The sequence below is a fragment of the Nocardioides sp. HB32 genome (assembly GCF_054058995.1).
This window is the reverse complement of record NZ_JBSSBS010000001.1, coordinates 3131867-3241643: the sequence shown is the minus strand read 5'-3', so window position 1 is coordinate 3241643 and position 109777 is coordinate 3131867. Positions and strand designations below refer to the sequence as shown.

General features: G+C 71.7%; 117 protein-coding genes, 1 pseudogene and 1 riboswitch (2 of these 119 cut by a window edge). Of the genes and pseudogenes, 60 read left to right on the top strand and 58 right to left on the bottom strand.

The window, feature by feature from the left end; translation table 11 throughout:
• Window positions 1-426, bottom strand: the beginning of a protein-coding gene (locus tag ACVW2K_RS16400) for a FadD3 family acyl-CoA ligase (protein ID WP_457203232.1). 1101 nt of this gene lie to the left of the window's left edge; the window shows 426 of its 1527 coding nt (coding positions 1-426); the start codon lies at window positions 424-426; its stop codon lies beyond the left edge, outside the window.
• Window positions 427-473: 47 nt separating this feature from the next.
• Between ACVW2K_RS16400 and ACVW2K_RS16395 the strand changes: the two genes are divergently transcribed.
• From ACVW2K_RS16395 to ACVW2K_RS16375, 5 genes are all read left to right on the top strand, one after another.
• Entirely contained in the window at window positions 474-1679 is a 1206-nt protein-coding gene (locus tag ACVW2K_RS16395; protein ID WP_457203231.1) for an acyl-CoA dehydrogenase family protein, read from the top strand.
• Window positions 1676-2458: an SDR family oxidoreductase gene (locus tag ACVW2K_RS16390; protein WP_028638174.1), complete on the top strand. Its 783-nt coding sequence runs from the start codon at window positions 1676-1678 to the stop codon at window positions 2456-2458. The genes ACVW2K_RS16395 and ACVW2K_RS16390 overlap by 4 nt, the downstream gene beginning before the upstream one ends.
• Entirely contained in the window at window positions 2451-3041 is a 591-nt protein-coding gene (locus ACVW2K_RS16385) for a TetR/AcrR family transcriptional regulator (protein ID WP_028638175.1), read from the top strand. The genes ACVW2K_RS16390 and ACVW2K_RS16385 overlap by 8 nt, the downstream gene beginning before the upstream one ends.
• Window positions 3034-4209 (top strand): acetyl-CoA C-acetyltransferase, encoded by a 1176-nt coding sequence (locus ACVW2K_RS16380; protein WP_457203230.1) that lies wholly within the window; start codon window positions 3034-3036, stop codon window positions 4207-4209. Before ACVW2K_RS16385 ends, ACVW2K_RS16380 begins: the two co-directional genes overlap by 8 nt.
• A 336-nt stretch (window positions 4210-4545) precedes the next feature.
• Window positions 4546-6741, top strand: a complete 2196-nt coding sequence (locus ACVW2K_RS16375; protein ID WP_457203229.1) for a M4 family metallopeptidase — start codon at window positions 4546-4548, stop codon at window positions 6739-6741.
• A gap of 59 nt (window positions 6742-6800) precedes the next feature.
• Here the strand turns inward: ACVW2K_RS16375 and ACVW2K_RS16370 are convergent, their stop codons facing one another.
• A complete protein-coding gene (locus ACVW2K_RS16370) occupies window positions 6801-7160 on the bottom strand; it encodes a hypothetical protein (RefSeq protein WP_028638178.1) in 360 nt (119 codons plus the stop codon).
• Window positions 7161-7249: 89 nt separating this feature from the next.
• Between ACVW2K_RS16370 and ACVW2K_RS16365 the strand changes: the two genes are divergently transcribed.
• Window positions 7250-8236: a GNAT family N-acetyltransferase gene (locus tag ACVW2K_RS16365; protein WP_457203228.1), complete on the top strand. Its 987-nt coding sequence runs from the start codon at window positions 7250-7252 to the stop codon at window positions 8234-8236.
• Between the two features lie 9 nt (window positions 8237-8245).
• Here ACVW2K_RS16365 and ACVW2K_RS16360 read toward each other — a convergent pair whose 3' ends face one another.
• Both ACVW2K_RS16360 and ACVW2K_RS16355 read right to left on the bottom strand, forming a co-directional pair.
• Window positions 8246-8530 (bottom strand): hypothetical protein, encoded by a 285-nt coding sequence (locus tag ACVW2K_RS16360; RefSeq protein ID WP_028638179.1) that lies wholly within the window; start codon window positions 8528-8530, stop codon window positions 8246-8248.
• 30 nt (window positions 8531-8560) lie between these two features.
• Complete coding sequence (locus tag ACVW2K_RS16355) at window positions 8561-8764, bottom strand: cold-shock protein (RefSeq protein WP_028638180.1); 204 nt, start codon at window positions 8762-8764, stop codon at window positions 8561-8563.
• Window positions 8765-9025: 261 nt separating this feature from the next.
• Here ACVW2K_RS16355 and ACVW2K_RS16350 point away from each other — a divergent pair, with 261 nt between their 5' ends.
• Window positions 9026-9691 carry a hypothetical protein gene (locus ACVW2K_RS16350; protein WP_457203227.1) on the top strand — a complete coding sequence of 222 codons (666 nt, stop codon included), beginning with the start codon at window positions 9026-9028 and terminating at the stop codon, window positions 9689-9691.
• Here ACVW2K_RS16350 and ACVW2K_RS16345 read toward each other — a convergent pair.
• From ACVW2K_RS16345 to ACVW2K_RS16330, 4 genes are read right to left on the bottom strand one after another with little or no spacing between them, the layout of a single operon-like run.
• Window positions 9664-10746 (bottom strand): NAD(P)H-dependent flavin oxidoreductase, encoded by a 1083-nt coding sequence (locus ACVW2K_RS16345; RefSeq protein WP_457203226.1) that lies wholly within the window; start codon window positions 10744-10746, stop codon window positions 9664-9666. The genes ACVW2K_RS16350 and ACVW2K_RS16345 overlap by 28 nt on opposite strands.
• Entirely contained in the window at window positions 10739-11500 is a 762-nt protein-coding gene (locus tag ACVW2K_RS16340) for a CoA-transferase subunit beta (RefSeq protein WP_457203225.1), read from the bottom strand. The genes ACVW2K_RS16345 and ACVW2K_RS16340 overlap by 8 nt, the downstream gene beginning before the upstream one ends.
• Entirely contained in the window at window positions 11497-12387 is an 891-nt protein-coding gene (locus ACVW2K_RS16335; protein WP_457203224.1) for a CoA transferase subunit A, read from the bottom strand. Before ACVW2K_RS16335 ends, ACVW2K_RS16340 begins: the two co-directional genes overlap by 4 nt.
• On the bottom strand, window positions 12384-13154 hold the full coding sequence (locus ACVW2K_RS16330; protein WP_457203223.1) for an enoyl-CoA hydratase family protein: 771 nt from the start codon (window positions 13152-13154) through the stop codon (window positions 12384-12386). The genes ACVW2K_RS16335 and ACVW2K_RS16330 overlap by 4 nt, the downstream gene beginning before the upstream one ends.
• Window positions 13155-13194: 40 nt before the next feature.
• On the opposite strand from ACVW2K_RS16330, the gene ACVW2K_RS16325 reads away from it, so the two are divergent.
• Window positions 13195-13959, top strand: a complete 765-nt coding sequence (locus ACVW2K_RS16325) for an SDR family oxidoreductase (protein ID WP_457203222.1) — start codon at window positions 13195-13197, stop codon at window positions 13957-13959.
• Window positions 13956-14837 (top strand): SDR family oxidoreductase, encoded by an 882-nt coding sequence (locus ACVW2K_RS16320; RefSeq protein WP_457203221.1) that lies wholly within the window; start codon window positions 13956-13958, stop codon window positions 14835-14837. Before ACVW2K_RS16325 ends, ACVW2K_RS16320 begins: the two co-directional genes overlap by 4 nt.
• A 93-nt stretch (window positions 14838-14930) precedes the next feature.
• On the opposite strand, the gene ACVW2K_RS16315 is transcribed toward ACVW2K_RS16320, so the two are convergent.
• Entirely contained in the window at window positions 14931-16094 is a 1164-nt protein-coding gene (locus ACVW2K_RS16315) for a steroid 3-ketoacyl-CoA thiolase (protein WP_457203220.1), read from the bottom strand.
• Between the two features lie 106 nt (window positions 16095-16200).
• Here ACVW2K_RS16315 and ACVW2K_RS16310 point away from each other — a divergent pair, with 106 nt between their 5' ends.
• Complete coding sequence (locus tag ACVW2K_RS16310) at window positions 16201-17442, top strand: cytochrome P450 (protein ID WP_457203219.1); 1242 nt, start codon at window positions 16201-16203, stop codon at window positions 17440-17442.
• Here ACVW2K_RS16310 and map read toward each other — a convergent pair.
• Window positions 17429-18208 (bottom strand): type I methionyl aminopeptidase, encoded by a 780-nt coding sequence (gene map, locus ACVW2K_RS16305; RefSeq protein WP_457203218.1) that lies wholly within the window; start codon window positions 18206-18208, stop codon window positions 17429-17431. The genes ACVW2K_RS16310 and map overlap by 14 nt on opposite strands.
• Window positions 18209-18264: 56 nt before the next feature.
• Between map and ACVW2K_RS16300 the strand changes: the two are divergent.
• The 4 genes and pseudogenes from ACVW2K_RS16300 to ACVW2K_RS16285 form a co-directional block, all read left to right on the top strand.
• Window positions 18265-19056 (top strand): annotated as a pseudogene (locus ACVW2K_RS16300) (aldo/keto reductase); the annotation flags it as partial.
• A gap of 144 nt (window positions 19057-19200) precedes the next feature.
• Entirely contained in the window at window positions 19201-19806 is a 606-nt protein-coding gene (locus tag ACVW2K_RS16295) for a ClpP family protease (protein WP_028638191.1), read from the top strand.
• Window positions 19807-19882: 76 nt separating this feature from the next.
• Window positions 19883-20485 carry a ClpP family protease gene (locus ACVW2K_RS16290; RefSeq protein WP_457203217.1) on the top strand — a complete coding sequence of 201 codons (603 nt, stop codon included), beginning with the start codon at window positions 19883-19885 and terminating at the stop codon, window positions 20483-20485.
• A gap of 28 nt (window positions 20486-20513) precedes the next feature.
• The gene (locus ACVW2K_RS16285) at window positions 20514-21287 is read left to right on the top strand and encodes a maleylpyruvate isomerase family mycothiol-dependent enzyme (RefSeq protein WP_028638193.1); all 774 of its coding nucleotides are present in this window, start codon (window positions 20514-20516) and stop codon (window positions 21285-21287) included.
• Window positions 21288-21292: 5 nt separating this feature from the next.
• Here the strand turns inward: ACVW2K_RS16285 and ACVW2K_RS16280 are convergent, their stop codons facing one another.
• The 5 genes from ACVW2K_RS16280 to ACVW2K_RS16260 form a co-directional block, all read right to left on the bottom strand.
• The gene (locus ACVW2K_RS16280; RefSeq protein ID WP_028638194.1) at window positions 21293-21610 is read right to left on the bottom strand and encodes a helix-turn-helix domain-containing protein; all 318 of its coding nucleotides are present in this window, start codon (window positions 21608-21610) and stop codon (window positions 21293-21295) included.
• A gap of 98 nt (window positions 21611-21708) precedes the next feature.
• Window positions 21709-21933: a putative signal transducing protein gene (locus tag ACVW2K_RS16275; RefSeq protein ID WP_457203216.1), complete on the bottom strand. Its 225-nt coding sequence runs from the start codon at window positions 21931-21933 to the stop codon at window positions 21709-21711.
• Window positions 21934-22066: 133 nt separating this feature from the next.
• Window positions 22067-23233, bottom strand: a complete 1167-nt coding sequence (locus ACVW2K_RS16270; protein WP_457203215.1) for a thiolase domain-containing protein — start codon at window positions 23231-23233, stop codon at window positions 22067-22069.
• Window positions 23233-24300 (bottom strand): thiolase domain-containing protein, encoded by a 1068-nt coding sequence (locus ACVW2K_RS16265; RefSeq protein ID WP_457203214.1) that lies wholly within the window; start codon window positions 24298-24300, stop codon window positions 23233-23235. The genes ACVW2K_RS16270 and ACVW2K_RS16265 overlap by 1 nt, the downstream gene beginning before the upstream one ends.
• 10 nt (window positions 24301-24310) lie before the next feature.
• Complete coding sequence (locus tag ACVW2K_RS16260; RefSeq protein WP_028638198.1) at window positions 24311-25276, bottom strand: Zn-ribbon domain-containing OB-fold protein; 966 nt, start codon at window positions 25274-25276, stop codon at window positions 24311-24313.
• Between the two features lie 73 nt (window positions 25277-25349).
• Between ACVW2K_RS16260 and ACVW2K_RS16255 the strand changes: the two genes are divergently transcribed.
• Window positions 25350-26393, top strand: a complete 1044-nt coding sequence (locus ACVW2K_RS16255; RefSeq protein WP_028638199.1) for an LLM class F420-dependent oxidoreductase — start codon at window positions 25350-25352, stop codon at window positions 26391-26393.
• A gap of 17 nt (window positions 26394-26410) precedes the next feature.
• Here the strand turns inward: ACVW2K_RS16255 and ACVW2K_RS16250 are convergent, their stop codons facing one another.
• Window positions 26411-26794 carry a hypothetical protein gene (locus ACVW2K_RS16250; protein ID WP_051549368.1) on the bottom strand — a complete coding sequence of 128 codons (384 nt, stop codon included), beginning with the start codon at window positions 26792-26794 and terminating at the stop codon, window positions 26411-26413.
• 101 nt (window positions 26795-26895) lie between these two features.
• Here ACVW2K_RS16250 and ACVW2K_RS16245 point away from each other — a divergent pair, with 101 nt between their 5' ends.
• Genes ACVW2K_RS16245 through ACVW2K_RS16220 form a run of 6 tightly spaced genes read left to right on the top strand, consistent with a single transcriptional unit; the run spans window position 26896 to window position 32105 of the window.
• The gene (locus ACVW2K_RS16245) at window positions 26896-28104 is read left to right on the top strand and encodes an NAD(P)/FAD-dependent oxidoreductase (RefSeq protein WP_457203213.1); all 1209 of its coding nucleotides are present in this window, start codon (window positions 26896-26898) and stop codon (window positions 28102-28104) included.
• An 11-nt stretch (window positions 28105-28115) separates the two neighbouring features.
• Window positions 28116-29189 carry a type III polyketide synthase gene (locus ACVW2K_RS16240; RefSeq protein WP_457203212.1) on the top strand — a complete coding sequence of 358 codons (1074 nt, stop codon included), beginning with the start codon at window positions 28116-28118 and terminating at the stop codon, window positions 29187-29189.
• Window positions 29186-29722 (top strand): isoprenylcysteine carboxyl methyltransferase family protein, encoded by a 537-nt coding sequence (locus ACVW2K_RS16235; RefSeq protein WP_457203211.1) that lies wholly within the window; start codon window positions 29186-29188, stop codon window positions 29720-29722. Before ACVW2K_RS16240 ends, ACVW2K_RS16235 begins: the two co-directional genes overlap by 4 nt.
• On the top strand, window positions 29715-30737 hold the full coding sequence (locus ACVW2K_RS16230; protein WP_457203210.1) for an NAD(P)/FAD-dependent oxidoreductase: 1023 nt from the start codon (window positions 29715-29717) through the stop codon (window positions 30735-30737). The genes ACVW2K_RS16235 and ACVW2K_RS16230 overlap by 8 nt, the downstream gene beginning before the upstream one ends.
• Window positions 30734-31318, top strand: a complete 585-nt coding sequence (gene idi, locus ACVW2K_RS16225) for an isopentenyl-diphosphate Delta-isomerase (RefSeq protein WP_028638204.1) — start codon at window positions 30734-30736, stop codon at window positions 31316-31318. Before ACVW2K_RS16230 ends, idi begins: the two co-directional genes overlap by 4 nt.
• A gap of 1 nt (window position 31319) precedes the next feature.
• Window positions 31320-32105, top strand: a complete 786-nt coding sequence (locus ACVW2K_RS16220; RefSeq protein WP_036570797.1) for a UbiA family prenyltransferase — start codon at window positions 31320-31322, stop codon at window positions 32103-32105.
• Between the two features lie 80 nt (window positions 32106-32185).
• Here ACVW2K_RS16220 and ACVW2K_RS16215 read toward each other — a convergent pair whose 3' ends face one another.
• Window positions 32186-32755, bottom strand: coding sequence for an NADPH-dependent FMN reductase (locus tag ACVW2K_RS16215; protein WP_028638206.1), 570 nt, complete (start codon window positions 32753-32755; stop codon window positions 32186-32188).
• A gap of 180 nt (window positions 32756-32935) precedes the next feature.
• Between ACVW2K_RS16215 and fadD8 the strand changes: the two genes are divergently transcribed.
• Window positions 32936-34543 (top strand): fatty-acid--CoA ligase FadD8, encoded by a 1608-nt coding sequence (fadD8, locus tag ACVW2K_RS16210; protein ID WP_457203209.1) that lies wholly within the window; start codon window positions 32936-32938, stop codon window positions 34541-34543.
• On the opposite strand, the gene ACVW2K_RS16205 is transcribed toward fadD8, so the two are convergent.
• Window positions 34470-35333 (bottom strand): phosphatase PAP2 family protein, encoded by an 864-nt coding sequence (locus ACVW2K_RS16205; RefSeq protein WP_081790530.1) that lies wholly within the window; start codon window positions 35331-35333, stop codon window positions 34470-34472. The two genes, fadD8 and ACVW2K_RS16205, sit on opposite strands and share 74 nt — an antisense overlap.
• 82 nt (window positions 35334-35415) lie before the next feature.
• Complete coding sequence (locus ACVW2K_RS16200) at window positions 35416-36219, bottom strand: crotonase/enoyl-CoA hydratase family protein (protein ID WP_457203208.1); 804 nt, start codon at window positions 36217-36219, stop codon at window positions 35416-35418.
• A gap of 46 nt (window positions 36220-36265) precedes the next feature.
• On the opposite strand from ACVW2K_RS16200, the gene ACVW2K_RS16195 reads away from it, so the two are divergent.
• The 4 genes from ACVW2K_RS16195 (at window position 36266) to ACVW2K_RS16180 (ending at window position 40208) form a co-directional block, all read left to right on the top strand.
• Window positions 36266-37918, top strand: a complete 1653-nt coding sequence (locus ACVW2K_RS16195) for an acyl-CoA synthetase (RefSeq protein ID WP_028638209.1) — start codon at window positions 36266-36268, stop codon at window positions 37916-37918.
• A gap of 3 nt (window positions 37919-37921) precedes the next feature.
• A complete protein-coding gene (locus ACVW2K_RS16190) occupies window positions 37922-39022 on the top strand; it encodes an NAD(P)H-dependent flavin oxidoreductase (RefSeq protein ID WP_028638210.1) in 1101 nt (366 codons plus the stop codon).
• Window positions 39023-39154: 132 nt separating this feature from the next.
• Window positions 39155-39322: a hypothetical protein gene (locus ACVW2K_RS16185; protein WP_155992168.1), complete on the top strand. Its 168-nt coding sequence runs from the start codon at window positions 39155-39157 to the stop codon at window positions 39320-39322.
• Window positions 39323-39350: 28 nt separating this feature from the next.
• Window positions 39351-40208, top strand: coding sequence for an NAD(P)-dependent oxidoreductase (locus tag ACVW2K_RS16180; protein WP_457203207.1), 858 nt, complete (start codon window positions 39351-39353; stop codon window positions 40206-40208).
• Window positions 40209-40323: 115 nt separating this feature from the next.
• On the opposite strand, the gene ACVW2K_RS16175 is transcribed toward ACVW2K_RS16180, so the two are convergent.
• The 3 genes from ACVW2K_RS16175 to ACVW2K_RS16165 are packed head-to-tail and all read right to left on the bottom strand — an operon-like array spanning window position 40324 to window position 44137.
• Complete coding sequence (locus ACVW2K_RS16175) at window positions 40324-41373, bottom strand: NAD(P)H-dependent amine dehydrogenase family protein (protein ID WP_457203206.1); 1050 nt, start codon at window positions 41371-41373, stop codon at window positions 40324-40326.
• 44 nt (window positions 41374-41417) lie between these two features.
• Entirely contained in the window at window positions 41418-42659 is a 1242-nt protein-coding gene (locus tag ACVW2K_RS16170; protein WP_457204082.1) for a DUF1501 domain-containing protein, read from the bottom strand.
• A 5-nt stretch (window positions 42660-42664) separates the two neighbouring features.
• On the bottom strand, window positions 42665-44137 hold the full coding sequence (locus ACVW2K_RS16165; RefSeq protein WP_457203205.1) for a DUF1800 domain-containing protein: 1473 nt from the start codon (window positions 44135-44137) through the stop codon (window positions 42665-42667).
• Between the two features lie 194 nt (window positions 44138-44331).
• On the opposite strand from ACVW2K_RS16165, the gene ACVW2K_RS16160 reads away from it, so the two are divergent.
• The 14 genes from ACVW2K_RS16160 (at window position 44332) to ACVW2K_RS16095 (ending at window position 56890) form a co-directional block, all read left to right on the top strand.
• On the top strand, window positions 44332-45690 hold the full coding sequence (locus tag ACVW2K_RS16160) for a hemolysin family protein (protein WP_457203204.1): 1359 nt from the start codon (window positions 44332-44334) through the stop codon (window positions 45688-45690).
• Window positions 45687-46733 carry a hemolysin family protein gene (locus ACVW2K_RS16155; RefSeq protein ID WP_457203203.1) on the top strand — a complete coding sequence of 349 codons (1047 nt, stop codon included), beginning with the start codon at window positions 45687-45689 and terminating at the stop codon, window positions 46731-46733. Before ACVW2K_RS16160 ends, ACVW2K_RS16155 begins: the two co-directional genes overlap by 4 nt.
• Window positions 46734-46790: 57 nt before the next feature.
• Complete coding sequence (locus tag ACVW2K_RS16150) at window positions 46791-47399, top strand: CDP-alcohol phosphatidyltransferase family protein (protein WP_028638215.1); 609 nt, start codon at window positions 46791-46793, stop codon at window positions 47397-47399.
• Window positions 47392-48249, top strand: a complete 858-nt coding sequence (locus ACVW2K_RS16145) for a DUF881 domain-containing protein (protein ID WP_457203202.1) — start codon at window positions 47392-47394, stop codon at window positions 48247-48249. The genes ACVW2K_RS16150 and ACVW2K_RS16145 overlap by 8 nt, the downstream gene beginning before the upstream one ends.
• Entirely contained in the window at window positions 48246-48578 is a 333-nt protein-coding gene (locus ACVW2K_RS16140; protein WP_028638216.1) for a small basic family protein, read from the top strand. The genes ACVW2K_RS16145 and ACVW2K_RS16140 overlap by 4 nt, the downstream gene beginning before the upstream one ends.
• 1 nt (window position 48579) lies before the next feature.
• Window positions 48580-49137 (top strand): DUF881 domain-containing protein, encoded by a 558-nt coding sequence (locus ACVW2K_RS16135; RefSeq protein ID WP_457203201.1) that lies wholly within the window; start codon window positions 48580-48582, stop codon window positions 49135-49137.
• A gap of 14 nt (window positions 49138-49151) precedes the next feature.
• A complete protein-coding gene (locus tag ACVW2K_RS16130; RefSeq protein WP_457203200.1) occupies window positions 49152-49352 on the top strand; it encodes a DUF881 domain-containing protein in 201 nt (66 codons plus the stop codon).
• 49 nt (window positions 49353-49401) lie between these two features.
• Window positions 49402-49788 carry a glycine cleavage system protein GcvH gene (gene gcvH, locus ACVW2K_RS16125; RefSeq protein WP_028638217.1) on the top strand — a complete coding sequence of 129 codons (387 nt, stop codon included), beginning with the start codon at window positions 49402-49404 and terminating at the stop codon, window positions 49786-49788.
• A 98-nt stretch (window positions 49789-49886) separates the two neighbouring features.
• Window positions 49887-50420 (top strand): FHA domain-containing protein, encoded by a 534-nt coding sequence (locus tag ACVW2K_RS16120; RefSeq protein WP_028638218.1) that lies wholly within the window; start codon window positions 49887-49889, stop codon window positions 50418-50420.
• Window positions 50417-51157 (top strand): transcriptional regulator FtsR, encoded by a 741-nt coding sequence (gene ftsR / locus ACVW2K_RS16115; RefSeq protein WP_028638219.1) that lies wholly within the window; start codon window positions 50417-50419, stop codon window positions 51155-51157. Before ACVW2K_RS16120 ends, ftsR begins: the two co-directional genes overlap by 4 nt.
• A 64-nt stretch (window positions 51158-51221) precedes the next feature.
• On the top strand, window positions 51222-51695 hold the full coding sequence (locus tag ACVW2K_RS16110; RefSeq protein WP_028638220.1) for a bifunctional nuclease family protein: 474 nt from the start codon (window positions 51222-51224) through the stop codon (window positions 51693-51695).
• Window positions 51696-51845: 150 nt separating this feature from the next.
• On the top strand, window positions 51846-52439 hold the full coding sequence (locus ACVW2K_RS16105) for a MerR family transcriptional regulator (protein WP_028638221.1): 594 nt from the start codon (window positions 51846-51848) through the stop codon (window positions 52437-52439).
• A 45-nt stretch (window positions 52440-52484) separates the two neighbouring features.
• Window positions 52485-52595: riboswitch (glycine riboswitch) on the top strand.
• 87 nt (window positions 52596-52682) lie between these two features.
• Window positions 52683-55553, top strand: coding sequence for an aminomethyl-transferring glycine dehydrogenase (gene gcvP / locus ACVW2K_RS16100; protein ID WP_457203199.1), 2871 nt, complete (start codon window positions 52683-52685; stop codon window positions 55551-55553).
• Entirely contained in the window at window positions 55550-56890 is a 1341-nt protein-coding gene (locus tag ACVW2K_RS16095; RefSeq protein WP_457203198.1) for a serine hydrolase domain-containing protein, read from the top strand. The genes gcvP and ACVW2K_RS16095 overlap by 4 nt, the downstream gene beginning before the upstream one ends.
• Before the next feature lie 37 nt (window positions 56891-56927).
• Here ACVW2K_RS16095 and ACVW2K_RS16090 read toward each other — a convergent pair whose 3' ends face one another.
• The 3 genes from ACVW2K_RS16090 to ACVW2K_RS16080 form a co-directional block, all read right to left on the bottom strand.
• Window positions 56928-57437 (bottom strand): hypothetical protein, encoded by a 510-nt coding sequence (locus ACVW2K_RS16090; RefSeq protein ID WP_028638224.1) that lies wholly within the window; start codon window positions 57435-57437, stop codon window positions 56928-56930.
• Between the two features lie 76 nt (window positions 57438-57513).
• A complete protein-coding gene (locus tag ACVW2K_RS16085) occupies window positions 57514-58887 on the bottom strand; it encodes a metallopeptidase TldD-related protein (RefSeq protein ID WP_457203197.1) in 1374 nt (457 codons plus the stop codon).
• Window positions 58887-60407 (bottom strand): TldD/PmbA family protein, encoded by a 1521-nt coding sequence (locus ACVW2K_RS16080; RefSeq protein WP_457203196.1) that lies wholly within the window; start codon window positions 60405-60407, stop codon window positions 58887-58889. Before ACVW2K_RS16080 ends, ACVW2K_RS16085 begins: the two co-directional genes overlap by 1 nt.
• Before the next feature lie 43 nt (window positions 60408-60450).
• Between ACVW2K_RS16080 and ACVW2K_RS16075 the strand changes: the two genes are divergently transcribed.
• The gene (locus ACVW2K_RS16075) at window positions 60451-61149 is read left to right on the top strand and encodes a sulfotransferase (protein ID WP_457203195.1); all 699 of its coding nucleotides are present in this window, start codon (window positions 60451-60453) and stop codon (window positions 61147-61149) included.
• Here the strand turns inward: ACVW2K_RS16075 and ACVW2K_RS16070 are convergent.
• The 4 genes from ACVW2K_RS16070 to pepN all read right to left on the bottom strand — a co-directional run bounded on the left by ACVW2K_RS16070 (window position 61146) and on the right by pepN (window position 68408).
• Window positions 61146-63782: an AAA family ATPase gene (locus tag ACVW2K_RS16070; protein ID WP_457203194.1), complete on the bottom strand. Its 2637-nt coding sequence runs from the start codon at window positions 63780-63782 to the stop codon at window positions 61146-61148. The two genes, ACVW2K_RS16075 and ACVW2K_RS16070, sit on opposite strands and share 4 nt — an antisense overlap.
• Window positions 63779-64939 carry an exonuclease SbcCD subunit D gene (locus ACVW2K_RS16065; protein WP_457203193.1) on the bottom strand — a complete coding sequence of 387 codons (1161 nt, stop codon included), beginning with the start codon at window positions 64937-64939 and terminating at the stop codon, window positions 63779-63781. The genes ACVW2K_RS16070 and ACVW2K_RS16065 overlap by 4 nt, the downstream gene beginning before the upstream one ends.
• 183 nt (window positions 64940-65122) lie before the next feature.
• Window positions 65123-65950, bottom strand: coding sequence for a formate dehydrogenase accessory sulfurtransferase FdhD (locus ACVW2K_RS16060; protein WP_457203192.1), 828 nt, complete (start codon window positions 65948-65950; stop codon window positions 65123-65125).
• 10 nt (window positions 65951-65960) lie between these two features.
• Window positions 65961-68408, bottom strand: a complete 2448-nt coding sequence (gene pepN / locus ACVW2K_RS16055) for an aminopeptidase N (RefSeq protein WP_457203191.1) — start codon at window positions 68406-68408, stop codon at window positions 65961-65963.
• Between the two features lie 115 nt (window positions 68409-68523).
• Here pepN and ACVW2K_RS16050 point away from each other — a divergent pair, with 115 nt between their 5' ends.
• From ACVW2K_RS16050 to ACVW2K_RS16040, 3 genes are read left to right on the top strand one after another with little or no spacing between them, the layout of a single operon-like run.
• Window positions 68524-69516: a hypothetical protein gene (locus tag ACVW2K_RS16050; RefSeq protein WP_457203190.1), complete on the top strand. Its 993-nt coding sequence runs from the start codon at window positions 68524-68526 to the stop codon at window positions 69514-69516.
• The gene (locus ACVW2K_RS16045) at window positions 69408-70301 is read left to right on the top strand and encodes a hypothetical protein (RefSeq protein WP_457203189.1); all 894 of its coding nucleotides are present in this window, start codon (window positions 69408-69410) and stop codon (window positions 70299-70301) included. The genes ACVW2K_RS16050 and ACVW2K_RS16045 overlap by 109 nt, the downstream gene beginning before the upstream one ends.
• A 22-nt stretch (window positions 70302-70323) precedes the next feature.
• The gene (locus ACVW2K_RS16040; RefSeq protein WP_457203188.1) at window positions 70324-72090 is read left to right on the top strand and encodes an aminotransferase class V-fold PLP-dependent enzyme; all 1767 of its coding nucleotides are present in this window, start codon (window positions 70324-70326) and stop codon (window positions 72088-72090) included.
• Here ACVW2K_RS16040 and ACVW2K_RS16035 read toward each other — a convergent pair.
• The gene (locus ACVW2K_RS16035; protein ID WP_457203187.1) at window positions 72042-72566 is read right to left on the bottom strand and encodes a hypothetical protein; all 525 of its coding nucleotides are present in this window, start codon (window positions 72564-72566) and stop codon (window positions 72042-72044) included. The two genes, ACVW2K_RS16040 and ACVW2K_RS16035, sit on opposite strands and share 49 nt — an antisense overlap.
• A 71-nt stretch (window positions 72567-72637) precedes the next feature.
• Between ACVW2K_RS16035 and ACVW2K_RS16030 the strand changes: the two genes are divergently transcribed.
• The gene (locus tag ACVW2K_RS16030; RefSeq protein ID WP_457203186.1) at window positions 72638-73900 is read left to right on the top strand and encodes a YncE family protein; all 1263 of its coding nucleotides are present in this window, start codon (window positions 72638-72640) and stop codon (window positions 73898-73900) included.
• Window positions 73901-74083: 183 nt separating this feature from the next.
• On the opposite strand, the gene ACVW2K_RS16025 is transcribed toward ACVW2K_RS16030, so the two are convergent.
• Window positions 74084-74368: a Fe-S cluster assembly protein HesB gene (locus ACVW2K_RS16025; RefSeq protein ID WP_028638233.1), complete on the bottom strand. Its 285-nt coding sequence runs from the start codon at window positions 74366-74368 to the stop codon at window positions 74084-74086.
• 111 nt (window positions 74369-74479) lie between these two features.
• Between ACVW2K_RS16025 and ACVW2K_RS16020 the strand changes: the two genes are divergently transcribed.
• Together ACVW2K_RS16020 and ACVW2K_RS16015 are read left to right on the top strand one after the other, a co-directional pair.
• Window positions 74480-74929: an OsmC family protein gene (locus ACVW2K_RS16020; RefSeq protein ID WP_457203185.1), complete on the top strand. Its 450-nt coding sequence runs from the start codon at window positions 74480-74482 to the stop codon at window positions 74927-74929.
• A 1-nt stretch (window position 74930) separates the two neighbouring features.
• On the top strand, window positions 74931-75842 hold the full coding sequence (locus ACVW2K_RS16015; RefSeq protein WP_028638235.1) for an oxidoreductase: 912 nt from the start codon (window positions 74931-74933) through the stop codon (window positions 75840-75842).
• Here ACVW2K_RS16015 and ACVW2K_RS16010 read toward each other — a convergent pair.
• The 5 genes from ACVW2K_RS16010 to ACVW2K_RS15990 are packed head-to-tail and all read right to left on the bottom strand — an operon-like array spanning window position 75814 to window position 78996.
• A complete protein-coding gene (locus ACVW2K_RS16010; protein WP_457203184.1) occupies window positions 75814-76476 on the bottom strand; it encodes a peptidylprolyl isomerase in 663 nt (220 codons plus the stop codon). The two genes, ACVW2K_RS16015 and ACVW2K_RS16010, sit on opposite strands and share 29 nt — an antisense overlap.
• Before the next feature lie 22 nt (window positions 76477-76498).
• Window positions 76499-77536, bottom strand: coding sequence for an alanine racemase (locus ACVW2K_RS16005; protein ID WP_457204081.1), 1038 nt, complete (start codon window positions 77534-77536; stop codon window positions 76499-76501).
• 13 nt (window positions 77537-77549) lie between these two features.
• Window positions 77550-78386: an aldo/keto reductase gene (locus ACVW2K_RS16000; protein WP_028638238.1), complete on the bottom strand. Its 837-nt coding sequence runs from the start codon at window positions 78384-78386 to the stop codon at window positions 77550-77552.
• 14 nt (window positions 78387-78400) lie between these two features.
• Window positions 78401-78787 carry a hypothetical protein gene (locus tag ACVW2K_RS15995; RefSeq protein ID WP_036570808.1) on the bottom strand — a complete coding sequence of 129 codons (387 nt, stop codon included), beginning with the start codon at window positions 78785-78787 and terminating at the stop codon, window positions 78401-78403.
• Entirely contained in the window at window positions 78784-78996 is a 213-nt protein-coding gene (locus tag ACVW2K_RS15990) for a hypothetical protein (protein ID WP_457203183.1), read from the bottom strand. The genes ACVW2K_RS15995 and ACVW2K_RS15990 overlap by 4 nt, the downstream gene beginning before the upstream one ends.
• A 43-nt stretch (window positions 78997-79039) precedes the next feature.
• Between ACVW2K_RS15990 and ACVW2K_RS15985 the strand changes: the two genes are divergently transcribed.
• A complete protein-coding gene (locus ACVW2K_RS15985; RefSeq protein ID WP_028638240.1) occupies window positions 79040-79759 on the top strand; it encodes a M50 family metallopeptidase in 720 nt (239 codons plus the stop codon).
• A 9-nt stretch (window positions 79760-79768) separates the two neighbouring features.
• Complete coding sequence (locus ACVW2K_RS15980; protein ID WP_028638241.1) at window positions 79769-80647, top strand: LLM class F420-dependent oxidoreductase; 879 nt, start codon at window positions 79769-79771, stop codon at window positions 80645-80647.
• 24 nt (window positions 80648-80671) lie between these two features.
• On the opposite strand, the gene ACVW2K_RS15975 is transcribed toward ACVW2K_RS15980, so the two are convergent.
• The 4 genes from ACVW2K_RS15975 to ACVW2K_RS15960 form a co-directional block, all read right to left on the bottom strand.
• On the bottom strand, window positions 80672-81169 hold the full coding sequence (locus ACVW2K_RS15975; protein ID WP_457203182.1) for a VOC family protein: 498 nt from the start codon (window positions 81167-81169) through the stop codon (window positions 80672-80674).
• Between the two features lie 22 nt (window positions 81170-81191).
• Window positions 81192-81920 carry a signal peptidase I gene (gene lepB, locus ACVW2K_RS15970; protein WP_051549372.1) on the bottom strand — a complete coding sequence of 243 codons (729 nt, stop codon included), beginning with the start codon at window positions 81918-81920 and terminating at the stop codon, window positions 81192-81194.
• A gap of 116 nt (window positions 81921-82036) precedes the next feature.
• Window positions 82037-82594: a copper resistance CopC family protein gene (locus ACVW2K_RS15965; protein WP_457203181.1), complete on the bottom strand. Its 558-nt coding sequence runs from the start codon at window positions 82592-82594 to the stop codon at window positions 82037-82039.
• Complete coding sequence (locus ACVW2K_RS15960) at window positions 82587-85634, bottom strand: hypothetical protein (protein ID WP_457203180.1); 3048 nt, start codon at window positions 85632-85634, stop codon at window positions 82587-82589. Before ACVW2K_RS15960 ends, ACVW2K_RS15965 begins: the two co-directional genes overlap by 8 nt.
• A gap of 173 nt (window positions 85635-85807) precedes the next feature.
• On the opposite strand from ACVW2K_RS15960, the gene ACVW2K_RS15955 reads away from it, so the two are divergent.
• The 3 genes from ACVW2K_RS15955 to ACVW2K_RS15945 all read left to right on the top strand — a co-directional run bounded on the left by ACVW2K_RS15955 (window position 85808) and on the right by ACVW2K_RS15945 (window position 87083).
• Complete coding sequence (locus tag ACVW2K_RS15955; RefSeq protein WP_028638244.1) at window positions 85808-86266, top strand: SRPBCC family protein; 459 nt, start codon at window positions 85808-85810, stop codon at window positions 86264-86266.
• Window positions 86263-86631 carry an ArsR/SmtB family transcription factor gene (locus tag ACVW2K_RS15950; RefSeq protein ID WP_231496250.1) on the top strand — a complete coding sequence of 123 codons (369 nt, stop codon included), beginning with the start codon at window positions 86263-86265 and terminating at the stop codon, window positions 86629-86631. Before ACVW2K_RS15955 ends, ACVW2K_RS15950 begins: the two co-directional genes overlap by 4 nt.
• A 65-nt stretch (window positions 86632-86696) precedes the next feature.
• Entirely contained in the window at window positions 86697-87083 is a 387-nt protein-coding gene (locus tag ACVW2K_RS15945; RefSeq protein ID WP_457203179.1) for an SRPBCC family protein, read from the top strand.
• Window positions 87084-87209: 126 nt separating this feature from the next.
• Here ACVW2K_RS15945 and ACVW2K_RS15940 read toward each other — a convergent pair whose 3' ends face one another.
• The gene (locus tag ACVW2K_RS15940) at window positions 87210-87773 is read right to left on the bottom strand and encodes a dihydrofolate reductase family protein (protein ID WP_457203178.1); all 564 of its coding nucleotides are present in this window, start codon (window positions 87771-87773) and stop codon (window positions 87210-87212) included.
• Between the two features lie 94 nt (window positions 87774-87867).
• Between ACVW2K_RS15940 and ACVW2K_RS15935 the strand changes: the two genes are divergently transcribed.
• Window positions 87868-88272, top strand: a complete 405-nt coding sequence (locus ACVW2K_RS15935; protein WP_036570810.1) for an MmcQ/YjbR family DNA-binding protein — start codon at window positions 87868-87870, stop codon at window positions 88270-88272.
• A 46-nt stretch (window positions 88273-88318) separates the two neighbouring features.
• Here ACVW2K_RS15935 and ACVW2K_RS15930 read toward each other — a convergent pair whose 3' ends face one another.
• From ACVW2K_RS15930 to ACVW2K_RS15905, 6 genes are read right to left on the bottom strand one after another with little or no spacing between them, the layout of a single operon-like run.
• Window positions 88319-90670, bottom strand: a complete 2352-nt coding sequence (locus ACVW2K_RS15930) for an ATP-binding cassette domain-containing protein (protein WP_457203177.1) — start codon at window positions 90668-90670, stop codon at window positions 88319-88321.
• Window positions 90671-90674: 4 nt separating this feature from the next.
• Window positions 90675-90902 carry a hypothetical protein gene (locus ACVW2K_RS15925; protein ID WP_457204080.1) on the bottom strand — a complete coding sequence of 76 codons (228 nt, stop codon included), beginning with the start codon at window positions 90900-90902 and terminating at the stop codon, window positions 90675-90677.
• 10 nt (window positions 90903-90912) lie between these two features.
• Complete coding sequence (locus ACVW2K_RS15920; protein ID WP_457203176.1) at window positions 90913-91323, bottom strand: VOC family protein; 411 nt, start codon at window positions 91321-91323, stop codon at window positions 90913-90915.
• Between the two features lie 5 nt (window positions 91324-91328).
• Window positions 91329-91778 carry a helix-turn-helix transcriptional regulator gene (locus ACVW2K_RS15915; protein WP_028638253.1) on the bottom strand — a complete coding sequence of 150 codons (450 nt, stop codon included), beginning with the start codon at window positions 91776-91778 and terminating at the stop codon, window positions 91329-91331.
• Window positions 91779-91780: 2 nt separating this feature from the next.
• The gene (locus tag ACVW2K_RS15910; RefSeq protein WP_457203175.1) at window positions 91781-92119 is read right to left on the bottom strand and encodes a hypothetical protein; all 339 of its coding nucleotides are present in this window, start codon (window positions 92117-92119) and stop codon (window positions 91781-91783) included.
• On the bottom strand, window positions 92116-92499 hold the full coding sequence (locus ACVW2K_RS15905; RefSeq protein WP_457203174.1) for a hypothetical protein: 384 nt from the start codon (window positions 92497-92499) through the stop codon (window positions 92116-92118). The genes ACVW2K_RS15910 and ACVW2K_RS15905 overlap by 4 nt, the downstream gene beginning before the upstream one ends.
• A 223-nt stretch (window positions 92500-92722) precedes the next feature.
• On the opposite strand from ACVW2K_RS15905, the gene ACVW2K_RS15900 reads away from it, so the two are divergent.
• A complete protein-coding gene (locus ACVW2K_RS15900) occupies window positions 92723-92878 on the top strand; it encodes a hypothetical protein (RefSeq protein WP_457203173.1) in 156 nt (51 codons plus the stop codon).
• Between the two features lie 76 nt (window positions 92879-92954).
• Here ACVW2K_RS15900 and ACVW2K_RS15895 read toward each other — a convergent pair whose 3' ends face one another.
• Complete coding sequence (locus ACVW2K_RS15895) at window positions 92955-94625, bottom strand: alkaline phosphatase D family protein (protein ID WP_457204079.1); 1671 nt, start codon at window positions 94623-94625, stop codon at window positions 92955-92957.
• A gap of 32 nt (window positions 94626-94657) precedes the next feature.
• On the opposite strand from ACVW2K_RS15895, the gene ACVW2K_RS15890 reads away from it, so the two are divergent.
• Window positions 94658-95062, top strand: a complete 405-nt coding sequence (locus ACVW2K_RS15890; protein WP_155992176.1) for a hypothetical protein — start codon at window positions 94658-94660, stop codon at window positions 95060-95062.
• A 10-nt stretch (window positions 95063-95072) separates the two neighbouring features.
• On the opposite strand, the gene ACVW2K_RS15885 is transcribed toward ACVW2K_RS15890, so the two are convergent.
• Entirely contained in the window at window positions 95073-96089 is a 1017-nt protein-coding gene (locus ACVW2K_RS15885) for a zinc-dependent alcohol dehydrogenase family protein (RefSeq protein WP_457203172.1), read from the bottom strand.
• Between the two features lie 114 nt (window positions 96090-96203).
• Between ACVW2K_RS15885 and ACVW2K_RS15880 the strand changes: the two genes are divergently transcribed.
• On the top strand, window positions 96204-97730 hold the full coding sequence (locus tag ACVW2K_RS15880) for a helix-turn-helix domain-containing protein (protein WP_457203171.1): 1527 nt from the start codon (window positions 96204-96206) through the stop codon (window positions 97728-97730).
• A 142-nt stretch (window positions 97731-97872) separates the two neighbouring features.
• Here the strand turns inward: ACVW2K_RS15880 and ACVW2K_RS15875 are convergent, their stop codons facing one another.
• Window positions 97873-98145 (bottom strand): zf-TFIIB domain-containing protein, encoded by a 273-nt coding sequence (locus ACVW2K_RS15875; RefSeq protein ID WP_457203170.1) that lies wholly within the window; start codon window positions 98143-98145, stop codon window positions 97873-97875.
• A gap of 68 nt (window positions 98146-98213) precedes the next feature.
• Here ACVW2K_RS15875 and ACVW2K_RS15870 point away from each other — a divergent pair, with 68 nt between their 5' ends.
• From ACVW2K_RS15870 to ACVW2K_RS15860, 3 genes are all read left to right on the top strand, one after another.
• Window positions 98214-99005: a glycerophosphodiester phosphodiesterase gene (locus ACVW2K_RS15870; protein WP_051549413.1), complete on the top strand. Its 792-nt coding sequence runs from the start codon at window positions 98214-98216 to the stop codon at window positions 99003-99005.
• Window positions 99002-100366: an MFS transporter gene (locus ACVW2K_RS15865; protein ID WP_457203169.1), complete on the top strand. Its 1365-nt coding sequence runs from the start codon at window positions 99002-99004 to the stop codon at window positions 100364-100366. The genes ACVW2K_RS15870 and ACVW2K_RS15865 overlap by 4 nt, the downstream gene beginning before the upstream one ends.
• A gap of 202 nt (window positions 100367-100568) precedes the next feature.
• Window positions 100569-100955, top strand: a complete 387-nt coding sequence (locus ACVW2K_RS15860) for an RNA polymerase-binding protein RbpA (RefSeq protein WP_011756112.1) — start codon at window positions 100569-100571, stop codon at window positions 100953-100955.
• Window positions 100956-100965: 10 nt separating this feature from the next.
• Here the strand turns inward: ACVW2K_RS15860 and ACVW2K_RS15855 are convergent, their stop codons facing one another.
• From ACVW2K_RS15855 to kdd, 7 genes are all read right to left on the bottom strand, one after another.
• Complete coding sequence (locus tag ACVW2K_RS15855) at window positions 100966-101433, bottom strand: FxsA family protein (protein ID WP_036570818.1); 468 nt, start codon at window positions 101431-101433, stop codon at window positions 100966-100968.
• Entirely contained in the window at window positions 101430-102173 is a 744-nt protein-coding gene (locus ACVW2K_RS15850; RefSeq protein WP_457203168.1) for a polyprenol monophosphomannose synthase, read from the bottom strand. The genes ACVW2K_RS15855 and ACVW2K_RS15850 overlap by 4 nt, the downstream gene beginning before the upstream one ends.
• Window positions 102170-103744: an apolipoprotein N-acyltransferase gene (gene lnt, locus ACVW2K_RS15845; protein WP_457203167.1), complete on the bottom strand. Its 1575-nt coding sequence runs from the start codon at window positions 103742-103744 to the stop codon at window positions 102170-102172. Before lnt ends, ACVW2K_RS15850 begins: the two co-directional genes overlap by 4 nt.
• 404 nt (window positions 103745-104148) lie before the next feature.
• A complete protein-coding gene (gene kal, locus ACVW2K_RS15840; RefSeq protein WP_028638266.1) occupies window positions 104149-104547 on the bottom strand; it encodes a 3-aminobutyryl-CoA ammonia lyase in 399 nt (132 codons plus the stop codon).
• Complete coding sequence (kamE, locus tag ACVW2K_RS15835; protein WP_457203166.1) at window positions 104544-105287, bottom strand: lysine 5,6-aminomutase subunit beta; 744 nt, start codon at window positions 105285-105287, stop codon at window positions 104544-104546. The genes kal and kamE overlap by 4 nt, the downstream gene beginning before the upstream one ends.
• On the bottom strand, window positions 105284-106885 hold the full coding sequence (gene kamD / locus ACVW2K_RS15830) for a lysine 5,6-aminomutase subunit alpha (protein WP_457203165.1): 1602 nt from the start codon (window positions 106883-106885) through the stop codon (window positions 105284-105286). The genes kamE and kamD overlap by 4 nt, the downstream gene beginning before the upstream one ends.
• Window positions 106885-107916: an L-erythro-3,5-diaminohexanoate dehydrogenase gene (gene kdd, locus ACVW2K_RS15825; protein WP_457203164.1), complete on the bottom strand. Its 1032-nt coding sequence runs from the start codon at window positions 107914-107916 to the stop codon at window positions 106885-106887. The genes kamD and kdd overlap by 1 nt, the downstream gene beginning before the upstream one ends.
• 72 nt (window positions 107917-107988) lie before the next feature.
• Between kdd and ACVW2K_RS15820 the strand changes: the two genes are divergently transcribed.
• Window positions 107989-109455, top strand: coding sequence for a KamA family radical SAM protein (locus ACVW2K_RS15820; RefSeq protein ID WP_028638270.1), 1467 nt, complete (start codon window positions 107989-107991; stop codon window positions 109453-109455).
• 178 nt (window positions 109456-109633) lie between these two features.
• Here ACVW2K_RS15820 and ACVW2K_RS15815 read toward each other — a convergent pair whose 3' ends face one another.
• Window positions 109634-109777 carry the end of an Lrp/AsnC family transcriptional regulator gene (locus ACVW2K_RS15815; protein ID WP_028638271.1) on the bottom strand. Its footprint extends 309 nt past the window's final position, so the window shows 144 of its 453 coding nt (coding positions 310-453); the start codon falls outside the window, past its right edge; the stop codon is at window positions 109634-109636.

Sequence of the window (109777 nt, the reverse complement as noted above, 5' to 3'; positions counted from 1 at the left end):
CGCCTCGACCGACGAGAGGTGCGCGATGTCGACGACCTCGCGCACGGTGGCGAGGTCGCTGGCGGCGCGCAGGTCGGCACCCTGGGTGCGCCCCAGGAAGCCGTCGGCGACCACCACGAGGACCGCGCCGGTGCGGTCCGCGAGGTCGGCGACCTCGTGCCCGGTGTACCGGGAGTTGGCAGGCACCAGCGTGCCGCCGGCGTACGACACGGCGAGCGCGGCCACCACCCATTCGACGCTGTTCGGCGCCCAGACGACGACGCGGCCGCCCGGGGCGAGGCCGCGGAGCCGGTAGCCGGCCGCGGTGCGGCGCACCCGCTCGAGGAGCCCGGTGAACGAGAGCGACGCCCCGGCCTCGACGTACGCCGCCTCGTCGCCGAAGCGTGCCGCGGCAGCACGGAGCACCCCGGGGACCGTGGTCCTCATGTCACCTCCGCAGGCCAACCAAGCAATTGCTTGGTAGAGTATCACCCGTGGACCTGACCTACTCCGAGGAGGACCAGGCCTTCCGCGCCGAGGTGCGGGGCTGGCTCGAGGAGCACCTGACCGGCGACTGGGCCGCGCTGCGCGGCCTCGGCGGTGCCGGTCGCGACCACGAGGCCCACGACGAGCGGCTCGCGTGGAACCGGCTGCTCGCGGAGCACGGCTGGACGTGCGTCGGCTGGCCGGAGGAGCACGGCGGCCGCGGGCTGAGCCTGGTCCAGCAGATGGTCTTCCACGAGGAGTACGCACGTGCGAATGCGCCGGTGCGGGTCAACCACCTCGGCGAGGAGCTGCTCGGGCCGACGCTGATGGCGTTCGGCACCGAGGAGCAGCAGCAGCGCTTCCTGCCCAAGATCGTGGCGGTCGAGGAGCTGTGGGCCCAGGGCTACTCCGAGCCGAACGCCGGCTCCGATCTGGCCAACGTGCAGACCAAGGCCCGGCTCGAGGGCTCCCCGGACGACGGGGAGTGGGTCGTCGACGGCCAGAAGGTGTGGACGTCGAACGCGCACCTCAGCCAGTGGGCGTTCGTCCTGTGCCGCACCGAGCCGGGCAGCCAGCGCCACCACGGGTTGTCGTTCCTGCTGGTGCCGCTCGACCAGGACGGCGTCGAGGTCCGACCCATCGAGCAGCTCACCGGCGGCTCGGAGTTCAACGAGGTGTTCTTCACCGGCGCGCGGACGCGGGCCGACCTGGTCGTGGGCGAGCCGGGGGAGGGCTGGCAGGTCGCGATGGCGCTGCTCGGCTTCGAGCGGGGTGTCTCGGTGCTCGCCCAGGTGGTGGGCTTCACCCGCGAGCTCGCGGGCGTCGTCGACCTCGCCAGGGACAACGGCGCGATCGACGACGCCCTGTTCCGCGACCGGCTCGCGGAGCTCCGGGTCGAGCTCGACGTGATGCGCTTCCAGGCGCTGCGCGGGCTCTCCACGGACGGCGGCGGCGGGGCGTCGATCTTCAAGCTGGTCTGGGCGAACTGGCACAAGCGGCTCGGGGAGGTCGCGATGGACGTCCTCGGCGCCGAGGGCTTGACCGCGGGTGCGCCGTACGAGCTGGACCGCTGGCAGCGACTCTTCCTGTTCTCGCGCTCCGACACCATCTACGGCGGCAGCGACGAGGTGCAGCGCAACATCCTCGCCGAGCGGGTGCTCGGGCTGCCCCGCGAACCCAAGGGAACCCCAGCCACCAGAGAGGCACGCGGATGACCGCTCCTACCTACGTTCCCGGCCACGACCTGCTCGCCGGCAAGGTGGTCGCCGTGACCGCGGGCGCCGGCGCGGGCATAGGCGCGTCCGTGGTACGGCGGGCGCTCGAGGAGGGCGCGAAGGCCGTGGTCTTCAGCGACACCCACGAGCGCCGGCTCGCGGAGGCGGAGGCGAGCCTGGCCGAGGAGTTCGGCACGGACCGGGTGCGGCAGCTGGTCTGCGACGTCACCGACGAGGTCCAGCTCTCCGCGTTCCTCGACGTCGCGGACGAGCTCGGCGGGCTCGACGTGATGGTCAACAACGCCGGCCTCGGCGGCACCGCCAGCATCCTGGAGATGACCGACGACCAGTGGTCGAAGGTCCTCGACATCACGCTCACCGGCACGTTCCGCTGCATCCGGGCCGCCGGGCAGCGGATGGTCGCCGCCGGCAAGCCGGGCGTGATCGTCAACAACGCCTCGGTGATCGGCTGGCGGGCCCAGGAGGGCCAGGCGCACTACGCCGCGGCGAAGGCCGGCGTGATGGCGCTGACCCGGTGTGCGGCGATGGACCTCGCGCCGCACGGGATCCGCGTCAACGCCGTGTCCCCGAGCCTGGCGATGCACCCCTTCCTCGCCAAGGTCACCTCCGACGAGCTGCTCGACGAGCTCAAGGCGCGCGAGGCGTTCGGCCGGGCGGCGGAGCCGTGGGAGGTCGCGAACGTGATGGTGTTCCTGGCGAGCGACTACTCGTCGTACCTCACCGGTGAGGTGGTCTCCGTGAGCAGCCAGCATGCCTGAGCCGGCGCCGGCCACGCGTCGGGAGGAGCTGCTCAGGATCGCGGCCGGACTCTTCGCGGAGAAGGGCTACAAGTTCACCACGGTCCGCGACATCGCCGACGCCGCCGGCATCCTGTCCGGGAGCCTGTACCACCACTTCGACTCCAAGGAGTCGATGGTCGACGAGATCCTCCGCACCTTCCAGGAGGAGCTCTTCGGGCAGTACGACGAGATCCTCGCCGGCGACCTGGACCCGCTCGCGAAGCTCGAGCAGGCGGTGCTGGTCTCGTTCGACGCGATCGACCAGCACCGCGACGAGGTGGCGATCTACCAGAACGACGCGGCCCACCTGCTGACCTTCGACCGGTTCGCCTACCTCGGCGAGCGGAACCGGCAGTCCCGGGAGGTCTGGCTGACGCTGCTGCAGAACGGCATCGACGCCGGCGTGCTGCGCGACGACCTCGACCTCGAGCTCACCTACCGCTTCATCCGCGACACCGTCTGGGTCGCGGTCTCCTGGTACCGACCGGGCGGCCGCCGCACCCACACCGAGATCGCGCGGCAGTACCTGTCCATCCTGCTCGAAGGGATCCACCGTGCCTAGCTCGACCAACGAGGCCTACATCGTCGACGCCGTCCGGACCCCGGTCGGCAAGCGCGGCGGCGCCCTCGCCGGCGTGCACTCCGCCGACCTCGCCGCCCACACGATCTCCGCACTGGTCCGCCGCACCGGGGTCGACCCGGGCGCCGTGGACGACGTGATCCTCGGCTGCTGCGACACCATCGGCTCGCAGGCCGGCGACGTCGCCCGCACGGCCTGGCTGGTCGCCGGCCTGCCCGACCACGTGCCCGGCGTGACGATCGACCGGCAGTGCGGGTCCTCGCAGCAGGCCGTGCACTTCGCCGCCCAGGGCGTCATGTCCGGCACCCAGGACCTCGTGGTCGCCGGCGGGGTCCAGAACATGAGCGCGATCCCGATCTCGGCGGCCATGCTGGTGGGGCAGCGGTACGGGTTCTCCACGCCGTTCGCCGAGTCGCCCGGCTGGCAGGAGCGGTACGGCGACCAGGAGGTCAGCCAGTTCCGCTCCGCCGAGATGATCGCGGAGAGGTGGGACATCTCCCGGCAGGAGATGGAGTCCTTCGCGCTCGCCTCGCACGACCGGGCGCGGGCCGCGATCGCCGAGGGCCGTTTCAAGGACGAGATCGCTCCTCTCGCCCTCCCCGACGGGCAGGTCTTCGACACCGACCAGTGCCCGCGCGAGACCTCGATGGAGAAGATGGCCGGCCTCGAGCCGCTCGCCCCTGGTGGCCGGATCACCGCGGCGGTCGCCTCGCAGATCTGCGACGCCTCCTCGGCGATGCTGATCGCATCCCGGGCCGCCGTGCGCGACCACGGCCTGACGCCGCGAGCCCGCATCCACCACCTGTCGGTGCGCGGCGACGACCCGGTCTGGATGCTCACCGGGCCGATCCGGGCGACCAGGCATGCGCTGGACCGGTCGGGGCTCACGATCGAGGACATCGACCTGTTCGAGTGCAACGAGGCGTTCGCCTCGGTCGTGATCGCCTGGATGCGCGAGACCGGAGCCCCGCACGACAAGGTCAACGTGAACGGCGGCGGCATCGCGCTCGGGCACCCGATCGGGGCCACCGGCACCCGCCTGATGACCACCCTGCTCAACGAGCTCGAGCGCACCGGCGGGCGCTACGGCCTCCAGACGATGTGCGAGGGCGGCGGCCAGGCCAACGTGACCATCCTGGAACGTCTCTGACCCCGTTCGGGCACGCCGGAACGTTCCGGGAAACCCTGCGACAGTTGCACGTCTTCGCACTGCACATTTCCGCACGACTTCGCTGTTGACGCGATGTTCGGGCGCGGGCGACAGTTCGCGAGGTTCGTGTCTCGGGCGGTACCACACCTGAACCCTCTGCGACGTCGAGCCATCTCATCGGGGGCTCCACCACGAGCCCGACCTCAAGGAGTGTCAGTGAAACGACTCGTCGCGGGGGGCTTCACCACAGCCCTCGTCTCGGCGTTGGCAGTCGTCTCGGTGCCCAGCGGCGCCGACGCATCAGCCACGACCGGATCCACCCAGAGTGCTCCAGCAGTGAAGTCCGTGCAGGCCCACGGCTCGGCGAAGAAGCAGGCCGCCGATACGGCGCGCAAGCTCGTCGCCTCGCCGCCGGCCGTCCTCAGGGCCACCTCGCACGACGCCTTCGTCGCGCGACCGGTGCAGTCCTCCCACGGCCTGCAGTACGTGCCGTACGACCGCACCTACCGCGGCCTGCCGGTCGTCGGCGGCGACTTCGTCGTCGTCACCGACTCCGCCGGCCGCCTGCTGGAGACCAGCGTCGCCCAGACCCGGGCGGTGCAGCTGTCCTCGACCACGCCGCACGTCGCGAAGGGCGCCGCGCGCCGGACCGCGCTGCGGCAGGTGACGCACGGCGGGTACGACGGTGCGACCCGCCTCGTCGTCCTGCAGCGCGGCAGCTCCGCGCTCGCGTGGGAGACGACCGTCGTCGGCTCGCGCGCGGGAGAGGCGTCCCGGCTGAGCGTGTACGTCGACGCGGTCTCCGGCCGCGTCCTGCACCGCGTCGAGCACGTCATGGAGGGCACCGGCAACGGCGCCTGGGAGGGCACCGTCAGCATCCCGACGTCCGGGTCCGGCTCGTCGTACTCGATGACCAACTCCAACGCCGCCACGATGAAGTGCCAGAACGCGTCCGGCAGCGTGACGTTCACCGGCACCGACGACAGCTGGGGCAACGGCGACCCGACCAACCGCGAGACCGGCTGCGTCGACGCCTTCTACAGCGCGGAGAAGGAGCGCCAGATGCTGTCGTCGTGGCTCGGCCGCAACGGCATGGACGGCTCCGGCGGCTGGGTGCCGATCCGGGTCGGCCTCAACGACGTGAACGCCTACTACGACGGCACCCAGGTCCAGGTCGGCCACACCCAGACCGGTGGCAAGTGGATCGGCTCCGTCGACGTGGTGGCCCACGAGTTCGGCCACGGCGTCGACGACCACACCCCGGGCGGCATCTCGGGGAACGGCACCCAGGAGTTCGTCGCCGACACCTTCGGCGCCGCGACCGAGTGGTACGCCAACAACCCGGCCGACGCCCCCGACTACACGGTCGGCGAGGAGGTCAACCTGGTCGGCAACGGCCCGATCCGCTACATGTACAACCCGTCCCTCGCGGGCGACGCCAACTGCTACTCGTCGTCCACGCCCACCAGCGAGGTCCACTCGGCCGCCGGCCCGGGCAACCACTGGTTCTACCTGCTCGCGGAGGGCACCAGCCCGACCGACGGCCAGCCGACCAGCCCGACCTGCAACAGCACGTCGGTCACCGGCGTGGGCATCCAGAAGGCCATCACCATCATGTACAACGCGATGCTGATGAAGACCTCGACGTCGTCGTACCTGAAGTACCGGACCTGGACGCTCACCGCGGCCAAGAACCTGTACCCCGGCTCGTGCACGGAGTTCAACGCCGTCAAGGCCGCCTGGAACGCCGTCAGCGTCCCCGCGCAGACCGGTGACCCGACCTGCTCCACCTCCGGCGGGAACACGGTGACCGTCACCAACCCGGGCAGCCAGACCGGCACCGTGGGCACGGCGAAGACCCTCCAGATCTCGGCGTCCGACTCGGCGTCGGGCCAGACCCTGACCTACTCGGCCACCGGTCTGCCGGCCGGCCTGTCGATCAACGCCTCGACCGGCCTGATCTCGGGCACCCCGACCACGGCAGGTACCTACTCGTCGACGGTCAGCGCGAAGGACACCACGAACGCCACCGGCTCGGCCACGTTCACGTGGACGATCTCCGGGACCGGCGGCGGCGGCTCCTGCACCGGCCAGAAGCTGCTCAACCCGGGCTTCGAGTCGGGGGCGGCCTCGTGGACCGCGACGTCCGGCGTGATCACGACCGACAGCGGCGAGCCGGCGCACGCCGGCAGCTACAAGGCGTGGCTGGACGGCTACGGGACCACCCACACCGACACGCTGAGCCAGTCGGTCACGATCCCGTCCGGGTGCAGCGCGACGCTGTCGTTCTACCTCCACATCGACTCCGCGGAGACGACGACCTCGACGGCGTACGACAAGCTCACCGTCAAGGCCGGGTCGACGACGCTGGCGACGTACTCCAACCTCAACAAGGCCTCGGGCTACGTCCTGAAGTCGCTCAACGTGTCGTCGCTGGCTGGCCAGACGGTTTCGATCAGCTTCTCCGGCGCGGAGGACAGCTCGCTGCAGACCAGCTTCGTCATCGACGACACAGCTCTGACGCTGGGCTGATGCTGGGCTGAACCACACGGGTCGGCGTGGGTCCTCGGGGGCCCACGCCGATCTGCGTCCTACCGCAGGACGAGCACCAGCCCGACGATGCCGGGGACGGTGCCGAGCAGCAGCCAGGGAGAGAGGAACCTCTTCTGGTGGATCGCGCGGAACACCGCGATCGACAGCACGCCGAACGCCGCGGCGATGACGTTGAGGCCGATCCGCGCGCTGGGCCGGTCCTCGTCGATGTAGACCGCCGCGATCACGATGCCGACCGAGAGGTGGATGATCGTGGTGAACGCCAGCGCCGAGAGCACCCACTTCTGGACCGGCTCGAGGTGCATCGGGCCCGAGTCGCCCGCCTTGCGGACCTCGCGCTGCGGGTTGGCGGGGTCCATCAGGTGCCGGCGGCGCTTCTGCTCCTTCTGCTCGGTCACGACCCCATTCTCTCAGGTGGCCGACGGCGGTCGACGGCGGGAGGGAAAACCCGGGTGCGCCGCGAGGGACGCGCGGTCATGCTCGGGTCATGGACATCCACGAGGTCGCGTGGTCGGACGAGGAGGGCGTACGCCGGTTCGCGGCCGTCAAGGAGGCCGTGCGCGCGGCCGACGCGCCCTGGGAGCACCCGGTCCTGGCCCGCCAGACGGCCGGCGTCCTGCGCTACGGCTGGGACGGGGAGCCGGCCGGGTCGTTCCTCGTGTCGGTGGACGGCGTCGACGTGGCGACGGGTGAGTACGAGACCACGTCGTACGACAACCAGCACCTCGCCTGGCTCGGCATCGACGTCCACCCCGCACACCGGCGCCGCGGGCACGGGAACGCGGTGCTCGCGTTCCTCCTGGACCGCGCGCGTGCGGAGGGCCGGACCTCCGTGGGCGGCAACACGTGGGACGCCGCGGGGCCTCGGGCGTTCGCGGCCCGGCACGGCTTCGCGATGAAGTCCGTCGAGGTGAACCGCCGCCAGCACCTGGCCAGGGTCGACCGCGTCGAGCTGGACCGGCTGCACGCGGACGCGCTCCGCCACGCGCGCGACTACGAGCTCCTGCGCCGGGTCGGCGCGACCCCGGCCGCCGAGCTGCCGGCGCTCGCCGACATGACGGCCGCGATCAACGACGCGCCGACCGACGACCTCGACATCGAGGACGAGGTGTTCCCGCCCGAGCGGGTCGCGGCGTACGAGGAAGCCCAGCTGAGCGTGGGAAAGACGCTGCTCCGGGTGTACGCGCGGCACCGGGTCACCGGTGAGCTCGCCGGCCAGACGGTCCTCGTCGTGGAGGGCGAGCGTCCCGAGGTCGCCCACCAGCACGACACGTCGGTGGTGCGGGCGCACCGTGGCCACCGGCTCGGTGTGCTCCTGAAGACAGAGATGCTGCACTGGCTCGCCGAGGAGCAACCGCAGGTCGAGACCGTCGACACCTGGAACGCGGAGTCGAACGACCACATGATCAGCGTCAACCAGGCGCTCGGCTACGAGATCATCGGCCGCGGCCTCGCGTGGCAGCGGCCCCTCTGACGGACCGGCCTACCAGGTCCGGTGGACCGGGCCGTGCCCGGTGCCCAGGAGCTGGCGGAGGAAGTCGATCTCTCGCCGGACCTCGTGGGGGAGCGTGAGACCCGCCGCGGTCAGGACGTCCTCGAGCCGTTCGAGCGACGCGAGCAGGACGACCTGGGCGGCGCGGATCTCCTGGGTGTTGCCGATCCCGCTGCGGGCGGCATCGACGTCGGACCGCGCCCGGCGGACGGCCGCATGCAGCTCGCGGAGCCGCGCGGGATCGACTCCGGATCCTGAGGACCCCGCCGATCCCACGCCGTTCTCACGTCCGCCGGTGCTCGTGCGTCAGACGCCGCGGACGTTCTCGGCCTGGGGGCCCTTGGGGCCCTGGGTGACGTCGAACTCGACGCGCTGGTTCTCCTGGAGCGACTTGAAGCCCTGGCCGGAGATGGCGGTGTGGTGGACGAAGACGTCGGGGCCGCCGGCGTCCTGGGCGATGAAGCCGAATCCCTTGTCGTCGTTGAACCACTTGACGGTGCCCTGAGCCATGATCTGTTTCCTTGGTGTCTAGCTGTGGGGAGCGAGGTGCCCCGCACACGAGCTGAAGACATCCACACTGCCCCTGATGTCCAGCGAGACCGAAGACCAAGTACCACGAAGATGTGCCGTCGCCTGCGGCGACGGGGGAGGCGAATCGCCTACCCTCCAACACGCTCAACCTAGCACGGGGCGGCCCTTCGACCCGCGTCGCCGGCGGTTAGGCTGCGGCTCGTCCGACGGTTCTGCAAGGGTTCTGGGACAGGGGTGCTGATGATCGGGCTGCCGGCTCACGGGTTCGTGCTGCTGTCCATGCCGAAGTGCGCCTCGACGTCACTGGTGCACTCGCTCCAGGCACGGGCGGAGCTGGTGCTGCGGGTCAACCCGCGGCTCAAGCACATGAACTGCCGCTCGTTCCACAACCTGATCGTCCCGGTGCTCAACAACGGTGGCTACCAGCGCGCCGACTACGAGCTGGTCTCGCTGTTCCGCGAACCCGTCACGTGGCTCGAGTCGTGGTGGCGCTACCGCCAGCGCCCGGCGCTGGCCCGGGAGGACGCCGCCAAGTTCACCGGCGAGATCTCGTTCGAGGAGTTCGTCGGGCGGTACGTCGACAACGACCCGCGGCCCGGCACGCTGCGCGGGCGGCCGGCGAAGTTCATCGCGATGAGCGACGGCCTCGACATCGGCGTGGACCGGCTCTTCGCGCTGGAGCAGCCGGAGGTGTGGAAGCGCTGGATCAACGAGAAGGTCGGCGGCGGGGTCGACATCCAGGTGGACAACCGGTCGAGGGTGCGCAGCGAGCCCGAGCTGAGCAGCACCCTCCGGGCGCGGCTCGACGACTTCTTCCGCCCCGAGCTGGAGATCTACGAGCGGCTCCGGGCCACGGGCGAGTGGGCGCCGCCGCGCGGCTACGTGCCCGGTGCGTCCAGCGCGTAGGAGGCGGCCCTCCGCAGCTCGTCCGCGGCTCGGGTGACGACCCGGTCGATCAGCTCCTCGCACGTCGGCAGGTCGTCGATGAGACCGACCACCTGGCCGCTGGCGAGGACTCCGGCGGACGTGTCCCCGTCGACGAGCCCGGCCTTGAGCATCATCGGCGTGTTCGCGGCCAGTGCGAGCTGGCCGAGAGTGCGGCCCTGCGCCTTCTTCATCGCGCGGCCGTCCCGGGCCAGGCCCAGCCACGACATCCCGCTGGTCCTCTTGAACTCCAGCGTCCGGCGCATCGTCGGGCCCATCCGCCTTACGGCGCTGGTCTCCTCGAGCTCGTCGACCAGCTCGGTGCGCAGCATCCGGTGCGGCATCCCGTCCACCTTGGCGGTCACGACCGTGTCGGTCAGCCCGCGCTCGAGGTAGACCTGCTTGACCGCGTCAGGCACGGCCGAGTCCTGGGTCAGCAGGAAGCGGGTGCCCATGCCGACCCCGGCGGCGCCGTACGACAGCGCGGCCGCGAGGCCGCGCCCGTCGAAGAAGCCGCCGGCCGCCACGACCGGGATGTCGACGGCATCGAGCACCGTGGGCAGCAGCAGCGTGGTCGGCACCGGGCCGGTGTGTCCGCCGCCCTCGCCGCCCTGCACCATCACCGCGTCCGCCCCCCACGAGGCGACCTTGACCGCGTGCTTCGCGGCCCCGATCGAGGGCATGACGACAATGCCGTGCTCCTTCAGCGTCGCGATCAGCTCGGGCTTCGGCGCGAGCGCGAACGACGCGACCCTCACGCCGTGCTCGATGAGCAGCCGGCACCGGTCCGGGGCGTCCGCTGCGTCGGCACGGAGGTTGACGCCGAACGGCTGGTCCGTGCGGGCCTTGACCTCGACGATCGCCTGCTCGAGCTCCTCGAAGGTCATGGTGGCGCTGGCGAGGATGCCGAGCCCGCCGGCGTTCGCGGTGCCGCTGACCAGGCGCGGGCCGGAGACCCAGCCCATGCCGGTCTGCACGACCGGGTGCCGGACCCCGACCAGGTCGGTGAACGGCGTGCGCAGCAGCTGCTCAATCAACGTCCGGCACCTCCTTGAAGCGCAGGCCCTTCGGGTCGAGCACCTCGCGGATCAGGATCAGCTCCTCCGTCGTCGGCGCGCGGGTGGTCGGCACGTCGGCCGGCACGTCCAGCTCGAACCCGGTCGCCGCGCGCACCTCGTCGACGGTGACGCCGGGGTGCACGCTGAGCAGACGGAGCGTGTCGCCGGCGCCCTGCACGTCGAACACCGCCAGGTTGCTGACCACCCGGTGGATGTCGTTGAAGCGCGCGGCCGCCGGTCCGGCCTCCTTCGCGAGCCTCGGGCCCACGCCGGAGACGATGTCGACGCGCTCGACGAAGACGCGGGGCGAGTGCCTGGACACCCAGTACGACGTGCGGTTGTTGACCGTGTTGCCCGGCGCGCCGCGCGAGCCGAGGAGCTGGCGCTTCGGCTGCTTCCAGTCACCGATCGCCGAGATGTTCTGGTTGCCGTGCCGGTCCACCTGGGTGGCGCCCATCATCACGTGCCGCTTGCCGTGGGCGACCACGTCGAAGACGCTGCGGAACGGGATCCAGCCTTCGACGACGTCGGCCCTGGCGAAGAGGGGCGGCACGCCGGCGAGGAACAGGGACTCGCCGTCGGAGATCACCAGGTCGGGGTTGCTGGTCAGCTTCGCCAGCCGCACGCCGAGCATCGGCAGCATCCCCATCGGGCTGGCGAAGATCTCGCCGTCGTCCTGGAACGCGTCCGCGATCGCCGCGGCGCAGACGTCGGCACGGGTGACGTCGCTCATGATTCCTCCCCGAACGCTCGGACGGCGGCCTGGTAGGCGGCCTCGTCCCCTTGCAGGAACCGGGTGCTGAAGGCCGCCCACTCCTCGTCCGAGCCGGACGCGGCGGCGGCGTACGCCCGCTGGAACCTCTCGTCGCGCTCGTAGTCCGGTGTGCAGGTCGTGAAGTGCGCGCCGTTCGGCGTCTCGACGACACCGCTGACCATCATCCGGCTGAGCAGCAGCCGCTGGACCGGTGTGTCGACGGTCAGGCCGGCGGTGTCGACCACCTGCTCCACCGAGAGATAGGCCCTGTCGGCGGCCATGCAGAACAGGTCGTCGAAGTACGGGTCCGGGCCGAGGTACGTCGCGTTGCCGTGCTGGTCGGCGCGGTTGAGGTGCACCAGCGCCGCGTCGAGGTGCAGCGCCGGTACGGCGACGAGCTCCTCGTGCTGGTCGTCGGGGCCGGCGTAGGGACTGGTGATCGTCCTGATCCACGGCTGGTTGACGAGCACGTCCGAGCCGAGGCCGGCGCGCATCGGCAGGAACGGCAGCCGCTGGGCGGCCGCGCGGAGGCCGGTCTGGAACATGCCCTCGTCGAGCTCGACCACCTCGGGGATGGTGCCCTCCTGGCGCGCCTTCTGGAAGTTCGGCTCGAGCGGCACCGAGTCGAGCGAGACGAAGGCGAAGACCAGCCTGCGGATCTTGCCGGCGCGGGCGAGCAGCCCGACGTCGGCGCCGCCCCAGCTGACGATCGTCAGGTCCTTCAGGTCGCTGCGCAGGATCGCCCGGACCAGCGCCATCGGCTTGCGTCGCGGCCCCCACCCGCCGATGCCGATGGTCATGCCGTCCGTCAGCTCACCGACGACCTCGTCGATCGTCATGCGCTTGTCGCGTGGCTCCTTCGTCACTGCGAGCCCCTCCTCTTGGCGGCCTTGTCCGTCCCCGCGAACTCGTCGCGGAGCTCGTCGCTGACACCGGCGAGGTTGAGCTCCATGGTGAAGCCCTGCTCGAACCGGTAGCTCTTGTTCACGTCGATCGGGTCGATGCCGTTGAGGCACTCCTTGGCGGCGCGGATCACCCGGGTGTCGTGCGTGGCGATCTCGCCGGCCACCGCCAGCGCGGCCTCGTCGAGGTCGGCCCGCGGGACGACCTCGAGGACCGAGCCGAACTGCACGAGGTCGGCCGCCCTGATCGTGCGAGCGGTGAAGTAGAGCGTGCGCATCATGTGCTGCGGCACCAGGCGCGCCATGTGCGTCGCGGCACCCAGCGCGCCCTGCTTGACCTCGGGTACGCCGAAGTACGCGTCGTCGCTCGCGACCACGCAGTCCGCGTTGCCGACCAGGCCGACGCCGCCCCCGAGGCAGAAGCCGTGGACTGCGGCGACGACCGGGACCGCGCACTCGTAGACCGCCTTGAAGGCCGCGAAGCAGCCCTTGTTGGCGCCGATCAGGGCGTCGAACCCCGGGGTGTCCTGCATCTCCTTGATGTCGACGCCCGCGTTGAACCCGCGGCCCTCGGCGCGCAGGACCACGACGTGCGTGCCGGCGTCGGCCCCGGCCTCGTCGAGCGCGGCGGCCACGTCGTACCAGCCCTGGACGGTGAGCGCGTTCACGGGAGGCGCGTCCATCGTCACCACCCGGATCCCGTCCGGGCGCAGTTCGGAAGTGATCGACACGTTGGCTCCTTACCAAGCAAGTGCTTGGTAGGCTATCAGCATGACGCTCGCCGTGGACCTCACCGGACGGGTTGCGCTCGTCACGGGCGGCACCCGCGGGATCGGCCTGGGCATCACCCGGGCCCTGCTGGCCGCGGACGCGACGGTGGTGACCTGCTCGCGCTCGGACACCGACCCGGTGCCGGGTACGTCGCACCGGGTGTGCGACGTGCGGGACGCCGACGCCGTCCACGAGCTGGTGGACTCGCTCGACCGGCTCGACATCCTGGTCAACAACGCCGGGGGAGCGCCCGCGTCGGACGCGGCGACCGCGTCGCCGCGCTTCCACGAGAAGATCGTGGGCCTCAACCTGCTCGCCCCGCTGCTCTGCGCACAGGCCGCCAACGCGGTGATGCAGCAGCAGGACTCCGGTGGCGCGATCGTGAACATCTCCTCGATCTCGGCGAGCCGGCCGGCCCCGACGATCGCCGCGTACGCCGCCGCCAAGGCCGGCCTCGACTCGCTCACCGCGTCGCTCGCGATGGAGTGGGCTCCGAAGGTGCGGGTCAACGCGATCGACGTGGGCCTGTGCCGGACCGAGCAGACCGGCGACCACTACGGCGACGACGGATCGGTCGCCGCGATCGAGCGGACCATCCCGCTCGGCCGGATGGCGCGGCCTGAGGAGGTCGGGAACCTGGCGGCGTTCCTGGCGAGCGACCTGGCGTCGTACGTCTCGGGGGCGACCGTGGCCTGTCACGGCGGGGGAGAGACGCCCGCCTTCCTGTTGGTGCAGAAGTGGCCGGAGACGAAGGGATTGTCATGAGCAAGCTTCTCGATGGTCGCGTCGCGATCGTCACCGGCGCCGGCCGCGGCATCGGGCGCGCGCACGCGCTCGAGCTCGCCCGGCACGGCGCGGCCGTGGTCGTGAACGACTACGGCGTCTCGATCTCGGGCGAGGGCACGGGTGAGACGCCCGCGGAGTCCGTCGTCTCGGAGATCGAGGCGCTCGGCGGCCGGGCGGTCGTGAACACCGCCGACGTCGCCGACTTCGAGCAGGCGGCCGCGATGGTCCGGCAGGCGATCGACACGTACGGCGGCCTCGACGTCCTCGTCAACAACGCCGGGTTCGTGCGCGACCGGATGCTGGTGAACACCTCCGAGGAGGAGTGGGACGCGGTCGTGCGGGTCCACCTCAAGGGCCACTTCGCCCCGCTGCGGCACGCCGGCGCCTACTGGCGCGCGGAGTCCAAGGAGGGACGCCAGCGCGCCGCCCGGGTCGTCAACACCTCCTCCGGCGCGGGTCTCCAGGGGTCGGTCGGCCAGGCGACGTACTCGGCAGCCAAGGCCGGCATCGCCGGACTCACCCTCGTGGCCGCCCAGGAGATGGGGCGGTACGGCGTGACCGTCAACGCCATCGCGCCGGTGGCGCGGACCCGGATGACCGAGGGCGCCTTCGACACCTCGGCGATGGCGCTGCCCGAGGACAACTCGCCGATCGTCGCGTGGCTGGCCTCCGAGGAGGCCGGCGACGTCACCGGCCGGGTGATCGAGATCGACGGCGGCACGATCACCGTGGAGACCGGCTGGGCGCACGGGCCGGCCCGCGACCTCGGCCGCCGGTGGGAGGCCGCCGAGGTCGGTCCCGCGCTGCGCGACCTCCTCGCCGCCGCCCCCGATCCGGAGCCGGTCTACGGGGCCTGACCGCCTCCCCGGCCGGTCGGGCGACGGCCGCGCTGGTGCGGGGCTCGGCCGACACCGTAGGGATCCGGACGCCGCCTGTCCGCATGTTGCGGATCACATCCGCTCGAGCACCGTCCCGGTCGCCATCGCGCCGCCTGCGCACATCGAGATCAGGGCCGTGGAGCCGTCCCTCCGCTCCAGCTCGTGGAGCGCCGTGGTGATCAGCCGGGTGCCGGTCGAGCCGACGGGGTGGCCGAGTGCGATCGCGCCGCCGTTCACGTTGACCCGGTCCAGGTCGACGCGGTGCTGACCGGCCCACGAGAGGACGACGGACGCGAACGCCTCATTGACCTCGAACAGGTCGAAGTCGCCGATGCCCATGCCGGTGCGGTCAAGCACCCTCTGGGTCGCCTCGATCGGGCCGTCGAGGTGGTAGTACGGGTCCGAGCCCACCAGGCAGTGAGTGACGATCCGGGCCCGGGGCTTCAGGCCGAGGGCGTGGGCCTTCTCCTCGTCCATGATCAGGACCGCGGACGCGCCGTCGCTGATCTGCGAGGAGGTGCCGGCGGTGTGGAGGCCGTCCGGCAGGACCGTCCGGAGGCCGGCCAGTCCCTCGAGGGTCGTGTCGCGCAGGCCCTGGTCGCTGTCGACGAGCCGGGTCTCGCCGGTCGGCGTGCCGTCCTCGCCGAGCACGGGCGCCTCGATCGCGGTGATCTCCCGCTTGAATCGGCCCTCGTCGACGGCGACGCGCGCCTTCTGCTGCGAGGCCAGGCCGAACGCCTCGAGGTCGGCGCGCGAGAGGCCGCGGTTGCGGGCGATCCGGTCCGCGGCCTCGAACTGGTTGGGCATGTCGATGGTCCAGTCGGCGGGCCGCGGGTCGCCGGTGCCGGGGGGCACGTTGGCGCCCAGCGGGATCCGGGACATCGCCTCGACGCCGGCGGCGATGCCGATGTCGATGCTGCCCGCGGCGATCATGTCGTTGACCAGGTGCGCGGCCTGTTGGCCGGAGCCGCACTGGGCGTCGACCATCGTCCCGGCGGTGTGCTGGGCGAGCCCGGCGTGCAGCCAGGCGCGGCGGACCATGCCGTTGGACTGCTCGCCGGCCTGGGTGACGCACCCGGCCACGACCTGGTCGACCTGGCCGGAGTCGAGACCGGCGCGCGCCAGGACCTCGGCCATCGCGTGCCCGATGAGAACGGCCGGGTGCACGCCGGCGAGGTGGCCGTTGCGCTTGCCGAGGGGAGTGCGGACGGCGTCGATGATCACGGGGGTGCCCATGAGACAAAACTAGAACACGTTCTCATCCCGGACAACCTTCCCTGACCTACCTTCGGTATGTAACCTGTGCCACTAGAACGTGTTCCAGATCGAGTAGGGAGCTCCCGTGACCGCATCCGACGTCCTTCCCGAGGGATTCGACTTCACCGACCCGGACCTGAACCAGCGGGCGATCCCGCACGACCAGTTCCGGATCGCCCGGCAGCACAGCCCGATCGTCTGGATCGAACAGGCGCCGGAGCAGACCAGCGGGTTCGCGCCGGAGTCGGGGAGCGGCTACTACGCGGTGACCCGCCACGAGGACGTGTCGGCGATCTCGAAGGACAGCAGGAACTGGTCGACGTACGAGAACGGCGCGATCATCCGCTTCCCGGGCGAGATGCTGCGCGAGCAGATCGAGCTCCAGCGCGTGATCCTGATCAACCAGGACCCGCCCGAGCACACGCAGACCCGGGCGATCATCTCCCGCGGCTTCACCCCGCGCTCGATCGCGGAGCTCGAGGACACCATGACGCAGCGCGCGGCGTCGATCGTGAAGGAGGCGGTCGGCCGCGGCACCGGCAACTTCGTCGAGGAGATCGCCGCCGAGCTCCCGCTGCAGGCGATCGCCGACCTGATCGGCGTACCGCAGGAGGACCGCCACAAGCTCTTCGAGTGGTCCAACCAGATGCTCGCCGGCGAGGACCCGGACTACGCGGGCAACAACGACGTCGCGGCAGCGGAGATCCTGGGCTACGCGATGATGCTGGCCGCCGACCGCCAGGCGAACCCGCGCGACGACCTGATCACCAAGCTCATCCAGGCGCACAAGGGCGAGCGCGGCCTGAGCGACGACGAGTTCGGCTACTTCGTGATCCTGCTGGCCGTCGCCGGCAACGAGACCACGCGCAACGCCATCTCGCACGGCATGAACGCCTTCCTCGACAACCCCGAGCAGTGGGAGATCTGGAAGCGGGACCGCCCGGCGACCATGGTCGACGAGGTCGTCCGGTGGGGTACGCCGGTCACGGTGTTCCAGCGCACGGCCCTCAACGACGTCGAGGTCGGCGGCCACGAGTTCAAGAAGGGCGAGCGGGCGGCGCTGTTCTACGCCAGCGCGAACTTCGACGACGAGGTCTTCGAGGACCCGTTCACCTTCAACATCCTGCGCGACCCCAACCCGCAGCTCGGGTTCGGTGGCCACGGCGCGCACTACTGCCTGGGCGCCAACCTGGCCCGGCAGGAGATCCGGGTGATCTTCGACGCGCTGGCCGACCACGCGCCGGACATCTCCAAGCTCGCCGACCCGGTGCGGCTGCGCCACTCCTGGATCAACGGCCTCAAGGACCTGCAGGTCAGGTACGCGTAGCGGACCGGTCGGTCAGCACGAGCGGGCCGTCCTCGGTGATGGCGACGGTGTGCTCCATGTGGGCACCCCGGGAGCCGTCCTTGCTGCGGAGCGTCCAGCCGTCGGCGTCGGTGTAGATCTCGTCGGTCGTGTGCAGGAACCACGGCTCGATCGCGATGACCAGGCCTGGTCGGAGCTTGAGGCCGCGGCCCGGCCGGCCGTCGTTCGGCACGTGCGGCTCGCCGTGCATGGTGCGGCCGACGCCGTGCCCGCCGAACTGCAGGTTCACGCCGAGCCCCGCCGACCGCGCGACCTCCCCGATCGCGGCGGAGATGTCGCCGAGCCGGTGGCCCGGGCGCGCCTGCGCGATCCCGGCGTCGAGCGCCCGCCCGGTGACCTCGATCAGGTCGAGGTCCTCCTGGCGCGGCGTGCCGACGACGACGCTGAGCGCGGAGTCGGCGACCCATCCGTCCACGCTCGCGGCGAAGTCGACGCTGACGAGGTCGCCGTCCCGGAGCACGTAGTCGTGGGGCAGCCCGTGCAGCACGGCGTCGTTGACCGACGTGCACAGCACCTTGCCGAACGGCGAGGCGCCGAACGACGGGTGGTAGTCGATGTAGCAGGACTCCGCGCGGCGCTCGCGGATCATCGCGTGCGCGAGCTCGTCGAGCTCGAGCAGGTTCACCCCGACGTCGGCCTTCTCGGCGAGGGCGCTGATGACGTCGGCGACGAAGCGTCCGGCCGGACGCATCTGCTCGATCTGGGCGGGGGTGCGGAGCTCGATCACCCGTCGACCCTACCGAGCCTCGTAGGGTCGACCTCGTGGACCTCGTTCTCGGCACCATGTACTTCGGCACCCGCACCGACGAGCCGACCTCGTTCGCCCTGCTCGACCGGTTCGTCGAGGCCGGCGGACGGATGCTCGACACGGCGAACTGCTACTCGTTCTGGTCCTCACCGACGGGTCACGGCGGCCAGAGCGAGGCCGTGCTCGGCCGCTGGCTGGCCGCGAACCCGGGTCTGCGCGACGAGCTGGTGGTCGCCACCAAGGTCGGCGTGGAGCCACGTGACGAGGGCGGCACCGAGGGCCTGTCCGCCGCGGTCATCGAGCGGGAGGCGGGCCGGAGCCTGGACCGCCTGGGCCTGGACGTCATCGACCTGTACTGGGCGCACGGCGAGGACCGGTCGACCGACCTCGAGGAGACGGTGTCGGCGTTCGGCTCGCTCGTAGCCTCGGGCGCGGTACGCCGGCTGGGCGTCTCCAACCACCCGACCTGGCGGGTCGAGCGGGCCCGGGCCATCGCGGCTGAGCTGCGTGTCGAGCCGTGGACGGCGCTGCAGCTGACCACGTCGTACGTCGAGCCGCGCCCGGGCGCGCAGGTGCCCGGCAAGGACCACCGGTTCGGGTTCGTGAGCGACGAGACCATCGACTACCTCGACGAGCACCCCGACCTGGATCTCTGGGTCTACAGCCCGTTGATCCAGGGCAGCTACGACCGCGCGGACCGGCCGTTCCCGGAGGCGTACGACCACCCCGGCACGACCGAGCGGCTCGCCGAGCTGCGCGCGGAGGCCGAGGCGCGGAGTGTGCCGCCGTCGCAGCTCGTGCTCGCCTGGCTGCTGGCCAGGGGGTGGCAGCCGATCGTCGGCGTCAGCACGGTCGAGCAGCTCGACTCCGCCCTCGCGTCGGTGGCCCTCGTTCCCGGACCTCAGCTGACGGCAGATCTGCTGCCAGCGGATTCGCTGGTGAGCGCCGGCCCGGCGGCAGAGGCTCGATGCATGACCCAGACACCTTCGCTCGCCGGCCTCACCGCGGCCGACCGCCTGCTGCACCAACGGATCATCGTGCTCGGCCAGCAGGTCGACGACGACATCGCCAACAAGCTCTGCGCCGAGCTGCTGCTGCTCTCCGCCGAGGACCCCAAGCGCGACATCGCGCTCTACATCAACTCGCCCGGGGGCTCGGTCAGCGCCGGGCTCGCGATCTACGACACCATGCGGCTCATCCCGAACGACGTCAGCACGCTCGCGATGGGGCTGGCGGCGAGCATGGGGCAGTTCCTGCTCTCGGGCGGCACGCCCGGCAAGCGCTACGCGCTGCCGCACTCGCGGATCCTGATGCACCAGGGCTCGGCCGGCATCGGCGGCACCGCGATCGACATCGAGATCCAGGCCGAGAACCTCGAGCACACCAAGAACGTGATGATCGGGCTCATCGCCGAGCACACCGGCCAGCCCGTGGAGCGGATCGAGCGGGACTCGTTGCGGGACCGGTGGTTCACCGCGGAGGAGGCGCTCGAGTACGGCTTCGTCGACCAGGTGCTCGCCGACGTCCGCGAGGTCACCCCCTCCCGGCAGGGTGCGGCGTTCGGGCTGGTCCGATGAGCGAGCGAAGCGAGCGAATCATTCAATGGAGCGCGCCCTGTGCCTCATGCGCGCACGGAGCGAAGCGAGTACGTGCATGAGCAGCTACACGATTCCGTCCGTCGTGGAGAAGACCCACCGTGGCGAGCGGGCGGTCGACATCTACAGCCGGCTGCTCACCGACCGGATCGTCTACATCGGCACCGAGATCGACGACGGCGTGGCGAACGTCGTCATCGCCCAGCTGCTGCACCTGGAGTCCGAGAGCCCCGAGACGCCGATCAACCTGTACTTGAACTCACCGGGCGGCTCGGTGACCGCGATGCTCGCGATCTACGACACCATGCAGTTCGTCCGCTCACCGATCGGGACGACGTGCGTCGGGCAGGCGGCCTCGTCGGCGGCCGTGCTGCTCGCCAGCGGTGCGCCGGGCAGCAGGATGGTCCTGCCGCACGCGCGGGTCGTGCTGCACCAGCCGTCAGGGGGCGGCCAGGGGACACTGCCGGACCTCGCGCTGCAGGCCAAGGAGATCGTGCGGGTGCGCGCCGAGATGGAGCGCATCCTGTCCGAGCACACCGGCCGCTCGGTCGAGCAGGTGCGCGAGGACACCGACCGCGACCTGATCCTGTCGGCGCAGGAGACCGTGGCGTACGGCCTCGTCGACGGGATCCTGCACAGCCGGAAGGCGCGGGTGGAATGAACCGACGAGGCTGAGAGGTTGCGTCGGCATGAGCGAACTCGTGGACCGGACCATCGCCGCCCTGCGCACCGAGCACGAGATCCTCGTGACGCTGCTCCCCAACCTCGCCGACGCGCAGCTGGCGGCACCCAGCGGCGCCGCGGACTGGACGGTCGCCCAGGTGCTCTCGCACCTGGGCAGCGGGGCCGAGCTCGCCCGCAAGCCGATCGCGAGGGCGGCCGGCGAGACCGTCGACGAGGAGGACAACCAGAGCGTCTGGGCGCGCTGGGACTCCTCCTCGCCGATCGACCAGGCCGCCGGGTACGTCGAGCACGCCTCTCGCTACCTCGAGACCGTCGCGGCCCTGACGCCCGAGCAGCGCGACTCCCTGACGATCGACCTCGGCTTCCTGCCGGAGCCGGTCCCGCTCGTCGTCGCGCTGGCCATGCGCCTCAACGAGGTCGCCAACCATGGCTGGGACGTGCGCGCCGGCCTGCACCCCGGCGCCGAGATCGGCGAGGAGTCGGCGGCGCTGCTCCTCGAGCTGTTCGCGGGCCCGCTGGCGTTCCTGCTCGGCTTCTCCGGCAAGGCCGACCAGGTCGAGGGCCCGGTCCGGCTCGCGGTCCCCGGCGGCGGCATCGTCGTCGACGACGGCGTCACGGTCGTGGCGTCGCTGCCGGACCCCACGGCGACGCTGCGCGGCCCGGAGGGTGCGGTGGTCCGCCTGCTCAGCGGCCGGCTCAAGGAGGGGTACGCCGACGGCGTGGAGGTCGAGGGCAACGTCTCGCTGGACGACCTGCGCCGGGTGTTTCCCGGGTACTGAGACCGCTACGCGGCCAGGCAGACCGGCCCGGAGATCCGGGTCAGCCGCCGGCTGACCCGGATGGTCAGGTCGACCAGCCGCAGGCCGAGCGCGCCGGCGACCGCGCCGAGCACCTCGGAGCTGGGCTCCTTGAGGCCGCGCTCGACCTCGGAGAGGTACTGCGTCGAGACGCCGGCCTCGCCGGCGACGTCGGAGAGCGTGCGGCCCGTCGTACGTCGCTCCTCGCGCAGCTCGTGCCCCACGGCCTCGCGCCAGAGTGGCTCGGGCTCGGTCTCGGGCGCGGGAGTGCGGTCGGGGGTCGGGAACGCGATCAGCTCACCCATGTCCCGACTGTAGGCCCGGGGCGGGCGCGGCGCGCCCCGGTTCGCCGACGGCGAACACTCCACGGCGAACAGCCGAGGCGGGCAACCCAGCCGGGCCCTCAGCCCCGGAGCCACTCGCCGAGGTCGGCCTCGCGGATCAGGTCCCGCGCCTCGTCGGCGCGGTCGTCGGGCACCAGGATGCGCATCTGGATGAACTGGAGCGAGCCGTCGATCACGCTCGCGTTCCGGTCCGCGACGTGCACCGGGATCTCCTCGCCGTTGAGGAGGGCCTCGACGACGGCGATCAGGGCCAGGTCGTTGGTGCGGATCAGCTCCGTCGTCATGCAAGGAGCCTAGGCGCGTTGTGTCTGTCCTCCGGCGCGAACCCGTCGTGGGAAACCCGACCGACACGCCGGGCCGCGTCGGCGTGTCGGGCGGGTTTCCCCGGTCAGCCGGAGAAACCCGCCCGCGTGTCGCTCAGTTCGAGGGCTTCTCCGCACCGACGACCCACATCGCGAAGAACTGCGAGCCCCCGCCGTACGCGTGGCCGAGCGCGCGCCGGGCGCCGTCGACCTGGTGCTCGCCCGCCGCGCCGCGCACCTGCAGGGCCGCCTCGCCGAAGCGCAGCATGCCGGAGGCGCCGATCGGGTTGGACGAGAGGACGCCGCCCGAGCAGTTCACCGGCAGTACGCCGTCCATGGCGGTCCCACCCGACTCGGTCAGCCGCCAGCCGCCGCCGTTCTCCTCGGCGAAGCCCAGCGACTCCAGCCACATCGGCTCGAACCACGAGAACGGCACGTAGATCTCGGCCGCGTCGATCTCCTCGAGCGGGTTGGTGATGCCGGCCTGCTTCCAGAGGGCCGCAGCCGCGTCCCGGGACGCCTGCGGGTTGACCTGGTCGCGCTCGGCCGCCGTGGTGGCCTCCGACCGCATCACGGTGCCGTGGATCCACGCGGGGTTGGGCGAGGCGGCCGCGACGTCCTCGGAGACGATCACGAGGGCGCAGGCGCCGTCGGACGACGGGCAGGTCTCGTCGTACCGGATCGGGTCCCAGAGCATCTGGGACGCGAGCACCGACTCCACGGTGGTGTCCGGGTTCTTCAGGTGGGCGTACGGATTGCGCAGCGCGTTCTGCCGGTCCTTGGCCGCGACGATCGCGCCCACGTGCGTGGGGGCGTTCGACCGCCGGATGTAGGACCGCACGTGCGGGGCGAAGTAGCCGCCGGCGCCGGCGTGCACCGGCATGTTGAACGGCAGCGGCACCGACAGCGCCCACATCGCGTTCGACTCCGACTGCTTCTCGTAGGCGACCGTCAGCACCTTGCGGTGCACGCCGGCCTGCACGAGCGACGAGGCCACGATCGCGGTGGAGCCGCCGACCGATCCGGCGGTGTGCACGCGCAGGAGCGGCTTCCCGGCGGCGCCGAGCGCCTCGGCGAGGAACAGCTCGGGCATCATCACGCCCTCGAACAGGTCGGGCGCCTTGCCGACGACGATGGCGTCGATCTCGTCGAGCGTCATCCCGGCGTCCTCGAGGGCGCGGTCGATCGCCTCGCGGCACAGACCCGCCATCGAGACGTCCTCGCGCTTGGCTCGGTGGTGGGTCTGGCCGACACCGACCACGGCGGCGGGTTGCTTCGTCATCAGTTGCTTGCCCCTTCGGTAGTCGAGCCCAGGACGCAGACCAGGTTCTGTTGCAGGGCCGGGCCGGACGTCGCGTGCGCGACGGCCTTGGACACCTCGCCGGACCAGATCCGCTGGGCCGCCTCCCCGATGCGGATGCCGCCGGCGGAGAACATCGGGTTGCTGGTGAGCGCGCCTCCCGAGGGGTTGATGCGGACGTCGTCGGCGAGCCCGAGCTCGCGCCGCAGGATGAGCTCCTGGTGGCTGAACGGAGCGTGCAGCTCGGCGAGCTCGACGCCGTCCAGGTCGACGGCGGCTGCCGCCCGGGCCGTGGACGGCGAGCGGGTCAGGTCGCGGGTGCCCATGCTCATCGGGTCGATGTAGTGGGAGACGCCGCCGATCCAGGCCGGCCGGTCGCGCACCTCGCGGGCCCGGTCGCCGGCGGCGAGCACGATGGCGGCGGCGCCGTCGGTGACGGGGGAGCAGTCGTGCTTGCGCAGGGGGTCGGCGTACATCGGCCGCGCCAGGAGCTCCTCCACCGACGACCCGCCCTTGCGGACGGAGTACTCGTTCTTCTCCGCGTCGGTGAGCGAGCGGTTGGCCACCTCGGCCATCGCCCGCTCGTCCCAGAGACCCGCGTCGAGGCCGGCCCGCGCCTGCAGGCCGGCGAGCGACACGGTGTCGGGCCACAGCGGGGTCATCGTGTACGGCTCCAGCTGGAGGGCGAGGGTACGGCGGAGCACGCCCGCCGAGGCCTTGCCGAACGCGTAGACGAGCGCGGTGTCGACCTCGCCGGTCTGGATCTTCAGCCAGGCCTCGTACATCGCCCACGCGAGGTCCATCTCCACGTGCGACTCGTTGACCGGCGGGATCACGCCGATCGCGTCGACCGCCGACACGAACGAGAACGACCGTCCGGCCAGGTAGTCCGAGGAGCCCGAGCACCAGAAGCCCACGTCCCGCCGGGTCCAGCCCGTCTGCTCGTAGCACTCGGCGAACAGCGGGACGAGCAGCTCCACGCACGTGGGCGACCCGTCGAACTCCTCCATCTGTCGCTGGGCGAACCCGACGACTGCAACGTCTCTCATCTCGCGCCCCTCAGAGGTGGTGCCGGTAGGTGTCGTAGTCGGCGTCGGGATCGCCGGTGGGCTCGAAGTGGTCGATGTTCTCGAGCGAGTACGTCCACTCCTCCTCGGGCTTCCAGACCGCCTTGACCCGCATGCCCATCCGCACCTCGTCGGCCGGGACGCCGAGGATCAGGTGCAGGATCGCGATGTCGGCGCCGTCGAGCAGGACGTACGCCGAGACGTACGGCGGGGTGATCTTCTGGCCGAGGAACGGCACGTTGACGATGCAGAACGTCGTGATCGTGCCGGTCTGCGAGACCTCGACCTCCTCGGCCGTGGGCGTGCCGTCCGCCGGACAGGCGCTGCGCGGCGGCACGTAGACCTTGCGGCACGTGGGGCAGCGCTGGCCGACGATGCGGCCCTCGTTCAGCCCGCGGTAGAACGCCGACTCCTCGGGGCTAGCGGCGTACTGGTAGTCGAGCGAGACGGGCGTGATGACACCGGTGACCGGGTTCTCGCCCAGCCTGCCCTCGGGCGCGTCGACGGCGGTCGGTCCGTTGCCGGTGGCGGGTTCGAGGCCCGCGATGTCGGTGATCGCGCCGACCCGCTCGTCGGCCCAGCGCACCTGCACCCGCATCCCCGTGGAGACCTGGTCGGGGGAGGACACGTCCAGTGCGTGGAGGAAGGGCGCGTCGGCGCCGTCCAGGGTCACCAGCACGAAGGCGAAGGGGCGGTCGAACGGCTGCCCCGCCACCGGCTCCGGCACCCAGGTCCACGAGGTGACGGTGCCGGTGGGGGCGACCTCGACGAAGTCGTCGATCGCGGCGTGCGTGACCGGGTCGAACTCCGGTGGCGGCACGACGACCTTGCCCTCGGAGGTGCGGCCGCCGACCAGCTTCGCGTCGCGGAGCCCGGTGAGGAAGCGCCCGAGGACCGGTCCGGTGGAGCGGGTGTAGTCGAACGCTACGGTGACCGGTGCTGACAGTGTTCGTGTCATGGTCCGAAAGTAGAACACGTTCTACAATCGGGCAAGCACCGCGCCCATTCCCGGGCAGACGAACGGAGACCACATGAAGCTCGGACTGCAGCTCGGCTACTGGGGTGCGCAGCCCCCGCAGGGCGTCGCGGACCTCGTCGCCGCGGCCGAGGACGCCGGCTTCGACGCGATCTTCTCCGCCGAGGCGTGGGGGAGCGATGCGTTCACGCCGCTCGCCTGGTGGGGCCGCGAGACGTCCCGGATCAAGCTCGGTACGTCGATCGTGCAGATGTCGGGCCGCGCGCCGACGTCGATCGCGATGCACGTGCTGACGCTCGACCACCTCTCGAACGGCCGCGTGATCCTCGGCATGGGCGTCAGCGGCCCGCAGGTGGTCGAGGGCTGGTACGGCCAGCCGTTCGGCAAGCCGCTGGCCCGCACCCGCGAGGTCGTCGACATCATCCGCAAGGTGCTGGCCCGCGAGGGCGCCGTCACCAACGACGGCCCGCACTACCCCCTCCCGTTCCGTGGCGATAACTCCGTGGGGCTCGGCAAGCCGCTCAAGCCGATCGTGCACCCGCTGCGGGCGGACGTGCCGATCTGGCTCGGCGCCGAGGGCCCGAAGAACGTCGCGCAGACCGCGGAGATCGCCGACGGCTGGATCCCGATCTTCTACACGCCGAGGTCCGCCGGCATGTACCAGCCGTGGCTCGACGAGGGCTTCGCGCGACCGGGCGCCCGCCGTACCCGCGCCGACTTCGAGATCGCCGCGACGTGCCACCTCCAGGTCGTCGACAGCGCGGAGGAGAAGGCCGCCGTCCTCGACGCGATGCGGCCGTTCGTCTCGCTCTACATGGGCGGCATGGGCGCCAAGGAGGCGAACTTCCACAACCAGGTCTTCGTGCGGATGGGCTACGAGGACCTGGCCGCCGAGGTCCAGAAGCTCTACCTCGGCGGCGAGAAGGACCGCGCCACCGCGTTGATCCCCGACGAGCTCGTCGACGACATGCACATCATCGGCACCGCCTCGGAGGTGCGAGAGCGGGTCGCGCAGTGGGAGGAGACCGGCGTGACCACGCTGCTGCTCAGCTGCCGGTCGGCCGACGAGGTCCGGTCGGTCGCCGAGCTGCTCGCCTGAGCCGGACGGTCCGGTGCTCAACTCCGGCGGGCGCGGCTCCACAGCCCGATCCACATCGCCTCGAAGGCTGCGTCGATCAGGTACGTCCAGCGGATCCGCCCCGCGGGGACGAACACGAGGTCGATGGCCAGGAGGGTCCCCGCCGTCCCGTAGCCGAGGGCGCGCGCGGTCGGCACCACACCCCCGCGCGCAGCGAGGACCTGGCTGAGTCCGTTCGTCACGAGCAGGCCCGAGACCGTGTACGCCAGCCACCGGTCCTCCTTGGGACCGAACACCGCCTCGAAGCTGCGCATGCTCACCAGCGGCCAAGCGCCGCCGATGACGGTGGACACCCCCTGGGCGTGCGCAAGTGCGACCGGATCGGCCAGCCGGTCCAGGGCTCGTGTGGCAAGGCGCGTCATGTGGGGGCGGTACCCGCTCCTCCGGTCGAACATCGCGGAGCTGGTCGGGCTCGGCGAGGTGGACCGGCCCCGGACCTGGACGCTCTCTGTACGTTGGGGTGATGACCCCGCCGCATGGGGAGCAGATCGAGTCCTGGGACCTGGTGATCGTGGGTGCCGGCCCGGCCGGGGCTGCCACCGCGCTCGGTGCCCTCGCCCGTGCGCCCGGGCTGCGCGTCCTCCTGCTCGACCGCGCGGACTTCCCACGCGACAAGTGCTGCGGTGACGGGATCGCACCCCACGTCCTGGACGTGCTCGCTTCGGTGGGTGTCCGGGACGCGACCGACGGCTGGACGCCCTTGCGCCGACTGGAGCTGTCCCGGGACCAGCACCGGGTCACCGGCCGCCTGGCCCGGCCCGTGTGGGTGATACCCAGCGAGGTCTTCGACGCCCGGCTGGTCGAGCGTGCGGTCGCGGCGGGCGCGGTGCTGCGGCGGCATCGTGTGTCCGCGGTGCGGCGGGTCGATGGCGGCATCGTGCTGGACGACCGGATCGGGGCGCGGATCCTCGTCGGGGCCGACGGGGCGCACTCGGTCGTGCGGTCCTCGCTCAGCTCGTTGAGCAGGGGCTGTCGGGCGCTGGCGATCCGGGGCTACTCGCCCACGCCCGAGACCAGGCGCGGGCGCCAGATCATCCGCTACGGGGATCGCCGCCAGCCGTCGTACGCCTGGGCGTTCGACCGAGGGGATGGACTGACCAACGTCGGGTACGGCGAGTTCGTGGACGAGCACCGATCTCCCGACGAGGGAGGACCGACCCGGGCGATCCTGCTCGAGCAGCTCGACCGGTTGCTTCCCGGCAGTGTCGCCGACGGTGACGCGTGGCGCGCGCACCACCTTCCGCTCTCGGGCTGGCGCTGGAGGCAGCCCGACGGTCCGGTCCTGCTCGCCGGCGACGCGGCCGGCCTGATCAACCCGATGACCGGGGAGGGCATCTACTACGCCGTGGCGACGGGGGTGCTGGCCGGCCGTGCCGCATCGCGGGCGTTGGACACCGGGAGCCCGTCGGCCGCGGGAGCCGCCCACCGCAGTGCCGTGCGCGGCCTCCTGGGCCGTCACCTCAAGCACACGTGGGTCGCTTCGCGGCTCACGAGGCTGCCGGTGGTGGTGGACGCAGGGATCAGGGCCGCCGGGCGCAGTCAGCACGTCTTCGACTCCCTCGTTGAGCTGGGGCTGGGCGATGGTCGCATCACTCCTCGCCTGACCGGCGGACTGGCGTCCGGACTGGTCAGCGGCCTCACCACCCGCCCGCCTCTGCCCCGGCGTCGGTAGGGAGCCGGAACATGGAGATCCTGTCGGTCCGCGGGGTCCTCCCCGAGCACACCTACCCCCAGGAAGTGATCACCGACGCCTTCGCCGCGGTGATCGCCCGGGGCGGACTCGACGAGCGCCTGCTGCGCCGCTTCCATGCCAACGCCGGTGTCCGCCAGCGCAGTCTCGTCCTGCCCCTGGAGACCTACGGCGAGCTCGACGGCTTCACCCAGGCCAACGACCTGTTCATCGCGAACGCCGTCGAGCTCGGCGCGCGTGCCGTCGTCGACGCCCTCAAGGCCGCGGACCTCACACCCACCGACGTCGACCTGATCGTGTCCGCGACGGTCACCGGCCTCGCCGTACCGTCCCTCGAGGCCAGGATCGCCTCCTTGATCGGGCTGCGAGCCGACGTCAAGCGCGTTCCACTGGTCGGGCTGGGGTGTGTGGCGGGCGCGGCAGCCATCGCGCGGCTGCACGACTACCTGCTCGGTCATCCCGACGAGGTCGCCGTGGCGGTGACGGTCGAGCTGTGCTCGCTGACCGTGCAGCGCGACGACATGTCGATGCCGAACCTGGTGGCGAGCGGGCTCTTCGGCGACGGGGCGGCGGCGGTCGTGGCCCAGGGCGGGACCGACCGGGGCGGAGCCGCGGAGGTGATCGACACCAGGAGCCGGCTCTACCCCGACTCCGAGCGCACGATGGGCTTCGACATCACCGGGACCGGGCTGCGGATCGTCCTCGACGCCCAGGTCCCCGCGGTGGTGAGCCACTACATCCGCGACGACGTCGACGGGTTCCTCACAGATCACGGCCTGGACCGAGCCGACATCGGGTGGTGGGTCTGCCATCCCGGCGGCCCCAAGGTGATCGAGGCGCTCCAGTCCGCACTCGAGCTGCCCAGGGACTCCGTCCGGCTCACCTGGGAGTCCCTCGCACGGGTCGGGAACCTGTCGTCGGCCTCCGTGCTGCACGTCCTCGAGGACACCCTGCGCGATCGTCCTCCCCAGCCGGGCTCCTACGGCGTGGTGCTGGCCATGGGCCCGGGCTTCTGCTCCGAGCTGGTGCTGGTCCGCGCGACGGGGCGCCGGGAGGCGGACTCGTGACCAGCCTGTGGGCGTTCACGGTCCTGGTCGGCCTGGTCGCCGTGGAGCGGCTGGTCGAGCTCCTCGTGTCGAAGCGCAACGCGACGTGGAGCTTTCGGCACGGAGGCCGGGAGTCGGGGCAGGGTCACTACCCGTTCATGGTGATCCTGCACTCCGGGTTCCTGGTGGCGATGGTGGTCGAGGCGTGGGTACGCCGTCCCGAGGTGGCGCCGCTGCTGGCCTGGTCCATGCTGGCCGTGGTCGTCGCTTCCCAGGCGCTGCGCTGGTGGTGCATCGCGACCCTGGGTCGACGCTGGAACACCCGAGTGATCGTCGTGCCGGGTCTGCCGCCCGTCACCTCGGGCCCCTACCGGTTCCTTCCGCACCCCAACTACGTCGCCGTGGTGGCGGAGGGCGCGGCGCTCCCGATGGTCCACGAGGCGTGGCTGACGGCCGCCGCGTTCACGCTGCTCAACGGCGCCTTGCTCACCGTCCGGATCCGCGTCGAGAACGTCGCGCTCCGGACACTGCCCGGCGGGCTCGTCGATGCGTGACCTGCTCGTTGCCGGCGGGGGTCCGGTCGGCCTGGCGGCCGCCATGTACGCCGTCCGCGCCGGTCTCGACGTGGCGGTCGTCGAGCCCCGAGGCGGCGTCATCGACAAGGCGTGCGGGGAGGGACTGATGCCGGGCGCGGTGGCGGCGCTCACCGCCCTGGGCGTGCCTCTCCACGGCCACCCGATCACGGGCATCCGCTACGTCGGCGGGGCTCGTCAGGCCGAGGCGACCTTCCGTCACGGCCCCGGCAGGGGGGTACGACGTACGACGCTCCACCGTGCGATCTCTGCTGCCGCCCTGGCGGCCGGCGTCACGACCGAGCGACGCGCGGTGTGCCAGGTCGAGGACCGTGGGGACCACCTCCTGGTCGACGGCGAGCCCACCCGACACCTGGTCGCTGCGGACGGCCTCCACTCGCCCGTGCGCCGGATGCTCGGGCTCGATGCACCCGTGGCGGGGCGTCGCCGGTACGGGCAGCGCTGCCACGTGTCCGTGCCGCCCTGGACCTCCCTGGTGGAGGTCCACTGGGCGGGCTCGGGAGAGGCCTACGTGACCCCCGTCGGTGAGGACCGGGTCGGCATCGCCGTGCTGAGCCACGAACGACGAGGACTGGCCGACCTGATCGGGGACTTCCCGGCGCTGGCCGCGCGCCTGACGGGGCAGACGATCGAACAGGTGCGCGGGGCAGGCCCCCTGAGGCAGCGCGCCCGCCGCCCGGCAGCTGGACGGGTCCTGCTGGTCGGCGACGCGTCCGGCTACGTCGACGCACTCACCGGGGAAGGGATCGCTCTCGGTCTCGCGCAGGCGCGTGCGGCCGTCCATGCGGTTCTCGTCGGACGGCCGCAGGCCTACGAGCTCGCCTGGCGCCGGCTCGGTTGGCGGCATGCCCTGCTCACCCAGGGACTGCTGATCGCGACCCGTCATCGCGCGATCCGGAGGAATCTCGTACCGGCGGCGGCCCGGATGCCTGGGGTGTTCGGCGTGGCGGTCAACCAGCTCGCGAGGCCGGCATGAGCGCCGGGGACAGCGAGGAGCTGGTCGTCCTTCTCGACGAGCACGGCCGGGCGATCGGAAGCACCCCCAAAGCCGGAGCACACCACGCGGACACGCCGTTGCACCTGGCGTTCTCCTGCTATCTCTTCGACCCAGGCGGTCGGCTGCTGATGACCCGACGCGCCCGCACCAAGCCCACCTGGCCGGGCGCCTGGAGCAACAGTGTCTGCGGGCATCCGGCACCGGGCGAGTCGATCGCCGACGCGGTACGACGCCGGGTGCGCGCCGAGGTCGGCGTCCGGACCGAGCGGGTGACGCTGATGCTCCCGGCCTTCCGCTACCGCGCCGTGATGCCCAACGGTGTCGTCGAGAACGAGATGTGCCCCGTCTTCATCTCCAGCACGACCGAGGCACCCGCCCCTGACCCCGCCGAGGTCGAGGACGCGACCTGGGTGGACTGGGCGGACTTCCGCGCGGCGATCCTCGACGGCAGTCGCGCGATCAGCCCGTGGTGCCGCGATCAGGTCGCGCTGCTCCCGGAGGACCCGTTGCGGGCGCCCGGTCAGCCGGAATCCTTGCTGCCCCCCGCAGCCCGGGGCTGACGTGCCTGCGCTGCTGCGTGCCGCCCACCCCGGACCGGGGTCGGCGGTGGTCGTGCTCGCACTGCTGCTGGCCGTCGGCGCCGACCTGTCCCTCGGCCGGACGGTGCTGGTCGGCCTGGCCGTGCTCGCCGGACAGCTCTCCGTCGGGTGGTGCAACGACCTGGTCGACCGGGACCGGGACCGGGTCGTCGCGCGCTCGGACAAGCCGCTGGCGACCGGGGCGGTCAGCGCTCGGGCGGTCCGGTTCGCCTGCGGGTCGGCGGTAGCCGCGCTGGTGCCGCTCTCCCTCGCCTGCGGCTGGGCCGCCGGCGTCGTCCACATCCTGGCGGTCGCCTCCGCCTGGGCCTACAACCTCTGGCTCAAGTCGACGGTCTGGTCCTGGCTTCCCTACGCATTCTCCTTCGGTGCCCTTGTGGTGTTCGTGAGCCTGGCCGGGGAGCCCAGCCGGTTGCCGCCGTGGTGGATGCCCGCTGCGGGCGCTCTGCTCGGGGTCGGTGCGCACCTGGTCAACGTGCTTCCGGACCTCGCAGAGGACGAGGCGACGGGGGTGCACGGCCTGCCGCACCGGATCGGTGCTCGGCGGCTGCCGGCGGTCGCGACGGCCGTCCTGGCCGCTGGCTCGCTGGTTGTAGCGATCGGCACCGGCCTCGCGAGGGTCGGCTCCGTCGCCGCCCTTGCGGCGGTCGCGGCGCTGGTCATCGTCGCCCTCACCGGTCGTGGACGAGCGCCGTTCCTGGCCGCCGTCGGCATCGCACTCGTCGACGTGGTGCTCCTGGCCTCGGGATGACCCGGCGTCACGTGTCGAGACGTCGCTGAAGACGGCGCCGGCCCCCCGGCGCCGCGCTCGCGTCCCACCCGGAGGTCCCTTCAGGAACGCGGAATCACCGTGAGTACGCGCTCGGTGTGCATGTGGAACTCCTGCATGAAGTCCGCGAGAAATGCCGCGGTCGACTCGTCGGTGACTTCTCCGTCGTCGGTGAAGAGTCCCGGACGGAAGTTGATGTAGGCCTCCGGAGCGGTCATCTGCCGGGCGTTGCAGAAGCTCAGCACCGCGCGCAGGCTCTGCTGGGCGAGGGCCGTCCCGATCTGGCCCGGGGACGCCCCGATCACCGCTGCGGGCATGTGGTCGAACGAGTTGCGTCCCCAGGGCCGGGAAGCCCAGTCGATGGCATTCTTCAGGGCGCCCGGGATGGATCGGTTGTACTCCGGGGTCACGAAGAGGACGGCGTCCGACGCGGCGAGCGCCTCCTTGAGCGCCACTGGCTCGGGCGGGTAGTCGGTGTCGAAGTCCGGACTGTAGAGCGGAAGATTGCCGATCGGGATCTCGGTGAGCTCGAGCTCCGAGGGCGCCAGGCGGATCAGAGCCTTGCTGAGGACCCTGTTGATGGAGCTGGACGACAGGCTGCCGACGAAGAACCCGACCTTGTGCGTACTCACACTGACCTCCCACAGGCAGAGCCCCGGAACCGGTCGCCGAGGCAGGCGGATGTTCCCCTTCCCGTACCCGCGGCCGCCGTGATTACCCACAGCGCCAGGGTCCGCTTCATCCGGCGAACGTTCCGGGCCGACGACCACCTTCCACTGGCGTGGAACTGGAACACGTTCTAGTCTCGGCGCATGACGTCGGACGACATGCGCCTCGGCACCCACAACGGTCACCTGATGGTCGCCGCCCTCAAGCGGCACCGCGACAAGCCCGTGATGTACCTGGGCGACACCACCATCACCGGCGGGCAGGCCGCGGAGCGGATGAGCCAGTACGTCCAGGCCTTCGAGGCCCTCGGCGCCGGCCGGGGTACGGCGGGGGCGCTGCTCGCCCTCAACCGCCCTGAGGTGCTCTTCATCCTCGGCGCCGGCCAGACGCAGGGCTACCGGCGCACCTCGTTGCACCCGCTCGGCTCGCTCGACGACCACGCCTACGTGATCAACGACGCGGAGATCACCAGCATCACGATCGATCCGGTGTCGATGTTCGTCGAGCGGGTGCTCGGCCTGCTCGAGAAGTGCCCGAAGCTCGAGAAGGTGCTGACCATCGGGCCGGTGCCCGAGGAGCTCGCCCACGTCGGCCAGGACCTCGTCGCGGCCGCGGCGTCCTTCGATCCTTGCCCCCTGGAGGCGCAGACCCTCGACCCCGAGCACATCGTGTCGATCACGTACACCGGCGGCACCACCGGCCGGCCCAAGGGCGTGATCGGCCTGTCCCGGCAGATGAACATGATGACCCAGATCCAGATGGCCGAGTGGGAGTGGCCGGAGTCGCCCCGGTTCCTCATGTGCACGCCCCTGTCGCACGCGGGCGCCGCGTTCTTCGTGCCGACGGTGCTCAAGGGTGGCTGCCTCTACGTGCTGCCCAAGTTCGACCCGGCCGAGGTGCTCAAGACCATCGAGGAGCAGCGGATCACCGCCACGATGCTGGTGCCGTCGATGCTCTACGCGCTCATGGACCACCCGGACAGCAGGACCCGGGACCTGTCCTCGCTGGAGACCGTCTACTACGGCGCGTCCGCGATCAACCCGGTCCGGCTCAAGGAGGCGATCGAGCGGTTCGGCCCGATCTTCGCCCAGTACTACGGCCAGTCCGAGGCGCCGATGGCGATCACCTACTTCGCCCGGGAGGACCACGTCGGCGGCGACGACCGCCGGCTCGCCTCCTGCGGGCGGCCGTCGGCGTTCGTCCGTACGGCGCTTCTCGACGAGGACGGCAAGCCGGTCCCGGTCGGGGAGCCGGGCGAGATCTGCGTGGCCGGGCCGCTGCTGGCCGGCGGCTACTGGAACCTGCCCGACGAGACCGCCGAGACGTTCCGCGACGGCTGGATGCACACCGGCGACGTCGCCCGCGAGGACGAGGACGGCTTCTGGTACATCGTCGACCGGACCAAGGACATGATCGTCACCGGCGGGTTCAACGTGTTCCCCCGGGAGGTCGAGGACGTCGTCGCCGAGCATCCGGCGGTCGCGCAGGTGGGCGTCATCGGCACGCCCCACGACAAGTTCGGCGAGGCGGTCACTGCGATCGTGGTGCTCCGGTCCGACGCCGCGCGCGACGAGGCGTCGATCGCCACGATGACCCAGGAGATCCAGCAGATGGTCAAGGAGCGGAAGGGCTCGGTCCAGGCCCCCAAGCAGGTGATCGTGGCGGACTCGCTGCCGCTCACCGGACTGGGGAAGCCGGACAAGAAGGCACTGCGGGCTCAGTTCTGGACGGGGGACCGGGCGGTCGGCTGAGCTCCCGCCGGCTGGCGAGGTGGCGGCGGCCGGCGGTGTCGGCCGCGAGCCCGCCGAGCAGCAGCAGGACGGCGACCACGCCGTCGAGCCACCAGTGGTTCGCCGTCGCGGACACGACGAGCGTCGTCACGATGACGTGGAGCAGGAAGAACCAGCGCCAGACGCTCGTGCTCGCCGCGATGATGCCGAACGACACGACCGCCGCCCAGCCGACGTGGATCGACGGCATCGCCGCGAACTGGTCGGACACGCCTCGCTGGACGTCCGCGCCGTACACGGAGATCCCGAAGTGGCGGCCGAGGTCCTCGTAGCCGAGGTCGGGGTAGAAGCGCGGCGGGGCGACCCGCACGAACCGGATCACCAGGCACCCGGCGGTGAGGAACACCAGCCCGTTGCGCCAGTGCGGGTACTGGTCCCGGTGCCGGAAGAACAGCCAGACCAGGAACGCGAGCAGCGCCGGCACGTGGACGGTCGCGTAGAACCAGGACGTCGCCGAGGCCAGCCAGTCGTGGCCCAGCACGAAGTGCTGCAGCGACAGCTCGCTCGGCAGGTGCAGCGCGTGCTCGATCCTCGCCACGTCGCGGCCGCGCGCCATCGCGCCCGTGGTCGTCGCCAGGGGGAGCATCCGGGCCAGCCGCCACACGGCGTACAGCGCCGCGATCAGCGCGAACTCCTGCGCGACCGGCGCGACGTGGGCGGTGATCCGGCTCGGGCGGAGCCGGACCGCCCACCAGATCGCCAGGCTGATGGCGGCAGCGATCGCTGCTTGGTCCCAGCTCGGCCACGGCACGCGGGGATTCTCTCAGGTGCGCGGTCGGAATCGCACGGGTACGACGCAGCGCGGGTCCTCGAGGCGGGCCGGCGCGGGCGGTCTAGCGGCCCTGGAAGCTCGGGGTGCGCTTCTCCGCGAAGGCGCGCGGGCCCTCCTTGGCGTCCTCGGAGGCGAAGACGGCCATGCCCACGCGGGCGTCGTCGGCCCAGCAGTCCGCCTCGTGCCTGCCCTCGGAGTCCCGGACCGTCTTGAGGATGGCCTGCACGGCGAGCGGGCCGTTGGCGCAGATGAGGTCGGCGATCTCGTGCGCCTTGGCGAGCGCCTCGCCGTCGGGGACGACGTGGCCGATCAGCCCGATCTCCTTGGCCTCGGCAGCCCGGACCAGCCGGCCGGTCAGGAGCAGGTCGAGCGCGACGGTGTACGGGATCTGCCGGGGGAGGCGGACCGCGGAGCCGCCCATCGGGTAGAGGCTCCACCTCGCCTCGGCGACCCCGAACCGGGCGGACTCGCCGGCGATCCGGATGTCGGTGCCCTGGAGGATCTCGGTGCCGCCGGCGACCGCCGGGCCCTCGACGGCGGCGATCAGGGGCTTGGTCAGCCGGAAGCCCTTGAGCAGGCCCTTGATCACCGAGGGGTCGAACCCGGCCTTGAAGCTCTCGTCCGGCGATCGCTCGGTGGCCGCCTTGAGGTCCATGCCGGCGCAGAAGTAGCCACCCGCTCCGGTGAGGATGCAGGCCCGGATCTCCCGGTCCGAGTTCACCCGGTCCCAGGCCTCCTCCATGATCGCCATCATCTCGCCGGAGAGCGCGTTGCGGGCCTCCGGCCGGTTCATCGTGACGACGAGCTTGTGGCCGTCCTGCTCGACGAGGCAGTGGGGGGCCGCCTCCGACTCGGGTGAGGTCATGCCGGCGATGCTAGCCAAAAACGAGAACGTGTTCTAGTCTCGCGGCGTGGCCCTGAACATCGCCGACCTCTTCGAACACGCCGTCGACGCCGCGCCCGACAACGCCGCCCTGAAGGTGGGCGACCGGGTCGTGTCCTACGCCGAGCTCGAGACCGACAGCAACCGGCTCGCCCACTACCTGCAGGCGCACGGAGTGCAGCCGGGGGACCACGTCGCGATCTATGCGAAGAACAGCATCGAGCACGTCGTCGCCATGCTCGCGATCGTCAAGATCCGCGCGGTCATGATCAACGTGAACTACCGCTACGTCGAGGGCGAGCTCAACTACCTCTTCGAGAACGCCGACGTCGTCGCCGTGGTCCACGAGCGCTCCTACGCCCCGCTCGTCGCGGCGTGCTGGGACAAGCACGAGAAGCTGCAGGTCGCCGTCGTCGTCGACGACGCGCTCGACCCCGACGACCGGTCGGACTACTCGTCGTACGGCGGCGTCCACTACCGCGACGCCCTCGCCGGCCAGAGTGCGGCGCGCGACTTCGGCGAGCGCAGCCCCGACGACATCCACATCATCTACACCGGCGGCACGACCGGCTTCCCCAAGGGCGTGATGTGGCGTCAGGAGGACTGGTGGCGTGTGCTCGGCGGGGGCATCGACTTCTACAGCGGCGAGCCGCAGGACGAGTACTCCCAGTCCCGCCAGGCGACCGACCCGCGGATGACCACGTTCCCGCTCAGCCCGCTGATGCACGGCGGCGCCCAGTCGGGCCTGCTCATGCACCTGTTCGCCGGCCACCTGACCGTCCTCGAGCCCAAGTTCGACCCGGTCCGCACCTGGGAGATCATCGAGCGCGAGAAGGTCCAGCTCATCTTCATGACCGGCGACGCGATGGCGCGCCCGCTGATCGAGGCCTACGAGGACAAGCTGAGCGCCGGGAGCGGCTACGACTGCTCGAACCTGGTCGCGATCTCCAGCAGCGCGGCGATCTTCAGCCCTCCGGTGAAGTCGCGCTGGATGGCGGCGTTCCCGAACTCGATCTTCACCGACTCCGTCGGCGCGACGGAGACCGGCTTCCAGGGCATGGGCCTGGGCGATCCCAACAACATCAGCCCGGACGGCCCGGTCGTCGGCATCGGTCCGGCCACGATCGTGCTCGACGAGGACAACCGCCTGCTCGACCCCGCGACCGACGTGGGCAAGGTGGGCCGCCTCGGTCGGGGCGGCTCGGTGCCGATCGGCTACTACAAGGACCCCGAGAAGTCCGCGGCGACGTTCCTCGAGATCGACGGGCAGCGTTACTCGGTGCCCGGTGACTTCGCCCGGATCGAGGAGGGCAACCGGGTCACGTTGCTCGGGCGCGGCTCGAACTGCGTGAACACCGGCGGGGAGAAGGTCTACCCCGAAGAGGTCGAGATGGCGATCAAGAACCACCCGGCCGTGTACGACGTTCTCGTGGTCGGGGTGCCGGACGAGAAGTACGGCCAGGCGGTCGCCGCCGTGGTCGAGCTGCGCGACGGCGAGTCACTGGAGCTGGAGGACCTGCGCTCGTTCCTGCGCGAGTACCTCTCCGGCTACAAGCTCCCGCGGGCGCTGACGCTGGTGGACGAGATCCCGCGCAACGCCGCCGGCAAGGCGCAGTACCCACGCGCGAAGGAGCTGGCCGTCGCCGGCTTCGCCGCCAAGCACCCGACGACGGTGGTGTGAGCGATGCGCACCCCGCTGTGTGACGAGTTCGGGATCGAGTACCCGATCTTCGCGTTCACCCCGTCCGAGCACGTCGCGGCGGCCGTGTCCCGCGCGGGCGGCCTCGGCGTACTGGGCTGCGTGCGGTTCAACGACACCGACGAGCTCGAGCAGACGCTGAGCTGGCTGGACGACAACACCGACGGAAAGCCGTACGGCGTCGACATCGTGATGCCGATGAAGATCCCCACCGAGGGGAAGTCGGTCGACCTGAAGGCGATGATCCCGCAGGACCACATCGACTTCGTCGACCGGACGCTGCAGAAGCTCGGCGTACCCCCGCTGCCGGAGGGCGAGGGTCGCGAGGGCGTCCTGGGCTGGCTGCACTCGGTCGCGCGCTCCCACCTCGACGTCGCGCTCAACCACCGGCCGGTGCTGATCGCGAACGCGCTGGGCTCGCCGCCGGTCGACGTGATCGAGAAGTGCCACGAGCACGGCCTCAAGGTCGCCGCGCTGGCCGGCGCTGCCAAGCACGCGCTGTCGCACGTGCAGAACGGCGTCGACATCATCGTCGCCCAGGGCTACGAGGCCGGCGGCCACACCGGTGAGATCGCGAGCATGGTGCTCCAGCCCGACATCGTGGACGCCGTCGGTCCCGACGTGCCCGTCCTCGGCGCGGGCGGCATCGGCTCCGGCCGGCAGATCGCGGCCTCGCTAGCGCTCGGATCGCAGGGCGTGTGGACCGGCTCGATCTGGCTCGGCACCGAGGAGTACCAGAACCTGCAGTCGAACTCCGGCTGGACCGAGGCGTTCACGCGGGCGACCTCCTCCGACACGGTGCGCACCCGGATCTACACCGGCAAGCCGGCCCGGCTGCTGAAGACGAAGTGGACCGAGGCCTGGGCCGAGGAGGGCGCGCCGCAGCCGCTCCCGATGCCGCTGCAGAACCTGCTCGTCTCCGACGCGCACAACCGGATCAACGCCTCCGGCGACCCGGACGTCATCTCGATGCCGATCGGCCAGATCGTCGGCCGGATGAACGAGGTGCGCCCGGTCGCGGACGTGGTCGCGTCGCTGGTGGCGGAGTTCGAGGAGGCCGTCGGTCGCCTCAACAAGGTGGTCTGACGCACGTCGCCGTACCTCTAGGCATCCGCAAGATGCCGGCGTGCGTGCCGCCGTTCCTCGCGCGCTGTGCCAGCATGGGGAACAGGGGAGGAACACGCTTCACCTGCATCACGAGGGTCTGGGGGGACTTCGATGCGAGACATCCTGCACGCCTTCGCGGCGGCGGCGGTGATCGCCGTTGCGGCGCTCTGCACCATGGTGCAGCTCAGTGACGCCAACCACGCGTTCGACCACCTGGGTCACGACGAGCAGTCGGTGATCCAGCAGGTCAGCAGCGACACCGGCCACCGCGCCAGGTGAGTTGCAGGTCCGACGTACGGTCGGGCCCATGACCGCTGCTCCGACCGTCGCCCTGCTCGGCACCGGAACGATGGGCGCCGGCATGGCGCGCAACCTCGCGGCCGCCGGGCTTCCCCTCCGGGTCTGGAACCGCACCTCCTCGAGGGCCGAGCCCCTCGCGGACCTGGCGTCCGTCGCGTCCTCGGTGCGCGACGCGGTCTCCGGTGCCGACGTGGTCGTCACGATGCTGTTCGACGAGGAGTCGACGGCCGAGACCATGGCGTCGGCGAAGCAGTCGCTCGCACCCGGCGCCGTCTGGGTGCAGAGCGCGACCGTCGGCGTCCAGGGCGCGGCCCGGCTCGCCGCGCTCGCGGACGAGCTCGGCGTCCGGTACGTCGACGCGCCCGTGCTGGGGACCAGGCAGCCGGCCGAGGCGGGCGCGCTCGTCGTCCTCGCCTCCGGACCGCCCGACGTGCGCGACGCCGTGGCGCCCGTGTTCGACGCGATCGGCAACCGCACGCTCTGGGTCTCGGAGAACGCCGGGGACGGCTCGCGGCTGAAGCTGGTGGCCAACGCCTGGGTCTTCACCGTCGTCGAGGGAGTGGCGGAGTCGCTCGCGCTGGCCCGCGACCTCGGCCTCGACCCCGCGCTGTTCCTCTCCGCGGTCGAGGGCGGCGCCACGGACTCGCCGTACGTGCAGAGCAAGGGCCGGGCGATGCTCGAGGGCGCCTTCGACCCGGCGTTCGCGCTGTCCGGCGCGCTGAAGGACACCGGGCTGGTGCTCGAGGCGGCGTCGGCGGCCGGCACGTCGCTGGGACTGATGCCGGGGATCCGCGAGCACTTCCAGCGCGCGGTCGACGCCGGCCACGGCAACCTCGACATGTCGGCGACGTACGCCGAGCACTGACCAGCGCCGAGTCGGCGCAGTCTCAGCTGAGACTGCGCCGACTCGGCGTCGCAAGGGCTGAGATGGCGCCGACTCGGCATCGACAGGACTGAGACTGCGCCGACTCGGCGGTGGGTCAGCGGAGGTCGGGGTGCGCGCGGCCGGCGATCAGGGGCAGGTCGAGGTAGGTCTTGATGCCCGGGTCGGCCGCCACGACGTACGGGATCGAGTTCACGCAGTGCACGGCGGTGGCCACCACGCCCGGGTTGCGCGCCAGGCCCTGCTCGACGGTCTCGGGCTGCCAACCCTTGATCACCACGAAGCAGTCCGGGTCGCCCTTCACCTCGACCTCGAACCGCTCGCCCTGGGGGCCGAAGCTCCACGGTGGGTCCAGGTGCTGCTCGCCCATCAGCCAGTTCACCGCGATCCGCACCACGCAGGTCTCGCCGACGAACGCCTCCCAGACGAACCGCTGGCCGGCGACGTGCCCGGGCTCGATCACGCCGATCGGCGTCTCGATCGGCTGCGTGGCGACGGCGACCTGCTGGGAGGTGCGGATGCGCGGGTCCGCCGCGAAGCCGAGCGCGTCGACGCACATCCGCGCGGACTGGATGAAGCCACCCGACAGCAGCCCCAGCATGGGGCCGCCCATCGCCTCGTCCGGCTTGCCGCCGAACATCATGATGTGGCGGACGACGTCCGGCGCGTTGTAGGTGCGGATGTCGCTGAACTCCTCGCCGCGCACGAACGTCACGGCGGAGGACAGCGCGGAGAACATCAGCGGGTGCAGCTCGGTGATGCCGCCCGGGTTGATGCCGGTCCCGTGCAGCGTCGTCCCGCCGTCCGCGCAGGCGGCCGCGAGGGGCGCGCCGTCCTTCTCGGTCGGGTAGAACCAGCCCACCGGCGTCACGACGTTCTTGCCGGAGCGCAGCAGGGCGGCGACCTCGCCGCGGTCGGGGACCAGCGGCGCGTAGACGACCGCGTCCGCGTCCATGGCGAGCACGTCGGCCATGCTGCTGGTCGCGAGTACGCCGAGGGGTCGCGTGCCGATGATCTCGCCGACGTCGACCCCGTGCTTGCTCTCGGAGTGGACCCAGCAGCCGACCAGCTCGAGGTCGGGGTGCAGCAGGATGCTCTCGATCGCGGCCCTGCCGACGCCGCCGGTGGCCCACTGGATGACGCGCACGCCGCCACCCTCTCAACGAGAACGTGTTCTCGTCCAGCGGTGCGTCAGAGCGAGGTCATGACGCCGACGGACTCGGGGGAGAAGCCAGGGAACACCGCGGCCGTCGAGGCGCCGAACCGGTACCGCACCACCTCGGAGAGCACGCTGCGGTAGTCCGTGGTGACCATGACGTCGGAGTCGAGGTCGTTCGTGAGGCCCTGCCACCGGCCGTAGTACGTCCCGCCGCGGACGCCCGCACCGGCCAGGAGCATCACGTTGCCGTAGCCGTGGTCGAGCCCCTGGCTGGCGTTCTCGACGGTCCGCCGGCCGAACTCGCTGATCGTCAGCAGCGTCACCTTCGGCGCCTGGTCGCCGAGGTCGCCGAGGAACGCGGCGACCGAGGTGGCGAGGTCCCGGGCGTTGTCGTTCAGCCAGCCGCCGTCGGCGGTGCCCAGGTCGGCGTGCATGTCCCAGTTGCCCTGGTCCACCGTGATCACCTCGACGCCGACGTTGCCGCGGATCACCCGCGCCACCTCCGAGAGGGCACGGCCCAGGTCGGTCCGGGGGTAGCTCGCCCGGTTGTCCGCGGTCTCGCGGGCCGGCGCGAAGTCGTCGAGCGCGCCGAACATCGACCGCATCGCCGTGCCCAGGGGAGTGCGGTCGCCGTCCCACAGCGTGTGCAGCGACGCGCGCCGCCCCTTGGTGGTGTCCCACTTGTCGTCGCCGGGGATCTGGACGTCGTCGACGGTGCCGGCCGACATCACCGGCTGGACCCCGTAGAGCGACGTCGGCACGACACCGCCCGCCGCGTTGAACCCCTGGAGCGGTGAGGTCGAGGCGTCGGTGCCGACGAGCCGGTTCAGCCAACCACTGCGGATCGTCGAGCCCGGGTCGGCGTCCTCGACCTCCTCCATCGCGGAGAAGTGCGAGCGGTTCGGCGCGGGCAGCCCGGTCGCGTGCACGGCCGCCAGGCGGCCGGCGTCCCAGAGCGGCACCAGCGGCGCGAGCTCGGGGTGCAGCCCGAACAGGCCGTCCTTCGCCAGCAGCCGGTCCGACGGTACGGCGATGCTCGGGCGGGCGTCGTAGTACACGGGGTCGCCGTGCGGCACGACGAGCGACAGCCCGTCGGCGGCACCGCGCAGCGACAGCACCACGAGCACCGACGCCGCCGGCGTCAGCGCGGCGGCGGAGGTCGTGATCGCGGCCGAGCCGACGATCGTGGTCGCACCGACGAGCGCGACCGTGCCGCCCAGGAACGAGCGGCGGGAGAGGCGGGCGAGCTCGTCGCAGCAGAAGGTGTCGGTCATGGCGGTCACCGGGTCAGGAAGGCGGGGGAGTCGAGGAAGGTCGTGAGCAGGCGGTACCAGTTCCACTTCACCAGGCCGTGGTCCTTCGTGATCCGCTCGCGCGGCTGGACGTCGACCGCCTCGCAGCACGCCTGGAGCAGCTGAGCGGTCGAACGGCGGTGCAGGATCCGTTGGGAGAGCGCGTCGACGAGCACGTCGAAGCGGATCGGGTAGCGCGGCACCCACCAGGCGGTCGAGTGGTACGTCGCGCCCTTGTCCGGCCACCACGTCCCGGCCATGTCGATGTGGACGCTCATCGTGGCGAGCATCCGCGACGGCGACGACCAAGCGTCGTTGTCGATCGGCTGGCCGTCGGGCCGCGGCCAGTCGAAGGGCTTCGTCCCGATCGAGTCCGCCTGCCAGACGATCTGGTTGGCGGCGTACGACTCGCCGGCGTCCCCGGCCGGCGGCCGATCGAGGCGCACGTCGAGGGCGCGGTACGTCGCCACGACGTCCTCGCCGGGGTCGCGGACCTTGGCGCCCACCGACCGGGCGAACTCGCTCGACCGCACCAGCGCGCGGAGCACCGGCCGGATCTCGGTGTCGTTGTCCAGGTACACGGCCGCGAGCCGGGCGACCAGCGCGTCGGACGGGTCGTCGCTCACGAACTTGACCGCGAGCTTGCGCGCCACGCGCCGCGCGGTCGCCTCGTGGTGGGCGAGGTAGGTGAGGTAGGCCCTCGTCACCGGGCGCCCGTCGGCGTCGGCGTTCGGGTCCGCGAAGCCCATGACCTGCACCGGGCCGGTGTCGTGCCACTTCTGCCGGTAGACGGGGTCGAAGGTGTCCCACATGTCCGCGCTCCACCCGGTGAGGATCCGGGCCGAGCCCTTGACGTCGTCCTCGTCGTACTCGCCGCGACCGACGGTGTGCAGCTCGAGCAGCTCGCGGCCGAGGTTCTCGTTCGGGTGTGCAGCGCTGGAGCTGACGTTGTCCAGGTTGATCAGCATCGCCGGATGGGTGACCACCGCGTGCAGGAGGTCGTCGAACCGGCCGAGCGCCCCGGCGCGGATCGTGTCGCCGTACTGCCTGCGCCAGAACCACGCGTTGTCGTTGTAGACCGGCACGTTGAAGTGGTTCTCCCACAGCTCGGTCACGGCCTCGAGGACCTGCCGCCTCGACCGGATGCGACGCAGCAGCACCCAGCGCTGGTAGTCCTCCATGACCTCCCAGCCGCCCTCGACACCGTCGCGCTGGCGGTGCCAGATGTCCGTGGCGCTGCGCGAGAGCGACGGCCACCACGAGCGGAGCTCGTCGGCCCGGCCGTCGTCGACAGCGCCGGGGTCCAGCTGGTCGTCGAACCACCGCAGCGCCCCGCCGGCGGCGCCGACCTGGCGCGCGAGCGTCGGCGTGAGGCCGTATGAGAAGCGGCCGACGAGGTGCCGGGCGGCGGCCGGCAGCAGCTTCTGCCCGCGGTAGTGCGCCGGCGTGTACGTCGTCATGGAGGCTCCCGAGTCTCTCCCGGTGGCGGGGAGTGGGAGAAAGCGTAGGGCCCGCGGGGCGGCGGCGGGCGATGTTCGACCCGGTAGAGTGGCGGCTCGACCGCCCCCACACCGTGAGGACACGACCCCCAGCCCATGGACGGCTCCCAAAGTCCCCGGCTCTCCCCGCCGGCTGATCGCGGAGGAGAGCCCCGATGACGGACTGGCTGCTGCTGCTCGCGGCACTGCTCCTGATCGCCGCCTGCGGTGTGTTCGTCGCGGCGGAGTTCTCGTTCGTCACCGTCGACCGGAGCAGCGTCGCGCAGGCCGCCGCGGCGGGTGACAGCGGTGCCCGCGGGCTCCAGCAGGCGCTCCGCTCGCTCTCGACCCAGCTGTCCGGCGCGCAGGTCGGCATCACGATCACCAACCTCGCGATCGGCTACCTGGCCGAGCCGACGATCTCCGGCCTGATCGACGACCCCCTCGAGGCGGCCGGCGTGCCCGCCGGTGCGGTCACGCCCCTGGCAGTCGGCATCGGTCTCACCGTCGGCACCGTGCTCACGATGATCTTCGGTGAGCTGGTGCCCAAGAACCTCGCCCTCGCGAAGCCGATGCAGGTCGCGCGGGCGACCCAGCGCTTCCAGCGCGGCTTCACCGCTTCGGTGCGGCTGCCGATCAAGGTGCTCAACGGCTCGGCCAACGCTTTCGTGCGGCGGGTCGGGGTCGAGCCGCAGGAGGAGCTCCGCTCGGCCCGCAGCTCGACCGAGCTGGCCTCCCTGATCCAGCGGTCCGCCGACCTCGGCACCCTGGACGTCGAGACCGCCGAGCTGATGGAGCGGTCCGTGGAGTTCGGCACCCGCACCGCGGGGGAGATCATGACGCCGCGGGTCCGCACGGTCAGCCTGGAGGCGAACGACCGCGCCAGCGCGGTCATCGAGCTCACCCGCGAGACCGGCCACTCGCGCTTCCCGGTGCTCGACGCCGACGAGAACGTCGTCGGCACGGTGCACGTCAAGAACGCGGTCGCGCTGCCGGTCGGCGAGCGGGCCACCACCAGGGTCAAGCACCTGGTGGCCAAGCCGATCGTCGTCCCCGACTCCCTGCGGCTGGACCCGCTGCTCGCCCAGCTGCGCGACGAGAGCTTCCAGCTCGCGGTCGTGATGGACGAGTACGGCGGGTTCGCGGGCATCGTCACCCTCGAGGACGTCGTCGAGGAGATCGTCGGCGACATCTCCGACGAGCACGACCGGCTGAACGCGAGCTCGCGCCAGCACCGCGACGGTTCGTGGTCGCTCTCCGGGCTGCTGCGTCCCGACGAGGTCGAGGACCTCACCGAGATCGAGCTGCCCGACCACGAGGACTACGACACCATCGCGGGGCTGGTCCTGCAGGTGCTGGGCCGGGTGCCCGAGGTCGGTGACATCGCCGAGGTGCCGGTGCCCGACCGGTCCGACCCCGACGAGCCGACCCAGCGGCTGGCCGTCCTCGCCGTCGAGCGGATGGACGGGCTGCGCATCGACCGGCTCCGGCTGCGGCTGCTGGACACCCCGACCGAGGACGGCGAGGGCCGATGAACAGCGGGACCGCCATCGTCGTCGCCATCCTGCTGCTGCTGGGCAACGCGTTCTTCGTCGGCGCGGAGTTCGCGCTGGTGTCGGCGCGGCGTACCCAGCTCGAGCCACGGGCCGAGGCCGGGTCGCGGATGGCGCGGACCACGATCAAGGCGATGGAGAACATCTCCCTGGTCATCGGCGTGAACCAGCTCGGCATCACCGTCTGCTCGCTGGTGCTCGGCGCGGTGGGCGAGCCCGCGGTCGCGCACCTGGTCGAGCCCGTGCTGCACGCGCTGCACCTGCCCGAGGGCGCCCTGCACCCGGTGTCGTTCGTGGTCGCGCTCGCGGTCGTCGTCTACCTGCACGTGGTGATGGGGGAGATGATCCCCAAGAACCTCGCGCTCGCCGCCCCGGACCGGGCGGCGCTGGCGCTCGGCCCGCCGATCTGGGGCATCGTCACGGTCCTCCGGCCGATCGTCGTGGTGATCAACTGGGTCGCGGGCGGCGTGCTGCGGCTGCTCGGCGCCCGGCTCACCGACGAGGTCAGCTCGACGTACACCCGCGAGGAGGTCGCCGCCCTGGTCGAGGAGTCCCGGGGCGAGGGCCTGCTCGCGGCCGACGAGTACGACCGGCTCGCGGGCGCACTCGGCTTCACCGAGAAGACCGTGTCGGCGGTGCTGATGCCGCCCGAGACGCTGACGACGGTGCCCCGCGGGATCACCCCGGCGGAGGTCGAGGCGCTGTGCGCGGCCACCGGCTACAGCCGGTTCCCGGTGACGGAGGACGGCGAGGTCCTCGGCTACCTGCACATCAAGGACGCGCTGGAGACCGACGAGGTGCGTCGGGAGCGGCCGATCGACGACAAGTGGATCCGGCCGTTCGCCCCGATGGCGGCGGACGAGGCGCTGCACGGCGCACTCGAGACGCTGCAGCGCCGCGGCGCGCACATGGCGCGGGTCGTCGACAGCGAGGGCCGGACCCTCGGGCTGGCCACCCTCGAGGACGTGATCGAGGAGCTCGTCGGGGAGATCCGCGACGCGGCGCACCACGAGGACGCCATCTGAGCCCTCCGCCGTTAAGGTTGCGACGGCAGGGGACCAGGGAGAACAGACGGGCGGGCAGTGGCGGACGACTCGACGCGCAGTCAGGCACGGCGCGTGTGGACGGTACCCAACCTGCTCAGCCTGCTCCGGCTGGCGGGTGTGCCGCTCTTCCTGTGGCTGGTGCTCGGTCCGGAGGCCGACGGCTGGGCGCTCGCGCTGCTCGCGGTCATGGGCATCACCGACTTCCTGGACGGTTACCTCGCCCGCCGGCTCGGCCAGACCTCGGCGCTCGGCGAGGTCCTGGACCCGGTCGCGGACCGGCTCTACATCCTGGCCGTCGTCGTGGGGCTCGCGCTGCGCGAGGTGATCCCGTGGTGGGTGGCGCTCTCGCTGCCGCTGCGCGACCTGCTCCTCTGGGGGCTGGTGCCGCTGCTGCGCACCCGTGGCTTCAATGCGCTGCCCGTGCACTTCCTGGGCAAGGCCGCCACGTTCAACCTGCTCTACGCCTTCCCCCTCCTGCTCCTCGGGGACGGCGACGGCACCGTCGCGACGCTCGCCAACGTGTTCGGCTGGGCGTTCGCGATCTGGGGCATCGGGCTGTACTGGTGGGCCGGCGTCCTCTACGCGTGGCAGGTCCGCACCCTGCTGAGGACGACCGAGCGTCGTACGGCGGTCTCCGATGCCTGACACCGCCGCGCCGCCGAACGACCGGGTCAACACCCCGCTGCTGACGCTCATCACGCAGCAGTCCCTCGACGAGGACTACCGCCACGTCGCCGACCGCAAGGCCCTCGAGCCGGGTGCCCAGCGCCGGACGTCCGGGATCGCCGCGGTCGTGGTCGCGGTGTTCGGGGTGCTCGTCACGGTCGCCGCGCTCCAGACCCAGCAGGGCGAGGACGTCCGCAGTGCCAGCCGGACGACGCTCATCACCCAGATCGACGAGGGCCGCGCCAACCTCTCCGAGCTGCAGCGGAGGATCGTCCGGCTGCGCGAGCTCAACGTCGGGCTCCAGTCGCACCGCGACGAGGTGACCTCCGACCAGCTCGGCGCCGAGGCCCGTGTCCAGCGGCTGGCCGCCAGCACCGGCTTCGGTGCGGTGACCGGGCCGGGCGTGAAGATCACCGTCGACGACAACCCGGACGGCACCCTGGTCCGGGACCGTGACCTTCGGCCCGCGGTCAACGGGCTCTGGCAGGCCGGCGCCGAGGCGATCGCGGTCAACGGCAACCGGCTGACCGCGCGCTCCGCGATCCGCAACTCCGGCATCGCGATCCGCGTCAACAACAGGTCGCTGTCGCCGCCGTACGTCATCACGGCCATCGGCAACGAGAACACCCTCCAGGCGAACCTGATGCAGACCACGAGCGGGCTGGTGTTCCGGAACACGGTCGAGTCGCTCGGCTTCCCCTGGAGCATGGACAATGCGGATCAGCTCTTCCTGCCCGCTGCTCCGCCGCGGATCGCCCGGCTGCGGTCGGCCGAGGCGGGGACCGCGGAGCAGAACCAGAACCAGCACCGGAAGGAGGCGCCGCAGTGATCGCCGCGCTCGGGCTCCTGGTCGGCATCGTGCTGGGCGTCATGTTCCAGCCGGACGTGCCGCTCGGCCTGGAGCCGTACCTGCCCATCGCCGTCGTCGCCGCGCTCGACGCCGTGTTCGGTGGCCTCCGGGCCTACCTGGACGGCATCTTCGACGACAAGGTCTTCGTCGTGTCGTTCGTGAGCAACGTGGTGATCGCAGCCGCGATCGTCTACTTGGGCGACAAGCTCGGCGTCGGTGGCCAGCTCTCGACCGGCGTCATCGTCGTGCTCGGGATCCGGATCTTCTCCAACGTCGCCGCGATCCGGAGACACCTGTTCCATGCCTGACGTGCCCGAGAGCCCCCAGAGCCCCGCGAGCGCCCGGGGCCCCGAGAGCCCGACCGGACGTGAGCGCCTCCGCGGCGCCCTGCTGCGACCGACCCGTGGGCAGGTCGTGGTCGCGGTGCTGCTGGCGGTGCTCGGGTACGCCGCGGTCACCCAGGTGCGCTTCACCCAGGTCGACAACACCTACGCCGGCCTGCGCGAGCAGGACCTGATCGACGTGCTGAACGGTCTGGCCGGCACCACCCAGCGCGCCGAGTCCGAGATCACCCGGCTGCAGCGCACCCGCGACGACCTGCAGTCGGACACCGGCGCCCGTGAGGCGGCACTGGCGCAGGCCCAGCAGCAGGCGGACAACCTCGCGATCCTGGCCGGCCTGGTGCCGGTCACCGGGCCGGGCATCCGGCTCACCGTCACCGAGGAGACCGGCCAGGTGGACGTGCAGACCATGGTCGACACCATCCAGGAGCTCCGCACGGCCGGCGCCGAGGCGATCCAGGTCAACGGCCAGGTCCGCGTGGTCGCCGACACCGCTGTCGAGGACGCCGCGCGGGCGGGCTGCTGATCGACGGACAGCTGGTGAGCTCGCCGTACGTCATCGACGCCATCGGCGACCCGCACACGCTCGCCGACTCCGGCATCGACTTCCCCGACGGTCCCCGCGACCTCTTCGCCGAGGACGGGGCCTCGATCACCGTCGACGAGCTCCAGTCGCTCGACATCGAGAGCGTCGTCAAGCCGTCGAAGCAGGAGTTCGCCACGCCCGCGCCGGCCCAGTAGGCCATGCGCAGTAGCCTCACCCCGTCCGGCCCGATCCCGAGGAGACGCCTTGTACCCCGACGACCTGAAGTACACGACCGAGCACGAGTGGGTCCGTGAGCCCGGCGAGCACGAGGGGTCGGTCCGTATCGGGATCACCCACTACGCCCAGGACGCCCTCGGCGACATCGTCTACGTCTCGCTGCCCGAGGTGGGCCAGGCCGTGCAGGCCGGCAGCACCTGCGGCGAGCTCGAGTCGACCAAGTCCGTGAGCGACGTCTACGCGCCGCTGTCCGGCGAGGTGGTCGCGCGCAACGACGCCCTCGACGCCACGCCCGAGCTGGTCAACAACGACCCGTACGCCGGCGGCTGGCTGTTCGAGGTCGTCCCGTCCGACCGCAGCGAGCTCGACGGCCTGATGGACGCCGCGGCGTACCAGGCGACGCTCGGCTCCTGACCCGTCAACCTGCCTTGATCGCCGTGCCCCGGCTGATAGGTTCGGGGCAACCATCAACCTCAGCCCGGCGTTGAGGGTTTTGTCCGGAGGTCCGACCGATGCCGTTCTGCACCGCGTGTGGCAAGCAGAACCCCGATGACGCGCGCTTCTGCTCCCAGTGCGGCACCCGCCTGGTGAGGCCCGACGCCGCGCCCGCGGCGCCGGCCGAGCCGACCGAGGCCGCCGACGACGCGACGGCGACGATCTCGATCGGCACCGGCGACAAGGCCGAGACCTCGGACCGCCAGCTCAACCCGGTCGACGCGGCCGCCGTCGACGCGCTGCCGTCCGGACACGCGCTGCTCGTCGTCCAGCGCGGTCCGGGCTCGGGCAGCCGGTTCCTCCTCGACGCCGACGTCGTCAACGCGGGACGGCACCCGGACAGCGAGATCTTCCTCGACGACGTCACCGTGTCGCGGCGGCACGCCGAGTTCCACCGTTCCGGTGACACCTTCACCGTGAGCGACGTCGGGAGCCTGAACGGCACCTACGTCAACCGCGACCGGATCGACCGGGTCCAGCTCAAGGACGGCGACGAGGTCCAGATCGGCAAGTACCGCCTGGTGTTCTTCTCGGGGCACGCGAGCCGATGAGCACCGCGGCCTCGGGCCCCTCCGCCTCCTCCCGGGCGCGGATGAACATCGGCGAGGTCCTCGACCGGCTGCGCCCGGACTTCCCGGGAGTCACCATCCCCAAGATCCGGTTCCTCGAGGACAAGGGCCTGATCAAGCCCGAGCGGACCCCCGCGGGCTACCGGAAGTTCTCCCACGACGACGTCGAGCGGCTCCGGTACGTGCTGCGGATGCAGCGCGACCACTACCTCCCGCTGCGCGTGATCGGCGAGCACCTGGACGCCATCGACCGCGGGATGGAGCCGCCCCCGATCGACCCGGTCGTGCCCACGGTGCCGAAGGTGGCGCTGGCCGCCGACGGGCTGCCGAGCGCGGAGTCGTTCCGCCGGCACGACCAGGTGCGGCTGTCACGGCGCGAGCTGCTCAAGATCGCGGAGATCTCCGAGCAGCTGCTCGCCGAGCTCGAGCAGTTCGGGTTGGTCGCGGCCTCCCGGACCGGCCACTTCGACACCGACGCGCTCGTGGTCGCGCAGACCGCCCGGGAGCTGGCCGACTTCGGCTTCGAGCCCCGGCACCTGCGCGCGTTCAAGACCTCCGCCGACCGCGAGGTCGGGCTGGTCGACCAGGTCATCGCACCGCACAAGGCCGGCCGCGACCCGTCCGCCAAGGCCCGGGCCGAGGAAGCCGTCTCCGAGATCGCCGCCCTCTCCGTCCGCCTGCACGCGACGCTCGTGAAGATCGGGTTGCGCTCGTCCTAGCGGCCCCGATCGCCCGGGAAGTACGGCCGGCGATGGACTCGCGCGCCGGGGGTACTGTGGTGTCGTGCGCGAAGTCGATGTCATGGGAGTTCGGGTCGAGATGCCCTCGAACCAGCCGATCGTGCTGCTGCGCGAGGTCTCGGGGGAGCGCTACCTCCCGATCTGGATCGGCGCCGTCGAGGCCACCGCGATCGCCTTCGCCCAGCAGGGCGTGGTGCCGCCCCGCCCGTTGACCCACGACCTGCTCAAGGACGTGCTCGAGGCGACCGGCAACGAGCTCGCCGAGGTGCGCATCACCGACGTCAAGGACGGGGTCTTCTTCGCCACCCTCGTCTTCGGCTCCGGCGCCGAGGTGAGCGCCCGGCCCTCGGACTCGATCGCGCTCGCGCTGCGCACCGGCAGCCGGATCGTGTGCGCCGAGGAGGTCCTCGACGAGGCCGGCCTCGCCGTACCCGCGGAGCAGGAGGACGAGGTGGAGAAGTTCCGCGAGTTCCTCGACCAGGTCACCCCCGAGGACTTCGACGCGCCGACGGAATGAGCGGGAACCCTCACTCTCAAGTAGAGGTTGAGGGTTTGCGACACGCCGCCGAGATCTTTGACGGTCCTCGATCGGGGACCTACCTTGAAGTGTCTCCGTTGTAACTACTTCCCCGGTGTTACGCACAACGGATAGCCGTCGGAGGACCGCGTGAACGAGAACGAGCAGCACACCGAGAACGTCGAGGCCGCGCACGCCGCCGCGGTGGCCGAGGAGCAGGGTCTCCTGTTCGCCGACGACGTCTCCCCGCTGCCGAGCGACACCGGCTACCGCGGCCCGACCGCGTGCAACGCCGCCGGCATCACCTACCGACAGCTCGACTACTGGGCCCGCACCGGGCTGATCGAGCCGACCGTGCGCGGGGCGAAGGGCTCCGGCTCGCAGCGCCTGTACTCGTTCCAGGACATCCTGCTGCTCAAGGTCGTCAAGCGGCTGCTGGACGCCGGCATCTCCCTGCAGCAGATCCGGACGGCGGTCCAGCACCTGCGCGAGCGCGGCACCGACGACCTGACCCGCGTCACGCTGATGAGCGACGGCGTCTCGGTCTACGAGTGCACCAGCAACGACGAGATCATCGACCTGCTCCAAGGCGGCCAGGGTGTCTTCGGCATCGCGATCGGCGGCGTCTGGCAGGAGATCGAGGGCACGCTCGCGGAGCTGCCCAGCGAGCGCACCGCCGAGGCCGACGACGCGCCGACCGCCGGCGACGAGCTCGCCGCGCGACGCGCCCGCAGGATCGGCTGAGTCGCACCGAGGGCCTGGACCGATCGGCTAGGCTGGGTCCGCTGACGATCCCGCACGGGAGAGTCTTCGCCGGTCGGCCGTGAGGCACGGCCGGTGGAGCGCCGAAGGGGCAATTCCTCCCCGGAACCTCTCAGGCGCCCGGACCGTGCGGGTCAGGCAACTCTGGAGATCCCTCGACGTGGGGCGGCCGACAGAGGGGGAGGCACCCGAACGACGACAGTCGACTCCGAGGAGCCCCCCAGCATGGCCGACCACCCCACCCTCACCGAGCTGGACGGCGTCCTGCCGTTCGTCGAGCGCCACATCGGTCTCCGCGACGCCGACGTCGCGACGATGCTGGAGCGACTCGGCTTCGACTCCCTGGACGCCCTGATGTCCGCGGCCGTCCCCGACGGCATCCGGGCCGCGGAGTCGCTCGACCTCCCGACGGCGCTCAGCGAGGAGGCCGCGGCCCGCGAGCTCCGGCACCTGGCCAACCTCAACCGGCCCGGCGAGGCGATGATCGGGCTCGGGTACCACGGCACGATCACGCCGCCCGTCGTCCGCCGCAACGTGCTCGAGGACCCGAGCTGGTACACCGCCTACACGCCGTACCAGCCGGAGATCTCCCAGGGCCGGCTCGAGGCGCTGCTGAACTTCCAGACCGTCGTCGGCGACCTCACCGGGCTGCCGACCGCCAACGCGTCGCTGCTCGACGAGGGCACCGCGGCGGCCGAGGCGATGACCCTGGTGCGCCGCGCCAACAAGTCGGCGCAGGGCCCGTTCGTCGTCGACGCCGACGCGCTGCCGCAGACCATCGACGTCGTGCGCACCCGGGCCGAGGGGATGGGCATCGAGGTCGTCGTCGCGGATCTCGCCGACGGCCTGCCGGACGGCGACCTGTGCGGTGTCCTGGTCCAGTACCCCGGCGCCTCCGGGCGGGTGCTCGACCCGCGCCGGGTGATCGAGCAGGCCCATGACCGCAACGCCCTGGCCGTGATCGCGGCCGACCTGCTCGCGCTGACGCTGCTGGAGTCCCCGGGCGAGCTCGGCGCCGACGTCGCCATCGGCTCCAGCCAGCGCTTCGGCGTTCCGCTGTTCTACGGCGGCCCGCACGCCGGCTACATGGCCGTGTCCGCCGGGCTCGAGCGGCACCTGCCCGGCCGGCTGGTCGGGGTGTCCGTGGACGCCGAGGGACGCCCGGCGTACCGGCTCGCGCTGCAGACCCGCGAGCAGCACATCCGTCGGGACAAGGCGACGTCCAACATCTGCACCGCGCAGGTGCTGCTCGCCGTGGTCGCGTCGATGTACGCCGTCTACCACGGTCCCGAGGGGCTCCGGTCGATCGCGACCCGCACCCACCGGTACGCCGCGGTCCTGGCCGGGGCGCTGGCCGAGGCCGGCATCCGCGTCGCGCACGAGGAGTTCTTCGACACGCTGACCGTCGAGGTGCCCGGCCGGGCCGCCGACGTCGTCACCACGGCCCGCACGCTCGGCCTGCAGCTGCGGCTGGTCGACGCCGACCGCGTCGGCATCAGCACCTCGGAGTGCACGACCCGGTCGACGATCTCCAGCGTGCTCAAGGCGTTCGGGCTCCCGGTCGCCGACCTGGACTCCGTCGACTCCGCCACCTCCGACGCGCTGCCCGAGCAGCTGCGGCGGACCACGCCGTACCTCACGCACGAGGTGTTCACGACCCACCACAGCGAGACCGCGATGCTGCGCTACCTGCGCAGGCTGTCGGCCCGCGACTACGCGCTGGACCGCGGGATGATCCCGCTCGGGTCCTGCACGATGAAGCTCAACGCCACCACCGAGATGGAGCCGGTGTCGCTGCCGGGCTTCGCCGACCTGCACCCCTTCGCGCCCGCCGAGGACGCTGCCGGCTACCGGCAGCTGGTCGGCGAGCTGGAGGCCTGGCTGGCCGAGGTGACCGGGTACGACCAGGTCTCGATCCAGCCGAACGCCGGCTCGCAGGGCGAGCTCGCCGGACTGCTCGCGATCCGCGGCTACCACCGCGCCAACGGCCAGGGCGAGCGCGACGTCTGCCTGATCCCGTCCTCGGCGCACGGCACCAACGCCGCGTCCGCGGTGATGGCCGGCATGAAGGTCGTGGTCGTGAAGTCCGGGGAGGGCGGCGAGGTCGACCTCGAGGACCTGCGGGCGCAGTGCGAGCGGCACGCCGACGACCTGGCGGCGATCATGGTGACCTACCCGTCCACGCACGGTGCCTACGAGGACACCATCACCGAGCTGTGCCGGATCGTGCACGAGCACGGCGGCCAGGTGTACGTCGACGGCGCGAACCTGAACGCACTGCTGGGCTACGCGCGGCCGGGCGAGTTCGGCGGCGACGTGTCGCACCTGAACCTGCACAAGACGTTCTGCATCCCGCACGGCGGCGGCGGCCCGGGCGTCGGACCGGTGGCGGTCCGCGCGCACCTGGCGCCGTACCTGCCCTCGCACGCGCTGCACCCCGACGCCAGCAAGCGCGAGGGAATCGGCGCGATCAGCGCGGCGCCGTACGGCTCCGCGGGGATCCTGCCGATCTCGTGGGCCTACATCCGGCTGATGGGTGCGGCAGGGCTGACCCGGGCGACCGCGGTCGCGGTGCTCTCGGCCAACTACATCGCCACCAGGCTCGGCGAGCACTACCCGGTGCTGTACCGCGGCCACGGCGGCCTGGTCGCGCACGAGTGCATCCTCGACCTGCGCGGGATCACCAAGGACACCGGTGTCAGCGTCGACGACGTCGCGAAGCGGCTGATCGACTACGGCTTCCACGCGCCGACCATGTCGTTCCCGGTCGCCGGCACGCTGATGGTCGAGCCCACGGAGTCCGAGGACCTCGCCGAGATCGACCGGTTCGTCGCGGCCATGATCGCGATCAAGGACGAGATCGACCGCGTCGCCGCGGGGGAGTGGTCACCCGAGGAGTCGCCGTTGCGCGGCGCCCCGCACACCGCGCGGGCGCTCGTGGGTGACTGGGACCGGGCCTACTCGCGGGAGGTCGCGGTGTTCCCGTCCGGGCTCGACCCCGACAAGTACTGGCCCCCGGTGGCCCGCATCGACCAGGCGTACGGCGACCGCAACCTGGTCTGCTCGTGCCCGCCTCTGGAAGCATTCGCGGAGTGACTGTCAGCGACCACACCGACCGCCGGCTGCTCGTCCGGCTCGCGCACGCCCAGAGCACCGGGCGCCTGCCCTCGGTCGTCGCGGGGCTGCTCCGCGACGGTGCGCCCGCCTGGTTCGGCTCCTACGGCTCACCGGCGGTGCCGGACCACGACCCGCTCGACGTGCAGTACCGGATCGGGTCCATCACCAAGACCATGACCGCGGTGCTGGTCCTCCAGCTGGTGCGGGACGGGCGGCTCGCCCTGGACGACCCGGCCGCGACGGTCGTGGGCGACGTCGGGTACGCCGACCGCTCGGTCCGCGACCTGCTCGCGCACTCCTCGGGCATGCAGTCGGAGCCCGTCGGCTCCTGGTGGGAGCGGTCCGCCGGGCTGTCGTTCGACGAGCTGACGGCCGCGAACGACGGCAGTGGCGGCGTGTTCGCCGCGGGCGACCGCTTCCACTACTCGAACCTCGGCTACGCGCTGCTCGGCGAGCTGGTCGCGAGACTCCACGGCAGCACCTGGTGGGAGGCGGTCCGGCAGCGGATCCTGGACCCGCTCGGCATGGCGCGCACGTCGTACCTGCCCGAGGGCGCGGCGGCGCAGGGTCAGTCCGTGCACCCCTACGACGGCACGCTGGTCGCGGAGCCCGCGACGGACACCGGCGCGATGGCGCCGGCCGGCCAGGTGTGGGCGACCATCGAGGACCTCGCGACGTACGCCGTGTTCCTCGGCAGGGGCCACCCGGACGTGCTGTCGGTCGAGGAGCTCGACCGGGCCTACACGCCGTTGTCCAGCACGCCGGAGGACGGCACCAGGTCCCTGCACGGACTGGGCTTCCAGATCTTCGCGGGCGGCTCCGGGACGCTCGCCGGTCACACCGGCTCGATGCCCGGCTTCCTCGCGACCGTGCTGGTCGACCGCAAGCGCCGCACCGGTGGTGTGGTGCTCGCCAATGCGACCGCCGGGTACTCGCCTGCCGCGGTCGTCATGGAGCTCCTCGACGAGCTCGAGCGCTGCGAGCCGACGATCGCCGAGCCGTGGCTGCCCTCGGCGGGCGTCCCGGACGAGCTGTCCGGGGTGCCGGGCGTGTGGCACTGGGGCAACACGCCGTTCGTCCTCGCGATGGAGGGCACCGATCTGGTCGCGCGCCGCAACGGCGCCGAGGCCTACCGGTTCGGCGTCGCCGACGACGGGCGCGTGGTGGGGCGGACCGGCTACCACGCGGGCGAGGAGATGCACGTCGTACGCCGGCCCGACGGGTCGGTCCGGTACCTCGACGTCGCGACCTTCATCTACACCCGCACCCCGTACGACCCCGACGCCCCGATCCCCGGCGGGCTGCCGGGCGCCTGAGCGTCGGTCCCCAGGTTCACCCAGCCGGCCGGCCGCGCTAGTCGACCGTCGACTCCCTGACGACCACCAGCCGGTAGGCGAACGCCGTGTCGCAGTCCAGCGGCACGGTGCGGCCGCGCCAGGTGAGGTCGAGGTCGGTGTCGAGGAGGCGGTGCGTGCCGTCCGCGGTGATGTGCTGGCCGGCGTCGTCGTACTCGTCGTGCACCGGGGTGTTGCGGCCGACCTTCCGTGCGGTCCCGGAGATCAGGGCGCGCGAGCCGCCGACCTTCATCGCGGCCGTGACGCGGCCGCCCCCGAGGAAGCCGTCGCGGTCCTGGCGGCTGCCACCGACCTGCTGGGCGTCGTCGCCGATCAGGACCTGGAGGACGTTGGCGAAGTGGTTGTTCTCGTAGAGGCTCGCGTAGACGTCGCGGCCCTGGACGGTGCCGGAGCACTCGACGACGATGCCGCGCTCGTGGGTGGTCGTCGACTCGGTGGTCTGGGTGGTCGGGGCCGCGGTGCCGAGCCCGATCAGGGCGGCGGTGGCGGCGAGGGCCAGGGGGTACATGGTGGTTCCTTCTGCTGTGTGGTGGTTCGGACAGCAGGAATACGCCGCAGCAGCCCCTCCGGTTGCATCAGCCCGGCTACTGGGCCTGCGACACGCTCGACATGTTGAAGTCGGGCACCCGCAGCGCCGGCATCGCGGTCCGGCTGAAGTAGTCGTCGCCCCACTCGCGGCTGAAGGCCGGCCCGGTCGCCGACGCGTGGGTGAACCGGGTGAGGATGTCGACCGGGCTCTCGTTGAAGCGGAAGTTGTTCACGGCACCGGTGACCTCGCCGCCCTCGACCAGGTACACGCCGTCGCGGGTCAGACCGGTGAGCAGCAGGGTCTGCGGGTCCACCTCGCGGATGTACCAGAGACACGTGAGCAGCAGGCCGCGGTCGGTCCCCGCCACGAGGTCGTCGATCGACCCCGACCCACCGTCGACGACCAGGCAGAGGTTGTCGATGCCGGGCGTCATCGGCTGCGCGGTCATCGCGGCGCTGTGCCGGGTCTGGATCAGCGCGGCCAGCTCGCCGTCCCTGATCCAGTCGGTCCGGCCGAGCGGCAGACCGTTGTCGAACACCGACTCCTCGTTGCTCGAGGTCGAGGTGACCGCGAACGGCAGGCACTCCAGCCCGGCGTACGACGGGTCGGAGAACAGGTTCACCCCGGGCCGGGCGATCCGCTGGCCGATGCGGGTGCCACCAGCACGCTCGCTGTAGACCGACTGGCCCTCCCACGCGACCCGCGCACCGGCGCTCCAGTACGCGTCGATCATCAGGTCGGCCACCGCCGTCGGCGGCAGGATCGTGTCGTACCGCCCGGCGGGCAGGTCGACCCGACGCTCGGCCCAGGCGAGCCGCCGGGCCAGCTCGTCGTCGATGGCGAGCGGGTCGACGTCGTCGAAGTCGCGGGTCGCCGCTCCGACCCAGGCGCTGCGGGTCCGGTCCGCGGACTTCCCGGTGCAGCCGACGTGACCGGTCGGCTGGACGTGCCGCAGGCGCAGGCCGGTGGACGAGCCGAGGTACGTCGTGGTCATCTCGTGGTTGACGAACCCGTACAGGATCCGTCCGGCGGCGGCCGCCCGGCCGAACGCCTCACCCAGGGCGGGCGCCACGGCGTCGTACACGTTGATGTCGGTCGGGACCGGCGGCTCGTCCCAGTCCGGCGATGCGTGGTCGCGGACCAGCTCGTTGGCGTCCTCGGCGGGGTCGGCCTCGCGGGCCGCGCTGTCGGCGGACTCGACGAGCCGGGTCAGGCCGTCGAGGGTCGTCACGCTGCCGGACGCCGACGCCGTCGCCTGCCCGGCGAACGAGACGACCGTGACGTCGACCCCGCTCATCACGCCGTTCGTGGTCAGGGTGTTGTTCGCCCACCTCAGGTTGGCGCTGGTGCTGCTGCGGACGACGACCATGCAGTCGTCGGCGGTCGAGGTGGCGAGGGCGTGCTCGACGAAGGACTGGGGTGTGGTCATCAGTGACCGGCCTCCTCGGTCGTGTTGAGGATGCGGACGTCGCGGAACAGCGCGGTCGGGCAGCCGTGGCTCACCGACGCGACCTGCCCGGGCTGGGCCTTGCCGCAGTTGAACGCGCCGCCCAGCACCCAGGTGTCCGGGCCACCGACCGCCTCCATGGAGTTCCAGAACTCCGTCGTCGTCGCCTGGTACGCCGCGTCGCGGACCTGGCCGACCAGCTCCCCGTCGGAGATCTTGTAGAACCGCTGCCCGGTGAACTGGAAGTTGAAGCGCTGCATGTCGATCGACCAGGACTTGTCCCCGACGATGTACAGCCCGCGCTCGACGCGTCCGACCAGCTCGTCGGTGGAGGGGCCGTCCGGTGCGGGCTGCAGCGAGACGTTGGCCATCCGCTGGACGGGGATGTGCCCGGGGGAGTCGGCGTACGCGCAGCCGTTGGACCGGCCTTGGTTGAGCGACGGCATCGCGGCACCCATCACCCGGTCGAGCTGGTAGCCGACGAACACGCCGTTGCGGACGATGTCCCACTGCTGGGTGGCCACGCCGTCGTCGTCGTACCCGATCGTGGCCAGCCCGTGCTCGACGGTGCGGTCGCCGGTGACGTTCATGACCGGCGAGCCGTACTGCAGGGTGCCGAGCAGGTCGGGGGTGGCGAACGACGTGCCCGCGTAGTTGGCCTCGTACCCGAGCGCCCGGTCGAGCTCGGTGGCGTGCCCGATCGACTCGTGGATGGTCAGCCACAGGTTCGAGGGGTCGATGACCAAGTCGTAGGTGCCCGCCTCGACGCTCGGCGCCTCGAGCTTCTCGGCGAGCAGCTCGGGGATCTGCTCGATCTCGTCGTCCCAGTCCCAGGAGTCCGGCCCGCCGTCGAGGTACTCCCAGCCGCGGCCGACCGGTGGCGCGATGCTGGCCATCGAGTCGAACGTGTCCGCGCCGGCGCCCATCGCCTCGAAGCCGGGGTGGAGCCGCACCCGCTGCTGGGTCGTCCGGGTGCCGGCGAGGTCGGCGTAGTACTTGCACTCGTGCACCTGGAGCAGGTGGGCCGACGCGTGGTCGACGGCGGCGCCGGCGCGCAGCCGGTTCGTCCAGTCGACGAGCAGGGCGGCCTTCTCGCGGACCGGGACCTCGAACGGGTTCACGCGGTACGACGACACCCAGGTGACGTCGTCGTACACCGGCTCGTCCGCGAGCTCCACGGGCGCGCTCGTCATCTCCGCCGCGACCCGGGCGACCGCGACCGCGGTCTCCGCGACCCGGACCGCCTCCTCGGCGGTCAGCACGACCCCGGACGCGAAGCCCCACGAGCCGCCGTGCACGACGCGCACCGCGAAGCCGAGGTCCTCGCTGTCGCTGGCGCTCTGCAGCACGCCGTCGCGGGCGACCACCGTCTGGTACCGCACCCGCTCGAACCGGAAGTCGGCATGGGTGGCGCCGAGCTCCCGCGCGCGGGACAGCGCGGCGTCGCCGAGGCTGCGGTGGGGGAGTGCGGAGAACGAAGGATCGAGGACCGGCCCGCTCATGCGGCGAACCTACCCGACCGGCTCTGTCCTAGGGTCTGTCGACATGGGTGCACCTTCCTGGCTGGGCATCGGCGCTCAGCGCAGCGGCACGGCGTGGTTCACGGGACTCCTCACCCAGCACCCGCAGGTCGATCTCGGGACCAACGGCAAGAAGGAGCAGCAGCTGCTGCACAAGGTCGCCGACGGTCGGACGCCGGCGGCGGACTACCTCGACCTGTTCCCGGACGACGGGGTCCGCCGGGGCGACTTCTCGCCGCAGTACCTGCGGCACCCGTCGGCCGGCGTCGTCGTTCCGCGGCTGGTGCCGGACGCTCCGATCCTGGTGCTGCTGCGGGACCCGGTGGAGCGGTACCGGTCGGCCATGCGGCTCGGCGTCACCCGTGGCCGGTCGCAGCCCTACCCGATCCCGGTGAACCTGCAGACCTGGGCCGGCTTCTACGCCGACCAGCTCGACGTGTGGGCGTCGTTCGTCGGCAAGGACCGGCTCACGGTGCTGGTCTACGAGCAGGTGCGCGACGACCCGCAGCCGGCCGTCGATCTGGTGTGGGGCCAGCTCGGCCTGACGCCGGTGCCGCTGGCCGCGGTCCACGCGCCGTCGCGGTCCAGCTCGTCCGAGGAGGCCGACTGGGAGTGGCCGGAGGGCATGCAGGACGCGCTGCGCGTCCTCTACCGCCCGCAGGCCCGGCGCCTCTCCGACGACTGGGGACTCGACGTGAGCACCTGGGAGACGTTGCGCTTCTAGCGGCTGATCCCGACCGTCGAGCCGCGACGGTCCTTGCGGACGACGAGCTGGACCGGGATCCGGTCGCGCATCTCGGCGACGTGGCTGACCACTCCGACCACGCGGCCACCGTCGCGCAGCGAGTCGAGGGTGTCCATCACGTCGTCGAGGGTGTCGGCGTCCAGGGACCCGAACCCCTCGTCGACGAAGAGGGTGTCCAGGTCGGCGCCCCCCGCCTCGTGGGCGACGACGTCGGCCAGCCCGAGCGCCAGGGCGAGCGAGACCACGAAGGTCTCCCCGCCGGACAGCGTCGCGGGGTCGCGGGACTCGCCGGACCAGTCGTCGCGCACGAGCAGGCTGAGGCCGCCGCGGGTCTCCCCGGCTCCGCGTCGGCCGGTGTGCTCGAGGGAGTAGCGCCGGTCGCTCATGCCGGCGAGCCGGGTGTTGGCGGCGGCCACGACCTGCCCGAGCCGGTAGCCGAGGACGTACGCCGAGAGGCGCATCTGCAGCCGGTTGTCGGGCGACTTGCCCTCCACGAAGCCGGACAGGCTCGTGGCGAGGTCGAGCTCGTCTCGGAGCGGTGCCCAGACGGCCAGGGCCGCCTCGAGCTCGCCCACGAGCGAGCCGAGCCGCTGGGCGAGCGCGGCCCAGCGCGCCTCCCGGGCGCGCGCCTCGCCGAGTGCGTCGAGCGCGGTGGCGTGCTCGTGCGTGAGGGCGTCGAGGTCGGGGAGGGCGGCCGTCGCGACCTCCTCCGAGCCGGGCTCCGCGAGCACGGCGGTGACGGCGGCGAGCCGGCGGTCGTGCTCCGCGACGCGGTGGGCGAGGTGGTCGTACGCCTGTTGGTCGAGGGCGGCCGCGAGGGCACTGTCGACGACGTCGAAGCCGGCCTCGTCGACCGCTGCCGCGAGCCCCGCCTCGGCCTCCGCGAGTGCTGTCGCAGCGGTCGCGAGCCGGTCGAGGGAGGCCAGCGCGGAGCGCGCCGCCCGCTCGGCCCGTTGCGAGGTGGCGAGCCGGTCCTCGTCGTACTCGGCGAGCTCGTCGGCGAGCGCTGTCGACTCCGCCGCCAGAGCCGCGAGCGACGCGGCAACCGCGCCGGACTCGGCCGCGATCCCGGCTGGGACGGCGTCGGCTCGATCGGTCGCCGCGGCGAGCGCCGCGCGGACCTCGCCGACCTTGGTCTCGAGGGCGAACTCCGCGACGACCGCATCGTCGGCGGCTCGCTGGGCGTCCTTCTCGGCGGACTCGTCGGGGGCACCGTGCGGCGCGGCGGCCTTGTGCGGGTGGTCGCAGGAGCCGCACACCGGGCAGGAGCCCCCGACCACCAGGCCGGCGGCGATCTCGGCGGCCATGCCGTTGACGCGCTGCTCGCGCAGCCCGATCGCGCGCTCGCGGAGGTCGAGGGTCAGCTGCCTGGCCAGGACGTGCGTCTCCTCGGCCTCGGCCAGTTGCGTGGTCAGGGCGGTCACGAGCTCGCGGGCCTCCGCGCGGGCCCGCTCGGCGGCTCTGCGCAGCTCGGCCGAGCGCCGCTCGAGCCGGGCCGTGTCGGAACGGACGGCTGCCAGTCGCCGGGCCCGGGGCTCGAGCGCCCGGATCCGGGCGCCCTCGCCGACCGCCTCGGCGAGGTCCCGCTCGATCGCGTCGCGGTCGGTGCCGGTCACCGAGGCGACGGCAGACTCGTGGGTGCGACGGGCGGCGACCGCCATCCGGTGCAGGGGCACCACACCGGCAGCGCGACGGGCAGCGGCGAGGCGGTCGCGGGCAGCGTCGTGCTGGCCGGACTCCTCCAGCAGCCGCTGGTGCTCGGCCCGTGCGCGGTCGAGGCGTGCACGACGCTCGGTCAGGACCCGGGCATCCTCGAGCCGGGACCGGGTCGCGGCCTCGGTGTCGGCCGCCTCCGCCGCGCCCGCCGCGGTCGCGGTCGCGCGCTCCGCGGCTCGTGCCAGCAGGGCTCGGGCCCAGGAGGCGTGCTCCTCCTCGGGTGCGTCGACACCGGTGGCCTCGCTGACCCGGCTGACGAGGTCGTCGACGGTCGCGGCCGCGGTCTCGGAGCGCTTGCGCAGGGCGACGCGGTGGTCGCGCAGCCACCTCTCGACGGACTCGAACCGGCCCGTGCGGAACAGCTGCTGGAGCAGGTGGTGACGCTCCTCGGAACGGGCCCGCAGGAACGCCTGGAACCGGCCCTGCGGCAGCATCGCGACCTGGGTGAACTGGGCGACGTTCATGCCGACCAGCCGGGTGACCAGGTGCCCGGTCTCGTCGAGGCGCGTGCTGAGCATCGTCCAGGTGCCGTCGATGCGCTCCGCGATGCTCACCGATGCCTGCTCGGTCGTGACGCCGTCGCCGCGCTTCTTGGGTCGGGTCCACGCCGGTGAGCGGACGACCCGGAACCGCCGGCCGGACAACGTGACCTCGAGCGTCACGCTGGGTCGTACGCCGGGCGCCGCCTGGTCCGAGCGCAGCCGCTTGGCGCTGTTGCGGTCTCCCGGGACATCGCCGTACAGCGCGAAGCAGACCGCGTCGAGGACGCTGGTCTTGCCGGCCCCGGTCGGCCCCGACAGGAGGAACAGCCCCGCGTCGGAGAGGTGGTCGAAGTCGACCCGGACCGTGTCCGCGAACGGCCCGAAGGCGGTGATCTCGAGCTCGTGGAGCCTCATCCCGCCCCCGAGACCAGCACGTCGAAGTCGGGGTCCTCGCAGCAGGCGTCGACGGCGGCCAGCAGGAGCGCCGCCTCGGCCTCGGTGGCGGGCGCACCGCGGACGGCGTCGACGAAGTCGAGGGCGACGGCGTGGTCGGAGCGGCCCTGCGGGACCGCGGTCGGGACGTGGTCCCGCTCGCCCCCCGCCGGCTCGAACCCGAGGACCAGGGTGTGCGGGAAGCGGGAGCGCAGTCGCTCCATCGCCTGCAGGGGGCGGACGTCGTCGACCAGGGTCGCCTGCACCCAGGCGTCCTCGTGACCGGTCAGCGCCGGGTCGGCGAGCAGGCCGTCGAGCGTGCCGCGGATCCTGGCGAGGCGGCGGGGGACCGGGGCCTCGACGAACTCGGCGCCTGCGAACCCGCCGGCGTCGAGCTCCACGAGCCAGGAGCCCTTGACCTGGCCGGCCTCGGAGAAGGAGTAGGCGAGCGGTGAGCCGGAGTAGCGCACCGTCTCGGTGAGCGTGTGCCGGCCGTGCAGGTGGCCGAGCGCGGCGTAGTCGACTCCCTCGAACACGGTCGTGGGCACGAGCGAGACGCCGCCGACGCTGATGTCACGCTCGGAGTCGGAGGGCTGGGCACCCGCCACGAACGCGTGGGCCAGGACGACGCTCCGTGCGCCGCGGCCGCCGCGGTCGACGTTCACGCGCGCCATCGCGGCGGCGAGCGCGGCCTCGTGGGAGCGGGCGGTGAGTCCCCAGGGCTCGCGGACCGCGTCGGGATCGAGGTAGGGGATGCCGTAGACGGCCACCGGACCGTGCTGGTCCTCGAGCAGCACGGGCGTGCCGACGGCGCGGGCGTCGGTGCGGATGAAGACGCCCGCGGCGTCGATCAGCCGGGAGCTGAACCCGAGCCGCTGCGCGGAGTCGTGGTTGCCGCTGGTGAGGACGACCGCGGCGCGGCTGGCGGCGAGCCGGGCCAGCGCCTCGTCGGCGAGGCGGACCGCGTCGACGTGGGGGAGCGCGCGGTCGTAGACGTCGCCCGAGACCACGACGAGATCCACCCGCTCGTGCGCGACCACCTCGAGGAGGTGGTCGACGTACGCCGCCTGGTGCCCGAGCATGCCCTCGCGGTGGAAGGAGCGCCCGAGGTGCCAGTCGGAGGTGTGGAGGATGCGCACACCGCAACGCTAGGAGCGGGCGCCGACAGTCCCGGTCTGCCGCGCCGCGTGGCCGGAGATCAGTGGTGGTGCGTGCTCGTGCGGACGGCGTCGAACGTCGCGCGGATTGGTCACCAACCGCACGTGGGAGCGCTCCCTTCCTGCGGTTGGTGACCAAACCGCAGAACTTCGCGCGCTCGTGAATCAGGTGTAGCGCACGCACCGCTCGGCGGAGGTGAACCCGTAGAGCACCAGGCCGGCCTCGGCGGCGAGCCGGACCGAGAGCGACGTGGGGGCGCCGACGGCGACGAGGGAGCCGATGCCGGCGGCGACCGCCTTCTGCACCAGCTCGAAGCCGGCGCGGCCGCTGACGACCAGGCACGCCTCGGCGGGCGAGGAGCCGGCGAGCACCCGGGCGCCGGTGACCTTGTCGACCGCGTTGTGCCGACCGACGTCCTCCCGCACGACGAGGGCGTCGCCCGAGGCGGTGAACAGGCCGGCGGCGTGCACGCCGCCGGTCCGGGAGAACACGGCCTGCCCGGGCCGCAGCGCACCGGGCAGCGACCTGACGATGTCGGGCGTCGGCAGCGGCCCGGTCCACGCCGGGCCGCGGGGAGCGGTGAGCGCCGACCCGACGCTGTCCTTGCCGCACACCCCGCACGCCGACGACCCCGATCCGGCGTGCCGGTGCCCGGGGTCGCGCAGGGGAGCGGACGAGAGCGTCACCGTGACGACGTTCAGCTCCTGGTCGGGCGTGAGTGACTCGTCGGTGCAGTACGCCACCGCCTGGACGGCCGCCGGCGCCGCCACGCCCTCGTGCACCAGCCACCCGGCCGCGAGCTCGAAGTCGTGCCCGGGAGTCCGCATCGTCACCCACACCCGGCGCGGCGGTACGCCGGGCCAGGCCAGCCGGATCTCGAGCGGTTCCTCGGTCGCCAGCCGGTCCTCGCGCCGGTGCTCACCGTCGGACGCGTGCTCGTGCACCCGGGTCCGGACCGTCGGACCCGGGCGTCGCGCGCGGTCGAGGCTCACGGCCGTCCTCTCACGGGTGCGGGTACCTCGTCATCACCGCGAGCGTGCGCGTGAGCCGGTCGGCCTGGTCCGCCAGCCGGCGGCGCACCGAGAGGTCGAGGCTCTCCTCCCGGGACATCGCCAGCGTCCGGTCGCGGGTCTCCTCGGTCACCGAGGTGCGCGGGAAGAAGAAGTCGGTCGCGTCCGCCAGGACCCACCCCGACCGGACGCCGACCGTCGCGGGCAGGTCGACGAAGTAGCGGTCGACGTACGCCGCGGTCAGCTGCTCCTGGCCGCCCCGCCACATCCCCGCGCCGGCCGCCTCCAGCTCGTAGTTGGGCACGTCGACCTTGCCGGTGAACCGGTCCCAGGCCCACGCCTTGGCCTCCGCGTCCGGCAGCGAGGCCAGGGCGCGGGTGTGCTCGACGCGCGACCGGCCGGTCGGCTGGTCGTCCAGCGCGGCCTGGAGCTCCTCGCGGTCCGTCGCCCCCAGCGTCGCCAGCCGCACCAGCAGCCGCCAGCGCAGGTCCAGGTCGAGGTCGACCCCGGCCGGCGTGGCGGCGAGCCACGCCCGCAGCTCCTCGGGTGACTCCGACGACGAGATCGCCGCGCGGAACGCCGCGAGCTGCCGCTCGGACCCGGGCTCGAGGGAGGCCAGCTTCGCCAGCGCCGCGCCGTGGACGCGGGCGAGCGCGTCCGGCCCCGCCACCGGCACCACCTTGTTGAACACCCACGTCAGGGTGCGACGGCTGGAGTCCTCGGTGTCCTCGACCGGCAGGCTGGCCTCGACGATGTCGAGCACGTCGGCCGGGTCGACCTCGGCGTCGTGCAGCGCGCCGCGCAGGTTGTTCCAGACACCCGCGCGGAGCAGGTCGTCGGTGACGCCGGGGAGCAGCGTCTTCAGCGCGGTGACGGTCTCGGCGTCCGGCTTCGCGACGTCCCACGACTCGTCGTACGGGTCCAGCAGCACCGCCGCGCCGGGCGGGACCGGGAACGCCGTCTCGGGGCTGTCCAGGGCGACCGGCCGGTCCTCCCACACGCCGTCGACCGCCACCGCCGCGCGGAACGTGTGCGCGCGGTCGGCCGGCCTGCCCTGCGGCGGGGTACGGCGGACCAGTCCGGCCTCGCGGTCGAAGGTGAGCGTGTCGGCGCCGGCGGTCCGCAGCCAGTTCGTCGTGAACGACGACAGGTCACCCGCGCCGGCGGACTCCCACGAGGACAACAGGTCGTGCATCGTCGCGTTGCCGAACCGGTGCCGGGTCAGGTGGTCCACGACGCCGCCCAGGAAGACCTCGTCGCCGAGCGCGGCGTTGAGCTGCTTCAGGATGCTCGACCCCTTGGCGTACGAGATCCCGTCGAAGTCCTGCAGCGCCGCGCTGGCGTCGAACGCGCCGTTGCCGGCGACCGGGTGGGTGCTCGGGCCCTGGTCGGCGGTCAGGCCCCATAGCCGGCGGTCGTAGGCGTGGTCGGTCCACGCGTCGGCGTACTCGGTCACGTCCGCGGTCACGCGCACGCCCATGTACTCGGCGAACGACTCGTTCAGCCACAGGTCGTCCCACCACTTCGGGGTGACGATGTTGCCGAACCACTGGTGCGCCATCTCGTGGGCGACCGTCGTGGCGCGGGAGATCCGCATCCCGCGGGTGACCCGGCTGGAGAAGACGAGCGGGTCGCGGAACGTCACGCAGCCCGGGTTCTCCATCGCGCCGGCGTTGAACTCGGGCACGAAGGCCTGGTGGTAGTCGCCGAACGGGTACCGGATCCCGAACAGCCGGTGGAACTCGTCGAAGCACTGCTTGGTCATCGTGAACAGCTCGTCGGCATCGGCGTCCAGGTCCTCGGCGAGGCTGGCGCGCGCGGAGAGGCCGAGCGGGATGCCGTCGTGCTCGTCGCGGAGGACGTGGTACGGCCCGGCGACCAGGGTGACGAAGTAGGTCGAGAGCGGGTGGGTCTGCTCGAACTCCCACACCCCGGGCTCGGGGTTGCTGCCGGGCGCGTTGCCGATCACGACCCAGTCCGCCGGCGCCGTGACGTGGAAGGTGTACGGCGCCTTCAGGTCCGGCTGGTCGAAGCACGCGAAGACGGTCGGCGCGGCGTCCATGAACGACATGCCGTAGACGTACTGCCTGCCGTCGGCCGGGTCGGTGCTGCGGTGCAGGCCCTCGCCGTCGTTGCGGAACGGCATCACGGCGTCGACGACCAGCTCGTTCGCGCCCGCGGTGGTCTCCAGGGGGAGCCGCCCGCGCTCCAGCAGATCGGGGTCCAGGCGCTGCCCGTTGAGGCGGATCTCGTTCACCCGGACCGGCTTGAGATCGACGAACGTCGGTCCACCCGCGCTCTGGAAGCGCAGGGTGGTCACGGACCCGAACGTGCTCTCGTCGCCGGCGAGATCGAGCACGACGTCGTACCCGTCCACGGTCAGGAGCTCGAAACGGGCGATCGCCTCGGTGTGCTGGAGGCTCTGGTAGGGGCTGCTCACGCGGCCACCCTAAGCCTTGGAGTGTCGCGGATTTCACACCCGTCGGTGGACCCACCTACGATCCGCGGTCGGGGGTACGAACGGCGTGTCTCCGTCCGATCTCGGGAGCGACAGCATGTCACGCAGCACCCGGCGCGCCCGCGCCCTCGCGTCCCTCGCGGCCGTCGCCGGCCTCGGTCTGGCCGGCGCAGCCGTCACCACGTCTCCCGCCCAGTCGGCCGCCCCGGCGGGCGACTGCGCGGTCGCCTTCCCCGTCGACCAGCTCGCGGCGGGCGACGCCGTCACCGGCCTGACCGTCAGCCACGGCACGACGCCGGAGGGCTTCACCGGGGAGGTGCTCGGGGTCCTCGACGACGGCATCGGCCCGGACGTCGACATGGTCATGGTCCGCCTGACGTCGCCCGAGATCGACCGGGTCGGCATCTGGCAGGGCATGTCCGGCTCTCCGGTGTATGCCGCCGACGGCCGCCTCATCGGGGCCGTGAGCTACGGCCTGGCGATGGGCAGCTCGCCGGTCGCCGGCGTGACGCCGTACGACCACATGGACGACCACATGGCTGACCCCATGCAGGACGGCATCGCGGTCGACCGCACCGCCGCCCGCCAGATCGCCCGCGGCAGCGACGTGTCCGCGGCCCGCGCGGAGCAGGGCTTCGCCCAGCTGCCGATGCCGCTCGGCGTGGCCGGGGTCGGCGCCGGGCGCCTCACGGCCGCCGCGGCCAGGGCCGGCGACCGCAGCTGGCTGCCGCGCTCGGCGTACGCCGTGGGGCGCGCTGGTGCCGCGGACGCGACGGCCGGCGACATCGTCGCGGGGGGCAACCTCGCCGCCTCGTTGGCCTACGGCGACGTCACCATGGCCGGTGTCGGCACCGCCACCTCGGTGTGCGGCGACCGGGTCGTCGGCTTCGGGCACCCGCTCGACTATTCGGGCAGCACCACGCTGGCGATGCACCCCGCCGACGCGATCTACGTCCAGGAGGACTGGTCGCCGGCTTCAAGGTGGCCAACCTCGGTGCCCCGGTCGGCACGATCACCGACGACCGGCTCGCCGGCATCACCGGCACGATCGGCGCCCTGCCGGCGACCACCGACATCACCTCGTCGCTGACGTACGCCGACCGGTCGCGGACCGGCGTCTCGTACGTCACGCTCGACACCCCGGACGCGCTCGCCTCGACGGCGTTCTACGAGCTGCTCGCCAACCACCAGGCGGTCGTCGACGGCCCGATCAAGGGCTCGGAGGACCTCGCCTGGACGATCACCGGCACCGACGGCGACGGCACGCCGTTCGAGCTGCACTCCTCGGACCTCTACTCGTCGAGCAGCGACCTGACGTACCGCCTCGGCTTCGGCCTCGGTGACCTGGTCTACGGCATCGCCCGGATGGGCGGCGTCTCCATCGACTCGGTCACGACCGACAGCACGCTGCGTGACGACGTCACGTCGTTCAAGATCTCGCGGGTGCAGGCCCGCCAGGGTGGCGAGTGGGTCACCGTGTCGCGTCACTCGGGGCTGGTCGTCCGGGGCGGCGGCAGGCTCGCGGTCCGGGTGACCCTCACCGGTGGCGGCACGACGACGGTCCTGCCCGGCAGCCTCGACGTCCCGGCGCGGTTCTCCGGCCGGCTCGGGTTCTTCGGTGTCGCGGGCGGGTCGCGCGTCGACCTCGGCCGGCCTCCCCGCGACCTCGGCCAGATGCAGGCCTGGCTGGACCGGCAGGTCCGTCACGACGAGGTCGTCGTGCTGCTGGCCAGCGGCCCGCGGGTCCACTCCGGTCACGCCAGCGTCACCGCCGCGGCTCGCCGCGCCGGGACGCCGCGGTACGTCCAGACGGTGCTCGGCCCGGTCGGCGGCGTGGTCCGCGGCCAGGCGGTCTCGGAGGCCTTCATCCGCTGAGCGGAGGTCTACGCTGAGGCCCGTGGAGGTGGGGACGCATGAGCTCCTCGCACTGATCCGGGACTCGGTGATCGGCGAGGACCACGTGATGGAGACGCCGTACGGCCGCCGCCGGGTGACGTACGCCGACTACACCGCGTCCGGTCGCGCGCTGGCGTTCGTCGAGGACTTCATCCGCGACCAGGTGCTGCCCGGCTACGCCAACACCCACACCGAGTCCAGTGGCACCGGCCTGCAGACGACCCGCCTGCGCGAGGACGCCCGCGAGATCATCCGCGCCGCGGTGGGCGGCGACGAGGACACCGTGGTGCTGTTCGCCGGCTCGGGGTGCACCGGGGCGATCGCCAAGCTGATCGGCGTACTGGGCCTGCGGATCCCGTCGGTGCTCGACGACACCCACGCGCTCAGCGAGCACGTCCCGCCGGCCCAGCGGCCGGTGGTGTTCATCGGGCCGTACGAGCACCACTCGAACGAGATCTCCTGGCGCGAGACGATCGCCGACGTCGTCACGATCCGTCAGGACGCCGACGGCGGCGCCGACCTCGTCGACCTGCGTGAACAGCTCGAGAAGTACGCCGAGCGGCCGCTGAAGATCGGCTCGTTCTCGGCCGCCTCCAACGTGACCGGCATCCTCTCCGACACGGCCGGGATCGCCGAGCTGCTGCACGAGCACGGGGCGTTGAGCTTCTGGGACTTCGCCGCTGCGGCGCCGTACATCGACATCACGATGCGCCCGTTCGGGGACCGGCCGCTGTCGTACAAGGACGCGCTCTTCCTCTCGCCGCACAAGTTCATCGGCGGGCCGTCGACGCCGGGGGTGCTGGTGGCGCGCCGGGAGCTGTTCGCGAACCGGGTGCCGGACGTGCCCGGCGGCGGCACGGTGGCGTACGTCAACGACGACGACCACCGCTACCTCGCCGACCCGACCCACCGCGAGGAGGGCGGCACGCCCGCGATCATCGAGTCCATCCGCGCCGGCCTGGTGTTCCAGCTCAAGGATGCGGTCGGGACCACGACGATCCGGGAGCAGGAGGAGCGGCACCTCCGGCGGGCCGTCGAGGCGTGGCGGTCCGAGCCGGCCGTCGAGCTGCTCGGCAACCTGGACGCGCCGCGGCTCTCGATCGTGTCGTTCGTCCTGCGCTCACCGTCGGGTCGGTACCTGCACCACAACTACGTCGTCGCGCTGCTCAACGACCTCTTCGGCGTCCAGTCGCGGGGCGGCTGTTCCTGCGCGGGACCGTACGGCCACCGGCTGCTCGGCATCGACCTGGAGCGCTCGCACGAGTTCGAGCGTGAGATCACCGGCGGTTGCGAGGGCATCAAGCCCGGCTGGGTACGCGTGAACTTCAACTACTTCGTCTCCGACGCGGTCGTCGACTACCTGGTCGAGACGGTCCGGCTGGTCGCCCGCGACGGCTGGCGACTGCTCGGCGACTACCGGTTCGACCCGGCCACGGGAATGTGGCGGCACCGGGACGGCGTGGTCACGCCGCCGCTGAGCCTGCACGACGTCTCGTACGCCGGTGGCCGCCTGTCGATGCCGTCCGACGAGGCGACCGGGGGAGAGGAGCTGCTCGCCGAGCACCTCCGCGACGGCGCCGCGATCCTGGCCGCGGCCGCCGGGCCCGACCTGGACTCGCACCCGGCCAACGTGAGCGAGGACTTCGAGCACCTCCGGTGGTTCGACCTCCCTGCCGTGAGCCTGCGGGTCGAGCGCGGTCCCGACGAGCGGGCGCAGGGTCAGCCGCGCGGCACCCAGGGCGACTGGCCGGTCTCGTCGGGCAGGTAGTCGGTGTCCCCGTCCCGCTCGGTGAGGACGGCGAAGCGCACCGCGGTGTAGTCGCCGCCGGTCAGGCAGCTGGCCGGCATGATCAGCCGGACCGTCGGCTCGTCGGCGCTCCAGCGCACCCGGAACCCACGGCAGGGCACCCGCTCCGGCTCCTCACCGGTGTCGTGGTCGCCGAAGGAGCCCGCGAGCACACGGTTGCGGGTGTGCCCGACCGGGTCGTACTCGCTGACCAGCCGGACGCCGCGCGCGTGCCGCGGGTCGACGCTCACGATCAGGTCGCCCCGCACCGAGCGCACGAACTCGACGTCGACGACGATCCGCTCGCCGAGGTTGCGCAGCGTCGCGCCGGTGAGGTCGAGGCCGTGACCGGAGCGGTCTCCGGCGGGGTCGCTCATGCTGAGGTGGGCGGCGGACGCGGGACCTCCGGTCAGCACCACGGCGGCGAGCGCGATCACACCCGAGATGAGTCGCTTCATGCGGGCAGCGTCGCACACGTCACGCGGGCCGGCGGCGTAACGCGCTCTCGACGCGGGGTCGTTCTCCCGGCATGAGGCTCCGCGTCGCGATCACCGCCCTGGCCACCGTCGCCGCCACCGTGGCCCTGGCTCCGCCGGCGTCGGCCGAGGAGACCCGGGGCTCCCTCGAGCGTCGCGCCGACGACGTACGCCGGGTGGTGTTCGTCGGCAACAACTGGGCCGGCACCGCCGACGTGCTCGATCCCGAGACGTTCGAGCGGCTCGGCCGGATCGACGTGGTGCCCGACAAGGACGAGCGGATGCAGGAGATCACGACGAACGCCTACCGGTTCGCCTACTTCCTCGCGATCCGCGCGCTGATCGGCGAGGGCCACGACCAGTTCGTCGACGACATGTACTCCTCGAACGACGGTCGGCTGCTCGTCGTCTCGCGGCCGTCCTTCGCCGACGTCGTGGCCATCGACCTGGCCACCCAGCAGATCGTGTGGCGCTTCCCGGTCGCGGGCGTGCGCTCGGACCACATGGCGCTGTCGCCCGACGGGCGGCGCGTGGTCGTCAGCGCGTCGACGGGCGACGTCGTGCACGTGCTGCGGGTCAAGGACGGCACCGAGGTCGGCCGGTTCCCCTCCGGTGGGTCACCGCACGAGAGCGTGTTCATCGACGGTGGCCGCAAGATCCTGCACGCCAGCATCGGCATGGTCTACAGCCCGCTGGACCAGCCGGAGGCGGACTCGACGAAGCAGGAGCGGGTCTTCGAGGTCGCCGACGCCCGCACCCTGGACGTGGTCCGCCGCTACGACCTCCGCAAGGCGCTCGACGACCGGGGCCTGGACCGGATGTCGACCGCCGTACGGCCGATGACGCTGTCTCCCGACGAGAAGACCGTGTACTTCCAGCTGTCGTTCTTCCACGGCTTCGTCGGGATGGACCTGCGCACCGGCAGGATCGTCAAGGTCGTGCGGCTGCCGAACCTGGTCCCCGACATGCCGCGCGAGCAGTACGTCCTCGACTCCGCGCACCACGGCATCGCCATGAACCCGGCCGGCACGAAGATCTGCGTCGCCGGCACCATGGACGACTACGCGACGGTCGTGTCCACGTCGGACTGGCAGCACGGCAAGCTGCTGAAGAAGGCCGACGGCAAGCCCTACTGGGTCACCCAGAGCTACGACGGCCGCTACTGCTACATCTCCTGGAGCGGCACCGACGAGATCGCCAAGATCTCCTACCGGACCGGCCGGATCGTGCAGACCGCCCCCGTCGGTGACCACCCGCAGCGGGTCCGCAACGGGTTCGTCCGCACCGACCTGGTCGCGGGGCTCCCGGCCGCCTGAGCACGGGGATTGGTCACCAACCGCAGATTGGGCACGCTCCCACGTGCGGTTGGTGACCAATCCGCGCACCATCCGGCGTCCGGAAACTCGCCACACAACGCCCCAGGACGCCCCGGAACGCACCGAGCCGACGCGGTCGAGAGGGACCGCGCCGGCTCGGCGGAGTGGGTTGCGGCAGCGAGGTCAGCCCTGGACGGCGAGCGCGAACTCGACCTTCCCGGACGGGTCCACGGCGGCGTCGAGGACCTTGTCCTCGAGGAGCTCCGCGGCCGAGGCGTCGAGGTAGACGGTGGCACCGTTCTGCTCGACGACCTGGTCGCCCGGCTCGCCCGCCTGCGCGGCGGAGACGGCGAACGCGGTCTCGGCGCTGTCCTCGGTGGTGATCCTCAGGCCTGCGGTCTCGGCGAGGCCGGGCTGCGAGGTGATCTCGTTGACGATGGCACTGGCGTTCTCGGTGAGGGTGAGCATGCTCGCCTTCCGGGTAGCGGTTGCGTACCCGTTCCACCGTCCCCGATCGATCCCGTCGACACAACCCGCAGGCGGATCCCGGGCGTGTCGCCGGTCTGGCACCCTGTGGCCATGAGCCCCGACCTGCCGCAGCCGCCCGTCGCCGAGAACGCCCACCGCAGCATCGACCTCACGAAGATCGGCGAGGGTCGCTACAAGGCGACCAACGCGCGTGGGGGAGTGCTCCCGATCGGCTCGGGCGGCGACCCGGACTTCACCCCGGTGGAGCTGCTCCTGGCCGCGATCGCCGGGTGCAGCGCGATCGACGTCGACCTGATCACCGGCAAGCGCGCGGGCGCGATCTCGCTCGACGTCGTCGCCGAGGGCGACAAGGTCCGCGACGATGGCGGCAACCACCTGACCGACCTCCAGGTGACCTTCCGGGTCCGGTTCCCCGACGGCGAGGAGGGCGACCGCGCCCGCGAGGCGCTGCCGCGCGCCGTCGCGCAGTCCCGCGACCGGCTGTGCACCGTCGGCCGCACCGTCCAGCTCGGGGCCCCGATCGAGTACCACGAGCGCTGAGGTGGCCCGGCGCAAGCGTCCCGGCCGCTGGGACGCCGTACCCCGCCAGGACGGCCGCCGCTTCGTCGTCACCGGCGCGAGCGGCGGGCTCGGGCTCGAGACGGCGAGGGCGCTCGCGGCGTCCGGGGCGGACGTCGTGCTCGCGGTCCGCAACCTCGACAAGGGTCGGGCGGTCGCGGCCGGCATCAAGGGCACGGTGGAGGTCCGGCGGCTGGACGTCGCCGACCAGGCCAGTGTCCGGGAGTTCGCCGAGGGCGTCGGCCCGGTCGACGTCCTGATCAACAACGCGGGCGTGCTCGCGGTGCCGCGGGCGCTGACGGCCGACGGGTTCGAGACCCACCTGGCGACGAACCACCTGGGCCACTTCGCGCTCGCGAACCTGCTGCTCCCGCGGCTCACCGACCGCGTCGTCGTGGTGTCCTCCGACTCCCACCACAGCGCGGACCTCGACCTGGACGACCTGAGCTGGGAGCGACGTCCGTACAAGCCGTTCGCGGCGTACGGCGCCTCCAAGCTGGCCAACCTGCTGTTCATGGCCGAGCTCCAGCGCCGGCTGACCGCGGCCGGCTCGACGCTCCGCGCGACGGGTGCGCACCCCGGATCGACGGCGACGTCGATCACCGCGAACACCGGCAACCGGTTCAAGACCTGGGTCGGCTCGTGGGGCCACCGGCTGGTGGGCATGCCGGGCTGGAAGGGGGCGCTGACTACGCTCTACGCCGCCACGATGGACGTCCCCGGCAACACCTTCATCGGGCCGGGCGGCTTCCTGGAGATGACGGGGTGGCCGACCAGCGTCGGCCGCAGCCAGGCCGCGTCGGACCCCGACCTCGCCAAGCGGCTGTGGACCCGGTCGGAGGAGCTGACCGGGGTGCGGTTCCCGCTTAGTCCGTCGTCACCGACTCGATCGTGACGGGGACCTTCGGAGCCCCGTCCGCGCCGCCGTTCGCGGTGCCCTTCTCGGCAACCCGCTTGACCACGTCGATGCCGGCCTTGTCCATCCGGCCGATCACGTCGTAGGCGGCGTCCAGCTGGGTGTCGGCGTACACGAGGAAGAACTGCGAGCCGTTGGTGTCGGGGCCGGCGTTCGCCATCGCCACCGTGCCCGCTGGGTACGTCTCGTCGCCCCCGAGCTCGTCGTCGAACTGGTAGCCCGGCCCGCCCATCCCGCTGCCGGTCGGGTCCCCGCACTGGAGCACGTAGATGCCCTGGGTCGTCAGCCGGTGGCAGGGCGTCTTGTCGAAGTAGCCCTGGTCGGCCAGCGACACGAACGAGTTGACCGCGCACGGCGTGGCCGCCGCGTCCATCGTGATCGGGATGTCGCCGGCGCTGGTCTTCAGGGTGACGTCCACGGTGCCCTCGGCCGGCGCGTCCGAGGACGGCGGGTCCACGTCCTTCGCGGCCGCCTGGCCGTTCTTGTCGTAGCTGCACGAGGTCGTCTTCACCGACGACCCGGAGTCGGTGGCGGTGTCCGGCCCGTCCGACCCGCAGCCCGCGAGGGCGAGCACGGTGAGGACGGCCAGGGGCAGGGCGACGCGTCGGAGCATGGGCCGATCGTAGGGGAGGGGGTCAGGAGTTCCGGCCACGGGCCACGACCGGCCAGGCCTCGCCGTCCGCCCACAGCACCTCGGCGAGGTTCACCGCGTTGCACACGTGGTTCGGTACGACGTCGACCCGGCTGCCCAGCGCCGGCAGGTTCGCTCCGGCGAGGTCGACCACGGCGTGGTGCTCGGAGAGCTGCACGACGCGGGCCTCCGGGTACGCCGGGAGGCGGCCCCAGCCGCTCGCGTACGCCGCCCGGTCCGCGCCGAGCGCCTTGCTGCCGGCGTCGAGCACCAGCCGGCCGCCGGCGTGGCTGACCACGGTCGCGACGCAGGCGAGCGCGATCTCGTCCGGCGTGGTGGTGCCGAGCTCCCACTGCTGGGCGTCGCCGAACGCGTACACGCCGGGCCGCAGCTCGGTGAGGACGTCGGTGTGGGCGTGCGCGAGGCTGGGTGTCGAGCCGCCGCTCACCACGTCCGGCTCCAGCCCGGCGGCGCGGAACGACGCCACGGCGGAGCGGAGCGCCCGCGCCTCGTCGTCCGCGGCACTCACCAGTGCGTCGGGTGCGTAGCTGTGGCCCGGGAACGTGAACAGCCCCCGCACCGGAAGCCCCGCCTCGACCGCGGCGGTGCCGACGGACCCCGCACCGGCCGGGAGGATCCCGCTGCGGTGCTGCCCGCAGTCGACCTCGACCAGGACCGCGACACCGGAGTCGCCGAGCAGCGCGCCGGCGCGGGCCGCGGCCTCCGCCGAGTCGACGCCGATGGCCAGGTCGGCGCGGCCCGCCAGGTCACGCAGCCGGCGCGCCGCCTCCGCGGTCAGCCACAACGGGTAGGCGATGAACACGTCCTCGACGCCGTGGTCCACGAACGCCTCGGCCTCCCCGATCGTCGCCACGGTGAGCCCCACCGCGCCCGCGGCCAGCTGGAGCCGGGCGATCTCGGCGCACTTGTGCGTCTTCGCGTGCGGCCGCAGCGACACGCCGGAAGCGGTGGCCAGCTCCGCGACGCGGGTGATGTTCGACCGCAGCCGGGCGGTGTCGACGCGCAGGTAGGGCGTCGGCACGCTCAACGCGGCCTCACATCTCCTCGTGGGTGTCGGGATCCCCGCCGAACAGGCGCCCGTCGGCCCGGCCCAGGCCGCTGATCGCGGCGACCTCCTCCGCGGTGAGCTCGAACCCGAAGACGTCGAGGTTCTGCCGCTGCCGCTCGGGGGTTGCCGACTTCGGGATCGGGATGGCGCCGAGCTGCACCTGCCAGCGCAGGATCACCTGGCCGGGAGTCACGCCGTACCTCTCCGCCGCGCCGGCGACCGGCCCCTCGGTGAACGGCGCCTGCCGCTTGCCCAGCGGGCTCCAGGACTCGGTGCGGATCCCGTAGCCCTCGTTGACGTCGCGCATCACGGCCTGTGGGAAGTACGGGTGCAGCTCGACCTGGTTGACCGCCGGGGTCACCCCGGAGTCGTCGATGATGCGCTCGAGATGCTCGGGGGAGAAGTTGGAGACGCCGATCGACCGGACCAGCCCCTCCTTCTGCAGGTCGACGAGGGCGCTCCACGCCTCGGCGTATCGGCCGAGGCGCGGGTTCGGCCAGTGGATCAGGTGCAGGTCGAGGTACTCGAGCCCGAGCCGCTCGAGCGACTCGTGGGTGCTGCGGACCGCGTCGTCGTACCCGTGGTGGCGACCGGGGATCTTCGAGGTCACCCGGAGCTCGTCGCGCGGCAGGCCGCTCTGCCGGATCGCCTCGCCGACCTCCGACTCGTTGCCGTAGTTCACCGCGGTGTCGACCAGCCGGTAGCCGACCTCGATCGCGGAGCGGATCGCCGCGACGCCCTCGTCGCCCCTGAGCGGGTAGGTGCCGAAGCCGATGGCCGGCAGCGTGTTGCCGTCGTTGAGCTCGTACGTCGGGGTCGCCATGTCGCCCAACGTACTCACTCGCGCTCGCCCCCGCCGTCGTCGTCCTGCGTGTGCCGCTCGGACTTCAACCGGGCCTCGTAGGTGTGCCGCTCGCCACCGGTGAGCTGCTCGCGGGCCTCGGTCACGAGGCGCTGGAAGACCGAGTAGTAGGTGTCGTCGTAGCCCTCGACCACCTGGAACGTCCACATCCCCGGCAGCACGTTGCGGCCGAGCAGCTCGCGGTCGATCCGGTCGGCGAGCTCGGGATGCCCGGCGTCGCGCAGCATCCGGACGGCGTCGCCGAGCGCGAAGTCGGCCCGCCCGGACATGCGGTGGAACCGGTACAGGCTGCCGCGGGCGTCCTCGACCACCTCGAACGCCTCCGACAGCTTCCCGACCGCCTCGACGGTCGCGTCGCTCATGCGGACAGGACCTGCTGGGCCGACACGGCGCCGTGCTCCTCCTGGATCGCGTCGGCGAGCTTGCGCACGTCCTCGTCCGGCACGTCGACGCCGGCCTCGCCGAACCCGTCGCGCAGCTCGGACTCGACCGTGTCCTCGGTCGCTCCGTCCTGCCACGACGTCACGCGGTCCACGACCGCCTGGATGGCTTCCATCTTGTCGTCGCTCATGCCGCCGTCGTACCCATGAGCCCGGTCGGGCACGCTTTCCCCCGTGCCCCACCACTCAGCGCTGGACCGGATCTGGCAGGACGTCACGGGCACCCAGCCGCTGCCGGCGCACGGGAGCGTGGTGGCGACGGCCGTCGTCGCGCTGGCGCTGGTGCTCGTCCCGCGGCTCTGGCAGGTCGCCCGGCACGTCGTGACGATCGCCCACGAGGGCGCGCACGGCGTCGCCGCACTGCTCAGCGGTCGCCGGCTGGCCGGCATCCGGTTGCACTCGGACACCTCCGGGCTCACGGTGTCGAAGGGGCGGCGAACCGGCCCGGGCATGGTGGTCACGGCGTTCGCGGGGTACGTCGGCCCGGCGGTGCTCGGCCTGGGTGCCGCGCTCCTGCTCCGCGAGCGACACGCACTCGCCGTGCTCTGGCTGGCGGTGCTGCTGCTCGGCCTGCTGCTGCTCCAGATCCGGAACTTCTACGGCCTGTACGTCGTGCTCGTCGCCGGCCTCGCCGTCGCCGCCGTGTCGTGGTGGGGGAGCGCTGCCGCGCAGTCGCTGGCGGCGTACACCGGCGCCTGGTTCCTGCTGGTGGCCGCGCCTCGTCCGGTGCTCGAGCTCCAGCGCAGCCGGCGGGGCGGCCTGGCACGCGACTCCGACGCGGACCTGCTCGCCCGGCTCACGCGGCTGCCCGGGCTCTTGTGGGTGGCCGTGTTCCTCGTGGTGACCGTCGGCTGCCTCGTCGTCGGCGGCCGCTGGTTGTGGGCCGGGGCGTAGGTTCAGCCCGTGCGCATCGGCATCCACTACGCGAACTTCACCCATCCCGACTGGGAGCACCAGCTCCTGGACCGGCTGACCGGCACCGCCCGGGCCGCCGACCAGGGCGGCGCCGCACTCTTCACGGTCATGGATCACTACTTCCAGATGGAGGGGCTCGGCGGCCCGCCGGAGCCGATGCTCGAGGGCTACACGGCCCTCGGCTACGTCGCCGGGCAGACCGAGAGCGTCCGGCTCAGCCTGCTGGTCACCGGCGCGACGTACCGCCACCCCGGCCTGCTCGCGAAGATCGTCACCACCCTGGACGTGCTGTCCCGGGGCCGCGCGATGCTCGGCCTCGGCGCGGCCTGGTACGACCGCGAGCACCTCGGCCTCGGCGTGCCGTTCCCGCCCACCGCGGAGCGCTTCGAGCGGCTCGAGGAGACGCTGCAGATCGTTGAGCAGATGTGGAGCGACGACAACGGGCCGTACGACGGCCGGCACTTCCAGCTCGCCGAGACGTACTGCGTCCCGCCGCCCGTGCAGCAGCCGCGCCCGCCGATCCTGGTCGGCGGTGGGGGAGAGCGGAAGACCCTCCGCCTGGTCGCGCAGTACGCCGACGCGTGCAACCTCTTCCCCGAGGGACCGGACGGGGTGCGCCACAAGCTGGACGTGCTCCGCCGGCACTGTGACGACGTCGGCCGCGACTACGACGAGATCGAGAAGACCATGATCAACCCGAGCGGCGGGCCCGATCCGATCGCGGAGACCGACGCCTACCTCGAGGACATGGCGCAGTACGCCGAGCTGGGCATCAGCCTCGTCACGCTGATGCCGCCCACCGACGACCCGGTCGGCTGGACCACCCGGATCTGCGCGGACGTGCTGCCGCGGCTCGCCGAGGTCTGACGCGGGCCGGCTGATGCCGAGGAGCTAGAGGACCTCGGTGCCGTACATCGCGCCCAGCGGGTCGGCGATCAGCTCGAGCCGGGTGCCGTCGGGGTCGCGGAAGTAGATCGAGGTCCCGCTCTCGAGCACGTACTCGACACCTGCCTCGTCGAGGTTGGCCCGCAGCCGCTCCCAGCGCTCCGGCTCGACCGAGATCGCCAGGTGGTGGAGGCCGCCGAGCACCTCGGCGTACGCGCCGACGTCCAGGCCGGGGAAGTCGAAGAACGCGATCAGGTTGCCGTTCCCGATGTCGAAGAAGAAGTGGTTCGAGCCCGCGTAGTCACGGTTCTCGAAGATCTCGGTGAGCGGGAACTCCAGGACGCCCTGGTAGAAGCGCACCGTTCGCTCGACATCGGTGCAGACGATCGCGACGTGGTGCAGGCCCCGAGCGGACGAGGCGGGCCGGTCGGACGCCGGGGCGAGGTAGGTGTCCCGGATGCGGTCGCGCTCGGCGCTGATCCGTTCCAGGTCGAGATCGGCCATGGCGACGACGGTACTACCGGATTCAACTTTTCGGGCCGGGGACGTCCGCGAACGTCGCCGGCCGGTGCAGGCGGTCCCAGTGGTCGTGCGGCCAGATCACCGCGAAGACCCGTCCGACCACGAGGTCCGTGTCGACGTAGGCGTCCGCCGGGTTGCAGGTGTCGTCGTCGGGGCGGCACAGGTGGAAGCTGCTGTCCGCCGACTCGTTGCGGTTGTCGCCCATCACGAACAGGTGACCGGCGGGGACCGGGCCCGCGGTCCACTCGCAGTCGCCGGGGCCCATCGGTCCACGGCAGGTCGTGGTCGTCGGGTCGTTGACGTAGTCGTCCTCGTCGAGCGGCTGCCCGTTGACCGTGATCCGGCCCTGGTCGTCGCAGCAGACGATGGTGTCGCCGGCGACGCCGATGACGCGCTTCACGAGGTGGCCGCCGGCCGGGTAGAGGCCGATGTGGCTCATCAGCTTCGCGACCTCGCTGCTCGGCGGGGCCGCCTCCTCGGGACCCAGCCAGTCGCCCGGGTCGGCGAACACCACGACGTCGCCGCGCTGCGGCGTACCGCCGAACCAGTACGACGGCTTCTCGACCAGGATCCGGTCGTTCTTCACGAGCCCGGGCACCATCGACGGCGACGGGATGTAGAACGCCTGCACGAAGAGGGTCTTGATCAGCAGCGCGAGGGCCACCGCGATCACCAGGAGGAGGATCGTCTCCTGCCACCAGGGGCGGTGCTTCTTCCTCGCGTCGGCCGTCACGGGGCGAGCCTAGACGTCGACGCATGGACCGCCGCGGAGGTGGATGGGTTCCGCCCCCTCGAGTTCGACGGGGGACTGGAATGCGCCATCCGCCGACACGTCGACGGCGGCGCTGCTCAACGTCGGGCGCTGACCGTCCGGCGCGACACCAGGTGCAGGACCGTCACCCCGACGAGGACGCCGACCCCGACGAGCAGGAGCAGCGCGGGCAGCTGGTTCCCGCCCTCGTCGGCGGACGTGGGCTCCGCCGCGACCGCGGCGAGGTCCGGCGGGTCGCCGGCGGGGTTGGTGGTGGCCGTCGCGTCGGGGTCGACCGTGTAGTCGATCCGGGCGATGATCGGGTGGAGGTCGACGGCCACGGCGTGGAACGCCGCGACGTAGCCGCCGACCGCGTCGGACTGGCGGAGCTGCTGGGTCACGTAGCGGCCCTCGACGACCGGGTCGCCGACCATCAGGGACTGCCCGCTGGGGTCGACGACCGCGACGTCGACCTGGGGCTCCACGTCGTTGCTGAACTCGATGGTGATCCGGTCCGGTGCGGCCACGAGCACCTGACCCGGTGCGGGCCAGGCGGCCACCGCCGTCGCGTGCGCGTCGACCGGCGCGGCGGGCGCGGCCACCAGCAGCAGTGTCGCCGCCGCCAGCACCGCGCCCGCCAGGCGCCGATCAGCCATCGCGGCGCCCGTAGGTCAGCCCGGCGGTCGACTGCGGGTCGACCTTCCAGTAGTAGATCTGGCCGGCCTGCACGAGCTTCGGGCTGACCGTGTTCGACCGGGTCTGCGGTACGCCGCGCGCCGCGAGGGCCGCGTTGCGTGCGGCGTACTCCGCGTGCAGGTAGTCGCCGCGCCGGAACAGGCTCACCGCGACCGCCTTGAACTGCCGGTAGCGGTCGTAGCGCCGGTGGAACTTCGCGTCCGGGGTCGTGCGGCCGTCCGCGCTCTCCGACGCCAGCAGCCGGTTCAGCGCCTCCTGGCCGGCGAGCAGGTACTCCGCCACGTGACCGCGCTGGAGCTGGTCCTGGTCCTCGACCTCGTACGGCCGGTAGTCCATCGCGTACGTCGTCGGCGCCGCGGACACGTCCATCACCCAGCCGAGCCCGGCCCAGTAGCAGGCCCACTTCCCGGCGTTCGGGTCGCCCTCGGGGCACCGCTCGACGCCGTAGGAGCCGTCGTGCGGGTGCGAGAGGCCGAGGTTGTGCGCGGCCTCGTGCTCGATCGTGTAGCTGAACCCGGTGCCGGTCTCCTGGGTCGGCGTGCAGGGCAGCAGCGAGACCTTGTCGCCGTCCTGGTCGGTCGACGGGTCGTAGACCGGGTAGTTCGCCGAGCAGGCCTTGAACCGGTCGTTGACGTTGTTGAAGACGCCCCAGGCGTTGCCGTCCGCGCCGGCGAGCGCGATGCCGCCCACGATCGCCGGCAGCGCCCACGTGTAGGCCTTCTCGAACACCATGTTCAGTGACGGCACCGTGCCCAGGCCCGGCTCGATGTCTGCCATGCCCTTGCGGTGGGCGTCGATGTAGTCGCGGATGATGTCGGTGTTGACAGAGTCGTCGTACGACGCCCCGAGGAGCCCGGACGCCTTGGCCTTCTCGATCTGGTTCTGGAACTCGGTCAGGTCGATGGTCGAGCCGTCGCTGTTGTGCTTGATGACGTGCTTCCCGCCGTACAGCGGCTCGGGCACCAGGTCGACGTCCGCGCCGCTCTGCCGGACGTGGTACTCCGGCGCCGGCAGGTCGGCGTACTTGGGCGAGGTGTCGAGCGTGCCGGTCTTCCTGCCGGTCTTCGGGTCGTAGAGCGGCACGACCTCGCCCTTGCGGCCGACCCAGCGCACGTACGGCATCGCCGAGGACAGCCAGCGCAGCGTGTCGTCGTGGGTCCTGGCCTTGACCGAGTCGATCTTGTAGAGCTTGCTCGGGTCAGTCCACCAGTTGCCGTAGTCGCCGGAGACCGGGGCGCCGCCGACCCACTGGGGCCGCGAGTAGAAGTCGGTGAAGTTCGTGGTCGCCAGCCAGTAGACGTCGCCCTGGGGGATCGGGCGGTACAGGTAACCGGCCGTCGACCGGAAGAACAGGCCGTACGCCACGTCGCGGCCCAGGCGCGGCATCATCGTGCACGGCGTCGGGTCGCCGAGGTACTCCGGGACGCTCGCCGGGCAGGGGTTCTGCTGCCACTCGGGGTCGTTCTCGTACTGCCAGATCGGCGGGTCGCCCATCGGGTAGTCGCTCGACATCGCGTCGACGCCCTTGCCCAGCCAGGCGGCGCTCTCGTAGTTGTTCGGCGCGGCGCCCAGGTCGAAGAAGTGCCAGCGGTAGCGGCCGCCCCAGGTGCGCGCGAAGTCCACACCGGCCCAGCCGTTCGTGTCCGGGTCGGTGATCCGCCACGAGCCGCCGTCGGCGACCGGCTTCTGGACGATCTGGCCTTTGATCACCTTGTCGGTGGTCCAGGTGTGGTAGGCGTCCTGGCGGAAGTAGTCGCCGGCGTACGACGGCGTGAACGTGTCGAGGAACAGATAGGTCGAGCCCTTGTTCACGCCCTCCGGCATCTTGTCGAGGTCGAGTCCGTGCTTGTCGTAGAACGGGTCGTGGTAGCCCGGGGTGTCCTGCAGGATGCGGGCGCTCGCACACTTCTTCGACTCGACGTCGATGAACGCGCACTTCCACCTGGCCTGGGTCCGGGACCGCCACATCCAGTCCTCGACGGCGTAGCCGTCGACCATGTCGACGGTGCTCGGGTCGGTGACCTGGTGCTCGACGCCGTCGACGACGCGGTACTTGCCGAAGGACTGGTCGTACTTGACCAGCTGCGCGGTCATCGTCGGGTCCTTGAACGTCTGTGCGTCAGCGGTGTGCTTCTTCGCCCGGGCGAACAGCGCCTTGCTGTAGGCCTTCGTGGCGGAGTAGACGTGCACGTCGTACGTGAAGCGGGTGCCGAGGAAGTACGGGTCCTGGCCGGGGGCGAACGCGCCGCGGTTCCAGTTCAGCAGGCCGGACGCGGTGCTGAGGACGCCGTCCGGGCTGGGGGCGCCGGCGACGTTGGCGACGGTCGGCTGGTACTGGCTCGGGATCCACTTCTTCAGCTCGGCGACCTGCTCCTTGGTCGGCGTTCGACCGACGAAGACCACCCGCAGCGGGTACTTCACGGTCAGGTCGTGCATGAGGGAGCTCTTGTCCTCGGGCAGCGTCATCGACTTCACGAGCTGCTGGCTGGTCATCGTGACCGAGCCGTCGTACGTCGTCCCGGGGACGGCGGCGAAGCTCACCGCGGTGACCGTGTAGTCACCGGGCGCGAGCTGACCGAGCGTGGCCTTCTCGCTGGTGCCCCCGCTGCTGGCCGACTGCGCGACGAGCGCGCCCTGGCTGTCGTAGACGTAGAGGTCGAGGTCGGCGCTGGCGTCGTCCCAGGCGATCGTTGCCTCGAGTGAGCCGCTGTGGGTCTTCCAGAAGTCCTTCGGGACGGTCAGGTGCAGCGTCTCGGAGTCACAGGTGACCCCCTCCGCGCAGACCGAGGGGTCGAGCACGCCGGTGGCGGCGAACGAGCCCGTCCAGGTGGCCTTCTGGGTCACGGGCTTCGTGGAGTCGCCCGGGGGAGCGCCGATGGTGGACTCGCTCGGGTCCGACGCGGCGGCGACCTGGGCGCCCTGGACCGGGATGAGGAGGAGCAGGGCGGTGCCGAGCGCGAAGCTCGCGCCGATGGCCACCCGACGCTGGAACCTGAACATGTGTTGACCCGCCTCGTTGACTGCGTTCGTTGCCGTGGCAACGAGAGCGTGTCCGGAAGGCTATGCGGCCAAAACCGTCCGGAAACCGGTCTGGACACATCCTGCAACCCACGGTTGCACATCAGGACGGAATGACCTAGCGTCACATGCAACCAAACGTTGCAGGAGGAGCCATGGAGTTCGGGACCATCGAGCGGGAGATCCACATCGACGCGACCCCCGAGGTCGTGTTCGAGGTGGTCAGCAGGCCGGAGCACGTGCGGGAGTGGTGGCCGGACGAGGCGCACTACGAGGCGGTGCCCGGCGCCACGGGGGAGATCGTGTTCGGCGACCCGGACGCCGGCGGGGGAGCGGCCCGGCTGACCGTGCTGGAGGTCGACCCGCCGCGGACCTTCACGTTCCGCTGGACGCATCCTGCGGGGGAGGCGGCGGCGGAGGGCAACTCGCTGCTCGTCACGTTCGAGCTGGTGCCGAGCGGGACGGGCACGCGGCTCAGGCTCACCGAGACCGGCTTCCGGGAGATGGGTTGGGAGGCCGCTGTCCTGGAGGAGCAGTACCGCGAGCACGAGACCGGGTGGGACCACTTCCTGCCGCGCATCGCGCCGTACGTCGCCTCTCTGGACCCGCGGTGAGCGCCGTGCTCGGCGCCGTCGACGACGACCTGTGGTCGGCGATCGGCGACCCGACGCGCCGGCGGCTGCTGGACCTGCTGCTGGTGGGCGAGGGGACCGCGACCTCCCTCAGCGCGGAGCTGCCGGTCACCCGCCAGGCGGTGGCGAAGCACCTCGGCGTGCTCGACCGGGTCGGGCTGGTGCGGGGAACGCCCGAGGGCCGGGAGCGGAAGTACCGCGTCGACGGCGTGCAGCTCGCGGTCGCGGTGGCGCAGCTGGAGTCGGTCGGCTCCGCCTGGGACGCGCGGCTGCGGCGGATCAAGCGGATCGCGGAGGCGGTCCAGCGGGCGCAGGACTCCCAGGACGTACAGGACGAGAAGGAGTGATCGAGATGGTGGACATCCTGCACAGCGTCGGCGTGAAGGCGCCGGCACCCGAGAAGGTGTAAGACGTGCTGACGACGATCGACGGACTGGCCGGCTGGTGGACGGAGGAGACGTCGGGCGACGGCGACGCCGGCGGGACCGTTGCCTTCCGGTTCGGGGACAAGGGCGGCTTCGACATGGAGGTGCTCGAGGCGGTGCCCGGCAAGAGCGTGTCCTGGCGCGTCGTGGACGGGCCGCCGGAGTGGGTCGGCACGACGATCGACTGGCAGCTGCGCCAGGACGGCGACTGGACCAGGATCCTGTTCGCCCACCGCGGCTGGGCCGAACCCGTCGAGTTCATGCACCACTGCAGCACCAAGTGGGGCACCTTCCTGATGAGCCTCAAGGCGCTCGTGGAGACCGGGCAGGGGGCACCGGCGCCGCGGGACGTCCGGATCACGGACTGGGACTGATCCCTTCGTATGTTGACATAATGTCAGTTATCGGCGATATCCGTTGAGCGCGATACGCAAGCCCGGGCGGCCAACTTCGTGGTGACCTACGGATCCTGACGGCTCTGGAGCCATCGGTTCAGGTCCTCAGCGTCTGGTCTCGTACCTGGTGAGCACCACGCCGTCGGGAAACGTCCGGGTCTCCACGAGGTTCAGGTCCACCCAGTTGTCCAGGGCGGCGAAGAACGGCGTCCCGCCCCCGATCAGGACCGGTGCGGTGGCGAGCACGTACTCGTCGATCAGCCCAGCCCGCATGGCCGCCGCGGCGAGGGCAGCGCCGCCGATGTCCATGGGGTCACCGTCCTCGGCCTTGAGCCGGGTGATCTCGGCGACCGGGTCGCCGGTGACCAGGCGGGCGTTCCAGTCGACCGTGCTGGTCGTCGAGGAGAACACCACCTTGGGCATGGCCAGCCAGCGGCCGGCGAACTCGATCTCCGCCGGATCGACGCCGGGTTGCTGCGCGGCGGTGGGCCAGTGCGAGCTCATCGTCTCCCACAGCCGACGCCCGTACAGCGCCAGGCGCGCCGGACCCACCCGGTCGGACCACCACTGGAACAGCTCGTCGCTCGGCACGGTCCAGCTGATGTCGGCGCCGGGCGCGGCGATGTAGCCGTCCAGGCTCACGTTCATGCCGTAGGTCAGTTTCCGCACGGCGTCAGCCTTGCAGATGTTCGTCGTCCTGCCGAGGTCCCGGAGCGTCACGAGCTGCGCGGCTCGGGGCGTCCGTGCTGACTACCGTGGTGTCGTGGCCCACCCACCGACGTACGACGAGGGCCCGGCCCTCGCGCGGCTCCGGGAGATCGCACTGGCGCTGCCGGACGCGGCGGAGAAGCTGTCCCACGGCAGCCTGGCCTTCTACACGACCAAGGTGTTCGCGTACTTCGGCGGCAGCGAGAAGGTCGGCGACGGCCACATCCGCCACCGGTCGTCCGTGCTCGTCCGGGCCGATCCGATCGAGCTGCCGGCGCTGCGCGAGTCCCCCACGTGCTACCTGCCGATGTACCTCGGCGTCGCGGGCTGGGTCGGCGTCCATCTCGACCGCGACCCGGACTGGGACGAGGTCGCCGAGCTCGTCGAGACGTCCTACCGCCTGACCGCCGGCCCTCGCCGGGTGCAACGTCTGGATGCGCCTCGCGGTGGTACTCCCTGACGAAAATGCTCTCCGTACGGCGTGTCGCAGGTAGTTGAGTCAGGGACTACCTCGACGTCACGTACGCAGCCAGGTGCTGGCCGGTGAGGGTCGAGCCGTCGGCGACGAGAGCAGCGGGCGTGCCCTCGAACACCACGCGGCCGCCGTCACGGCCGGCGCCCGGGCCGAGGTCGATGATCCAGTCGGCGTGCGCCATCACCGCCTGGTGGTGCTCGATCACGATCACGGACTTGCCGGAGTCGACCAGGCGGTCGAGCAGGGCGAGCAGGTGGTCGACGTCGGCCAGGTGCAGGCCGCTGGTCGGCTCGTCGAGGACGTAGACGCCGCCCTTCTCCCCCATGTGCATGGCGAGCTTGAGCCGCTGGCGCTCGCCGCCGGAGAGGGTCGTCAGGGGCTGTCCGAGCCTCAGGTACCCGAGCCCGACGTCCTCGAGCCGCTCGAGGATCGACGCGGCGGCCGGCGTCCTCGTCTCACCCGAGGCGAAGAACTCGTGGGCCTCGGCGACCGGGAGGTCGAGCACCTCGGCGATGTTCAGCCCGCCGAACGGCAGCTCCAGCACCGCGGCCTGGAACCGCTTGCCCCCGCAGTCCTCGCACGGCGTCGCCACCGTCTCCATGAAGCTGAGCTCCGTGTAGATCATCCCGTTGCCCTTGCAGGTCGGACAGGCACCCTCGGAGTTCGCCGAGAACAGCGCCGGCTTGACGCCGTTGGCCTTGGCGAACGCCTTGCGGATCGGCTCGAGCAGGCCGGTGTACGTCGCCGGGTTGGACCGTCGCGACCCCTTGATCGCGCCCTGGTCGACGTAGACGACGCCTTCCTCGGCGCTGATCGACCCGTGCACCAGGGACGACTTGCCCGAGCCGGCGACGCCGGTGACCACGCACAGGACGCCCAGCGGCACGTCGACGTCGACGTCCTGGAGGTTGTGCTCGGTGGCGCCGCGGATCGCCAGCTGTGCCGAAGGGGAGCGTACGTCGCCCTTCAGCCGCGCCCGGTGGCTGAGATGCCGTCCCGTGAGGGAGTCGGAGATCCGCAGGCCCTCGACCGTGCCCTCGAAGCAGATCGTCCCTCCCCCGGTGCCGCCCCCCGGGCCGAGGTCGACGACGTGGTCGGCGATCGCGATGGTCTCCGGCTTGTGCTCGACGACCAGCACCGTGTTGCCCTTGTCGCGGAGGTCGAGGAGGAGCTTGTTCATCCGCGCGATGTCGTGGGGGTGCAGGCCGACCGTGGGCTCGTCGAACACGTAGGTGACGTCGGTGAGCGCCGACCCGAGGGCGCGCACCATCTTGGTCCGTTGCGCCTCTCCCCCGGACAACGTGCCCGAGGGCCGGTCGAGCGAGAGGTAGCCGAGGCCGATCTCGACGAAGGAGTCGAGCAGCCGCCGCAGCCCGTCGACCAGGGGCGCGACTCCGGGGTCGTGGACGCCGCCCAGCCAGGCAGCCGCGTCGGTGATCTGCATGGCGCAGACGTCCGCGATGCTGACGCCGTCGATCTTCGACGAGCGCGCCGACTCGTTGAGCCGGGTGCCCTCACAGGCCGGGCAGGTCTTGAACACCGCCGCCCGCTCCACGAACGCCCGGATGTGCGGCTGGAGCGAGTCGACGTCCTTGCTGAACATCGACTTGCGGATCTTCGGGATCAGCCCGTCGTAGCTGACGTTGATGCCCTTCGCCTTGATCCTGGTCGTCTGCTTGTACAGCAGGTCGTGGCGCTCCTTCTCGGTGTAGTCCTTGATCGGCTTCCTCGGGTCGACGAACCCGGACTCGATGTAGGTCGCCACGAGCCAGCCGTCCGCGGTGTAGCCCGGCACCAGGATCGCGCCCTCCACCAGCGACTTCGACTCGTCGATGATGACGGAGAGGTCGAGGTCGGAGACGGTTCCCCGGCCCTCGCACTCCGCGCACATGCCGCCGAGATAGACGGCGTCCTTCACGATCTTCTTCTCGCCCTTGGGTCCGGTCATCACGCCGCTGGCTCGCGTGGTCGGGATGTTGAACGAGAACGCCGTCGGCCCACCGATGTACGGCGTCCCGAGGCGGCTGAAGAGCGAGCGCAGCATCGCGTGGGCATCCGTGACCGTACCCAGCGTCGAGCGTGGGTTGGCGCCGACGCGATCCTGGTCGACCAGGATCGCGGTGGTGAGGCCCTCGAGCGCGTCGACGTCGGGCCGGGGCAGGCTCGGCATGAAGCCCTGCACGAAGGTCGAGTAGGTCTCGTCGATCAGCCGCCGTGACTCGGCCGCGATGGTGCCGAACACCAGCGAGCTCTTCCCGGAGCCCGAGACGCCGGTGAACGCGGTCAGCCGGCGCTTCGGGATCTCGACGCTGACGTCCTTGAGGTTGTTGACGCGGGCGCCGGTGACCCGGATCAGGTCGTGGGAGTCGGCGGGCTCGGCCATGCGGTCAATCCTCCGGGAGTGCGGCGAAGGCCTTCTTGGTGTCCTTGTACCAGCCCATCCCCTTGAGGGGGTGCTTCCAGCGGCCCTTCATGTCCTTCAGGGCCGCCTCGTGGTCGGTCTGTCCGTCGGCGACCGCCTCGCGCAGGTGCTTGTCCTGCGCCTTGATCACGTCGTCGGCGGTCTCGCCACGCAGCCGCAGGTCGCAGGCGCCACCGAGCTGGGCGCACGTCATCGTCTTCACCTCAGCGCACCTCCTGGATCCGGACCATGTTGCCGGCGGGGTCGCGGAAGGCGCAGTCGCGGATGCCGTACGGCTGCTCGGTCGGCTCCTGCACCACCTCGGCGTCGGTGGCCTGGACGCGGTCGAAGGCGGCGTCGAGGTCGTCGGTCGCGAGCATGATCCAGCCGTAGGTGCCCTTGGCCATCATCTCCCTGACGGTGACGCGCTCCGCGTCGGTGATGCCGGGGTTCGCGGCAGCCGGCCCGAGCAGGATGCAGGTCTCGGGCTGGTTCGCCGGGCCGACCGTGATCCAGCGCATGGTGCCGCTGCCGACGTCGGTCCGGACCTCGAAGCCGAGGGCGTCACGGTAGAAGGCCAGCGACGCCTCGGGGTCGTCGTGCGGCAGCGCCGCGGTGTGAATGGTGATGTCCATGGGACTCACGCTAGTAGCGGGTCCCGGACCGACGCTTCTCGATTCCTGACCGGTCTGGTGACCTGCTTGACGACGCACTGCGGGATCCCGGCGACGTCGTCCGCGGCCCGCCGCCGGTACTCGCTTGGTGGCATCCCGACGAGCTCGGTGAAGCGGGTGCTGAACGTGCCCAGCGACTGGCAGCCGACCTGGAAGCACACCTCCGTGACGCTCAGGTCGCCACGGCGGAGCAGTGCCATCGCCCGCTCGATCCTCCGGGTCATGAGGTAGCTGTACGGCGACTCGCCGTACGCCGCCTTGAACTGGCGGCTCAGGTGCCCGGCGGACATGTGCACGTCGAGCGCCAGCGCCTCGACGTCGAGCGGCTGGGCGTACTCCCGGTCCATCCGGTCGCGCACCCGACGCAGGAGCGCTAGGTCGCGGAGCCGCTCGGCCTCGCCCGATCTGCTGGTCACTCTCAGATCCTGCCACCGGTCACGTCGCGCATCACGATGTCCACCGTGAACGGCGCGGTGTGCGCGCGGGGCAGCCCGCGCGACGGAGGAGCCACGACGCGGAGGGTGCGCTCGGTCAGCCGGTTCCCCGAGGGGACGGAGAACCGGAACCAGCCCGTACGCCGGGTCGGCTCCTTCGCCAGGCGGTGCCACTCCCCCGGGCCGGTGCGCTGCTCCAGCAGCAGCGTGCGCGGAGCGCCCGCCACGACCGCGTGCCCGTGCACCGGGAACCAGTCGTCGATCGGCACCGTCGCCGGGGCGTGGGCGGTGAGGGCAGCGGCCACGACGAGCGCCGCGATCACGACAGCTTGTCCTCGCAGCCCGAGGCCGCGTCGGTCGCCTCGTTCACGACGTAGCCGCCGGAGGTCGTGCGCACCGCGGACACCCACCAGCCGTCGCCCTCGACGTTGGTGATCACCACGGCCGCGGGGTCCTTGTCACCCTGGTCCTTCACGGTCCAGCCCTCGTCGGGCGGTGCCTGGTCGAAGCCCTCGTGCGAGCCGAGCCAGACCTCCATCGCCTGGATCGGGGTCTTCGCGCCGTCCTGGTCCAGGGAGGCGTGGTACGCCTGCCCGGTGCAGTCGTCGTCCCCGGAGCAGCCGGTGGCCAGGATCCCGGTCAGGAGCAGGGCCAGGAGCACGGGGAGCAGCAGGCGCGCGCGGGAGAACACGGTCCACAGCATGGGCCACGCCTGCCGCGACGTCCGGCAGGTCGGACACCCGTGGCCCGGACGGGCCATCCGGTGACCACCCGTCCGGGGCATTGTCCCGGAAACACCGCACAGGGTGCCGACAGCTTCCTTACCGTCGATGGGCGATGTATCCGACGGCTTCGGCTGATCTCCTCAGGGAGTAAGGATCATCGCCCAGGGGGGCACCATCCAGAGAGCGAGAGGAGGTAGAACCATGTGGGACACCGTCCAGACGAACGGCCAGCACCTGACGCACGACATGCCGTGCCCACATTGCGGCCACGCCCTCCACACCTACCTCGACTGTGGGGACGGGTGTGACTGCGTGCCGCTGCGGCCGAGCAAGTACGCCGTGGTCGTCTCCGTCTGATCACAGGATCCACCCGTTCGATCCTCTCCCAGACCCCTCACCAGGAGCGTCGGCGAGGGCGCAGCGTCTCGGCGCCTCAGCCGACGGGGTCGACGGTCGCCACCCGCTTGAGCACGGGCAGTTCCGGGCGACCGTCGACCTCCCCGGCCACCCACCACATGCGCAGTCCGGCGGGCGCGAGCTCGAGGACCGCCAGGTTGTTGTCGTACCAGGGTCCCTGGGTCACCGTCCACCGGAGTGGCTCCAGCGGCACCCGGCCGGACAGCGACATCAGCCGGCCGAGCAGGCCCGTCACCCGCTTCGAGGCGCCCGCGGTGAACCGCTGCATCACCTTCGGCAGCGGGTTGCGGATCGGCGAGCACACCGCCTGGAGGATCCGGCTGGCCACCATGCCGTCGCGCGGCCACGCCTCCGCGACGTAGCTGTGGTGCACGTCGCCGGACAGGAAGGTCACCGTCCGCGGCGGCCGGCCGCGCTTGCCGGAGGCGACCTCCAGCACGATGCCGGCCAGGTCGCGGAACCCGTGCTGGAACGCCGCCCAGTGCTCCAGGTCGGCGCGCTCCCGGGCCGTCTCGCCCAGCCACCGGCCCGGTGGGCCCCAGGCGCCCTCGGCGATCGACTCGCTGAACGACTCGATGTGGTGCAGCCCCGGTGCGAGCAGGAACGGCAAGGAGGTCCCGATCAGCAGGTGGTCGACGTCGCCCTGCAGCTGCTCGTCGACCCACGCCAGCGCGGCGTCGTCCAGCATCGACCGCTGGTCCGGCTGCAGGACCCGCGCGGCCCGCGAGTCGACCACGACCAGCCGGGCCTGGGTGTCGAAGTCCCGCGCGAAGCTCCAGCGGTAGGAGTCGGGGTGCGCGTCGGCGGCGTCGGCGAGCGCGTCGAGCTCGACGGTGATGTCGAGCTCGTCCTCGCCGTCGTAGGTGGTGATCCGCTGCCACAGCTCGTCGCTCGCCCGGTCCTCGGGGGCCAGGTTGCCCAGGTGCTGGTAGACCCAGTAGGAGCCGAGCCCGCCGACGATCCGGTCGTGCCACCAGCCGGTCGCGTCCATCTGCTGCTTCCACGACCAGCTGGTGTTCCAGTCGTCGCGGATGTCGTGGTCGTCGAAGATCATCGCGCTCGGGAGCGTCGAGAGCAGCCACCGGTTCGCGGGCTCCCCCCACGCGATCGAGTAGAGGTGGGCGTACTCCTCGTAGTCCTTGAGCTCCCACCAGGGAGCCTGCTCGGGGTCGCGTCGCTGCGCGATGAACTCACGCATCTCGTCGCTGGTCTCGTCGGCGTACACCTGGTCGCCCAGGAACAGCACCAGGTCCGGCCAGCGCTCGTCGTCGTCGGACCAGCTCGCGGTCCTCCCCGCCATGAACAGCGCGTACGCGCGAAGCGCGTCCACGCCGAACTCGGCGTTGCCCTCCGCGTCGTGCGGCACGCTGACCCGGCACGACCCGAACGCGAGCCGCAGCGGCTTGGCGTACTCGAGGGTCGGGATCACCGAGGGCGGGAAGTCGGCGAGCTCCGGGTCGTCGGAGGGCCAGGCCCGGGCGCCGTCCACGTCGACGGTGTACTCGGTGTGTGACCCGGGCGGCAGGCCGGTCACCTCGACGAGGGCGTAGTGGTGCCCGTGCGCGGCGAACGTCGGGGCGGATGCGGTGCGCTCCCCCGCGGTGACGGTCACGACGGCGGCGCCGTCCGTCTCGACCCAGATCGTGGCCGAGGTGTCGTCGACGTGGCGGAGGAGTGGCCCGAGCATCAGCACGGTCCCGAACCTAATACCCTTCTCGCATGTCGACTCCCGTGAAGCGCCCGGACGCCACGCCTGCGGTTCCCGTCGCGCCCGCCACCCCGCTCGAGCCGGTGCCGGTGCTGCGCCCGTTCGGCTGGTTGCTCATCGTCGCGGCCTCGGTGGGCCTGATCCTCGCCACCTGGGCTCTCTACCCGATCGACGGGACCGGTATGTGGGCCGGCTACCGCGACGGATTCACCGCCACCGTGGTGCTCGTGTGCGCGATGGCGCTCAACACCTCGCTGCCGAAGCGGCCGCTGCTGGGCGTGGCCGCGCTGGCCGGGATCCTGCTCATCCTGTTCGCGGTGTTCCTCGACGACCCGACGAAGGTCTTCGTCGCCGAGCTCGCCGCGGGTGTGGTGATGCTCGCCGGCGCCATGATCTACGGCGCCGGCGACCGCTGACCCGGTCGGGCTACGGCTCGATCAGCACCTTGATCGCGCGACGCTCGTCCATCGCGCGGTAGCCGTCGGCGACCTCCTCGAGGGGCAGCGTCAGGTCGAACACCAGGCCCGGCTCGATGCGTCCGTCGAGCACCATCGCGAGCAGCTCGGGCATGTACTTGCGCGTGGGTGCCATGCCGCCCGCGAGGCCGATGTTGTCCACGAACATCCGCCGCACCGGCAGCTGCACGCCGTGCGGTGCGCCGACGAAGCCGACCCTCGAGCCGGGGCGGGCGATCTCGTACGCCATCTTCATCGAGTCGTCGGTGCCGACGCACTCGAGCACGGCGTCGGCGCCGACTCCCCCCGTGATCTCCTTGATCGCCTCGACGCCCGCGTCGCCCCGCTCGGCCACGATGTGGGTGGCGCCGAACTTCCGGGCGACCTGCTGGCGCGGCTCGTGCCGCGACATGGCGACGATCGTCTCCGCGCCGAGCTCCCTCGCTGCCAGCACCCCGCACAGGCCGACCGCACCGTCACCGACCACGACCGCCGTACCCCCGGGGCGCACGCCGGCGGACACCGCCGCGTGCCACCCGGTCGGCATCACGTCGGAGATGGTGAGCACCGACGCCAGCAGGTCCTTGTCGGGCACGCCGTCGGTATTCACGAGGCTCCCGTCGGCCTGGGTGACCCGGGCGTACTCGGCCTGGCCGCTCGACGTGAAGCCGAGGTTGTCGCAGGAGTTCTGGGCGCCGAACTCGCAGTGCGGACAGGTGTTGTCGCAGTGGTCGAACGGCACGACGACGAAGTCGCCGGGCCGGAACGCGCGCACCTCGGAGCCGACCTCCTCGATGACGCCGACGCACTCGTGCCCGATGGTGTCCCCGGCCGTGACCGGGTTCTCCCCCCGGTACGGCCAGAGGTCGGAGCCGCAGATGCAGCCCGCCACGATCTTGACGATGGCGTCGGTGGGCAGCTCGATGGTCGGGTCGGGGACGTCGCTGACGCGGATGTCGCGGGTACCGTGGATCGTCGTCGCTCGCATGGCGTCCATCCTTCCAGCCGGAGCCAGCCGACCCGGTGGCACTCCCCCGGACTCGCCCGCGACGACGGGGCCCGGGTGATTGCTTTATCTCACATGTGAGTTACCGTGGATTTCATGAGCGAGGGATACAAGAACCGGATCGGCAACCTCATCCGCGATGCCCGCAAGCACCGCGGACTGACCCAGCACCAGCTGGCCGACCTGCTCGGGACCAGCCAGAGCGCGATCAACCGGATCGAGAAGGGCCACCAGAACCTCTCGCTGGAGATGCTCGCCCGGATCGGGGCGGCGCTGGACTCCGAGATCGTCGCGGTCGGCGCGGGCCCCACCCATCTGCGGATCACCGGGCCGACCTCGCTCTCGGGCGAGATCACCGTCAAGACGTCCAAGAACGCCGGGGTCGCGCTGCTCTGCGCCACGCTGCTCAACCGCGGCCGGACCACGCTGCGCAAGGTCGCCCGGATCGAGGAGGTCAACCGCCTCATCGAGGTGCTCGCCAGCCTGGGCGTGCAGTGCCGCTGGCTCAACGACGACAACGACCTCGAGATCGTGCCGCCCCGCGAGCTCGACCTCGACCACGTCGACGCCGAGGCGGCGCGGCGTACCCGCTCGATCATCATGTTCCTCGGGCCGCTGCTGCACCGGGCGGACGTCTTCGAGCTGCCGTACGCCGGCGGCTGCGACCTCGGCACCCGCACCGTGGAGCCGCACATGGCGGCACTGCGGCCGTTCGGCCTCGAGGTGAAGGCGACCGACGGCAGCTACCACGCGTCGGTCAACCGGGCGATCGAGCCCGGCCGGCCGATCGTGCTCACCGAGCGCGGCGACACCGTCACCGAGAACGCGCTGATGGCGGCCGCCCTGCACCCGGGCACCACCGTGATCCGCAACGCCTCGTCGAACTACATGGTCCAGGACCTGTGCTTCTACCTGCAGCGGCTCGGCGTCGGCGTCGAGGGCATCGGGACCACGACGCTGACCGTCACCGGCCTGAGCGAGATCGACGTCGACGTCGACTACGCGCCCAGCGAGGACCCGATCGAGGCGATGTCGCTGCTCGCCGCGGCGATCGTCACGAAGTCCTCGATCACCGTCCGCCGGGTGCCGATCGAGTTCATGGAGATCGAGCTCGCGCTGCTCGAGGAGATGGGCCTGCAGTACGACCGCTCCGAGGAGTACGTCGCCCTCAACGGTCACACCCGCCTGGTCGACATCACGACCAAGCCGTCCGAGCTGCACGCGCCGCTGGACAAGGTCCACCCGATGCCGTTCCCGGGCCTGAACATCGACAACCTGCCGTTCTTCGCGGTCATCGCCGCCGTCGCCGAGGGGCAGACGCTGCTGCACGACTGGGTGTACGAGAACCGGGCGATCTACCTGACCGACCTGAACAAGCTCGGCGCCAAGGTCAAGCTGCTCGACCCCCACCGGGTGATGATCGAGGGCCCCACGTCGTTCACCGGCACCGAGCTGGTCTGCCCGCCGGCGCTGCGCCCGGCCGTGGTGATCCTGCTCGCCATGCTCGCCTCCAAGGGCACCTCGGTGCTGCGGTCGACGTACGTCATCCACCGCGGCTACGAGGACCTCGCCGAGCGGCTCAACCAGCTCGGCGCCTCCATCGAGACGTTCCGCGACATCTAGCGAAGCGAAGCGGAGCTGGATGTCAGCCGAGTCGGCGCAGTCTTCCCTCCCGCGCGCAGCGCCCCGGGGGAAGACTGCGCCGACTCGGCGCCCTTCGGCTTCCCGGAAGCCGAGAAGCAACCTGAAGTAGCGCCGACCCAGCTCAGTCGAACAGCGTCTCGACCCAGGCCCGCGGCGGGGACTTGCCGGCGGGCGGGGCCGCCATGTCGGCGGTGATCCGCGGCATCGGGGCGGTGTGCTGTCCGGCGTGCCGGTGCCAGTCGCTCTCGGACTCGATGAGGGCTCCGAGGTCCGCGCGCGCGAGGAAGACCCCGTGGCCGTCCGGGCACAGGCTGACCTCGCCGTCGCCCAGGGACGCGCTGAGCGCCCGGGAGACCATCTCGGCGCCGCAACGAGGACAGGTCAAGCTCTCCATACGGTGACGCTACCGCCCCACCGGTCGCACCGCGCGGGCGACCGGCCGGGAATACTGCCCCCGTGGTCATGCGCACCGGGTACGCCTATCTCGACGACCCCGGGCCCGTGCTCGCGTTCGCGCACCGCGGCGGCGCCTACCACCCGGACGTGGAGGGGCTCGAGAACACCCTGGCGGCGTTCCAGCACGCGGTGGAGCTCGGCTACCGGAACCTGGAGACCGACGTCCACGTGACCCGCGACGGCGTGCTGCTCGCGTTCCACGACAGCGTGCTCGACCGGGTGACCGACCGGAAGGGCGAGATCGCGGCCCTCACGCTCGCCGAGGTCCGCGAGGCGCTGGTCGCCGGCCGGGAGGCGGTACCCACGCTGGCCGAGCTGTTCGACGCGTTCCCGACCGCCCGGTTCAACATCGACCTCAAGTCCGAGGGAGCCGTGCCGGTGCTGGCCGACTTCATCGCCGCCCGCGAGGCCTGGGACCGGGTCCTGGTCGGGTCCTTCTCCCGCCGGCGTACGACGCGGTTCCGCGACCTCACCGGCGGCCGGGTGGCGACCTGCGCGACGCCGGCGGAGATCGCGGCGTTCCGGCTGCTGCCGAGCGCCCGCCTGGCCGGCTGGCTCGCCGGCCGGCGGTTCCAGGCGTTCCAGGTGCCGCACCGGCGCGGGCCCGTGACCGTCGTGACGCCCGGGTTCGTACGCCGGGCGCACGCCGCCGGGCGGCACGTGCACGTGTGGACCATCGACGACCCCGACGAGATGCGCACCCTGCTCGACCGGGGCGTCGACGGCATCTTCACCGACCGCACCGACATACTCAGGGACGTGCTGATCGAGCGCGGCCGGTGGAGCGGTGCCCGGTGACCGTCACCCCGTCGACGCCGGAGCGCGTGCGCGAGCAGAAGGCCTGGTACTGGTACGACTGGGCGAACAGCGCCTATGTCACCACCACGGCCGCGGTGCTGTTCGCGCCGTACCTGACCTCAGTCGCGGAGAAGGCCGCCTGCGGCTTCGTCACGGACGAGGACAAGCACCAGAAGTGCACCACCGACCTCCACGTCCTCGGCCTGGGCCTGTCGGCGGGCTCGCTGGTCTTCTACATCGTCACCGCGGCGACCATCCTGTCGGCGATCGTGCTGCCGATCGTCGGTGCCGTGGCCGACCGCAGCGGCAACAAGCCGCGACTGCTGGGCGTCTTCGCGTGGTCCGGCAGCGTCATGGCGATGCTGATGTTCCTCGTGGCCGGCTCGAACTGGGAGCTCGGCGCACTGCTCCTGCTGGTCGCGACGCTGTTCCTCGGGGCCAGCCTGGTGGTCTACGACTCGCTGCTGGTCGACATCGCCGAGCCGGACGACCGGGACCGGGTGTCGTCGCGCGGGTGGGCGCTCGGCTACCTCGGCGGCGGCATCCTGCTCGCGCTGAACTTCGGACTGCTGACCGTCCTGAGCGACCACACCGAGACGGCGGTGCGGATCAGCCTCCTGTCGGCTGGCCTCTGGTGGGCGGCGTTCACGCTGATCCCGGTGCGTGGCATCCGTGCCCGCCCGCCCGTGAACCCGGTCGCCGAGCCCGGCGGACTCGTGCAGGCGAGCTTCGGGCAGCTGTGGCGGACCCTCAAGGACCTGCGCCGCTATCCGGTCACGCTGACGTTCCTGGTCGCCTACCTGTTCTACAACGACGGCATCCAGACGGTGATCTACGCCGCGTCCGTGTACGGCGAGAAGCAGCTCGGCTTCGAGAAGAGCACCGTGCTGCTGGCCTTCCTCGTCGTCCAGTTCGTCGGGATCGCCGGCGCGCTGTGGTTCGGCAGGGTCGCGCGCACCCGGGGCGCGTACCGGGTGATCGTCGTCGGCCTGTTCGTCTGGCTGCTCGTGGTCGTGGGCGGCTGGCTCACCCCCGACCGGAACCTGCCGGCCTTCCTGGTCCTCGCGGTGGCGATCGGCATCGTCCTCGGCGGCACCCAGGCACTGTCGCGGTCCTTCTACAGCCAGCTCATCCCGCGGGGCCGCGAGGCCGAGTACTTCTCGCTCTACCAGGCCTGCGAGCGGGGCACGAGCTGGATCGGCACCCTCATCTTCGGCCTGGTGCACCAGTGGACCGACTCCTACCGGCCGGCGCTCCTCGCCCTCGTGGTCCTGTTCGCGGTCGGCATCGCGTTCCTGCTCCGGGTGGACCCCCGGCGCGGCGTCGAGGAGGCCGGCAACCCGATCCCCCGGGTGATCTGAGAACCGGCTGTGAAACCGGTCTCGCCCACGATTCCCGGAATCTTCGGGGGGCCCGTACCGTTGAAGCGGTTGAGACGTCGACGAACTGGGTACGACACGTACCGGGATGCGGTGTTGGTGCGGGCGTGAGAACCATGTCATGAACGCCGGCTGAGTCCGTCTCGGACAGCACACGGGGGAACACAAGATCGGGAGGTGGCTCATGGCAGAGCGCACACTGCGTGGAGCGCGGCTCGGGGGCCAGAGTTTCGAGGACGAGCGCGGCATCGAGTTCGCCGCTCGCCAGCAGGTCGGTTACCGGTGCCCGCAGGGGCACGAGTTCGAGATCACGATGTCGGTCGAGGCCGACGTCCCCGCCGTCTGGGAGTGCCCGCGGTGTGGTGCCGAGGCGCTCAGCGTCTCCGGGATCCAGCCCGAGGCGAAGGCAGAGAAGCCGGCCCGGACGCACTGGGACATGCTCCTCGAGCGGCGGTCGGAGAAGGAGCTCGAGGACATCCTCAAGGAGCGGCTGCAGCTGCTCCGCGACGGTGAGATCGGGCCCGCCCACCTGCACCGCGCGAACCAGAAGAAGCGCAAGGCGACCGCCTGACGGTCCGCCGTCAGTCGTCGTCGACGACCTCGCCCCGGACGACCGGGCCATCCGGCCCGCGTCCGGGGCGTGTCACGTCCAGGGCCATCCGCCGCGCCACCAGCGCCGCGAGCGCCCGGCGGAACACCGGTCGGGTGAACGGCAGGATCAGCAGGATGCCGAACGCGTCGGTCACGAACCCCGGCGCGAGCATCAGGGTGCCGCCGACCAGGATGAGGGCACCGTCCGCGAGCTCCCGGGCCGGCATCCGCGCCTCGTCGATCGCGGACCGCAGCGCCCGCCAGGCGCGGCCCCCCTCCCGCTTGATCAGCCACGTTCCGAAGATGCTGTCGGCGACCAGCAGCAGGATGGTCCACCAGGCCCCGATCACCTGGCCGACCTGGATGATCACGTAGATCTCGAGGATCGGCACCACGATGAAGACGGTGAACAGTGCCACCGTCAGCACTCCGCGGCGCTTGCGCGCGACCGGGCTCATCGCCGGCGCCAGGCTCGGCGTACCTGGTCGCGGCGCTCGCGCAGGCCCCACGCCGTGATCCGCTTCAGCGACTCGGTCGCGACCGCGCCGCTCATCTTCGAGTCGCCACGGACCCGCTCCACGAACTCGATCGGGACCTCCTCGACGACCAGCCCGGCGGCGAGCGTGCGGGCCACCATGTCGGTCTGGAACACGTACCCGGTGGACTGCACCGACTCGAGGTCGATCTTCTCCAGTGCCGTGCGCCGGAACAAGCGGAACCCGGCGGTCGCGTCGCGGACCGCGATGCCCAGGAGCAGCCGCACGTAGAGGTTGCCGCCGCGCGAGAGCAGCTCTCGGTTCAGCGGCCAGTTCACGACCGAGCCGCCGGGGACCCACCGCGACCCGATCACGAGGTCGGCGTGCTCGAGGGCCTCCAGGAGCAGGTGCAGCTGCTCGGGCTGGTGCGAGCCGTCGGCGTCCATCTCGCCGATCACGTCGTACCCGGCGTCCAGCGCGACCCGGAAGCCGTGCAGGTAGGCGGCGCCGAGCCCGGCCTTGGCGCGGCGGTGCACGACGCGTACGGCGGGGTCCTCCGCGGCCAGCTCGTCGGCGATCGCGCCCGTGCCGTCCGGGGAACCGTCGTCGACGACGAGCACGTCCACCTCCGGCTGCGCGGCACGCAGTCGGCCCACGATCCAGGCGAGGTTCTCGGCCTCGTCGTAGGTGGGGATCACGACGACCACGCGTCCCAGGCTCACCCGTCCGTCCCTTCGCTCACTGCGGCGGCGACCGGGACGTCGGCGTCCGGGCGGCCGTCGTCCTCGGCCTGCTGCCGGTTCCGGTGCCGACGATACGGGAGCCCGGATGAGCGGACGGTGAAGAGCAGGCCGATCACCGTCAAGGCGACCAGGAACCGGCCGGGCCAGGCCCCCATCCGCACCGCCGGGGTGATGCCCGACTCGAGCCCCACCTTCTCGACCAGCACGTCCTGGGTGCGCGGCGCCGCGCTGGCGACGACGGAGCCGTCCGGCGCGATCACCCCGGTGATGCCGTTCGTCGAGGAGACCACCAGCCAGCGTCCGGTCTCGATCGCGCGGAGCCGGGTGATGGCGAACTGCTGCTCGATCTGGTCGGTGTGGATGAACGTCGCGTTGCTCGTCTGCACCGTCAGCAGCTGGGCGCCGCGCGAGACTTGGTCGTAGATGCCGTCGTCGTAGGCGACGTCGAAGCAGATGGAGTCGCCCACGGCGACGCCCGCGACGTGCAGTGGCTCCTTGCGGTCGCCGCTGACCATGTCGCGCCCGACCATGGTGAGGCGGCCGATCTGCAGGTCGTCGAGGTAGCTGCGGAACGGGATGTACTCGCCGAACACCACGGGGTGGCGCTTGGTGTAGCGGTCCCCCGCCCCGGTGGTCGGATCCCACACGATCCCCTGGTTCAGCACGTGGTCGGGCCCGCCGTCGACGATCGCGCCGACCAGGATCGGTACGCCGATCGCCTCGCTGGCTGCGCGGATGGCGCTGTTCGTCTGCGCGTCGCGGAACGGGTCGATCGCGGTGGAGTTCTCCGGCCACAGGACGAAGTCGGGCCGGGGCTCGTCGCCGGCCTGCACGTCCCGGGCCAGCTGCACGGTCACGTCGACCTGGTTCTGGGTGACCTGCCGGTAGTCGTAGAGGATGTCGTCGCCGTTGCCGGGCACGTCTCCCTGCACGGCCGCGACCGTGATCTCGGACTCCGGCGTCGACGTCCACGGGAGCGCGACCGGCACGATGGACACGGCGACCAGGCCGCCGAGCGCGGCGGCCGCGATCCACCGCTCCCTGCCGCGGGCGACGACCAGCCACGCCAGCAGGGTCCCGCTCAGCGCGAGCAGGAAGCTCACCCCGGTCGAGCCGACCCACGGCAGCGCCTTCGCCACCGGTGTGTCGACGACGGCGAACCCGAGACGTCCCCACGGCATGCCGCTGAACGGCCAGTTGCTGTAGGTCAGCTCGGTGACCACCCATGCTCCGGCAACCCACACGGGCCAGGCCCGGTGCCGGTGCAGCAGTGCCGTGACCACGCCGAGCGCCGCGAAGAAGAGCGACTGCCAGATCGCCAGCACCACCCAGGCGTCGGGCCCCACGGTGCGCATCCAGAACAGCAGGACCAGCTCGAACCCGAGGCCGAACGCCAGGCCCGGGATCCACCCGCTGCGCAGCCGCAGACCGCGGGAGCACAGGACGAACGCCGCCACCGCGAACGGGATCACGACCGGCATCGCGACGGGCTCGAACGCGAGCGACAGCACCACGCCGGCGGCGAGGGCGACCAGCACGCGAAGAGCCATGCAGGAAAAATACCGGGAGACCGGCTGCGAGCGTTCGGAAGGGACCCACACCCTTCGTACCAGTCCGTCCGAGACCGGCTGCCGCGGACGATCTGTTGTCTAGGGGACGTGGGTCCCTTCCGAGTCCGACCTCGGGGGCGGACCGACCTCCGCGAACCAGGTCGGACGGATGGCTGGCACTTCCACCCTCCGACACGGCCACTCGGACGTCGGTTCGCCGACCACGATCTGCATGGGCGAACGCCGCACACACTGAGACGTGGCACCGGCCTCCGTCAAGAGGCGGCTGACCTGCACGAATACGAGAAACCGCAGGTCAGCCGGGGTGATCCCGATCACGAAATCTCCCGAGAATCTCTCCAGGTGCGCGGCGTGTCTAGCGCGCCGCGCCGCGCCACCGTCCGCTATGCGGGGACGACGACCGTACCGGTCGCGGTCGTCGCCACGATCGGCTCGGCCAGCAGGACAGCGGCTCCGGGCTTCTCGGCCGTCGCCGCCCCCCGGGCGACGACGTGCACGGTGAACTCCAGGACCCGGGAACGCGTCCCGGCCCGGACCAGCTCGCACGTGATCTCGAGGACGTCGCCGGCCCGGACCGGCGCCTTGAACTGGACGTCGGCGTACGACGCGAACAGTCCCTCGTCGCCGTCGGTGCGGATGCACATCTCGGTGGCGACGTCGCCGAACAGGCCCAGGCTGTAGGCGCCGTCCACGAGGTTGCCGGCGTAGTGCGCGTGGGAGTACGGCACGTAGCGGCGGTGCACGACCTTGGTGCCGACCTCGGGGGATGACCCTGCGCTCATGCGACTGCGTCCTTCGTGGTGAGGCGGTGGACGAGGTACGACGCGACCTCACCCGGTGTGGTGCCGCGGCTGAAGACCCGGTCGACGCCGAGCTCCGCGGCCTGCCCCTCGTCGAACCGGGGACCGCCGACGATCAGCAGGGGCCTGCGGTCGGAGGGGTAGGACTCCCGGAACGCCGCGGACATCTCCCGGGTGTTGAGCAGGTGTGCGTCGCGCTGGGTGACGACCTGGGACACCAGCACGGCGTCCGCCTTCTCCGCGCGGGCCCGCTCGACCAGCTCCGGGACCGAGACCTGCGCTCCGAGGTTCACGACCTTGAGCTCGCGGTAGTACTCCAGCCCCTTCTCCCCCGCGAACCCCTTGATGTTGAGGATCGCGTCGATGCCGACGGTGTGGGCGTCGGTGCCGATGCAGCCGCCCACGACGACCAGCCGGCGCCGCAGCGCGCGCTTGATCGCGGCGTTCGCCTCCTTGGGGGTCAGCAGCGGGTAGTCGCGCTCGACGACCTCGACCTCGTCGAGATTCACCAGGTGGTTCACCCGGCCGTAGACGACGAAGAAGGTGAAGTCGGGGCCCATCGGCTTGGCGTGCACGACCAAGGCCGGGTCGATGCCCATCTTGCGGGCGAGCTGGGCGGCCGCGCCCTCGGCGACCTTGGAGTGCGGGACGGGCAGGGTGAAGCTCACCTGCACCATGCCGTCGCCGGTGGTGTCGCCGTACGGCCGGACGATCGTGCTCATCCGCGCTCCTCGAGGATCTCGCTGGCGGGGTTGTAGTAGGCCCTCGACTTGCGGGCCACGCCCTCCAGGCCCTTGCCGCGGTCCGCAGGTCGCTTCATCAGCCCGAACGTGCCGTCGGCGATGGCCGCCAGCAGCGGCGGGTCGCCGGCCTCGTCGGTGTCGCCGACGATCCGGTCGAGCAGCTCGATCGTCTCGGCAAGCACCTGGTTCGCGCGCTGGACGATGAACCCGTCCGGCCTGGGCCGGAAGTCCTCGTGCAGCTGGCCCGCCGCGTCCATCACGTAGCGCACGTTCTGCAGCGCCAGGTCGCGGTCGGACAGCCACGGCGTCACGACCGCCTCGGTCATCATCCCGACGAGCAGGATGCCCTGACCGGTGAGGGCGCCGACCAGGTTGAAGAAGCCGTCCAGCAGGTAGCCGCGGAAGACGTCGCCGGTCATGTGCCGGGTGGGCGGCATCCACTTGAGCGGCGCATCGGGGAAGAGCTCCCGGGCGAGCAGCGCGTGCGCGAGCTCCAGGCGGAAGGAGTCCGGTACGTCGGGGTCGATCTCGAAGGCGTGGCCGAGCCCGAGCTGCCAGTTCTCGAGGCCGGCCTCCTTGGCGAAGTACTCGTTGAGCAGCTGGCTCGTGGTGACCGTGTGCGCGGCGTCCACCGCGTCCGCAGTGGTGAGGTAGTTGTCCTCGCCGGTGTTGATGATGATGCCGGCGCGGGCGTGGACCTGGCGGCTGAAGCGCTGGTCGACGAAGGTGCGGACCGGGTTGATGTCGCGGAACAGGATCCCGTACATCGAGTCGTTGAGCATCATGTCGAGCCGCTCGAGGCCGGCGAGGGCGGCGATCTCCGGCATGCACAGCCCGGAGGCGTAGTTCGTGAGCCGGACGTAGCGCCCGAGCTCCTTGCTGGTCTCGTCGAGGGCCGCGCGCATCAGGCGGAAGTTCTCCTGCGTCGCGTAGGTGCCGGCGAAGCCCTCGCGGGTCGCGCCCTCCGGGACGAAGTCGAGCAGGCTCTGGCCGGTGGAGCGGATCACGGCGATGACGTCGGCGCCCTCCCGGGCGGCCGCCTGGGCCTGCGGGATGTCCTCATAGATGTCGCCGGTCGCGACGATCAGGTAGATCCACGGCTTCCGGGGGGCGTCGCCGAACCGCTTGATCAGCCGCTCGCGCTCGGCCCGGCGGGCGTCGATGCGCCTGATCCCCCGCCCGACCTGCGTGCGGGAGGCCCGTCGGGCACGCTCGGCGTCCCTGCCCTCGGGCAGCCGGAAGCGGACCGAGCCGGCCGACGCCTTCTGGGCGAGGGTGGCGAGGTCGTCGGCCTCACCGCGCAGGAGCGCGTCCCAGACCGGCAGCGCGACGCCGTGCCCGAGGCCGCCGTCCTGGGCGAGGTCGGCGCGCACGACATCGAGGAGGCGGTTGACCCACGGCGTACCGTCCGGGTCGGCGCCCTCGAGGCCGGCCAGCCGCAGCGTGGCCCGCTCGACGGCGACGGTCGTGTGCTTCCTGGCCATCGTCACGATCGGGCGGCCCGCCTTGCGGGCCAGGGACCGCGCGTGCCGGACCGTGGCCGGGTCGAGGTCGAGCTTGCCCCGCTGCCTCACCATCAGAGCCTCCCTTCGAACAGGCCGCGCACGCCGGGGGTCTCCCGCAGGAGCTCCAGGGCGTACGCCGCGTGGCCCGGCGCGTAGCCGTTGCCCACCAGCATGGTGACATCCGCGGCCAGGCCCTCGGCGCCGAGTGCCGCCGCGGAGAAGGAGGTGGCCATCGAGAAGAAGACGACGGTGCCGCGGTCGGCGGTCGCCAGGATCGCCCCGCCCTCGCAGCCGGGGACGTCGACGCAGACGACGGTGACGTCGGCGGGGCCGCCGGCGGCCGCCACTGCGTCGCGGAGCGCGATCGGGTCCCGGGCGTCGGCGACCGCCACGGCGTCGGCGAGGCCCGCGTCGGCGAGCAGGTCGGCCTCGGCCTGGTGCGGGACGACGCCGATGGTGCGCCGGGCGCCGGCCCGGCGGGCGGCCGCGAGGCTCAGCGACCCGGACTTGCCGGCGCCGCCGACCACGGCGACGACGGGCTGCGGATACCCCTCGACGACACGGGCGGTCAGCGCCGGGGCGCCGCAGACGTCCATGACCGACAGGCTGAGCTCGGCGGGCAGGTCGTCGGGGAGCACCGCGGCGATGGAGCGGCCGAACAGCACGGCGTACCCGTCGCACGGCACCTGCTCCCCCAGCCCGTCCCAGCGCTCGAGCCCGTCCTCGATGACCAGCGGCGTGAGCGTGAGCGAGACCAGCGTGGCGACCCGGTCGCCGACGGCCAGGCCCAGGGGCGACTCCGGGCCGACCTCCTCGACGGTGCCGACCAGCATGCCGCCCGAGCCGGTCTCGGGGTTCTGCATCTTGCCGCGGGTGCCGACGATCTCGAGCACGTCGGCGCGGACCGCGTCGCCATCTCCCCCGTGCTTCCGCTCCAGCTGCCGGAACGACGCCGCGTCCAGGTTGAGGCGCTCGACCCGGATCCGGACCTCGTCGGGCCACAGCTCGCGGCGGGTGTCGAGGCGGTCCGCGGCCTGGGGCAGCCGGACCTCGTCGTCCAGGACACGGTGCAGACCGGTCGGGTCGCTGGGAACGTCTCGCATAACCGAAGCCTAACGAAAGATTCTCCGGCGTGGCATTCGACAGGCCGGAGAATCGCCGCCTACAGTGGAGGAATGAGCATCGAGACCTCCATCGCCTCGCTGATCGAGCACGATTCGGGCCAGCCGTACCCCTACGCGCGTGTCGAGCTCGTCGAGCCGGACTGGACCCGGTTCCCGGGCTGGAAGGACGTCACCACCGCGGAGTGGGAGTCGGTGCAGTGGCAGCGCGCCCACTGCGTCAAGAACGTCCGGCAGCTGCGCGAGCTGATGGGCGACCTGCTCGACGAGCGGTTCTACGCCGACCTCGAGCGGGACCAGGCCGAGCGGGCGACGATGTCGATGCTCGTGCCGCCGCAGATGATGAACACGATGGTGCCCCACGCCGTACCCGCCGGCCCGGGGTCGCTGACCGAGGAGTTCTACGCCGACCCGGTCCGGCACTACATGATCCCGGTGTTCTCCGACCGGCGCACCGACTGGTCCTCGCACCCGCACGCGACCCGCGACTCGCTGCACGAGCACGACATGTGGGTCGCCGAGGGCCTCACGCACCGGTACCCGACCAAGGTGCTCGCCGAGCTGCTCCCCACCTGCCCGCAGTACTGCGGGCACTGCACCCGGATGGACCTGGTCGGCAACTCGACCGCGGTCATCGACAAGCTCAAGTTCGTCGGGAAGCCGAACGACCGGCTCGGCGAGATGCTCGACTACCTCCGGCGTACGCCCCAGGTGCGCGACGTGGTCGTCTCCGGCGGCGACGTGGCGAACATGCCCTGGCCGCGGCTCGAGGACTTCCTCACCCAGCTGCTGGAGATCGAGAACATCCGCGACATCCGGCTCGCCACCAAGGCGCTGGTGGGACTCCCCCACCACTGGCTGCAGGACGACGTCGTCGAGGGCATGACCCGGATCGGGTCGCTGTCGCGCTCGCGCGGCGTGTCGGTCGCGATCCACACCCACGCGAACCACGCCAACTCGATCACCCCCCTCGTCGCGAAGGCGACCCGCGCCATGCTGGACGCGGGCATCCGCGACGTCCGCAACCAGGGCGTGCTGCTCAACGGCGTGAACGCCGACCCGCACGCCCTGCTCGACCTGTGCTTCCGGCTCCTCGACGGCGCGCAGATCATGCCCTACTACTTCTACATGTGCGACATGATCCCGTTCTCGGAGCACTGGCGGGTCTCGGTCGCCGACGCGCAGAAGCTGCAGCACCACATCATGGGCTACCTGCCGGGCTTCGCGACCCCGCGGATCGTCTGCGACGTGCCGTTCGTCGGCAAGCGTTGGGTGCACCAGCTCGCGGCCTACGACACCGAGCGCGGCATCTCGTACTGGACGAAGAACTACCGGACCTCGATCGAGGCGAGCTCCGAGGACGCGCTGTCGAGGACGTACGAGTACTACGACCCGATCCACACCCTCCCCGCAGCCGGCCAGGAGTGGTGGGCCCAGCACGCCGACCTCGACTCCTCCGCCCTCAAGGCGGCCGAGGTCGCCGAGGCATCGCGTCGTACGGCGGCGTTGCAGGCCTGGTGACCGGCGGCCGGCGGCCTGCCCCCGGGCTGCTGGAAATGACGCGGATTGGTCGCCAACCGCAGGTGGGAGCGCTCCCGATCTGCGGTTGGTGACCAATCCGCGTCAGCGGCGCGGTGCATGCACCCCCCGGCAGGCTGCTGGACGACACGGGCCCTGCAGCCCGGACCGCGCCGACGAGTCAGCCGATCGGGCGGCCCTCGTACGGCGTGGAGAGCACGATGGTGGTGCGCGTGGACACGTTGGCGGCCGCGCGGATCCGGGCCAGCAGGTCCTCGAGGTCGGTCGGGGTCGAGACGCGGACCTTGAGGATGTAGGACTCGTC

What these genes read in the sequence shown, in the direction of transcription:
- ACVW2K_RS16145 (WP_457203202.1), top strand. Translation starts at nt 47,392, where the DNA reads ATGCCTGACACCGCCGCGCCGCCGAACGACCGGGTCAACACCCCGCTG.
- ACVW2K_RS16200 (WP_457203208.1), bottom strand. Translation starts at nt 36,219, where the DNA reads ATGACCTCACCCGAGTCGGAGGCGGCCCCCCACTGCCTCGTCGAGCAG.
- fadD8 (WP_457203209.1), top strand. Translation starts at nt 32,936, where the DNA reads ATGACGTCGGACGACATGCGCCTCGGCACCCACAACGGTCACCTGATG.
- ACVW2K_RS16295 (WP_028638191.1), top strand. Translation starts at nt 19,201, where the DNA reads ATGACCCAGACACCTTCGCTCGCCGGCCTCACCGCGGCCGACCGCCTG.
- ACVW2K_RS16020 (WP_457203185.1), top strand. Translation starts at nt 74,480, where the DNA reads ATGAGCCCCGACCTGCCGCAGCCGCCCGTCGCCGAGAACGCCCACCGC.
- ACVW2K_RS15920 (WP_457203176.1), bottom strand. Translation starts at nt 91,323, where the DNA reads ATGGACATCACCATTCACACCGCGGCGCTGCCGCACGACGACCCCGAG.
- ACVW2K_RS15885 (WP_457203172.1), bottom strand. Translation starts at nt 96,089, where the DNA reads ATGCGAGCGACGACGATCCACGGTACCCGCGACATCCGCGTCAGCGAC.
- ACVW2K_RS16075 (WP_457203195.1), top strand. Translation starts at nt 60,451, where the DNA reads ATGGGTGCACCTTCCTGGCTGGGCATCGGCGCTCAGCGCAGCGGCACG.
- ACVW2K_RS15890 (WP_155992176.1), top strand. Translation starts at nt 94,658, where the DNA reads ATGTCGACTCCCGTGAAGCGCCCGGACGCCACGCCTGCGGTTCCCGTC.
- ACVW2K_RS15955 (WP_028638244.1), top strand. Translation starts at nt 85,808, where the DNA reads ATGGAGTTCGGGACCATCGAGCGGGAGATCCACATCGACGCGACCCCC.
- ACVW2K_RS16350 (WP_457203227.1), top strand. Translation starts at nt 9,026, where the DNA reads ATGATCGGGCTGCCGGCTCACGGGTTCGTGCTGCTGTCCATGCCGAAG.
- ACVW2K_RS16230 (WP_457203210.1), top strand. Translation starts at nt 29,715, where the DNA reads ATGCGTGACCTGCTCGTTGCCGGCGGGGGTCCGGTCGGCCTGGCGGCC.
- ACVW2K_RS16315 (WP_457203220.1), bottom strand. Translation starts at nt 16,094, where the DNA reads ATGGGCACCCCCGTGATCATCGACGCCGTCCGCACTCCCCTCGGCAAG.
- kal (WP_028638266.1), bottom strand. Translation starts at nt 104,547, where the DNA reads ATGAGCGCAGGGTCATCCCCCGAGGTCGGCACCAAGGTCGTGCACCGC.
- ACVW2K_RS15870 (WP_051549413.1), top strand. Translation starts at nt 98,214, where the DNA reads ATGCGCACCGGGTACGCCTATCTCGACGACCCCGGGCCCGTGCTCGCG.
- ACVW2K_RS15995 (WP_036570808.1), bottom strand. Translation starts at nt 78,787, where the DNA reads ATGAGCGACGCGACCGTCGAGGCGGTCGGGAAGCTGTCGGAGGCGTTC.
- ACVW2K_RS16250 (WP_051549368.1), bottom strand. Translation starts at nt 26,794, where the DNA reads ATGACGCGCCTTGCCACACGAGCCCTGGACCGGCTGGCCGATCCGGTC.
- ACVW2K_RS15905 (WP_457203174.1), bottom strand. Translation starts at nt 92,499, where the DNA reads ATGCTGTGGACCGTGTTCTCCCGCGCGCGCCTGCTGCTCCCCGTGCTC.
- ACVW2K_RS16365 (WP_457203228.1), top strand. Translation starts at nt 7,250, where the DNA reads ATGGACATCCACGAGGTCGCGTGGTCGGACGAGGAGGGCGTACGCCGG.
- ACVW2K_RS16070 (WP_457203194.1), bottom strand. Translation starts at nt 63,782, where the DNA reads ATGAGGCTCCACGAGCTCGAGATCACCGCCTTCGGGCCGTTCGCGGAC.
- ftsR (WP_028638219.1), top strand. Translation starts at nt 50,417, where the DNA reads ATGAGCACCGCGGCCTCGGGCCCCTCCGCCTCCTCCCGGGCGCGGATG.
- ACVW2K_RS16260 (WP_028638198.1), bottom strand. Translation starts at nt 25,276, where the DNA reads ATGACACGAACACTGTCAGCACCGGTCACCGTAGCGTTCGACTACACC.
- ACVW2K_RS15900 (WP_457203173.1), top strand. Translation starts at nt 92,723, where the DNA reads ATGTGGGACACCGTCCAGACGAACGGCCAGCACCTGACGCACGACATG.
- ACVW2K_RS16340 (WP_457203225.1), bottom strand. Translation starts at nt 11,500, where the DNA reads ATGAGCGACGTCACCCGTGCCGACGTCTGCGCCGCGGCGATCGCGGAC.
- ACVW2K_RS16285 (WP_028638193.1), top strand. Translation starts at nt 20,514, where the DNA reads ATGAGCGAACTCGTGGACCGGACCATCGCCGCCCTGCGCACCGAGCAC.
- ACVW2K_RS15895 (WP_457204079.1), bottom strand. Translation starts at nt 94,625, where the DNA reads ATGCTCGGGCCACTCCTCCGCCACGTCGACGACACCTCGGCCACGATC.
- ACVW2K_RS15930 (WP_457203177.1), bottom strand. Translation starts at nt 90,670, where the DNA reads ATGGCCGAGCCCGCCGACTCCCACGACCTGATCCGGGTCACCGGCGCC.
- ACVW2K_RS16080 (WP_457203196.1), bottom strand. Translation starts at nt 60,407, where the DNA reads ATGAGCGGGCCGGTCCTCGATCCTTCGTTCTCCGCACTCCCCCACCGC.
- ACVW2K_RS16180 (WP_457203207.1), top strand. Translation starts at nt 39,351, where the DNA reads ATGACCGCTGCTCCGACCGTCGCCCTGCTCGGCACCGGAACGATGGGC.
- ACVW2K_RS16320 (WP_457203221.1), top strand. Translation starts at nt 13,956, where the DNA reads ATGAGCAAGCTTCTCGATGGTCGCGTCGCGATCGTCACCGGCGCCGGC.
- ACVW2K_RS15880 (WP_457203171.1), top strand. Translation starts at nt 96,204, where the DNA reads ATGAGCGAGGGATACAAGAACCGGATCGGCAACCTCATCCGCGATGCC.
- ACVW2K_RS15860 (WP_011756112.1), top strand. Translation starts at nt 100,569, where the DNA reads ATGGCAGAGCGCACACTGCGTGGAGCGCGGCTCGGGGGCCAGAGTTTC.
- ACVW2K_RS16355 (WP_028638180.1), bottom strand. Translation starts at nt 8,764, where the DNA reads ATGGCTCAGGGCACCGTCAAGTGGTTCAACGACGACAAGGGATTCGGC.
- ACVW2K_RS16255 (WP_028638199.1), top strand. Translation starts at nt 25,350, where the DNA reads ATGAAGCTCGGACTGCAGCTCGGCTACTGGGGTGCGCAGCCCCCGCAG.
- ACVW2K_RS15875 (WP_457203170.1), bottom strand. Translation starts at nt 98,145, where the DNA reads ATGGAGAGCTTGACCTGTCCTCGTTGCGGCGCCGAGATGGTCTCCCGG.
- lnt (WP_457203167.1), bottom strand. Translation starts at nt 103,744, where the DNA reads ATGGCTCTTCGCGTGCTGGTCGCCCTCGCCGCCGGCGTGGTGCTGTCG.
- ACVW2K_RS16265 (WP_457203214.1), bottom strand. Translation starts at nt 24,300, where the DNA reads ATGAGAGACGTTGCAGTCGTCGGGTTCGCCCAGCGACAGATGGAGGAG.
- ACVW2K_RS16000 (WP_028638238.1), bottom strand. Translation starts at nt 78,386, where the DNA reads ATGGCGACCCCGACGTACGAGCTCAACGACGGCAACACGCTGCCGGCC.
- ACVW2K_RS16275 (WP_457203216.1), bottom strand. Translation starts at nt 21,933, where the DNA reads ATGACGACGGAGCTGATCCGCACCAACGACCTGGCCCTGATCGCCGTC.
- idi (WP_028638204.1), top strand. Translation starts at nt 30,734, where the DNA reads ATGAGCGCCGGGGACAGCGAGGAGCTGGTCGTCCTTCTCGACGAGCAC.
- ACVW2K_RS16185 (WP_155992168.1), top strand. Translation starts at nt 39,155, where the DNA reads ATGCGAGACATCCTGCACGCCTTCGCGGCGGCGGCGGTGATCGCCGTT.
- ACVW2K_RS16280 (WP_028638194.1), bottom strand. Translation starts at nt 21,610, where the DNA reads ATGGGTGAGCTGATCGCGTTCCCGACCCCCGACCGCACTCCCGCGCCC.
- ACVW2K_RS16085 (WP_457203197.1), bottom strand. Translation starts at nt 58,887, where the DNA reads ATGACCACACCCCAGTCCTTCGTCGAGCACGCCCTCGCCACCTCGACC.
- ACVW2K_RS16385 (WP_028638175.1), top strand. Translation starts at nt 2,451, where the DNA reads ATGCCTGAGCCGGCGCCGGCCACGCGTCGGGAGGAGCTGCTCAGGATC.
- ACVW2K_RS16270 (WP_457203215.1), bottom strand. Translation starts at nt 23,233, where the DNA reads ATGACGAAGCAACCCGCCGCCGTGGTCGGTGTCGGCCAGACCCACCAC.
- ACVW2K_RS16010 (WP_457203184.1), bottom strand. Translation starts at nt 76,476, where the DNA reads ATGCTCCGACGCGTCGCCCTGCCCCTGGCCGTCCTCACCGTGCTCGCC.
- ACVW2K_RS15990 (WP_457203183.1), bottom strand. Translation starts at nt 78,996, where the DNA reads ATGAGCGACGACAAGATGGAAGCCATCCAGGCGGTCGTGGACCGCGTG.
- ACVW2K_RS16035 (WP_457203187.1), bottom strand. Translation starts at nt 72,566, where the DNA reads ATGAAGCGACTCATCTCGGGTGTGATCGCGCTCGCCGCCGTGGTGCTG.
- ACVW2K_RS16050 (WP_457203190.1), top strand. Translation starts at nt 68,524, where the DNA reads ATGTCACGCAGCACCCGGCGCGCCCGCGCCCTCGCGTCCCTCGCGGCC.
- ACVW2K_RS16325 (WP_457203222.1), top strand. Translation starts at nt 13,195, where the DNA reads ATGACGCTCGCCGTGGACCTCACCGGACGGGTTGCGCTCGTCACGGGC.
- ACVW2K_RS15960 (WP_457203180.1), bottom strand. Translation starts at nt 85,634, where the DNA reads ATGTTCAGGTTCCAGCGTCGGGTGGCCATCGGCGCGAGCTTCGCGCTC.
- ACVW2K_RS15855 (WP_036570818.1), bottom strand. Translation starts at nt 101,433, where the DNA reads ATGAGCCCGGTCGCGCGCAAGCGCCGCGGAGTGCTGACGGTGGCACTG.
- ACVW2K_RS16160 (WP_457203204.1), top strand. Translation starts at nt 44,332, where the DNA reads ATGACGGACTGGCTGCTGCTGCTCGCGGCACTGCTCCTGATCGCCGCC.
- kdd (WP_457203164.1), bottom strand. Translation starts at nt 107,916, where the DNA reads ATGCGAGACGTTCCCAGCGACCCGACCGGTCTGCACCGTGTCCTGGAC.
- ACVW2K_RS16120 (WP_028638218.1), top strand. Translation starts at nt 49,887, where the DNA reads ATGCCGTTCTGCACCGCGTGTGGCAAGCAGAACCCCGATGACGCGCGC.
- ACVW2K_RS16155 (WP_457203203.1), top strand. Translation starts at nt 45,687, where the DNA reads ATGAACAGCGGGACCGCCATCGTCGTCGCCATCCTGCTGCTGCTGGGC.
- ACVW2K_RS15975 (WP_457203182.1), bottom strand. Translation starts at nt 81,169, where the DNA reads ATGGCCGATCTCGACCTGGAACGGATCAGCGCCGAGCGCGACCGCATC.
- ACVW2K_RS16245 (WP_457203213.1), top strand. Translation starts at nt 26,896, where the DNA reads ATGACCCCGCCGCATGGGGAGCAGATCGAGTCCTGGGACCTGGTGATC.
- ACVW2K_RS15820 (WP_028638270.1), top strand. Translation starts at nt 107,989, where the DNA reads ATGAGCATCGAGACCTCCATCGCCTCGCTGATCGAGCACGATTCGGGC.
- ACVW2K_RS16165 (WP_457203205.1), bottom strand. Translation starts at nt 44,137, where the DNA reads ATGACGACGTACACGCCGGCGCACTACCGCGGGCAGAAGCTGCTGCCG.
- gcvP (WP_457203199.1), top strand. Translation starts at nt 52,683, where the DNA reads ATGGCCGACCACCCCACCCTCACCGAGCTGGACGGCGTCCTGCCGTTC.
- ACVW2K_RS16170 (WP_457204082.1), bottom strand. Translation starts at nt 42,659, where the DNA reads ATGACCGACACCTTCTGCTGCGACGAGCTCGCCCGCCTCTCCCGCCGC.
- ACVW2K_RS16030 (WP_457203186.1), top strand. Translation starts at nt 72,638, where the DNA reads ATGAGGCTCCGCGTCGCGATCACCGCCCTGGCCACCGTCGCCGCCACC.
- ACVW2K_RS16290 (WP_457203217.1), top strand. Translation starts at nt 19,883, where the DNA reads ATGAGCAGCTACACGATTCCGTCCGTCGTGGAGAAGACCCACCGTGGC.
- kamD (WP_457203165.1), bottom strand. Translation starts at nt 106,885, where the DNA reads ATGGTGAGGCAGCGGGGCAAGCTCGACCTCGACCCGGCCACGGTCCGG.
- ACVW2K_RS16240 (WP_457203212.1), top strand. Translation starts at nt 28,116, where the DNA reads ATGGAGATCCTGTCGGTCCGCGGGGTCCTCCCCGAGCACACCTACCCC.
- ACVW2K_RS15965 (WP_457203181.1), bottom strand. Translation starts at nt 82,594, where the DNA reads ATGGCTGATCGGCGCCTGGCGGGCGCGGTGCTGGCGGCGGCGACACTG.
- ACVW2K_RS16090 (WP_028638224.1), bottom strand. Translation starts at nt 57,437, where the DNA reads ATGTACCCCCTGGCCCTCGCCGCCACCGCCGCCCTGATCGGGCTCGGC.
- ACVW2K_RS16025 (WP_028638233.1), bottom strand. Translation starts at nt 74,368, where the DNA reads ATGCTCACCCTCACCGAGAACGCCAGTGCCATCGTCAACGAGATCACC.
- ACVW2K_RS16190 (WP_028638210.1), top strand. Translation starts at nt 37,922, where the DNA reads ATGCGCACCCCGCTGTGTGACGAGTTCGGGATCGAGTACCCGATCTTC.
- ACVW2K_RS15925 (WP_457204080.1), bottom strand. Translation starts at nt 90,902, where the DNA reads ATGACGTGCGCCCAGCTCGGTGGCGCCTGCGACCTGCGGCTGCGTGGC.
- kamE (WP_457203166.1), bottom strand. Translation starts at nt 105,287, where the DNA reads ATGAGCACGATCGTCCGGCCGTACGGCGACACCACCGGCGACGGCATG.
- ACVW2K_RS16390 (WP_028638174.1), top strand. Translation starts at nt 1,676, where the DNA reads ATGACCGCTCCTACCTACGTTCCCGGCCACGACCTGCTCGCCGGCAAG.